Below are 115,343 nucleotides of genomic sequence, written 5' to 3'. Positions count from 1 at the left end.
GCTGGAGCTGGACGAAGCCGAGATCACTCGAAAATGGTCGCTGGAGCAAGTCCGCAAGCGCTAGCGCTTACGCCAACCCGCCCGGCAGCTTATGCAGCGGTGAGCGGCTTCCAGAAAGCACATCCCCCAACCCTATGCCGCGGAGCGGAAACAAGCCGTTCGGAACTGCGAACGGCTTTTCCATTTTACACCTATCCAAGCAACGCCAAAAACACCCGCAAGTCCATTGGACCCGCAGGCATTTGGAGCCGTCACAGTCAAGCTGTCGATGGCACATGGAAAGAAGCAATCACGCCGGTGAGCAACCGGCAACGGTCAACGCCGCAACGCCTCAAGACTGCAAAGCTGCAACCCTGCAACGCTTGCAATGCTGCAAACCACACTCTCACTTCCCTTCGACCGCGGACCGCAACCGCACTACCTGGCAATCCAGTCATCGATCACAAAATCTTTTTTCGCCAGCCCCTGGTCGATCAAAAATTGCTTCGCCCCCTGCAGCAGCTTCAAGCCGTCTGCTGGAAACGCCTCCTGCGGCCACTGCTCGATTTTGAACGACGCCTTGACCACATCCAGCGGATAGCCGGACGCATCGGCATAAAATTGAAAATACGCTTCACTGTCGGCGCGAATTTCACTCACGGCCCGAGCGCGAATGTCATTCCACAGCTTGGGGAACTGCGGATTGCGCTGCACATAATCCTCGGTGACAACCGTAACGCTGGAGCCCTGCAGCGCCGGATGCAACGCCGCTTCGTCGATGGCGACGTAGCCCTTCTTTTGCAGCAGCGGACCAAAGCCCGTCGGGTAAGCAAAAGCCGCGATATCGCCCCGGGCCAGCGCCGCTTCCGCGTCGGCCGGCAGCAGATGCAGCACCTTGACCTCTTTCTCCAGCCCCTGCTCCTTGAGCAGACCGAGCAAATAACGGCTCATGTAAGAGCCCTGCGACGTAGCCACCTTCTGGCCTTTCAGGTCGGCGACAGTTTTCGGGCCGTCCGCCTTGGCGGTCAGCCATGCGTTCATATTGATTTGCGACTGGTTGATCAGTCGTGTTTTCAAGCCCGCCGAACGACCGTTGATCGCCGGCGTATCGCCGTAAATCCCCACATCGAGCGTACCTGCCGACAGCGCCTCGTTCAGATTCGGCCCGTTCGGAAAGGTAAAATACTTGAACTCCTTGACGCCGTATTTGTGCAGCTCGCCTTCCAGATAACCCTTCGTCTGCGCCCAGCCCTCCGGCCCGGTTATGACGGACTTGTTGTTGGCGGAAATGAAACCGATGCGCAACGTTTCGGGCAGTTGTTGTACGCGACCTTCGCCGCCGGCCGCCGCCGATCCGGCAGGCACGGCTGAAGCCGGACTTGTCTGCGTAGCAGCCTCCTTGGCGCCGCACGCCGCCGTCCAGACGGTAAGCAGAATTAGAATCAGCGCCAAAGCAGCGCCGCGAATGCCTTGTTTCCTTTTTGTCATATGGTTGACCCCCGGTGTCAGTGTTGTCGTGCATGCCCACCCCGGCCTTGCCGGTTAGTGGGTAGCGTACATGCGTTGAAAAATCAAATACGAGCCGTCCGCCGAAGCCGTCGACTTCCTTCCTTTGCCCCAGCCCAGATTTTTGCGGTAGCTGCCCAGCAGTCCCTGATCGATCAGCCGCTCCTCCGCCACAGCGGACGTTTCTTCGGCCAGCGGAGTGACGAACAGCGCGTCAGTCGGGCAGTACAGCTCGCACATGAAGCAGCTCTGGCAGTCGGATTGGCGGGCGATGACCGGAATGTCTCCGGACACCGCCTCAAACACATTGGTCGGGCATACCGACACGCATTGATTGCAGCTCACGCAGCGGTCCTTACTCAGCAGTTCGATCATGATACAGCAGCCTCCCTTGTTGTCGGTTTCGTTTCGTCATGCGCCCCCGCGTCCCCCAGCGGCTTCGCCCAGACCTGCTCCAGCCCGCCGCTCACAATCCGGTGACGCTGCGCCTGATCCTGGCCGGGGAAATCCTCCCGGCGGTGCATCCCGCGCGTCTCCCGGCGCTCCAGGCCGCTTGCGAACATCCAGCGCGCCGTCGCCGTCATCGCCGCCGCTTCGCGCACGCGGACCGCGTTGCTGTCGGCGGCATAAACGCCGCTGCGCGTCAGCTCGCGCCATACGTCGTCCAGCCGGCCCAGCGAGCCCTTCATCCCGTCACCCGTCCGGAACCAGTTCCGGTCGTACGGGAATACCTCGGCCTGCACCGCCTTGACGATGTCACTCGCCTCGACCGCGCCTGGGCGCTCGCTGGCCAGCTTGGGCACGCCGCTCGCTTCCGCCAGCCCGCGTGCCCCGCGGTCAGCCGCATGGCGGCCCAGCTTCAGCGCATATCGCGCGGCCCCCTCGCCCGACCAGTAGCCGGACGACATCGCCCAAGCCGCATTATGGCTGCCGCCGCCGGTGAAGCCGCCGCAGATCAGCTCGCGGGTCGCGGCATCGCCCGCCGCGTACAAGCCCGGCACCTTCGTCGCGCACGTTTCGTCGACGATGTGGATGCCGCCGGTGCCGCGTACCGTACCCTCGAAGCGCAGCGTTACCGGAAACTTCTGCGTAAACGGATCAATGCCCAGCCGGTCGAATGACAGGAAGAAGTTCGGCTGCGCCTGGCGCATCGCCGTTTTAACCGCCTCGTCGGCCTTGTCGAGCCGGGCATAGACCGGCTGGCTCAGCAGCGTGCGGGCGATCACCGAGCGTCCGCGCTGCGAGCCAGCGCCTTCAATCACCCGGCCGTCTTCATAATAGAACGTCGCCCACACGTAGAACGCCGACTTCGTCACTGGCGAGAACGCGGGCGCGAGCGAATACGCCGTCGAGAACTCCATGCCCGACAATTCCGCGCCCGCTTCGGCCGCCAGCAGGTAGCCGTCGCCGGTCAGCACGTTCGTGCCGAGCGCCTTGCTCAGAAACGCACAGCCGCCGGTCGCGATGACGACAGCCGCCGCCTCGACGCGCCACGTCAGCTTCGTCTGATTGTTGATCCCGGTCGCGCCGGCTACGCCGTGCTCGTCGGCCAGCAGCTCCAGCGCCGGGCTGTGGTCAAGTATGCGCACGCCGGCCTGCTGCACCTTGCGGCGCATCAGCTTCATATAATCCGGTCCCTGCAGGCTGCGGCGATGCGATTCGCCCTGCTCGTCTACAGGGAACGGATAACCCCATTCGGCCAGCTGATTCGTATTGCTGTACGTGCGATCCAGCACCCGCTTCATCCAGCCGCGCTCGGCCAAATAACCGCCCAGCGCCTCGCGGCTTTTCATCGCCGCCTCCCGCTCCTCCTCGGTCGGATGCACGTACCACAGGCCCGTGCCCGACGGCGCCGTCGCGCCGCTCGTCCCGCAATAGCCCTTGTCGACGAGCACGACGCGCGCGCCTTCCCGCGCTGCCGTCAGCGCCGCCCAGGCCCCGGAAGGCCCTCCCCCGATCACCAGCACATCGGCTTGCACATTCAAATCAAATTGGCTCATGTCCACGCTTCCTCTCCTTATGTCGAATCTATCGCAAATTAAATGGAAAAGCTGTCTTCACGCCGGCTTGCGGCAAATTCATACGGCTGCTTCACTAACAGACGGTCGAGAATCAGCTTCTCGAAATGAGCAAACCCGCTGTCGTGCTCGCGCGGACGCGGCAATGAAATCCGCACGTCGAGGCCAACCTTGCCGTCCTCGATCACGATCACCCGGTCGGCCAGCGCCACAGCCTCGCTGACATCGTGCGTCACCAGCAGCACAGTGAACTGCTGCTCCAGCCACAGCCGCTCGATCAGCTGCTGCATTTCAATGCGTGTCAGCGCGTCCAGCGCGCCGAGCGGCTCATCGAGCAGCAGCAATCGCGGATGACCGGCCAGAGCCCGGGCGAGGGCCACCCGCTGGCGCTGGCCCCCGGAGAGCACGGCCGGCCACTCGCCCGCCTTCTGCTCCAGCCCCACAAGCTGCAGCGCCGCATGCGCCAGCGCCTTGTCGCCGGACCTGACGCCGATCCGGACATTATCGACAACCTTCTTCCACGGCAGCAGCCGCGAATCCTGAAATAACACGCGTGTGTCGGCGTGAATGCCGTTGATCGTCTGCGCATCGGCGAGAATCGTCCCGCCGCTGGCCCGATCGAGCCCGCCAATCAGCCGCAGCAAGGTGCTCTTGCCGCAACCGCTGCGTCCGACGACCGCGACGAACTCGCCCGGTCTGATTGTCAGATCGATGCCCGACAGCACCTGCGTCGGACCAAAAATTTTACTCACATGGCGAATATGCAGTTGGGTGCCCCCGTTTTTCGCGCTCATCGTTGTGCGCCTCCTTGTTCCCTGTATTCGCGAGAATTCGTTCCCGGCCTTCCCGTTTCCGCTTCATTGCTTATGATTGTGCAAAATGGTGATGCCACTGCAGCCAGCGCCGTTCGCACCATTTGGCTGCCAGATCGGACAACTTGCCGAGCAGCGCGTACAAAATAACGCACAGCACAACGACGTCCATTTGCATAAACTCTCTAGCGTGCGTCGCCATGTAGCCGATCCCCGAATCGGCGGCAATCGTCTCGGCCACGATCAGGCTCAGCCACATAATGCCAAGCGAAAAACGAATGCCGAGCAAAATGTGCGACAGCGCTCCCGGCAAAATCACCTTGACGAACAGCGACAAGCGCCGCAAGCCGTACACGCGCCCCATCTCGATCAGCCCCGGATCGACCGAGCGGATACCGTGAAAGGTGTTCAGATAAATCGGAAAAGCCACGCCCAGCGAAACCAGAAACAGCTTGGACGGCTCGCCGATGCCAAACCACATGATCACGAGCGGAATCATCGCCAAATGCGGAATCGTTCGCACCATCTGCACCGAAGAATCGAGATAGCGTTCCGCCACCGGGAACAGCCCGTTCAGCAGCCCGAGGATAAAAGCGACCCCTCCGCCGATCGCAAAGCCCAGAAACGCCCGCTTCGTGCTGATAGCCACATACGCCAGCAGCGTCCCGTCGCCAATCACGTCGACAAGCGCCTTTACAACCTCCCACGGCGTCGGCAAAATGCGCTGCGACAGCCATCCAGCCCAGCCCGACACCTGCCAGAACGCGATCACCAGCAGGGGAATCACCCAAGGCTGCCAGCGGTAACGCCAGTTTTTGCTCCAGTTGCTTGGATTGCGATTACGATCTCGGCTCATACCCGTCATTCCTCTCTTCGTTGAAGCCGGCAACCGGAATAACAAAAAGACCCCCTGATTCGCTCCGGCTGCATGGGCAGCAGGTGTGAAAGGAAGTCTCCAGTGGTCCGGCGGACTTATTTTATACAATTCATATCCGTTTACTCGGATTAAGATATAACCTATACTAGCACCGGGCGGAGCGGGCGTCAATGATTATTTTTACAACCTCTTATTGTCACAAAAAAACAGCTCCAAGCGGGACGATTCCCCCTTGAAGCCGTTTCCGGCGATCCTCTCTGCTTTCGGACCGGCTGTTCAGGCTCCTGTTCCTGCGCTAGCCAAGCCCTCGCCGAGCCGATTGCTGCACCTCAGGCAAACTGCTTGCCGAACCACGCCGCCGCAGCATCCGCTTCGCTCGCCGTCAAGTGATGCCCGGCGTATTCCCAGTGCACCTCGACCTCCGCGCCGCCCTGCCGCAGCATGCCCGTCAGCTCCTCCGTCTCCTGCGGCTTGCAGATCGGATCATTGCGCCCCGCGCCAATAAACACAGGCAGGCCGCTGATGTCCGCGGGCCCGACGCCGCGAATCGGCACCATCGGATGGTGCAGCATCGCCCCCTGGAACGCATCGCTGTAATGCAGCAGCAAACTTGCGGCGATGTTCGCTCCGTTCGAATAACCAAGCGCAACGAACCGTCTGCGGTTCAGTCCGTAGCGGTCAGCCGCCTCATCGAGAAATGCATACAGCTCGCGCGTCCGGAAGACAAGGTCCTCCTCGTCGAACACGCCTTCCGCAATGCGCCGGAAAAACCGCAGCATGCCGTTCTCCGACACATTGCCGCGCAGCGCCAGCAGCCCCGCTCCCGGGGCGATATGCGCCGCCAGCGGCAGCAAATCGCGCTCGTTCGCTCCAGTGCCGTGCAGCAGCACCAGCGTTGGCAAATCGGCTTGTGTAGCCGGCTCGTACAGATGAATCATGGCTGACTCCCCTCCATCTCCACTGGCGGTTTGACCTCAATCGGCTGCAGCTGAGCTTCAATCGCAGAGCGGCGGCCTTCCAGCCACCGCGGCAGCATCAGCCGCGAGCCCAGCTCGCCCGGCGCCTCGTCGACGGCGAATCCCGGCGGGTCGGTCGCAATCTCGAACAAAATGCCGCCGCTTTCGCGGAAATACAACGCGTGAAAATATTGCCGGTCGATCAACGCCGTCGGCTGAAAGCCGCTGGCCGCCACCCGGCGCTGCCATTCGCGGTGCTCGTCCGCATCCTGCGCCCGCCAGGCGATGTGATGCACCGTGCCCGCTCCGCCGCGCCCGCGGCTTACGCTTGTCTGCGGCACATCGATGATATTGCCGAGCGCAGCTTGCGCGCGGAAGCGGACAAAGCCGACGTCTTCGCCGACGCGCTCCAGCCCGAGCACCTGCTCCAGCGTCTGCATCGTGCCCGGAGCATCGGTGCTGTACAGCACCGCCCCGCCGAAGCCCTTGATTGCATACGCCAGCGGCACGCCGCCGTCCGCCCACTCACTGCCCGGCCCGGCCGCGCGTTCCACCAGCTCCAGATGCAGGCCCTCGTGATCGGTGAACTGCAGATACGCCTCGCCGAACCGCGCCGCTTTCATCGGCGTGATCCCCAAGCGCTGCAGCCGCTCCTCCCAATAGCCAAGCGCCCCTTCGGGAACGACGAACGTCGTCAACCCGACCTGGCCGCCGCCAGCCGCTCCCCGCCGCGCTTCCGGCCACGGGAAAAAGGTAATGATCGTTCCCGGACTGCCGGCCTGATCGCCGAAATACAGATGATACACCTCGGGCGCGTCGTAATTAATCGTTTTTTTCACCAGCCTGAGCCCTAGCACCCCGGCATAAAAATCAACATTCCGCTGCGGATCGGCGGCAAAAGCCGTAATGTGGTGAATGCCTGCGGTTTGCATCGTCATCTCGCTCCACTCCTTTAGGATCCTGATCGGATCTGCTCTCTATGGACGTGCTTATGCTGCTATTGTGCTCAAAATCCGTCATACGTAACGAATTCGCCGACAGGCTTGCGGTAGCCGCGCGGTCTGGGCCGCGAAGCATCCTCTTTGCCGATTGTAATCAGCAGCACCGGCACGTAGCGGTCGGGAATGCTCAGCGCCTTGCGCATCGCTTCGGGATCGAAGCCGATCATCGGGCAGGTATCCCAGCCCTTGTCCTTGGCAATCAGCATGAACTGCATCGCCGACAGGCTGGCGTTGCGCACCGCCTCCTCGTGCTGGAACGCCTGACCGCGTCCCTCGTAAATGCCGATGACCGAAGCCACCGTCGCGTCATACTCCTGCTTGCTCATCATGCCCAGATTCAGCAAACCTTCGTTAATCGCTCCCACGTTCTTGTAGGCTTCCAGATCGCCCAGCACGACGATGGCCGCCGATGCCGACTGCACCTTGTACTGCTTGAACGCCGCTTCATACACCGCCTGCTTGCGCGCCCCGTCCTTGACGACCACATAATGGGCATGCTGCAAATTAAACGCCGACGGCGCATACTTCGCCAAGCCGAACATCTCGTCCAGCTCCTCTTGAGCAATTTCCACCCCCGGAATAAACTTCATCGCCGACCGGCGCGCTGTCACCACTTGATTCAATTCGCTCATCCGTGCCACCTGCTCTCATTTGTTTTTCGTTTGACATTCATTATCTTAAATCCAAAGTATTAGTCCGGCAAAAATGCCCGCCAGCCCGTCGCTAGCGCTCCGCTCCTTTGCCCAACCGTTTGAGCAGCTCCGTCGCCTGCAGCTTCTCGTCTAAGGACAAGCCCTGAAGCACTTCAGTCATTACCTCTGCATGCAGCGGAAATACCCGATCAAACAGCCTCCGCCCCTCATCGGTCAGCTCGGCATAAATAATCCGCCGGTCGGCTTCACAAGGAACTCTGCGAATCAGCTGCTTGTTCGCCAGCTTGTCGATGTTGTAGGTCACGCTGCCGCTCGTAATCAAAATCTTCTCGCCGATTTGCTGCAGCGGATAACGCCCCTTGTTATACAACACCTCCAGAATCATAAACTCCGACGGTGACAACCCGTGCTGCTTCATATTCTTGATCGACAAATCAAAAATCGTCTTGTATGCCTTGGACAATACGACCAGCAGCTTGAGAGAAGCCGCTTGTTCCTCTGTCGACATGACCTTCACCCCGATTCGTTATCTCGATGTCAAATATCTTAAATTAAAGATAAATCATTTGCAGCGTGATGTCAAGAGCGCGCTCTTTCAGTTCACGACGCTGCGCTTGAGGCTGCGTGACTTGCCTTGAACGTCAAAAAGACCGGCAGCGTATAACGGCTGCCGGTCCCGGATAACAAAGGCTCAGGCTAAATCAAATCGGATTGCCGCAGTAGTTGGCTGATCAGTACGGCAACCTCTGCGCGGCTGATTTCCGCTGCCGGAGCCAGCGACGTTTGACTGCGTCCGCTGACCAGTCCGATGTTCAGCGCCACCGCCATCGCAGCTTGCGCGTAGCCGCTGACGCGTTCCCCGTCCGCATAGCCCGCCAGTAGCGCATGAATATCGCCTTCGCCCAGCGTCTGCAACATGCCGGTCAGCTTCATCGCTCTGCCCAGCATGGTCACAGCTTGCTCGCGCGTAATCGCTGCCTCGGGCGCGAAGCGTCCGGTCTCCAGACCATCGACCAGACCGCCAGCATAAGCGGCTTCCACATAGCCGGCGTACCAGGAAGAGGCGGGCACGTCCGTGAACGAGCCGCTTGGACTCGCTGACGGGGCAAGACCAAGACCGCGAGCAAGCATCGCTGCAAATTCCGCACGCGTGACAGAACGGTCCGGCTCGAAGCGATTACCGCCAACGCCGTTCACAATCATTCTGGAGCCCATGTCCTCAACGTCAGCCTTCGCCCAGTGCGCAGTCATATCGTGGTAGGAGACCGGATTCCAGACCAATGCATACGTGCTGTTAGTCAAGGAATTCATCTGCGCCGTATACGTCCCGTTCACGACCGTCACTTTTGTTGGAACATGGCGTACCGAGCCGTCTGGCTCCACGACGATCCCGGTCGTAATCCGGTTGGGGTCGCCCCCCTCCGGCAAAGCAACCGTGCGTTCCACATAGGAACGAAAAGCCGCAAGCTCGCCGCTCTGACCGCCATAGGCCCAGGTTATCTTGAATTCAACCGGAGCGGATGCAAGCGTAAAACCGTTCTCCCGCGCCGCTTTTTCAGCCTTGTGCATCTGCTGCTCGTCGGCCTTGGCAATGGCGATCTGCAGCTTGATGTCCTGCAGCGGCACATCCTTGCCCAGCTTGGCGGCCAAAGCTCCGATATCGAGCTGACCGGCAGCGATGCGGTACGTAGCCGTTTCCGTTTTAAACTCGACAGTCGCCTGCTTGCCCTCCATCGTTTTGACCATCTGGCCGTTCAGTTCGCCGATGGCTGTATCGCCCGTTCCCGGTACGGGAATCGTGATGACCGGGCGTTCACCTTCGCTGTCCAGCTTGCGGTACAGCTTCGCTTCGTCCACGATCACGGTTGTCGTCCTGCGGCCGGCTTCGACGCTCGTCGTTGCCGATCCGGCCTGCTCGGATTTGCCGTTCACGAAAATTTCGACGTCCGTGGAGCCGTTCGACGGAGTCGTCGGGGGCACCACACTCGGCGGCGAGAGCTGCGGAGCGTGTGGCACCGCAGCAGGAGACGGCTCGGACGGCTCGCTCAAGCCAACCGCATTAACCGCCTGTACGGTAAATGTATAGGTCGCACCATTTTGCAGCCCGGTAACCACCAACGGCGTTCCGCTGCCCTGTACCGTCTTGCCTCCCGGATTCGCCGTAACCACATACCGCGTAATTTCAGCGCCGCCATTGTCGGACGGAGACGTGAACGATACCGTTACCCGTTTGTCCTCGGCGAATACCTTAACGGCGGTCGGAGCCCCCGGCACGGTTCTCGGCAGAGCGCTGACCTCGTTGGACAAGGCGCTGTCGCCGCCCGGGTTATTCGCCAGAACGGCAAAATAATAAACGGTGCCGTTCGTCAATCCGGTGGCATGGTAGCTGTACACCGCCTCATAAACCGAATCGGTCACTGTGGCAATCGGCAGCCCGTAAGCGCCCGAATCCGTCGTCATGAATACCTTGTAGGCGAAAGCGTCCGGCACGGCTGGCCAACTGATCCACACCTCGGCGTTGCCGGCTTGGTCCGCGGCAAGCTGCGGAGTCCCCGGTGGCGGCATCTGCGGCAGCGCCTCAAGCTCGGCCGAGTTCGGGCTGTCACCCGCCGTATTCGTCGCCTGAATCACAAAATAATACGTCGTGCCGTTCTCAAGCCCTTCCACCACGTAGCGGCTGGTGTTGGCGCCGGTCGTATGTACGAGCGAATAATCGCTGCCGGACGTTGATCTTTTGAAAATTTTGTAGCCTGCCGCTCCTTGCACCCCCAGCCAGCTAAGCTCCACGCGGGTATCGCCCGGCGTGGCGGTTTGCAGGGCTGGCGCGTCCGGAATCGTCGGCGGAATCGTAAATTCGCTGCTGTCCGCCGATAGCGAGCCGCTTGTGAACGTGATAAAGCCCGTCCCATAAGCCGCCAGCGTGCTCGTCAAATCGCCGAACGACGCCGTGCCCAAGGAGGCTGCGACCGTTGCGGCGCCGCCGAGCGTCCACTGGCCGGTGCCTGCCTTGGCGCTGGCCGTTACGGCATCCGCCGCTGAAGGACCGTCCTTGGCGATATTGCCGTATTGGTCCTTCAGCGCAACCACGGGCTGGATGGCGAATGCATCGCCGCTCGCCGCACCCGGCACAGGCTGGACCGTGACGGCGAGACGGGTTGCAACGCCGGCAGTGATCGTTTGCGATACCGCAGAGTCGCCGTATTCGCTCGCCTTGACGACGACATTAGCCGTCGCCGCCGACGTCAGCGCCGCATGGCCGCCGGACGGCTTGAGCGTAATGACACCGCTGCCGACCGTATAGTCCGCACCGGGAGCCAGTGCCGCACCGTTAAAGCTGACGCCGGTTATCGCCGCTTCAAAATCCGGATCAGCCGCGAACATTATCTCGATGTCGTGATCTACGCTGTTGTCGGTGGTATCGGCCGTCAGCGTCTTGATCGGCGGCGACGGAATCGTAAATACCGCGCTGTCCATCGTCACCGCGCCAACGCTAAAGCCGATTTTGCCGTTGCCGGCCGTCACCATCGTACTGGTCAGATTCGTAAAAGTGGCTACGCCGGCCACAGCCGTCGCCGTCGTCGTACCGCCGATCGTCCACTGTCCGGTGCCGGAACGGGCAGTAGCCGTCACGACCGCCGTCGCCGACGGACCACTGGCCGCTACGTTCCCGTAGGCATCCTTGAGCGTCACGGCCGGCTGCGTGCTGAACGCGTCCTTACTTAGTGCGCCGGGCACTGGCTGCGTCGTCACAGCCAGCGCGGTTGCCGCTCCGGCTGTCGGCGTAATCGACAAACTGTTCGCAGCCGGGGTCGTCACGCCCGCAATGCTGAAGCCGATCGTTTGCGCGGCAGCTTTGTTCAGTTTAAGCGCGGGAGAAGCCGTGCCGCTTGTGAACGAGACCGCAACCGTCTGACTGGCCGCGGTCAAGGTCACACCGCCAAAGCTGCCGTAGCTGCTGTCCGGCGCTGCAGCGACGCCGGATATCGTCACCTGCTTCGAGCCGGTAAAGCTCGTATCCGTGCCACCCAAGCTATCGAGCACCGTCAGCGTGATCGCGTTGCTGCTGCCGGCTGTCGGAGTCAAGCTTGCCGCTGCTGCCACAGCCGTTGCCGCAGGTGTGCCGATAAACGGAAGCGGACGCGTGATAACGCCGTTGCCGCCGCTGGCTACACCCAACAAGCTGTTGGAGCTGTTGCCCCACGCCCATACCTTGCCGTCGGCATCGACTGCAATCGAGTGGTTGCCACCGGCTGCCATCGTCGATGCATTGTTAAATAAAACGGCCATCGACGTTTTTTGCACGGCAACGGGGCGGGCTGTAAAGCTGCTGCCGTGGCTGACGCCAATGCCGAGCTGGCCGGCCTGGCAGTCGCCCCAAGCGTAAAGCTGCCCGTCCGACGTTTTGGCCAAAGTGAACAGAAAGCCCGTCGCCACTTCGGTAACATTGCTTAAAAACCCCGTCCCCGCAGGGTCCTTCACCCTAACCGGCACCTTGCTTTTCCGGTTCCAATCCGTATTTGTCGCTGTGCCGTCGCCCAATTGCCCGGCGTAATTGCTTCCCCAGGCCCACAGCTCGCCGTCGGTTGTCAGCGCCACAATGTGGTAGCCGACGCCGAGAGCCAGCTTGTCGACGCCCGTCAAGCCCGGCACCTGGCCCGGCGAAGTGCGGTTGTAGGTGGTGGTGCCATCGCCGAACTGGCCGTAATAATTGAAGCCCCAAACCCAGACCGTGCCGTCGGTTTTTACCGCCGCGGAGAACTCGGAGCCGGCCGTAATCGACTTTACACTCGTCAGGCCACTGACCTGGATCGCCGTCGTCCGGTCGGTCGTATTGCCCGTGCCGAGCTGGCCGCGATTGTTGGAGCCCCAAGCCCAGACCGTGCCGTCGGTTTTCAAGGCCAGCATGTGCGTGTCGCCGGCAGCGATCGCTTTGACGCCGCTCAGGCCGCTAACCTGAACCGGAACACTAGAAGCCGTCGTGCTGCCGTTCCCGAGCTGACCGTCGGAATTGTCGCCCCAAGTCCACACGGTCCCGTCCGATTTCAGCACTGCGCTGTAGCTGCCTCCTGACGCTACAGCGGTCACGCTGCTCAGCCCGCTGATTGGCGCGGCAATCGTCAGGTCGGTCGTGGTGCCGTTGCCGAGCTGGCCTTGCGCATTGTAACCTACGGACCAGACCGTGCCGGTCGTGGTCAGCGCCAGTGAATAGCTGCTGCCTGCCGCCACGCTTTTAAACACCGGCGCCGCAGCGCCGGCAGAGGCCGGCATCAAGCCAACGGCCAGCGCATACAAAACGAGCACCCCGCATAAAATGCCATTAATTCCTTTTTTTAGCACGAAGTTTCGTCCCTTCTTGTTGTGATGTGCAGGCGTCGGGATCTGCAGACGTCAGGCCAACCGCACCAGCCTGTCCGGGCCGCAACTGTCCGATCTCGCGCCTATCGACAGCGTAGCAGCAGGGTCTCACAAAAAACTCATAAGGTGCCGATCGGGGCTGAGTGCCTCTGCACCCCCGGCGCCACGCTGCGGCAATCGCGCGCGCAGCGGAAGAAAAAGGCCGCAGTGTGGGGGCTGATTCTCCCCGTACTGCGGCCTTTTCCCTACAACGCGTCCAAATACGCCTCAATCTTGCGCTGCATGCGCTCAGGCGGCTCCAGCGCCAGCTCCTCGCGATAAGCCGCCGCGAAGCGCGCGTACGACGACGCCAGCTTCTCCTTGCTGCCGCGGCGCGCGTACGCTTCGAACAACAGCTCGTTTATCTCCTCGTTCAGCGGCTCCAGCGCGATACAAGCGTTGAGCCACAGCTCCGCCCGTTCCGACCGGCCGGCGTCCAGCTCGCGCTGCGCCAGCCGCTGAACGATCGCGGAATACTTGCTGCTGTAAATTTGCTCCTCTGCCGCCTTCCATACGTAAGGTTTTCCCTCAAGCAGCGGCCCCCTGTAAAGAGCGCATATTCGCTCGGCGCGTGCTTCATCGAACGGCGCGTCAGCCCCACGCTGAAAATCGAGCACATCGTACAGCAGCTTGCCCGTATCCAGCACATAGCCCTCGCCCGTTTTGCCAATATCCATCTCTATGGCGTGTTCCTTGAGCAGCTTTTTCAGCAAATAAACCGTGTTATGCAAATTGTGCGATACCCGCTCCTCGCTCATTTCCGGCCACAGCATATCGGCGAGCAGCCACTTGCCGATATCGCGGTTGGGATGACACAGCAAATATGCAAACAGCTCCTCGGCCTTGCGGGTCGGAAACCGGACCAGGCTGCCCGAAGCGCCGCGCACCTCCAGACCGCCGAAGCAGCGGATTAACGGTTCGTTGGCGGCAGGCGGCTCGCTGGACGCCGGGCGCCGCTTGGCCGTGAGCCGGGAGGTGACGCGCTGGACGCCGGCTGGCGTCACCGGCTTGAGCAAATAATCGAGCGCCGCCACCTCAAATGCGCTGACCGCGTATTCCTTGTAGGCCGTCGTAAACACAACCTCTGTCTGCGGACAATGCTCGCGAATGCGACGGGCCAGCTCCAGCCCGTTCATCCGCGGCATCTCCACGTCGATAAAGGCGACATCCGGCATCTGCCCGCCGTCAGACGCCTTCAACGCTTCCAGAGCGTCCAGCGGACTCGCAAAGGCGCCGACAATCTCATAGTGGCCGCTCCGTCCGATAATCACCTTCATCAGCTCCAGATTCGGCTTTTCATCCTCTACGATGATGGCTGTGAACATCCGCATCCCCTCCTCATTCAACCGACTCTATAGGCAGCAGCAGCGTAACCTCCGTGCCGATACCGGGTTCGGACTGCATCGACAACGACGCTCCGGAAATCGTTTCCAACCGCCTGCGAATGTTCGGAATCGCGATGCCGCCGTCTACCAGCTCGCCGGACAGCGCTGCGCGCAGCCGCTCCTCCCCCATACCCGCGCCGTTATCCGTCACAATCACCTGAATATGCTTCATCCGTCTGTAAATGCCCAGCGTGACCGTACCTTGCTCCTCCTTTTCGAACAGCCCGTGGCGCAGCGCGTTTTCGACAAACGGCTGGATGCACAGCGACGGGATCGGCATATCCTCCAGCCCTTCGTCAACCTCGCAGCGAAAGGCAAACGCATCGCCGAAGCGCGCATGCTCGATTTCGATATAGGCATGAACCAGCTCCAGCTCCCGGTGCAGCGGTACGAACAGCGTCAGCCTGTCGGTTTCAAGAATGTAGCGCAAATATTGGCTGAGCATCGTCAGCAGACGAGCAGCTTGCTCGCCATCCGTATAGCAAAAAGAGATGACGCTGCTTAGAGCGTTATACAAAAAATGCGGCTTGATCTGCGCCTGGTGAAATGCCAGCTCGTTGCTGACCGCCTGCCGGAACGCCGTCTTCATCGCCAGCAGCGTCTGGATGCGGGCCAGCAGCGTTTCGCCGCTGAACGGCTTCGTCACGTAATCGTTCGCCCCCGCCTGATAACCGAGCGCAACATCCTCCGGAGCATCCTTGACTGTCGCGAGCAAAATCGGCAAATCGACGATCGAATATTGCCCGCGCAGCTTACGGCACAGCTCGAAACCCGAGCTCTCGGGCATCATCACGTCCGTGATGACCAGGTCGATCTTAGGCTGCAGCTTCAGCTTGAACAACGCCTCTTTCGTCGAAAATGCCGTAATCACATTGTAAGGCTGGCGGCTTAACAGATTCAGCAGCACATGGATATTCGAGGCTTCGTCATCGACAACGAGAATCGTCTGAGCATGGCCGCGCTGGATGTCCAGCGGCACGCTGTCGACATACGGCCGCTGCGGCAGCGCCTGCCGGCCGCCGCTTTCCCCAGCCGTTGCAACGCCAGCAGTCAGCGGCAGCGTAAAGGTGATTCGCGTTCCGGCCCCCGGCTCCGACCAGGCAACGGCGATCGTGCCGCCCATGCGCTCGACAAGCACGCGGCTCATGTACAAGCCTACGCCAAGTCCCGTATCGTCGCGCCCGGCCGGCCGCTCGTGTCCGCGCTCCAAATAATTGAAGATCGTCTCGTGCCGCTCCTGAACAATGCCGCTTCCCGTGTCCTCCACGGAGATAACAGCCAGCCCAGCGGCTTGGCCGGCTGTCACCCGAATGAAGCCGCTCCCGGTATGCTTGATCGCGTTATGAATCACGTTGTATAGCACCTGACGCAGCCGATTCTCGTCAGCCAGCGCCCACAGCCCGGCCTCAACGTGGTTCTCCAGCCGCACCGGCTTGCCGCCCAGCTCAAAGCGCAGCAGCTCCAGCGCCAGCTCGGCAGCCGTGCGCAAGTCGACAGGCACCGGTTCGAGCTGCAAATCGTCATGCTTGAGACGCGCCAGATCGATCAAATCGCGCACGAGCAGGGACAGCTTTTGCGCCGTATCCTGAATCATCCACAGGTGGCGCTTGTTCTCCGGCTTGAACGCATCCGGCTCCTCCTGCAGCAGATGGGCCGCCATGTTCATGATGCCGTGAAGCGGCGTTTTCAGCTCGTGCGACGTATTAAGCAGCAGCTCGTCCTTCAGACGGTTGGCCCGCAGCAGCTCCGCAGCAAGCTGCTCGGAGCGCTGAAAAGAATTGGAGTAGCGTTTGGCCAGCACCACAGCCATCATGATAACAAATCCGATGACGCCCAGCTTGGTTCCAAAATTGCTAAACACGATATTTTCCGAATATAGCGCCGAATTGACCAGATGCACCGCCATAAAAATCAGGCCGCAGATCAGCAGCACCAGCTCCGTCCGCTCCGCCTTCTCCCTCCGGCTCGTCACGAATAGATACGTCATCCTTGCCAGCAGCAGCAGCACGAACGCAAATTGATATAGCGTAACCGCATACTTGACGTCGCTGTGCCAGGCGTAAGGCAGCGTCAGCACAGCGGCCAAATAGCCGTAAAACGGAGCAAGCCCTCCGTGCAGCAGACGGCGGGACATCAGCCTCGGCTCGATCGCATGCAGAAACAGCACGAAGACGATCTCGCTGCCGAATTGACCGAAATCGAGCAGCTTGTACAGTAGCTCGAACGGGGCGTGCGGGAGCAGTCGTTGCGCCACTTTTTCATGGTACAACGAGTAATTCACATCCAGGAGCAGCATGAACAGTCCGCTGTAAGCGTATGCCCTGTCTCTCCTGCCAAGCGCATACAAACCCAGTTGGTACGCCCCGAACACGCTCAGCAGCATGATGACGCCAATGTCGCTGCCCAGCCGCAGATAGGTCAGCTTGGACACGTCCTGCGCCAAACCGAATTCCATCGAATTCACAAGACCGCCGGTGACAAAATTGTAATTAGCGACCTGTACGATCAGCTCTACTTGCGGCACGTGTGTATGAAAATAGGTCGTATACGGCGTATTGCCCGGCTTAAAAGCTCCCGGATCGACCGCGGGAACACCGCTCTGCCCCTTCAACACGCCATCGACGAACAAACTGTGCGCCATGCGCACACTGACCATACGCAAGCCAAGATCGGCTTCCTTTCCGGAAAGCCGGACAACAAGCCGATAAGTCCCCGCACCCTTACGCTTCACGCCGTAAGCGTCCAGACTGCCGGATTTCCACGTCCCCGGCACCGCGACATAACGCCGATCGCCCGGCCCGGTGCCACCGCGGCGAAAATCGTCAGGCCCCAGCAGCTTGTCCGGATAAAACTCCCATTCGCCGTCCAGCAGGACCATCCCCTGACGTTCCAGACTCCAGCCGGACAAATCGAGTACGCCGCGAACGGCTTTTGGCGCATCATCGCGAAGCGGCGATTGCATATAGACCGTCCCCAACAGCACGATTGACATCACAAACAGGACAAAAATTCCGGCCACCCGCCGGAGCTGCTCGGCTCGCAAAGCTCGTTCACTTCCCCCATCGTTCAATACCGTCATTATAGCACGGTCGTCTCACAAAAAACTCTCAACGCCCGGACCTCTGCTGAAGCCGGAGTTCGCGCTGGTGCCGCGCTGTTCGAGCGCTTGATGCAAGGGGCTTAGGCGAGAGGCGAAGACTGGTGCGAGCTTCTGGCGCGAAAGCCGGTGCGAAAGCCCCTTGTGTTCAGGTTGCCGCCGGTTACCCTGAACGAACCTGCGAGGCCCCTTCGCCTGCATGGAACGTATACATGCAAAAAGACCCGCAGCGCGCCTTCGCGCCTGTCAGGTCCTCTGCTTAATCCGGCTGCGGCTTTAAGGCCGCGAGCTTCCGATTCTTACTCTGCTCCGTTCACATACGCGGATACACGCAATAACCACACAACCGCTTCCGCTCTTGTCGTTAACGCATCCGGCTCGAAGCGGCCGCCGGCTTGCCCCTCGACAAGCTTGGCTTCGCGCGCCGCTTCGATGTACGGCTTCGCCCAGTCGGCAATCGCCGCGTCGTCGGCAAACGGCGCCGCCGCCGCCGGCGTTTCCGCCCCGCCCGCCCGGGCGATCAGCACCGCCGCTTCCGTCCGGCTGATGAACGCGGCGGGCCGGAACGTGCCGTCCGGATAGCCGTCGATCCAGCCGCTTCGCACCGCGCGGGCTACTGCCGCCCGGGCCCAGCCCGGAATGAGCGGACCGTCGCGGAAATCCGCCGCTTCTGCGGCATCGCCGTCTGCCGACAGCGCACGCTCCAGCATCAGCGCGAATTCCGCGCGCGTTACCGGCTCATCCGGCCGGAAAGCTCCGTCCGGATAGCCGTCGATCCAGCCGCGGCCCGCACCGTCGCGGATGGCGGCTTCCGCCCAATGCCCGCGAATATCGCTGAAGCTGACGTCCGGCGTCGGCACTGGCTCGGCTTCCGCTGCGGTAAGGAAAACGGCAAATTTCGTAAAATGATCCGTTTTCCCGGTCAGCACGCTGCCGGTCGTCGTCCCGCCCATCTCGATCCACGCCTTCGACTGCTCGTTATAGTAGGCGAGCACCGGACGCCCGCCGGCGCCCGCTGCGCTGTCCGACAACGCCAGCTCCAGCTGCACCGGAATCGCAAACAAGCCCGGCACATCCTTCGTCACCTCATACACGCCGCTGACCCGCACGCGGTCGTCCGGCAGCAGCTTTTCCGCGGCAGCGGTCATATCGGCCAGCGTAACCGTGGCCGTCTGCGCCAGCGCTCCGGCCGGAATCCGCACGGTCAAGCCGTCCAGCTCCAGCGCGTAGTCGATGCCGGGCAGCACCGTGAACGATTTCGCAGCCCCGGCTCCCGCTGCGGGAACGGACGGCGCGCCGCCCGCTCCAGCCGAGCCGCCGGCGGTCTCGCCGATGTTGGCGATGTCAATGACCGCCGTCTGCTCGTTGCCAGCCGTATCGGCTGCATACACCGTATAAGAGCCGTTCGCCGTAACATGGAACATCCCCGACGGCGGCACATCGGCTCCAACAACCGGTGAAGCAAAATCGGCCTCCGTCAGCGAGCCCGCCGCCCAGCGCAGCGTTTGCAGGCTGTTGCCCGCGCCGCTGGCCACTGCAGCGACCGTCACGTCGACGCCCCAGCGCGTTTTGCCCTTAGGCGTGAAATCCAGCGCAATCGTCGGCTTATCTGTCGCGATGTTGGCAATGCTGATCGTCTCCACCGTTTCATTGCCGGCTTCGTCCGCCGCATAGACGGTATAACTGCCGTTGTCGTTAGCCGTCACGCTCATCCCTGTCACATCGCTACCCCCTGCGGCAAAATACGCGGCATCGCGCACGCCCTTGGCCCATTTGAGCCGATCTATGCCCGTCCCGGTGCCGTCGGCGGCAACGTCAATTGCCACCGGGCCGGCAGTCGGCGCGGTCGTGGACGGCGTCAGCGCGAGCAGCGGCGCGACACCGTCGACCACCACGCCGCTCGTATCCGGCAGCGGCGCGGGCAGCGTCAGCGGCACGGGATCGCCAAGCGCCGTAACCGCCGTCGATGCCGCTGCGACGAGGCTCGCCGCCGGCTGCGCGCCGCTCAGGGCCGTATCGCCTTCGCGAACCGTGTAGCCGAACAGCAGCTTGTTTGCTTCGCCCGCGAATTTGCCCTGATACACGGCCTCCACCGTCGCGCCCCCGTCCAACTGAATCGTCCAGGACGGCGGATGAGCAGCGTCGACCTCGACGGCAAAATCATACGCGACGACCCAGCTCAGCTCCGCGCCGATGCCGTACTTGCCGTTCGGCGGAGCCTGAACGCCGGCAGGGACGGGCGCAGGCACGGCGACGTTCAGCCGGTAGGCGGTGGCTGCGCCATTGGCGCCGGTCACCTCGACGCCGACCGCATTGTCGCCCAGATGCAGCCCGATCAGCGCTGTGGCGCCGGGCGTGCCGTTAATGGCGACAGCTTGCCCCGCCGTCGGCGTAACCGTCACCTCGGCCTGCGCAACCGGCGCTGCGAGCGCTGCCGTATAGACGCCCTGCGCCGGATCGAACACCGTCGGCGTCAGCGTCGCCGTCGTGCCCGGCGCCGTCACGGTCAGCCCGGCCGGGCTTGCGCCGACGAAGCTGGCCCACGGCATCGGGTACGCCGCGCCTTCGGTCAGGCCCCAGCGGTGACCGCTGCCGAACGCCCAGACCGAGCCGCCGTAGCCGGTGTAGGTCGCTTCGCGCATCATGTCCGCGGTGCTCTGCGGCGATCCGCCGCCCGCCGAAGTCGACTGGCCGCTGCGCTCGGCGTCCCAGAACGCGTGCGTCACCGCGCCGGGCGCTGCCCCCGAGCCGATCAGACCGCCCGCGCCGCCGCCCGCTGCGGCTACCTGCGCTGCGGCCAGCGATTCGCTGACCGTCGTCAGCGCATCGGCCGCGCCGATCAGACCGCCGGCGTCGCTGTCCGCGGCCACGCTGCCCAGCGCCGATACCGCGCTGACCGCCGTTTGCTCGGCCCGGCCGATCAGGCTGCCGGCGTATTGCCGGCCGCGCACATCGGCATCGGGCAGCGCCAGTCCGCTCACGGCGGCTCCCGACGTGTAGCCGAACAAGCCGGCCCCGTCCTGGCTCGGGCGATCGATTTTCAGATGGGCAATCGTATGATCGTTGCCGTTAAACACGCCCGTGAACGGCTCCGCTTCGCTGCCGATCGGCGACCAGCCGGCGCCGGACGTATAGCCGGACAAATCGAGATCCGCGTCCAGCTCATACGTCTGATCAAGGCTGTAGCCCCACGCCGCATCACCGATATGCGCCAGCTGAACCGCCGTTGTCAGCCGGTGCGGATACATCGCCGTCCCGGCATCTCTGTAAATGGTCAGCTTGTATACCGCCTTCAACCTCGCCGGATCGTCGGGATCGCTGACCTGGATGTCAAAATCGTTGGCCCCCGGCAGCAGCGCCAGCGTATTCGTCGCCGCGCCTCCGTCAACTGCTACGTCGGACGAAGGGCTCAGCGGCACCCCCGTTACGACGACATGATCCGTCCGGCTCACCACGCGCGCCGAATAGACGCCGTAATCGCTGCTAAAGGCGCGGTCGAGCGGCTGGACCGCATCGTCGGCATCCTTGACCGTCAGCGCGGAAAGGGCCACCTTTCGATACTCGTTGTAGTGCAGCGGATACGTCGCCAGCTCGATCAGCCCCCACACGGGGTCGACCGTTTCGCTGCCCGTAAAATCCCAGCCGGCATACGTCGCCTTTTGCTTCATTTCCTGCAAAAAATGGCCCGTTCCGGCCGCCGAACCGGCTTGTCCGCTGGCGCTGATGTCCCAATACGATGAGGTCACGGGGGCAAAGCCGTCCTTGCGCCCGATCAAGCCGCCGGTATCCGTCCCTGCGCCGACCGCCGCTGTGGCATACGACCGTTCGACCCCTCCCAGCAAAGCCGTATTGCCGGCGCTATAGCCGATCAGGCCGCCGAAGCTGTGCGTCGGCGATGCGCCTACGATCACGCTGCCTTGCGCATAGCTGTCAGCAATCCGTGAAAGGCTGTTATAGCCGACCAGTCCTCCTGTCATTCCCGAGCCGGTTACACGGCCCTCGAACGAAGACAGCGTCAGCGAGGACTGCTCCACCATTCCCGCGATACCGCCCACGATGCTGTTTCCTTTGACCACCGCACCGGACAGATGCACATTGGCAAGCTCCGCTCCCGAGATGGTGCCGAACAAGCCGACATAATTGTCGTTGATCCGGTCAATCGTCATATGACGGATGACAAACCCGTTCCCGTCCAGCTTGCCGGTAAACGGACTGACGCTGTTGCCGACCGGCCGCCAGCCGTCGCCGTCGCCGTCATCATATCCGGCCAAATCGATATCGTGCGTCAGCCGATAATGGCCCGCCAGATCATTGCGCATCGCGCTTAATTCCGCAGGCGTGTCCACCTCCGTCCAGACCTCGTCCGCCGCTGCCGGCAGACCTGGCACGACCAGTTGTACCGTCAGCAGCGCCGCCGATAGCCAGCAGAACGTGCGCGACTTATTGAATCCCATCCCCTTCATCTCCCCCATAATGCGGCTTGTCATCGCAGCAGCTTGACCAGTCCGCCGATCAGCGCCTGCGGGTCCGTCCCGCCGAACAAAGCCGAAAAAATCGTATACCCTTCGTTAAAAGCAATCACTTGCATCGCCAGCTGCCGGACATCGGCATCAGCGGCAATCCAGCCTCCGGTTTGCAGGTTGCGCACCAGATTCTCGATCCCGGCAATCCACTGCCCGTACTTCTCCCGAAAAATCGCCCGCATCGCCGGATCATGCTTCGTCTGCTGGTAAAAATCGACCAGCGCCACGATCCAGTTATCGACGCCCATCAACAGCTCGCCAAGCCGCTGCACCGTAGCCGTAATGACTGCTTCCAGCGTTGTATCAGCCGGACTGTAGTCCCTGGGCACGTCGGACCAACCTTTGGTAATGTCCAATTGGTAGTCCAGCACCTCCAGAAACAGCTCCTCTTTCGTCTTGAAATGCGCATAAAACGCCCCGTTCGTATGCCCCGTCCGCGCCACAATATCGCCGATCGTCGTCGAGGCAAAGCCCTTATCGGCAAAACAACGCTGCCCGGCCTCCAGCAGCTGGCGATGGGTGGCTTCTCTTTTGAGCTGAAATTTATTTTTTTCCACGCAAATCCTCCACCCGCAATATGTTCGGTTCATCTAAGACATTGCTCGCATATTTTAAATACATTTATAAATGTATATAAATAAATTATAAAAATACGCTTTATCATTCGTCAAGGTACATTGGCCACATTTTCATTGAGAAAATGTCATTCCCATCGCCATGCGCACTATGACGTGCCCCAAGGCAGGCACGTCATCATTTTACATGTGACTTCTATCCATTGTCCCCAAAACGGAAAATCGAGCCTACACTATACGATCCAGCATATCGCGAATTTGGACTTCTTCATCTGAGCCCGTTGTCTTCAGTCTAAGCAGTGGAAAGCTGTATTTTAGGCAAATTTCATTCTTTAACTTATCCCGTCTTTGCTGATCAGGATTATTTCGATGCGACGCAAATCCGTCAACTTCAATAGCAAGAACTGGTTGTTTGTTAAGCGAATCATATACGACAAAATCAAAAGAAGCCCTGTTGCGAATATATTTTGTCTCGTCCATATTCAATCGCTCCGTTTTACGGAATATATCCTTCAAATGCACCTGCATGTTAAAGCTTAGACCTTTATATTTGTCATCATGCAAAATATCATCGAGAAGCGTCCACATGATGCTTTCTGATTTGAATCTCGATGTATGCTTCAATCGGACATGCATCTCATTAAGCCTGCTTGAAAATTCCGAATATAACAAATCAAACACAGAAATCAGCTTACTCTGCGTGACATGCTCATGCATCGTATTGTATTCGATATAGCGGATCAATTGTCCGATGCTTTGACGTGAATTCCGAAACAAAGCATGATCGGTAACCAGAATAAATTGTTTTTGCGCCCGGGACACCGCGACATTAACGAGGCAAGGATCTTCCACAAATCTTTTGCCAATCTTCCCTTGTCTCGTCTGATCAAGAACCGTAGAAAGCACCATCACCTGCTTCTCCCGCCCTTGGTATTTATGAACCGTATCTATTTCAATTTCTTCATTCAGCAAATCATTCGCTTCCTGAACCTGTAGCCGATAAGGCGTAGTAAAGCCGACATCCGTTTTCGAAATTCCCTGCGCTTCAAGCTCAGCCAAAATTTCTTCTTTCACAACTTCAATCTCTCTTTGATTAAAGTTTCCTAGTTCCTTTCCTCTCGTTACCTTTCTCATATGATTACCGGCAGCGGTATAGTGAAGCCTGATGGATGCCTCATGTTCTTCATCCTCTGCCAATGGAATTAATTCGTGATTGTAGAACTGCTGGTTGCAGAAACCGATAATCTGCGAGCGGCATCGGTAATGCTCTCTCAACATCACTTTCGGAACATCTTCGCCATATAAAGCCAGTATGGAGCTCAGCAGATTGTGCGCAAAGTAACTGTAAGCGCCATCAACTTGATCGGTCTTCAATTTCTGCTGAATGCTCATGTCCACAATTTGCGGCAGCTGCTTGGTATCCCCGACAATAATGACGTGTTTGCAGCATGACATCGCAAGCACACCACTAAGCAAATCGACCTGAGAAGCTTCATCAATAATGACATAATCAAAAAGAAAATCTTGGGGTATACAAGAGCGCAATGCATGGGTGGTACTTAGTAAAATAGGGAAATGCTCAAGGAATTTTTCAAACATCTGAATGTAATTACTTGCATTCCCCTGGAAAGAGGACCTGCCCTTATATTTGTGAAAAAGTTTCTGCTTGAACAGTTGGCTTGAGAGTTCTTCGTGACGCTTCAACAATGTTTCGAAACCGGCTCCGTCCAGCTCCCGCGCCAGATCATCACGTAGCTGTTCCAACTCGGCGAGCTTGAGATCGTAATATTTGATTTGCATACGGGAAATAAGCTCCAAGCGATTTCGCTTCAGCTTTTTAAAATCAATAAAACCATACTTGAATATAAGCTTGGCTTTATGAAGAAATCGGAAGGCGCGCACATCAGCGAAGTATTCATCTGCCAAAAAAGAAATAATCGTTTCCGCGCTCTGTCGCCGGTAAAACAAGCGTGCCATTTCATCCAGATGCAGATGACCATGATGCAATTGAAAATAGTCTCGTTCCCGATGATACGCGGCAATCTCTTGATCGACTTGAGCCTTCCGGTTCGACACAGCCAATAGATGCTCTAGCCTGCAGGACAATTGATGAATAGCGGCCAGCACTTCTTCTTCCAAAGTTTCACTGTCCCATTCAGACACGTCATATTGGGGTAAGTTTTTAAAAAAAGCTTCGCGCTTTGCCGCTCTTCCAAGCGATGCGGCCATAAAACCGTATCCATCCCGTTCCAATTTATCCTTCACATTCTGAACGGCTGCATTATTGCTGGAAACTACAGCTACTGATTTATTTTGCATCATCGTCAGGTTCGCAAGGATATTAAGAATCGTTTGTGTTTTCCCTGTTCCTGGCGGCCCTTCGATGACGGAAATGGGGCTTTGCAGCGCTTGCTCCAACGCTCGCTTTTGGCTCAAGTTAAACCGAAACGGGTAAATGACGGATTTGTGGTTCAATTCCGTTTGCCGAATCGGTTTACGTTCGACATACGCCATCAAAGCGCTTTCTTGATGGATCGTTGTCAGCTTGGCAAATTGTTTCTGCAAGTATGCTTCAGATTCATCATCGGATTTGCAATATTGGGAAATATCTTTCCAGTAGTTCAATAAGCAGGTTAAATGATTTGCTTTTTCACCCGGCTGTTCCAAGCGTATGGTAGCTGAATCATAAACTTGCGTTTGCTGATTTTGGAAAAACACTTTAATTTTCTCGCCAAAATCGAGCATTTCTCTAACATTTAAAAGCGGAGAACCATTGTAGCTGACGGTTTGATTGGTAACGGCTACCGACTTGGGTGATTGTTTGATAGTGACCGTTTTTGCAGAGTATGCATAAATTTTTGCCCGTCCTTCGAAACGAATGTTGACCTTATCGCCGTTAATATGATATTCGGCCACTTCTTTGGTCTTATCGCCCTGTTTGGTAATAATTAGTAGGCTGCGTTCATCCATTATTCCAAGTCCTTATACGTATTTTGGAAAAATATCCATTCGTCTCAATACGAATATTCGACTTGATTTTTACTTTTCCCTTTTCCCAAGGAAAATTTAGCCACCCGCAAAAAACTCCTCCAAAAACCGATAAAACAACAGCTCCGTCGGCAGCAGCTTGCGCTGCGTCGGGCAAATCACACCAATCGTCCGCGTCACGCCAGGGTCGACGACCGGAATTTTCACCGTCGCGTGCGGCACGTTGTCGATCAAGGTCACCTCGGGCATGAGCGCAATGCCCAGCCCTGCCGACACCAGCCCCTTCAAAGCGTCGATATCGTCGCCCTCAAAGGCGATATGCGGCGTAAAACCGATTTCGCTGCAAGCCTGCAGCACAATTTGCCGGAAAATCGTGCCGTCCGGCAGCGTGACGAACGGCTCGTCCCGCAGCTCCCGCAACTGGATGCCGTCCCGTCCGGCCAGCCGATGGTGCGCAGGTAGCAGCGCAACAATCTGCTCGGTAAACAGCAGCTTGGACTTGATGTGCTTCTCTTCGCCGGGCAGCGGTGCAATCAGCGCCAGATTGAACTCGCCATCGATCACCCCGTCGATCAAATCGTGATAAAGTGCCTGCTTCATCTGGAATTTGGCCTCCGGGTAACGCTTGCGAAAGGCGTAAATCGCCGTAGGCAGCACATGCGCTGCCAGGCTGATCGGGAACGCAACGCGAACCGTGCCTTTTTCCGGCTCCAGATATTCCTTCACTTCCTGCTCGGCTTCGCCGATCATCTTCATCACCTGCTCGACGCGCTCCAGAAACATTTTGCCGATCGGCGTCAGCTTGACCCGGCGGCCGTTGCGCACGAACAGATCGACGCCCAGCTCGCTCTCCAGATGCACCAATTGCCGGCTGACCGAGGACTGGGCCACGTGCAGGACATTGGCGGCTTCGGTGACGTGCTCGCGCCTTGCCACCTCGATAAAATAGCGCATTTGCCGGATTTCCATCCGCTGCCCTCCTTCCTTTATGCGTAAAACGCATGAATATCATCGAATTTGAATATTGAAGCGATCAATTATTAAATACTAATATTAAATTAACGTAAAGAAAAAAGAAACACCTCTCCGCCATCCGAAAATCGAAGGAGCTTATTTATGACCTTACTTCAGGAGCTTGAATCCGCGCAAACCCGCAACGCACAGACGTACATCGGCCAATTGCTGGAAACTGTCAAAAAACGCAACCCGAACGAGCCCGAATTTCATCAGGCCGTCGAAGAGGTGCTGCATTCGCTCATTCCGGTGCTGGCCCGCCATCCGCATTATATCGAGCAAGCAGTGATCGACCGGCTGGTCGAGCCGGACCGGCTGATTTCCTTTCGCGTCCCGTGGATCGACGACCGCGGCCAGGTGCAGGTCAACCGCGGCTTCCGCGTCCAGTTCAGCAATGCGATCGGCCCGTACAAGGGCGGCTTGCGCTTCCATCCGTCCGTCAATGCCAGCATCATCAAGTTTTTGGGCTTTGAGCAAATTTTCAAAAACTCGCTGACCGGCCAACCGATCGGCGGCGGCAAGGGCGGCTCCGATTTTGATCCCAAGGGCAAATCCGACCGCGAAATCATGCGCTTTTGCCAAAGCTTCATGACCGAGCTGAGCCAGCATATCGGTGCGGATATCGACGTGCCGGCCGGAGACATCGGCGTGGGAGCCCGAGAAATCGGCTATCTGTTCGGGCAATATAAAAAAATGGTCGGCGCCTACGAAGCCGGCGTGCTGACCGGCAAAGGCATCGGCTACGGCGGCAGCCTCGGCCGCAAGGAAGCGACCGGCTACGGCGCGGTTTATTTCGTCGAGCATATGCTGCGCGATGCGGGACTGGGCTTTGCCGGCAGCACCGTCGTCGTGTCCGGCTCGGGCAACGTCTCGATCTACGCGATGGAGAAAGCGATGCAGCTCGGCGCCAAGGTCGTCGCGTGCAGCGATTCCAACGGCTATATTTATCACAAGGAAGGCATTTGTCTCGATACGATCAAAAAACTCAAGGAAGTCGACAACAAGCGCTGCCAGGACTACGTCCTTGAGCATCCCGACGCCCTCTATATCGAGGGTTGCTCGGGGATCTGGACGCTGCCCTGCGATATTGCGCTGCCTTGCGCGACGCAAAACGAAATTGACCGGGCAGCGGCCGAGCGGCTGGTCCAAAACGGCGTCAAAGCCGTCGGCGAAGGCGCGAACATGCCTTCTACGCTGGAGGCTGTCGAAGTCTTTTTGGCCCATAACGTGCTGTTTGCTCCGGCCAAAGCCGCCAATGCGGGCGGCGTTTCCGTCTCCGCGCTGGAAATGTCCCAAAACAGCGCCAGACTGTCGTGGACGCTGGAAGAGGTTGACGCCAAGCTGCAGCAAATCATGCTTCATATTTATCGCGCCAGCACCGACGCGGCCGAGCAATACGGCGCACCGGGCAATCTGGTCGTCGGCGCGAACATCGCCGGATTCGTGAAAGTCGCGGAAGCGATGCTGGCACAAGGCGTGTAAGTGAGTTGAATAGCAGCAAAAAGGCTCGTCTTCGCAGACGGGCCTCTCTTTTTTACCGGATCGCTTGTTCAAGGCTACCAAGGCAACGCTTCGTTGTGATGGAAAAATCCCCCCGAAGGGCCGTCCGCAGGCAGCGTCGCCAAATACACCGCCGTTTGCGCGCCTTCTTCAATCTCCATGACGGCATGCTCGCCGCCCATGTCTGTTTTCACCCAGCCCGGATGACAAGCGTTCACCTTCACCGGCGTGCCGCGCAGTTCAATCGATAATTGCGCCGTCCATGCGTTCATGGCCGCCTTCGACGACGTGTAGCCCGGTACTGCACCTTGCCCGTACATCTCGTTACTGAGAATCGTGCCCAGCGAGCCGAGAATGCTCGACTGATTAACAATCCGGCCCGCGGGACTGGCTTGCAGCACATCCAGCAGCGACAACGTCAACGCATAAGCGCCGAAAAAATTCACCTCGAACGAACGCCGCAGCATATCGACATCCTTGCCTTCATGGTCGAAATAAGCCCCCGCATTGTTGACGAGAATATCAAGCTTGCCGTAATCCTTGCGGATGCGCTCGCTGACCGCTGCAATGTGCGCCGGATTCGTCACGTCCAGCTCGACGGGAACGCCCTGAATCCCCTCTGCCTGTAGCCTTACCGCCGCCTGCTCAGCCTTGGCCAAGCTGCGAGCGCCCAGCAGCACGGTGATCCCTTTTCGGCCTAATTGCCGGGCAATTTCCAGCCCGATCCCCCGGTTTGTTCCTGTAATCAATGCAATCGTTGATGTCATCTGAAACGCCTCCTCTTTTTATACTGATCAGTACAGAATGATGAAAAAAAATTAGTCTAACAGCCTCATCATATCGGCCGGAATCTGCTGCACCTGAGTGCGGGCCGGCTTCGTCTTCATCGTCACGGACAGCCCAATGGCCGCCATCGTCAGCAGCCGCGCCATAGCGGCCGGATGCACATGCTGCGGCAGCTCGCCGTCAGCCAGCCCTTTATGCAGCGCTTGCTCGAACAGCTCCGTCAGCTTGATTCGAAAATCCTCCGTCACACGAGCAAACTCAGGCTCATGCGGCCCCAGCTCCACCATCGTATTGACGCACAAGCAGCCGTAGTCCGGATTGCTGCCCGCCGAATCGTCGATCACCTCGTCAAAATACGCGCGAATCGCCGCTTTCGCCGAAGGCCCGCGCAGCAGCTTGTTCTCCAAATACGCCAGCACCGACTGGGCATACGCCTTGAGCGCCGCCGCAAACAGCTCCTTCTTCCCGCCAAACGTCGCGTACAGGCTGGGCCGTTGTATGGCCATCCGCGCCGTCAGATCGCTGATCGACGTCGCCTCGTAGCCTTTTTCCCAAAACACCTGCATCGCCGCCGCCAACGCCTCGCGTTCGTCGAACTCCTTAGGTCGGACCATACGGTTTCACCTTTCTGTACTGATCAGTATGGAATGATTATAGCGTAAAGAGCCGAAGTTGGCAAGGAGTTCCGCCAATGCTCGGACAGACCGCACTGCTCGACCATTTGGCTGTCAACTAGCGATCTGTCCCGAAACGTGGATTCAGCGGTGTGTCATCTTCCGAACAGGCAAGTTATTTTTGCAAATAGTGGAGAATCACATTCCCCGATTCAAACGCTTCTGATCTAACCAGCTGAAGATCCAGCTGTTTCTCAGCGCAAAATAAGGCTTTGCCTTGACCGCTGACGACGGGAGTCACAATAAAAATATACTCGTCGATCAGCTTGGCGCTGGCCAACTGCTGAACGATGGAGCCGCTGCCCAGCAGGAGGATGTCGGAGGCGTTTGCAGCTTCTTTGAGCTGTCGGGCCACTTCAATCACATCGCCCTCATAGAGAAGCGTATTTGCCCAGCTTGGGTTTTTAATTGAAGTGGAAAATACAATTTTGGTCATCGCAGTCAGCTCTTCCGCGATCTCTTTCAGATGAGCAGGCGCATCGGGATTCGTCAGGTAAGGAACCCACGATCTTTCAAACAAACGATACGTCGTCGCCCCCAGAATCAGCGTGTTCATCTTGCCCCCGATCTCATGAGCGACTTGATCCACCTGCGGATCATGGATAAACCACTCCATGCCGGAGCTTGCCTCATTCAAGCTGGCAAAATAACCGTCGATGGAAATTCGATTCAGCATTTTAATTTTGTTCATAGCCTACTCTCCCCTTGATCGATTCGTGCCTTCCAATGGAATAACCTCATCATATCAGGAGCAACGATTCTCTAATTGGACAAAACCGTCATTTCTACAAATAGGAAGAACCGGCTAGATCGTTATGAAACTCGCTGACCTTCATCGCGATATGTTTCGGACTGACCCACGAGAATAATTTCATATCGCGAATAAAATGCGATTGATCATAATAATTCAGGGCATAGGCGATGTCGGACAGCCGTTCGTATTGTCCCTCATGCATGAGCCGCAAGGCTTCATTCACACGCCGCACTCTGATAAATAACTGCGGCTGCATCCCTACCGCACGCGCAAAACGTTTCTGAAATTGCCGCTCGGATAAATGAAAGACGTCTATCAACTCCTGCACGGTGACACTGGCAATATGTGCGTGAATATGATCAAGCGCCGACTCGATCAGCTCATCACGACGCTGGGTTGCATGTAAATGGTTGATCAAAAATTGATTCAATAAGCTGACACGCTCGTCCAGCGAAGGTGTATGCACAAGCTGCCTTTCCAGCTCAACGGCATCGAATTGCTGCGGGGGCAGCAGGTTTTGCCTACAGGCAGACGCATCCCAACCAAATACACTGTAAAGCGCATGAGGCTTCAAAACGAGCTGAATCGTCATGTAGGGCACGCCGCGAAAATGCATGACGCTCGGCTCTGCGCCTTGACCGTGCAAAAATAAAACCGGGATTTCGCTTGCTTCCGCGGCGCGAATCGCGATCCGATCAATCGCTGCCCGACAGCCTTCGGCCAATTGGAAGACAATCCCCGGATAACCGCTGGGACATACCTTGACCTCAAGCGGTTGATTCCCTGCATACACGGCTATGCGGATGCATTCCACGTCACGCGCTAATCGTTCCGGAGGAGGCAATACGCGAAAGTCAATCGTTGGCATCTCTTGTCACCCCAAACCGCAACACCGTCCGCAGCTTCTCCACCTTCGTCTTGCGCGGGTCGGACAAATAAATCTCCCGGTGGATTTTGCTCGGCCGCGTGTAGCCCGTCTCCGTGCAAAAGGCTTCCATCCGCGCGAAGCTTTGCGGCTCGTCGTCGAAGCTGCCAAGGTGCAGCATTTGGCAGCAGCGGCCTTCCTCTACGTACTCGAAGCGTGCGTGCGCAAGGAACGAATTTTGCTTTTTCTTTGTCGTCTGCTCCAGGAATCGCGCGAACAAAGCGTCGTTGAGAAAATCCGGCTGCCGGATCATCAGCGTATATTTCAGGTTATCCTTGTCCGTGGCCGGTCGCGTCCGGTCGATCAAGTCCCACACGCCCTCCAGCGGAAACACGGTATAGGCGTAATAGCCCGCCGGTACGTCGTTGCTTTTGTAAGACATTTTGACCGCATAGGTCAAGCTGTACAGAGCCTCCACGGCTGCGGCAAATGCCTCTCCGTTCGGGTTGCCCGAACCGCTGACGGTAATAAACGGCATCCGCGGCACCTCGACGATTTCCGGCGATGTTTTCGGCAGGTACAGGGATTTGAAATGCTTTTTATAATCGATCTGGGTCACAACGGGTCTCCCCTTTGATCATTTTAGCCCTATTTTACCATGTTAGACCTGACAACTGGATGTCAAGTTTACATTCCATTCCAACCCTTGACACACCACTCCCTTGATGATATATTGTGCATATACAATATACACAATTTAGAACGGAGGACACCGCGATGCTGGCATTGGAAGTGCGGAACCTGAACAAGCAATTTGAACATTTTCAGCTCAAGGACGTGTCTTTTCAGCTGGAAAAGGGCTATATTATGGGCTTTATCGGCGCGAACGGCGCAGGCAAAACGACAACGATCAAAGCCATTTTGAATCTGCTTCATCTGGATGGCGGCGATGTCCATATTTTGGGCAAACCGATGGCGAAACATGAGGTTGAATTAAAGCAATTGATCGGCTCGGCTTTTGGCGACATCAATTTCTACACGCGCAACAAAATCAAGACGTTAACCAACGTGATCAAAACGTTTTATCACAATTGGGACGACGCCACCTACTACAAGTATTTGCAAAAATTCAGTCTGATCGAGGACAAGAAAATTTCCGAGTTGTCGACCGGGATGAAGGTCAAATACAGTCTGGCTCTGGCCTTATCGCACGGCGCCAAGCTGCTGGTGCTCGATGAACCGACAAGCGGACTCGATCCGGTTGCCCGGGACAATCTGCTCGATATTTTCCGCGAGCTGGTGAACGACGGCGAAATCAGCATCCTTTTCTCCACCCACATTACGTCCGATCTGGAAAAATGCGCCGATTACATCACCTACATTCATAACGGCCGTATTGTCCTAAGCGCGGGGAAGGATGATTTTGTCGACACGTATCGCTTGCTGCAAGGCACGCTGGAGCAATTGGACACGATCAAGGACCGGCTGATTGCCTACAAAATCAACTCGTTTGGCTTCACCGGCCTGATTCACAGCGCCGACCTCGACCCGGCGTTACCGTTGAAATCCACCGTGCCGAATCTGGAGGAAATTATGGTGTACTGCTCGAAAAAGGAGGAGCCACATGCTTAATTTATTGCGAAAAGAGTTCAAGCTGGCCGTCAATCCGTTTTTTTACACGCTGCCTTTTTTGACGGGCGCTTTGATGCTGGTTCCGGCGTGGTTGTATTTTCTGGTGACGTTGTACTTTTGCTTCATCACCATCCCGAACATGTTCGGCGGCTTTAAAAGTCAAAACGATTTGATCTTCACCAGCATGCTGCCGGTTCGCAAAAGCGACATCGTTAAAGCGAAAATCGTCTTTATCGTCATCCTGGAGCTGCTGCATATTGGCGTTGCCAGTCTGTACGGCCTGCTCAGCAGGCATCTGTATCCGCATCTGATCTACTTTTTCTATTCGCCGACGGCGGGTTTTTGGGGCTTGAGCTTCGTCATGCTGGCGATTTTCAATCTGATTATGTTCCCGATGTATTACAAAACAGCCTATAAATTCGGCCCCGCAACGCTGGCCTCGGTTACAGGCGCTGTGGCGTTTGCCGGAATCGCCGAGTGGCTTGGTGTACAAAACGCCGTGATCCATGATCTATTCAAAGGAGCAGGCGCAGCGAACGGGCTGCTGCAATTCGCTTTATTGCTGGCCGGGATGGCGGTTTTTGCCCTCTGTACGCTGGCGGCTTACAAGATATCCGTCAAACGGTTCGAGAAAGTGGAAATGTAATGAACATCGCGATTTCGAACACATCCGAGAAACCGATCTATCAGCAGCTATTCGAGCAAATCAGCGCGCAGATTCTAAAGGGGGAGCTAGCCAGCGGCTACAGCCTGCCCCCGATCCGCCAAGCCGCCGCGGAGCTGCGCATCAGCATCATTACGGTTAAAAAAGCGTGGGAGGAGCTCGAACGTTGCGGCTTGATCTACAGCGTAACCGGCAAGGGCTGCTTCGTCACCGACCTGACTCCCGCCGAGAAGCTGTCCAAGCGCAATGAAATGATTCTGCAGCAAATGGCCGTCGATATCGCCTATTACCAATCATTTGGGCTGACGTTAGATGAAGTGATTGAGCTGCTGCGGAAGGTGTATGAACAGGAGTAATTTTATCGAAAAACACAAAGAGCCGTCACGACATGTGGCGGCATTTTGCTGTTACGGCTCCTTGGCCGGACTAAAGCAGCATCACGAACATCAGGATCACCAATAAAACCCCGATGAAGCCGAGCGCAGCGAATACGAGCCAGATCAGGAGCGTCGGCGAGCGAAAGCTATCAGCGTTAATACCCTTTTGCTTCTGAAAATAATCGCGGGTCGCCAGCGTCAGGATGCCCACGCCCAGCACGACGGCGCCCAAGCCGACGACCATCGCCAGCCCGTGCGCCATTTGACTGTACGGTCCTGAACGGAACACCAGCCCGGCCGCCAGAAAGCCGATGCCGATAATCGTCAGGCTCGTTCGCACCCAAGCCAGAAAGGTACGCTCATTAGCCAGATGCTGTTGAATAAATGTCGAGTCGTTGGAGGAATTGCGCACCGGATTCATTCCTTTGTATCATTTTTGCTTGCAGGATGCGAGGCTCAGAACAAACCCAATCTTATTTTGATAAAATATTGCACCGCCGGATGCTTGAGCTGGATCGTTTCGGACATGTGGACAATCCGCTTTTTCCCCACCCGCCTATCCACCAAAGCCAAAATATTCAAGAGCATCTCCTTGCTTTCCAGACTCTGCTCAATCGGCGAGGATAGAAACCGGGTAGCTACTGTTATAAAATCCGATTTACTGAGAGCAGCTTGCGCGGCCATCAGCTCCTTGGCTAGCTCCGACAATGCTTGGCTGCGCGCAATCACGATGAGACGCTCTTTCGGGATTTTATCGCCCATCGATGTCCGAACTGCGGCTAGCTGCTCTTGGCTGATCGGGATCTCGATGCCCGCATCGTTTTTGATCTCCTGCTCCGACGTGTACCAACGGATAAGCGTCGTCGCATCGTTCATGTTGAGAATATTTTTTTTATCTACTGCCATATAACAAATCCCGGCCTTATCGGGCAAATACCGATAGCCGGTCGCGCGGTATTCCACTTTGCCTTGCAGCGCGGGACTGAGAAAGCTTTCCAGCTGCTGCTTTATTTTACTCCAGGTCATGGTGATCTCCTATTGCGATTCTTCTTCCAGGCTCCATCTAGGTATTCATTATTAATGACCTTCACGCTCAGCCAATCGCAAAGCACCTCGCTGTAAGTCGGCTCCATCGGTACAATGACAATGCCCTCTCTCGGGTTTCCGGAAAGATATTCGCCTTTCGCCCGTTCAATCGCTTCTTCCATCGTAAAATCGAACCGAACATTCAGCGTCATCGGCACATGCTGCAGGCCATGCGACTGGCAAAACTCGATGATTTCAACCGGCGTAAATCTACGCTGTGTAACCGTGTCGGTGATGCGAAATACAAAAAGCTCCGTTTCCTTCAACTCCAGTGGATTTCCAAAAATGCCGGGGCCAGCGATCTCGGCCTGAATCCCGATATTTTTATGGATAGAAAAAATCGTGCTGAAGTTGTATTTGTGATACATCTGCCAATGAATCGAATCCGGGGATTCAAGCAGAGAATGCGTGTGCGAGCATACATCCAGCTTATCCTCATGTTGAATATATGAAGCGGATTCGCCTTCAATTTTCGTCGTTTCAGCAACCAAAAGACCTTGAAATTTAGCAAGCAATTCAGGGCTCGACTGTAACCGGACCTCTCCCGCTTTGCGAATAATCTTGGGATGAAATCCTTTCGATTTGCCAACCATTTCAATCGGAATTTCTTCCTCATGCTTGCGAACGCCAAGAATCCCCGTTACGTCCATCCCTTCGGCCAGCTTCAGACCATCCGGCAATATATCCGGTTTCCAAACAAGACCTTGCGATAATTGCCCGCGAAGACGAGCAGATTTTAAAATATAGTTCGATTTGGCCAGAAAATTAAATTCGGGAAGATCCGGCAAAATGGAATCCAACTCAAAATAAATAACCAAATCACCAACATGGTAATTGTCAGCACGGCGAACAACGACCTTCCACCCCAGTACCGTAACCACGGCTAGTGCATCTGAATTCTCAATGTCGTTGATCGCCGTAATTTTTTGCATGGAAGCAAGCTTTCTCATAGAGTACTCCTTTGTCTGCTGACTGAAAATAGTCGCGTTCGGGGTCGATATAACCTCCTGCGAACCGGGCCCCTACCCCCGCTCCACCGCAACCCCCGTCTCCGCCACCACGACCCCGTTCACGCAAAGCGAAATTTTATGAATGCCGGGATAATGCTTGCGCGTTGTCAGGTCGGCCCAGCGATGGGTGCGCGTGCCTTGGATCTGGCCGCCGCCGGGCAGCGTTTTGTCCGACAGCAGGAACAGCTTGCGCGAGGTGCGGCCGCTCGCTTTGACGAAATCAATCGCGTATTCCAACCGGATGCGGGCCGGCTCGCCGTGACGCAAGCGAAAATCGTAATGCAGCTCGCAGCTCCCGCCGATTTTCACTTCGCGCGGCTCGGCCTTGAGCACGGCCACAGCCGCCAGCGACTGTGCGGTATCGCCGTCCGCTGCCGCATATCCGAACAACGCCAGCACCTCGGGATCGGCTTTGCGGATCAGCGTCCGGCAGCCGTGCCGCACGATCCAATCGGTGTGCGGATTGCTGCCCTTCCAGCGGCGCGCCAGCTCCAGCACAACAGCCGGATGATCCTTGGCGATGTCGTTGAGGTTGTTGGCGACGCTTTTGCGCACATACAGCGACGGGTCGGCCTTGAGCAGCTCCAGCACTGGCAGCACCGGGGCCGGGTCGCGCTTGAACATCGGCAGGCTTTGCCCCCACGGCAGGCGCGGGCGGCAGCCTTCGCTGGACAGCCGGCGTACATGCTCGTTCTCGTGCTGCGCCCACGCCGTCATCTGGCGCATCATCCGCTCGGGATCGCGCAGCAAGAACACGCGCACGGCAAATTCAGCCGACGATCGGGCCGTGAATCGCTCCAGGGCCTGCATGGAGAGCGGCCAATCGGCTTCTTTTTGCCCATATACCTCCACGAAATCGGGGAAAAACAGATACGGAAAGCCGACGCAGCTTTCGTCAATCGCAAATAACACCGCCAACGCCTCTTCATACCGCTCCGGCAAAAAACGTCCAAGCGTCGTCGAGATCCGCCGCATCCGCTCCTTGAGCGCCAGCTCGTCCCAGCCGTCGGCCAAGACAGCGCGCGTGAATGCTTCAACGTCAAACGCCGCATAAGCCCCCTGCACCTTGCCGCCAAACTCACGGACAAACGTTTCCTGATAAACATCCTTCAAAGCATCCGCCATCTTCTGATCATCCTTTTCTATCGGGCTGTCGGCCGTAGCCGCGCGTTTCCTGTGGACCTGCCAGTCCTTCTACGGATTATTGTAACAGGCTAAACTGGACATCTGACTGTCAAGTTACCGCCAGCCGTCAGGAATAGTTGCCGCGCATCGCATCCAATCGGTCGGCCAGCGTCTCGCGCAAGCCTGCCGGCTCCAGCACCTCGGCCATGACGCCAAATGACAGCAGGTAGCCGATCAGCCATTCCCCGTCGGGCAGCTGCGTCGTTACCCGGAACGAGCCGTCCGCAAGCCGCTCGACGTCGCCGGGCGGGAATTCGTCATAGACGCGGTACGCGCCTTGCGCGGCCACAGCCAGCTTGAGCGTGATCAACGGCTCAAACGCCGCCGGAGATACATCGTAAGCAAATAGCTCCGCCGGACGGCTGGCAAAATGCGCGCCGGTGGCTGTCAGCTCGGCCATCCTGCTGATTTTAAACAATCGTGGCCCTTGAGCGCTCAAGCAAAACCCCTGCAAATACCAGCCCCGGCTTTTAAAAAGCAGCTTCATCGGCTCAACCCGGCGGCGGCCACGCTCTCCTGCGGAGTTGTAATAATCGAATTCAAGCAGCCTCTGGTCCAAAATCGCCTCCTGCAGCAGCTTAAATCGGCTGTTGTAGTCCAGATCGCTTCCCCACGGGGCGAAATCGACCTCGATCCACGACAGCTCGCTTTTGCGGAACAAGCTGCTCAGCTTGTCCAGCACAGACGCAGCGCCCGGATAATGGGCAGCGCCTAGCGTCTGCAGCGCCAGCAAAATTTCATTTTGCTCCTTGTCGGACAACAGCGAGCGGCTGAGCACATAATCGTCGAGCAGCGCGATCCCGCCGCCCTTGCCGGGACTGGCATACACGGGAATGCCCGCGCCGCTAAGCGTCTCGATATCGCGGTAAATCGTCCGCGTCGATACCTCGAAATGCGCAGCCAGCTCCTTGGCCGTCGTCATCCGGCGCGCCAGCAGTAAATGGACCGTCTCCAGCAATCTGCTAATCGCCATATCATCACCTGATTGCCATTATACAACAAAAAAATCCGCAAACCCGAACCGGGCCGCGAATTTTTTTGAATCAACTGTCTCCGGCTTGCGCATAGCGGCAAGCAGCTTACCCTTCGTGCGCCTGAATCAGCGTCGCGAGCTCGATTTTGCCCATCTGCATCATCGCCTCCATCACGCGCTTTGCTTTGGCCGGATCGGGATCGTAAAGCAGCTCGTGCATCTGCTTGGGAATGATCTGCCACGACAAGCCGAACTTGTCGGTCAACCAGCCGCAGCGGGACGGCGCGCCGCCTTCGCACAGCTTCTCCCACAGCTCGTCGACCTCTTCCTGCGAATCGCAGTTGACAAAAATCGAAAAGGCCGGCGTCAAGCTGTAATGCGGCCCGCCATTCAGCAGCATAAACGTCTGCCCGTGAATCTCCATCACGCCCGAGAAAGCTTCGCCCGCTCCGGCCCGATTCAAGCTGACAATCCGCGAATCCTTGAAAATCGTCGTGTAATGCTCCATCGCTTCTTCCAATCGACCGTTAAACCATAGAAACGGCGTCACCTTTTGCATATCCAACGCTCCTCGCCTGTTCATTGTCCAGGGTAAGCTTCCCCTTGTCCTCTCTATCGTAGCACAGAAACGGTAAGGACGTTTCTTTTGCCTTGCTGGTTTTGCTGTCAAAAAGCACGCCCGCGCTTGCGGAGCTATCCGCTGCGGGGCTGTGCCGCCACGACAAATGTCCCGTCCGCTTGCCGGAGCAAACGAGGCGGGACACAGTTCTTTTGCCGATGAAACGGACGCTTACGCGCCGTAAGCGCCGGCCATTTTTTGCAATTCCTCCGAAGTAACCAGCAGACCTTGCACCGCTTCCTGCAAGTTATCGGACAACGAAGCCTGCACGCCGGCAAATTCCGCTACGTTGTGAATGTTCTCGTTAATTTCCAGCGACGAGTCAACCAGTTGAGTGACCGACAGCACGATTTCGTTCAAGCCGATGGCGATTTCCTGCGCCGATGCGTTTACCTCGCCGATTTGCCGGGCAAGCGTGTCGCTTTGCTGCGAAATCGAGCCGAACGAGCCGGTGACGGCTGCCGCTTTGGCGCTCGTGTGCTCGATATGGCGGCGGAACAAGGTGAAGCCGTCGAGCATCGACGCCGTATCCTGCTGAATGCCCTCCATCAGCTGCCGCACCTGCTTGGCGAAATCGTCGGTCTGCTTGGACAAGCTGCGAATTTCATTGGCCACAACAGCAAAGCCTTTGCCGTGCTCGCCCGAGCGGGCCGCTTCAATCGAAGCGTTGATCGACAGCAGGTTCGTCTGGCGGGTAATTTCGCTGATACCGCGCATAAACGCATGCACGTCGTCAACGCGTTTCTTCGTCAAGCTGACGCTGGCGACCAGCCGTTCCATCTCCGCTTTCGTCTCGCGGAATGAGGCATCCATGTCGAGCACATGATCGCGACCGACGTGCGACAGGTTGTTCATCTGATTGATCGTTTCTCGCATCAAGTCGGTCGAAGCCAGCATCTCCTCGGAGCCGGCCGACGCCTCCTCCAGCACCGCGGAAATCGCCGTCGTCGCATGGTGCTGCATTTGAATCTTGTCGTGGCTGAGCGTCGTCAGTCGATTCACCGACACCGACGCCTCCTGATTTTGCGCGCTGCGCTCGCGGATGTCCTCGGTCAGCTTGAGCACGTGGCGGCTCGCTTCGCGGTTGGCGTCCAGCGTCTGACGCAGGCTGTCGCCCATTTCGCGCAAATACTGGTTAATCAGGCCAAATTCGTCGCTGCGCGTCTTGTCGCTCTGGAACTGCCAATTGCCAATCTTGTACGCTTGAATCCGCTTGAGCAGCAGCGCCACGCCCTGATTGATGCTGCGGCCGAACAGAATCACGAGCAGCACGGTCACAATGACCGTCAGCACGAGCAGTGTAATGACCGTCAGCGAGCTTTGCGACAGCGTGCGGCTCAGCAGCGACGAATTGGCTTCGCGTTTTTGCTGGAACTCGGTGCGAATTTCGCCATCGACCCGCTGGGCGTTGCCGATCATTTTATTCAGCTCGCTGCGGATCACAATCGCATTGAGGTCCTGGGGCAAAAACGCCTTGGCGAAATACGCATTATACATCGTTTCGTAATCCTGGTTCAGCTTCGTAAACCAGCCGATGAACGAGGCCAGATCCGCATCCGCTTCGTAGACCGGCTTCATGTCGGCGACGAGCTGCTTGGACTGCCCGATTTTTTCCAGGAACAATTTGGCCTGCTTTTCTTCATACCCCTCATTCAAAAAACGGTACGTAATCGTATTCATATCGTTATCCAGGCTCATGAACCGATAATAGTTCTGCTCCATCTCGAACCAGCGGTCCATCACCTCGATTTGCGATTGCACCTGATGATTGGAGCGCACGATGAGCAGCCCCGTCAATATACTGACGATCACAAAGCCGATGACGAGCAGCGACAGCTTGTACGTAATTTTTGCGGACAACCCGCGGCCGAAGCTTACAGAGCGCAGCCAATTCGGAACAAAAGGAATTTGTCGTATACGCGCCAGCATTGAATTTCCCCCTTTGTTTATGCGGATAAGCGGCAATTGCGGGACTTCTCCCTTGATCTCATTGTAGAAAAAATCCCGTGCTGCCAACCACCATTTTTATGACCAAAACCGATAACATAGTGACATGGAAAAAGCACACGGCGCCGGGGCGCATCAGGGGCAGGATCGGCCGGGCGACCGCTTGGTACAGGCACAGGCGAATACTCGGAAATTCCTGGAATCTCCCCCTTACAGCTATTCGTCCGCCGCTGTAAATGAAAAAAAGCCGAAGCTTCGGCGGGATTCGCCGTTCTTCAGCTTAGATGGATTCAATGGCTACTTGCCGGCCTTGTCCGCGGCCCAAGCGTCGAGCTGCCGCTGCTTCTCGGCGATGACGCGTTCGGCGCCGGCTGCCTTCAGACGGGCCAGATAGGTCGGCAGCACGCTTTGCGGATCGACGACGCCAGAGTGCAGCGTCGGACCAAACTCCTTGTCGACGAGATTGCAGGCGGCGATTTCGCTTTTGACCTTCTCCGGGTTGAACACAAAGCCCAGCGCGGGCGAATGGTCCGCTTCGGCGTTAAACGCCTTGAACTGCTCCCACAAATCGGGGCTTTCGTTCGCCCACAGAAACGAGTGCATCTGATTGCCGAACATCCACGCCTGATTGAGCCCGTAGCCGATCGTTTTGCCGGTTTCGCCGGGCGGGTAATCGATGCTCTGGTCCGAGACCTTGACATAATGCTTGCCTTCGATGCCCCAGTCCAGCAGATTGAGCAAGTAGCTGTCCTCGTACAGCAGATTGAGCAGCATCATCGACCGCTCGGGATTGGATGTCGTCCGGGAAATCGCGAACATGGCGCTGGTCGTATCCCCGGTCGTCATGTACGGCTCGGTCAGCTCGACCGTCTCCATCTCCATGCCGGTATCGCGCGACACTTGTTGTGCGAAGCCCGGCTTGAGCGAGTCGGCATAAGCAAACGCTCTTCCCTGCCTGAACACGTCGGATTCCAGCGTTTTTTCGGTCAGCACGTCTTTGTTGATATAGCCGGCCGTATACCATTTATGCATCAGCGTCGCCAGCTCGCGATAGCGGTCCGTTTCATACATGTTCACGACCTTGAGATCGCCGTTGCTGCGGTCGAGCACGCCGGGGCCGTCGCCCAGCATATCGAAATAACCGTATTGAATCAGCGTGGTGACCGGCGAATGGTCAGCGCGGGCCAGCAGCGGCACCATGTCCGGCTCCTGCTGCTTGATCGCGGCGAGCAGCGGCTCCAGATCGGCAAGCGCATGCACCCGGCTCAGATCAAAGCCGTATTTGTCGACCAGGTCCTTGCGCATGACGATGCCCTTGCTGGCAGCGAATTCCTTGTTGGTCGGCACCGCGTACAGCTTGCCGTTCAGCTTGCCGGCGTTCAGAATATCCGGGTCCAAGGTGCGGGTAATCGAACCTCCGTACTTGGCCAGCAGGTCGTCGACCGGAAGGATTTGCCCTTTGGCCACCTCGCTGCTATAGCCGAACCAGCCTGCGGTAAACAGCAGGTCAAACGGCTCGCGGGACGCGAACATGTACGAGGTCTTGTCCCACCACACCTCCCAATCGATCAGCTTGAGCTCTATGGTCGCGTTGATTTTCGTTTGCAAATACTTGTTCATTTCATCCTGTACAAGACCAAGGTCGCGCGGGACTGCCCCCGCCGGAAACACCATGACCAAATGAGCAGGCGGCAGCGTCGAAGCTGCTGGCGAACCGGACAAGGAGGAGCTGCTTTGACAACCGCTTGCAGCGAGCAGCATGACCGTCAGGGCAAACTGCCATACAACTGGGCGTCCAGCAGGAAAGCGGATAGCAGATTTCATGATCGCATCCTCCAAAAGTCACAAGTGTTACCAACATAATTCGACATTATTTTCGCATTTCCTCCTGAAACGCTTACTTTTTCGCTTTGCGGTAATCGTGCGGCGCGATGCCGTGAACCTTGCGGAACAGCCTGGCAAAATAGGAAAAATTGCCGTATCCGAGGCTGTCCGCCACCTCGCTGATCGTCTTGTTCGTGCTGACCAGCAGGTCGGCGGCTTTCTTCATCCGCTCCTGTAATATATAGTCAGAAAGTACTATGCCCGTTTCCTTGCGGAATAGCCGCGACAGGTAGGCCGGATTCAAATGAACGTGAGCCGCCAAATCCTCGCGCGTCAGCTCCTGATCGAGATGCGCGGCAATAAACGTTTTGAGATTGGCGACGATCGAATTGGACGGATGATTCAGCGCCAGCGTCTCGCTGACCGTGGCCACCATGCGTTTGATCCACATTTCGAAATGGCCGAGCGATCGGGTGGCCGCCGACACGTCGGCGGCTCCTTGGTCCTCGTACAACAGCTGTACGGACAAGCCCCGGCGATGCAGCACATAATAGACGACCTGCAAAAAGGCGTGATAAAACGACGTCAACGTCTCCACCGTCGGCGCTTTGCCGCGCAAGCGATGCAGCTCAGCGAGAATCAGCGCTTCCATCTCGGCACGCTCGCCCCGCTCCAGCGTATCGGCCCAGTCCATGAAGGCGCTGACCTCCGGACCGTCGCTGCGCTCCCGTTGGCGCAGCTCGTTCAAGCGAATCGCTTCGTTCGTGCGGGCCACATTGCGGTACTCGGCGTTCAACAGCTCATGATACGCTTTCATGATGTCCGTCACGGCGACAGGCTCGCCGATATAACAGGAAAGCCGGCAATAGAAATAGCGGTTGCAGGCACGTATGAACGATTCGCAGCGGCGCTGCAGCTCTTCCGACGACAACGCCCGCTCGCCCATGTACACCACGACGATCAGGTTGCCGGCATCGTCGGTCAGCACGCAGCCCTCGTCGGCCGCCAGCACCATTTCAGCGGCGGCGTTGCGCAGCGCAAACACCATGATTTCCTCGTCGCGGTCGTTCAGCTCTTTTTCCCACTGCTCAATGCTGACATGAATCAGACCGATCCGCTGCAATAACGCAGGCTTCAGCTCATACGTCACCAACGCCGTTTCAATCGCCTGACGGTTCGGCAAAATCCGCTGGCTGAGCAAATCCTGCCAGAACCGCTCGATCAGCAGCGGCTTATGATTGTTCCACAGCTTGGCGTATTTCTGGTAATTGCGGTCGGCTTCCACCGCGTGTCGCTTTTGCTCAATCGTCGTCTTCATCCGTTCCAGCACTTGGGCCAGCTCGGGAAAAATCACCGGCTTGAGCAAGTAATCGCTGCCGCCAAGCTGCAGCGCCTTTTGGGCATAGGAGAACTCGGCGTGACAGGTCAGCACCACGGTCTCGACGTGCGGCGCGTTCTCATTGACCCACTGCATCAGCTCCAGTCCGTTGCCTTCGGGCATTTCGATGTCGCAAATCATCATGTCGATGTTATGCTGCTGCAGCACCTCCTGCGCCATGCGCGAATGGTAGGCCTCATGCACCTCGTCGACGCCCAGCGATTGCCAGTCCATGCCGGACACCAAGCCCTTGACCGCATAAATCTCATCATCTACCACGAGCACCTTATACATCCGCATTCCCTCCCTCTGGTTCCGCTGCTCCTTGCGGCAAACGGAGAACGACGCTCGCTCCCCGCGGCAGCGCATTGGCAAACGTCATTTGAATCTCGCTTTTGAAATACAACCGGCCGCGGCGCACGATGTTCCACAGTCCGATGCTGCCTTCCCCCGGCTCGGTGGCATAGACCCGCGCTTCCAGCTCGGCCAGCTTGTCCGGCGTAAAGCCCTTGCCGTTATCGGCGACCTCGACGAGCAGGTACTGGTCCGGCGCTTCCGGATCGCGCGTGACGCGGATGCGAATCGCAAACGGCTCGCCGCTTTGCACGGAAAAGCCGTGTATCACGCAGTTTTCAGCCAGCGGCTGGACGATGAGCGGCGGTACGCCGACCGACTCCAGACCGGGCTCGACATCGATGTCGAAGATCAGCGATTCGGGAAAGCGCAGCTTTTGAATCGACAGGTAGTTGTAGACGTGCTCCAGCTCGTCCTTGATCGTAATGGTCGTGATCTGCGTACGCGTCGAGTAGCGGAAGTAGCGGACGAGATGCAGCGACATATTTTGAATCAAATCGTATTCCTTGATCTGGGCCAGGTGGTACACGATATTCAGCGAATTCATGAAAAAATGCGGATGAATCTGCGCCTGCAAATGCTTGAGCTCGGCCTTTTGCGTGCGAATCTGCTCCTCGTAGATGTCGATCTTCAAATGCTCGATCTGCTTGGCCATGCCGTTGAACGTTTCGTTGATCACGATAAATTCCGTCAGCTTGTTTTCGTCCAGACGAGCCGACAAATCGCCGGCGCGAATCCGGCGCATCCCTTGAATCAAGCTGTGGATCGGCTTGACGAGCGATTTTTGCACAAATATCAGGTAAAACACGAGGATGCCCGCGGCCAGCAGCGGCACGGCGTAGGTCAGCTTGCGGAACACCGGCAGCCCTTCCAGCAGGCTGCTTTCGGGCAGCAGCATAAGCAGCGACATCGCCGCCAGCTTGGAGCGCTGAACGACGAGCAGATACGGCTTTTCCAGATTGACGATATGATAGCTCTGGGAATCCTGCTTTACGTAATTGCGGAAATCCGTCGCTTCCAGCCGGTCGACAAATTCGGAATTGACGCCTGCCATAATATCGCCGGCATCGGAGAACAGCAGCGCTTCGCCGCGCTGGTCGTTGTTCAGCAAATGCAGCGGCATCATCAGCCGGTCGAGATCGACCCAAGCGCCGATAAACGACTGGTAGCCGGTATCAACGATCATGACCAGCGCATAGCGGTCATTAAGCTTGACGATATTCCAGCTTGAATAAAAGGCCGAGCCCGCGTGCTGCTCGCGCACCAGCTGGTACAGCTTGTCCTGGATCAGCTGCTTGTCCTCGTAAGAGACGGACTGCTGCTGCGCAAGGAACAAATCGTCGTATTTCGTGCTGTAGGCAAATAACACGTCCGCTGCGCTGTAGTAATTGGTGTTTAGATATAAGGCGTTGACGGTTTGCGTCTTGGCCAGGTAATATTCCCAGCTCTCTTGTCCGTACTGGCTGAGCGAAATCAGGCTTTGATCCTGCTCGGCGGTTTTGTACAAATAGTTTTCCAGCTCTTCCAGCACCTTATCCATATCGTTCATGTACATCGTGAGCAGATTTTGGTTCGTAAGCGCAACCTGCGTATGGACGACCTTGGTCGCATACAGGTTATTGCACAGCAGCAGGACCACCAGGGGTACGGTAACGAAGCCAAAGCCCATAATCAGTCGTGAACGCAACGTGGCTTGTCTCATGCGGTCTCCTTTGCCATGCCACAAGTGAGCGGCAGAAATAGGTTAACGGGATGCTTGTTTGCTGCTGAGCCATAGATCGAGCTGCCGCTGCTTCTCTTCAATGATCCGCTCCGCGCCGGCCGCTTTAAGCTTCTCGATGTAGAGCGGCAGCACCTGCGCCGGATCGAGCGCCCCGGTGTAAATCGCCGGAGCGAATTGCTTTTCCACGTTCATGCAAGCGGCGATTTCATTTTTGACCCGATCGGGGTTGAACACAAAGCCCAAAGCCTTGGACTTCTCGGCCTTCTGATTAAACTGCCGGTACTGCTCCCACAGCTCGGGATCCTCATTCGTCCATAAATAGCTCAGAAGCTGATTGCCGAACATCCACGGCTGGTTGAGGTTGTAACCGACCGTCTTCGCCTCGATACCCGGCGGATAGTTGATCTGGTTGGCGTTGATCTTGACGTAATGCTTGCCTTCAATGCCCCAATCGAGCAAGTTGAGCAAATACTTGTCCGTGTAGAGCAGATTAAGCAGCATCATCGCTTTTTCGGGATAACGGGCGTTTTTCGTAATCGCAAACATCGCGCTCGTCGTATCGGCCGTCGTCGTGAACGGCTCGGTCAGCTCCACGCTGACCATGTCCATGCCAGTGTCGCGCGAGGCCTGATTGGCGAAGCCCGGCTTGAGCGATTCCGCGTAAGCGAACGCTTTGCCCGCCTTGACCGCTTCAAATTCATTGTCCTTGGTCGTCGCGGCGTCCGGATTGAGCAGGCCGGCTTCATTCCAGCGGTGCATCAGCGCGGCATAATGCGCGAACTCCTTCGTCTCCAGCATATTGACCACCGTCTTGCCGTCTCCGCCGCGCGGCAGCACGCCGGGACCGTCGCCCAGCATATCGAACAGCCCGTATTGCATCAGGAACGTAAACGGACTGCGGTCGGAACGCACCTGCAGCGGCACCATCCCGTCTTCACCCGCCTTGACCGTGGCCAGCAGCGGCTCCAAATCCTCCAGCTTGCGGACCGAAGCCAGATCAAACTGATATTTATCCACCAAATCCTTGCGCATGACCAGCCCTTTGCTGGAAGCGAATTCCTTATTGGCCACAATCCCGTAAATGCGCCCATCGAGCTTGCCGGCATCGACAATCGACGGGTTGAGCAAGCTTTTGATCCCCTGACCGTAGCGATCCAGCAAATCGTCCAGCGGCACCAGCTGTCCCTTGGTTACCTCGTTGCCGAAGCCGAACCAGCCGGCCGTAAACATCAGATCGATCTGCTGCTTCGACGAGAACATGAAGCCCGTCTTGTCCCACCAGCTGCCGCGTTCAATTGGCTTGAGCTCGACGCTGGCTTGGATGCGGGTAGCCAGATAGCGGTTCATCTCCGCTTCCACCTCATCCAGATCGGGCGGCATCGCACCGGCCGGAAAAATCACCACCAGCTTGTCGCTGCCCCCCGTCTGCGCGGCTTGTATATTCGGTTCATTGTAAGCGGTGGAGCGCTCGGCTTCCGCATGGCGGAACCAGCCCCAGCCTGTCATCGTCAATCCGGCTGCCGCAATGCCGCAACACAGCAGCAGCAGACTTCGCTTTCTTTTCATCAGCTTCATCGTGAGGAGGTCTCCATTCATGCGTTTTGACGAAAATGTGCAGCTTTAACTTTACATTGTACGCGGGAAGGACGCGCCCGGCTACCACGATTGTGACCGAATCTGCCAAGAATGTGACGTGTCTTGCTTGTAGTGTATTGCTGGAAGCGCGCCTCCATACAGAGGTCACGCCTGGAGTTTGACGGCGCTGCTCCTCGCCGCTGGAATTCATGGCGTTACGTCGGTCGCTTTAGGTGGTGCCGACAGGTGCTCATAGGGACCGACAGGTGCCATCAGGTACTGATAGGTCGGATAGACCGACAGGTGCCAACAGTACGGCGGCTGTCAGATCAGGTACTGATAAGTCCGATAGAGACCGACAGGTGCCATCAGGTGCCGACAGACGGCGGCTGTCAGATCAGGTACGTTATCGGCCATTCGTTAAAACTCGCGCGCGGCAAGGAGCCTCGTTAGATTAGATTTTGCCGGTATATCTCCTAATTCGCATCCGTACCGCGGCTTCCCTGTCAAAAAGATGGCAAACGGAAAAAAGAGCCAAGCCTCTGAGGGCTCGACTCTTTAGTCCGGTCGTCATGCGCAAATCGGCTTGCTGCCGTATCGTTGTCAGACTGCTGTCCGCACGTCATCGGCTAATCCCGGATCGTGATCTGATGCCGGCCAGCGCATGCCAAACGCTTACGTTAATCCATAAAGTTCGCGAATTGCAGGAAGCGTTTGAGCATTGTCACCGCTTCCGCGCGCGTTGACGCGCTTTGCGGCGCGAAGCTGCCGTCGCTCATGCCGTTCACCAGCTGCACTGCGGCCAGCGACGCCACCGCTTCGCGGGCCCAGCCGCCGATGCTGGCTTCATCGGCGAACACCCCGTCGCTGCCCGCTGGCAGCGACGTGCCGGCATAGCTGATCGCCCGCGCGATCAGCACAGCCATTTGCTCGCGCGTAATCGTCGCCGACGGACGGAAGCTTCCGTCCGCAAAGCCGTCCGCGAGCCCGGCTTCCACCGCCGTAGCGACAGCGCCGGCGTACCAGTCCCCGGCTTTCACGTCGGTGAAGCCGGAAGCCGCATCGCTCGCTGCCGACAGGCCGAGCGATCGCACGAGCAGCGCCACGAACTCGGCGCGCGTTACGCTGCGGTCGGGAGCGAACGCCCCGTCCGCAATGCCGTTCACGATGAGCTTCGATGCCATCGTGTCGATATCGCGCTGCGCCCAATGTCCGGCCGTATCGGCAAAGGAAGCGCTGTGCGACACGACCGTATACAAGCTGTTGCTATTGCGCTTGATCACAACCGCGGTCGTGCCGTCTTCCTGCTTCTCGAACAACGCCGGTACGAAGCTGGCAGCGCCGGTTTGCGGATCAACCGCTACCGCGGTCGCCTGATCCGCGTCCACGACGCCGGAAAGCACGAGCGTCCGGGTGACGTACGTCGAGCCGAAGCTGTGAATAGTCACCGGCTCTGCGCCTTGCGCCCCTACCGTGACGCTGAAATCAACGGCGTCGCCAAGCGGCGTCACGCCTTGCGCTTCGAGCGAGCCGTTCAGCTCGTCGGCAACGCTGCCGGTCAGCTTCTCCATGCGGATCGACACGGTCAGGTCCGCTGTGGATTTGCCCATACCGGCCGCCAGCTCGTCGAGCTTCAGGCTGGACAGCGGCAGCTCATACGAGCGATCCGCTGCGCGGAACGCCAGCTTGCCGCCGCCCAGCAATCCGGCCGCTTCGCCAAGCGCCTGTGCCGGCACTTCGACCACCAGCGTCGCATCCGTGCTGGCCGTATCGATGGCGATCGTCTTGCCAGCGCCTGCGCCCGTTCCCGCTCCTGTGCCGTTGCCGGCTGCCAACAGCTCGCGGAATGCCGCGACCAGCTTGCTGCCGTCGACCGCAACGCTCGTCTGCACCTTGCCGTTGACCGTCGTCGATTTGACGGTCAGCGCATCGGCGCCGAGCTTCACGGCCGGCTGCTGCGGCTTCGTTGTTGGCTGCGGCGAAGTCGTCGGCTGCGAACCCGTACCGGAATCGCCGCCAGACACGCCACCACCGCCAGTGCCGCCAGTACCCGCACCGCCGCTTTCGGGGCGAAAGAGCTGGGCATCCAGTGTCACCGCCAGCGAAGAAGGCACATACGCGTCGTTCATCGCCGCCGGAGCGGTCACGGTGAACGTTCCTCCGGCCAACTGCGAGCTGTCACCGACTACCGCATCGCGGATGATGTTGTGAATCGCTGCCGAGCCGCGGGCGTCGCCTTGAATTTGCATGCCCCACGTGCCGGTTTTCTCGAAAATATTGCCGGCAATCGTCGCATTCGTCAACGAGCCCGGTCCTTGTACAGACAAGCCTTGATACGAGGAATCGTACACATCGTTATAGCGGATCAGGACTTTGCCGTCAATTTTTTCCGGCACATTCACCCAGATGGCGCCAAAATCCTTATTGAAATTGTATTCGTGACCGCCAGTGCGCAGCAGCGTATTGCGCTCAACCGTCGTCGTGCCGCTAAAGGCCACCGGCGTGTGGTTGGAGCTGACGTTGATGCCGCCGCCGAAGGCAATCGTGTCGGCTACAATATTATCTTGCACCACATTGTCGCGTCCGCCGTATACGGCGATGTTGCTGGCCAACCAAGGCAGCTGCACCGTGTTGAAACGAATGACATGGTTATGGTTCGGCGTCGTGCTGAACGCGCGGTCCGACCAGAGCGCAATGCCGTCGTCGCCGCTGTTGCGGATCGCGTTTTGCTCAACGTGAATGTTGCTGTTCGCGCCGTGCAGGTTGATGCCGTCCGCATACGTGTTGCGGATCCGGTTGCCGACAATCAGCATATCGTCCACCGGCCCGTTAACCCAGATGCCGGTTTTGCGGTGCTCGATCCAGACGTTCTGGATCACCGAGCCCGGTCCGTAGTTGCCGTCAAAGCCGCTTTCCTTCGAAGCGTCATTCCGTCCGGTCGACGCGCCGAAAATCGCAAAATCGTACATTTGCACGCGACCTCCCTGGCCGTTGAAGCCGGCTCCGATGCCCTGGAGCACCGAATACCACGGGCCTGCGCCGCGAATCGTTACATTGCTCACATTCAGCGGCTCGCCGTTAAAATCAAACGTCCCCGCCGGAATCCACACGGTCCGTCCGGCTTGCTTCGCCGCAGCAATCGCGGCTTGCAGCGCCGCCGTATCGTCTTGACCGTCCCCGGCCACAGCGCCGTATTGGGTAATCGACAGCGAAAGCGGTGTTTGCGCGTAAGCTTGCGGCGCCATTTCCGTATCGATCAGATCGATGATGCGGTAAGCGGCCGCTCCGGTCTGATCGACCTGCAAACGCAGCTTCGCGCCTGCCGGTACGTCGCCGATCAGCACGCGGCTTTCGTCAAAGAAACGGTGCGGCAGCTGCAGACTCGGATCGTTCGACCACGGATAGCTGCCATACACCCAGCTGTGCTTCGATGTCAGCTGAATATCCTGTTTTTTCACACCGTTTACATACAGGGCAATCGGCGCTTCCAGCCCGCCGCCCGCTGGCGCATCAGGAATCGTATAACGCACGACGAGCGAGTTTGTCGGCTTCGTCAGCGTAAATTCAACATATTGTCCCGTCTGATCCAGCTTGACCGCTTGGCGGCCGGACGCCTCCGAAGCGATTTCACGGTACTTGCGTGTCGGCCCGACGAGCGTCCCGGTTGTTGCCGCAGCTTCCGCTTCGTATTCCGTATACATCGTCGTTGCTCCGCGAGCCGCTTTATTGACGGCCTGATGAAGAACGAGCGCGTCGATTTGCAGGCTGCCGCTGTCGGTCGCCGTCCGCTCGTACGTCACCGTATTCAGACCGGCGCGCAGCTTGAGCGTTTCGCTTTTGTATTTCCAGCCCGCGCTGCCGCTGGCTGCAAACGTCACCTGCTTATCGGCGATGCCGTTGACGCTGCGGCTGAGCGTTTTGGCTCCGGTATTTGTATTCGTATATTTCGTCAGCACGTTATACACACCATCCTGCTGTGCATAAACCGTAAACGTCAGCAGCGAGCCAACGGATGTGAAGTCGCCGATATATCCCCGGCCGCTAAAGCCCAAGCCTGCCGAGCCGACAGTCTGACCGGCCGAATAAAAGCTCTCTTCGGCTTCATACTGCACATCGGCCGTTACCGGCTCCAGCTGCCAGCTTGCACTTACGCTGCTGCTGGCATCGGTCAGCTCGACCGCCGTTCCGCCTGCGTTGGCTGCAAGCGTCCCCGCCTGCCCGGCTGCACCGCTAAAACGCGCACTGCCGTCCGTGTCCGTCAGATACCATTCGGCTCCGGCCGCTGCCGATGCCAATGCCGCTACGGTCCCGCCGTCGGCAGCCACGAAATGGCCGGTCGCGACATTTTTCAGCCGCTTATGGCCGTTCACCTGCTGCGACAGCCATTGGCTGTGCAGATCATCGACTGCAACGCTGCCCAGCGTCAGCGCGCCGTTATCTCCCTCCAGCAAATACGTGCCGGTGGCGTTATTTTTCACGCGGACTGTATTCGTATCGTCAAACACGACGTCCGAACGCTCCGTATTCACCTGCGGCTCGTACACCTGGGCCATACCCGGCGCGTCTTCGAGGCTCCAACTGACCGTTTCCGCTTCCGTCGAAACGAAATCGTATTGCGCGTAGCCGAACGAATCACTCAGATGCACAAACATATCGGAATCTCCGACGTTGCGGATATCGACATAGCCAAGGTCCGGCGAAGCGACGAGATCCCACAGGCTGCTGCTCCAGCTTTGCGGAGCGGGGTCAGGCACCGATTCCACGAAAGGCAACAAGCCTTGAATCGAAAGTACGTGTTGGGTCGCACGGTTGCGGATCACCTGATGCCCGTCGCGCGACTCGACGATCCAGTGCGAGCTGGCGTCATCTTCAGGCGGCGTGCCGTACAGCACTGCTTGGTGGCTGTTTTCATACAAATACGTGCCAAGCTTTTTGTTTTTCAACCGCACATACGAATCCGGGATAACCGGCGGCACAACCGGCGCATCCTCCAGCGCCCACTGGCCGCTGCCCCAATCCGGCGGCAGATTGCTTGCTTGCGCGTAATCCGTCTGATCCTGAATATGCAGAATAAAATCGGTTTTGTAGACGTTCTCAATATTGTAAAAACCGTCATTCGTTGCTGCCTTAATATCCCACTGGGCACTCGTCCAGCTCGGCTCGATCACAATCGCTTCCACCGGATCGAGATGGCTGTCATGATGCTCGATGGCGATATAATGCCCGGTTGCCGCGTTGCGGATTTGCCGATGCTCGCCCGCGACCGCGATCAGCCAGTGCGAACGCAAATCGTCCGCTGGCACGTTGCCGTATTTCACCTTGCCGTCTTCTTCATACAGGTAGCTGCCCTGCCATTGGTTTTTCATCCGCACGGTATGGCCCGTGAAGACGTCGTCCGGCACCCCGATCAGCTTCCACTGCGGGCTGAACCAGTTGGCGTCAATATCGCTGTATTGCGCGTATTTGCGCAGATTTTCCAAATGAATGATGGCATTTTGCGCTGCCGATTTGATGATGCTGTAGCCGTCGCCGTTCAGAGTCAGGTCCCATTGCGCGGTCAGCGCATCGTCCTGCACCTCTGTGCTCTCTACATAGTCCAGACCGTTCTGGATCGTCATGTAGTGGCCGGTTGCGCGGTTTTTGATCCGCTTGTGATCGCCGAAATCCTCGATTTCCCAATGCGAGGCCGTGTCGCCAAACGAAGGGTTGCCGTATTTGACCTGATTATTGTCTTCATATAAATACATGCTTTTCCAGCGGCTCTGGATGCGCACATACTTGTCGCCTGCGCCCGGTGTCGGCGTTGGCGTCGGTGTCGGCGTCACGACTACGGTCGAAGCCGGCTCCAGAATCCAATGCGCGCTGCCCCAGCTCGCCTGCACGCCGTTCGTACACTCGGCAAAATCAAGCCCGGCCGCTTCCACGTGCAAATACGAGCCCGGATTTTTGACGCTTTCAATCGTCATTTTGCCAGGTTCCGCTTCCGCAATGCTCCAGTCAAAATCCAGCGTCGTGTCGTCGAGCGCGATGCTCGTCACCGGATCATCCCACTCCGTCACATTGACGATCGACATGTAGTGGCCGGTCGCGCGGTTTTTGATCCGCTTGACGCCGCCGGTTTCTTCGATCAGCCATTGATAGGCCGGATCGTTCGTGTCGGTTGGCATACCGCGTTTGACCTTGTTCTGGTCGGCTTCATCCTCGTACAAATACGAGCCGCGGTAGTCGTTTTTGATCCGCACGTACGGATTGTCCTGAACCTCCTCAAAAATCCACTGCGCGCTGCCCCAGCTCGCCTGCACGCCGTTCGTGCATTCGGCAAAATCGAGACCTGCCGCTTCCATATGCAAGTACGAGCCCGGATTTTTGACGCTTTCCAGCGTCATTTTGCCTGCGCCGGCGTCCTGGATATTCCAGTCAAAATCCATCGTCGTGTCATCCAGCGCGATGCTCGTGACCGGATCGTCCCACTCCGTCACATTGACCACGGACATGTAGTGGCCCGTCGAGCGGTTTTTAAGCCGCTTAACGCCGCCGGTTTCTTCAATTTGCCATTGATACGTTGGATCGCTCATATCGCTTGGCGTACCGCGTTTGACCTTGTTCTGGTCGGCTGCGTCTTCGTACAGATACGTGCCGCGGTAATCGTTTTTGATCATGACATACGTGCCGCTGTCTGCGGCTTGTGCGCGACCGCCGCCGGTTGTCAGTATGCCGGACAGCGAGATCAGTACGACCAGCGCCCAGATTGCTGCTTTGTTCAGCCTGAACATGCCCAAGTTGCCCCCTTCAAAATAACGTCATCATATGAAAAACCCGCAAAGATCAACCTTCGCTTTGCAGCTTGCTCGAATCGTTTGCGGGGACGTGCCATGTTGCGTGTTGCCGTGCTGCGCAGTGCTTTACGGCGCTCCACATTGCTTTGGCGCCTTTCCGACCGCAGTGCTCTGTTGCTCTGTTCCCGCACCTTCCCGGTGCATGGTGCCTTACTTTGCACCGGCCACGCCGCACTTCGCTTTACGCCACGGTGCCAAGCCCGCTTCCCCGGCCCGTTTGACAGCCGCCATACGGCCGGCACCGCGCTCCGGGAATCGCGCGCGGTGCGGCTGCCTTGCCGCCAAGCCGGCCGGTCAGGCCAGTGCGAACGCCCACAGCGCCGGAGCGCCGCCTTCATTCAGCCGCTCCAGCGCGGCCGGCTTGCCGTCGACCGTCACCTCCGGCTGCTCGCCGGCGTGATGCAGCACGACGCGCACGCTTGTCCACGACGGCAGGCAGCCGAGCTGCACGATGTGCGTCGCAAGCTCGACGCGTGCGCCGTCGCACACGATGTCAAGCCGCTGCTCGTACACGCTGCCCGACTCGTACGCAAACGTCGCGCCGTCGTCGTCGTACAGCGTGTACGTCATCGCCCCGTCGACGCCGGCGTACACGTGCACGGTCAGCGGGCCAGCCGGCTCCGCCGTGTTCAGCCGCTCGCTGCCTTGCACGATGACCGAGCCCTGCCGGATGAACAGCGGCAGCGTATCGAGCGGCGCGTCGACCAGCACATGGCGGCCACCCTCCAGCACCTCGTCCGTCCAGTAGTTGACCCAGCGCCCGGCCGGCAAATACACGGCGCGGACGAATGTGTCCGGACGGACAACCGGCGCAACGAGCACGTTGGGCCCGAGCAGGAACTGGTCCTGGACGAGTCCCGCCTGGGGATCGTCCGGGAACTCCAGCAGCAGCGGACGGATGACCGGCATCCCGGTGCGGTTCGCTTCGGCGAACAGCCCGTACATCAACGGCAGCCACACATATCGCATGCGAATGTATCGCTTGACGAGCGCTTCGGCCTCCGCGCCGAACACCCACGGCTCCTGCCGGATCGACTTCATCTCGCTATGGTTGCGGAAGTACGGCATCATCGCGCCAAGCTGCGTCCAGCGCACGAGCAGCTGCCCGTTCGAATCGTGGGCAAAGCCGCCGACATCGGCGCCGCACAGCGGCACGCCAGATAAGCCAAGATTGAGGCACATCGGCACCGACATCTCCAGATGCTCCCAGAAGCTGCGGTTATCGCCTGTCCAGACGGCAGCGTAACGCTGAATGCCGGCAAAGCCCGAGCGCGTCAGCACAAACGGGCGGCGTCCGTCCAAGTGCAGCTTCATCCCTTCATATGTCGAACGCGACATTTGCAGGCCATAAGTATTGTGCAGCTCGCGATGCGTCGTCCTTCGCCCGTCGTTGTTGTGCATCACCTCAACATCCATCGTCTTCGACTCGTTGAAGATGGCCGGCTCGTTCATATCGTTCCAGATGCCCTCAATGCCCAGCTCCGCATAAAACGCATGCAAGTCCCGCCACCACTGGCGCACCGCTTCATCGGTAAAATCGGGGAATGCGCTTTTGCCCGGCCACACCTCGCCGTAAAACATCGTGCCGTCGGCATAGCGGCAAAACGCCTGGCGCGCAAGTCCTTCCTGGAACACGCGATATTCCGGGTCGGCCTTCACGCCGGGATCGACGATCGGCACGATCCGCACGCCCGCTTCCTTGAGGTCGCGGACGAGCTGCGCCGGCTTGCGGAAGCGCTCGCCGTCGAACGTGAACACCCGATATCCTTGCATATAGTGGATATCCAGATATATCGCGTCGAGCGGGATGCCCTTCTCGCGGAACGACGCCACCAGCTCGCGCACCTCTTGCTCCGTTTCGTAGCTGTAGCGCGACTGATGGTAGCCAAGCGCCCACTTGGGCGGCAGCGGCGCTTTGCCGGTCAAGCCGGCGTACTGCAACACGACATCCTTGGGCGTCGGCCCCGCGAGCACGAAATAGTCCAGCAGCCCGCCCTCGGCATACAACGCATATTCCGTGTCGCCGTTCATCCGAAACTCCATGCGGAACGTGTTCAGCACGTATATGCCGTGCGCGCGCCCGCCGCGCTTCGTCATGAAATACGGAATCGACACGTACAAGGGGTCCGTTTCCTGATTGTGCGGCGCATAGACATCGGTGTTCCACATCGTCAGCTTCTCGCCGCGCTTGTTGAGGTGGCCGGCCTTTTCACCAAAGCCGTGGTAACGGTCCTCCGGCTCCATCGCCTTGAAGCCGATAACCTCGCCTGCGGCGTTGAACATCATGCCGTGCGCACCCTCGCGCACGATCGTTTCGCCGGTCGCCGCTTCCTCCACGGCGATCCGCAGCGGCGAGCAGGTGGCGCGCAGCCGCAGCTGACCGCCTTCGACCAGCAGCTCGTCGCCCGACCGCCGGGCCGCAAGCGCCAGCGGCTGCTTCGCCTGCTGGACAAACAAGCTCTCGCCGGCCGCAACCGGCGGCCCGGAAGGGTCCATCGTGATGCGCACGATCCGCTCGGTGTACAGCGCCAGCCGCACCCAACCGTTCTCGCACTCCAGCAGCACGTCGCCCGCTTCCTCCACGATCGCCACAACGCTGCCGATATCGGTAAATTCACTAACGACCTGCTGCTTGTAAAGCTCTGGATGTATCGACAAGCTGGTTTCCAAGAAAAAAGCCCCTTTCCAAGCTGAATGCCTAGCCCTTCGTTGCGCCGTCGGCCAGACCTGTGATCAAATACCGCTGCAGAAACAGAAACACGATGGCAATCGGCAGCGCGATCAGCATAGTTCCGGCGGAAAAACGCGTGAAGTTGTTGGCGAATTTATCGTTGATCAGGTTGAACAAGCCGAGCGCCAGCGTATACTTCTCCGGGCTGCGGATGATGATTTTCGGCGTAAGAAAGTCCATGAACGGCGCCATGAAGGTGAACAGCGCGACCACCGCGAGAATTGGCTTGGTCAGCGGCAGCAGGATTTTGCTGAAAATCGTCATATGTCCCGCGCCGTCCATCTTCGCGGACTCGTCAAGATCGCGCGGCAGCGTATCCATGTACCCTTTTACAAGAAACACGTTCATCGTCAAGCCGCCGCCGAGGTAAATCAGAATCAGTCCGGCAAACGTATCGAGCAGATTGACCATGTTCAGCAGCAAATAAATCGCCACCATGCCCATCGTCACGGGAAACATCTGCAGGATCAGAAACGAATAAATGCTGTACCTGCGCCCGACAAAACGGAAACGCGAGAACACGTACGCCAGCAGCGAGACGACCGCGACATTGAGAACGGCGTTCAACACAGCGACCAGCAGCGTATTTTTGTACCACAGCCCGTAATTGCTATTCGGCGCAGTAAACAGCCACTTGTAATGCACAAGCGACCAATTGTCGGGAATCAGCTTGGCGCTGAACAAGCTCGTCCCCGGATTGAGCGAAATGCTGATCGCCCACAGCAGCGGGTACACGATCAAAGCGAACATAACCAGCACAACGACATAAATCGCGGCGACCTCAAGGGTCGATTTCGTTTTGCGTCCCATGTCAGTAGATGCCCTCCTCTTTGAACGCGCGCGTTCTTCTAAATTGATAAAGCGCAAACACCGCAACGACCAGACCCATAATAATCGAGATCGCCGCAGCCATTTTGTAATTGTTTTGCTGGAAGGTCAGCGTGTACACCCACGAAATCAGAATGTCGGTTGCGCCCGAGTTCTGCCCTGGCACCGGCGGACCGCCCTTGTTGAACAAATAAATGATATTGAAATTGCTGAAATTGTACGAATACTGCATGATCAAAAGCGGAGCGGTTGCATACATCGCATGCGGCAGCGTAATGTAGCGGAACTTCTGCCAGCGCGTGCCTCCGTCGACGTCGGCTGCTTCGTACCAGTCCTTGGAGATGCTTTGCAGCACGCCCGTAAATAAGGTGAAAATATAGGGGAAGCCGAGCCAGATTTGGACAAAAATAATCGCTACCCGCGCCCAGAACGGATCGGTGAGCCACGGGATCAGCACGCCGAAATGCGAGAAAATGTCGCGGTTGACCGCGCCGAAGTTATCGTTGAACATCGCGGAAAAAATCAAAGCCGTCATAAAAGAAGGAACCGCCCAAGGCAAAATGAACACCGTGCGGATGATTTTCTTAAATCGGACCCTGGTATCGTTGATGACAACGGCCAGGAAAAAGCCAAGCGCAATTTGCAGCGTCGTGGCGACCAGCGTCCACACGACGGTCCAGGATAGTACGGAGGTCAAGCTTTTGCTCCAAAGCGGATCCGTGAACAGCGCCTTGAAATTGTCGAAGCCGATCCAGTGCAGCAGATGCGCCGGCGGCGAATTGTACAGATTGAAATCGGTAAAAGCCAGGCTGACCATGAACAACAGCGGGAAGATTACAGTCAATGTCAGCAAAATAAAGCTCGGCACGACGATAAAATACGGAAAGCCTTGGTCCCACGTCGACTGGAACGCATCGCGCATCGAGGGGATGCGGCTGCCTTCGCTGATTTGCTTGGCGTCGCGGTGGGCGTCCAGCAGGTTATAGGCATACATGCAGGCGAGAATCACCACAGCAATGAGAGACAACAGGCCCTGCACCAGATACGCGCGGGAATCGTCCACCTCGGGCGTAGCGCCAAGCGTGATCAACCCCCAGAAGCCGGTAACGATAAACGAGGAAAAAGCGGAAACGAAACTGAGGGCCAGCAGCAGGAAAAGCGTGCCTTTGACGTATCGCTTGTTGTACAACTGTCCAAGCCCGGGAATGACCGACAGCAGCGCGGCCAGCTTGGGCGAATGCGCCCGGACCGGAACGGACTTGGTTGCTTTTACCAACATGATGACTTCACCTTCTTTACGTTAAATAGGGAAAGGGGGCTGCTCACAGCTCCCTTTCACCTTGGTTTGAATCCGATGCGGATTACTTGGCGTCCGTAGCTCCGGACATTTTGATTTTGTCTTGAACTTGCTGAACGGCATCGTTAAGCGTGCTTTGCACGTCTTTGCCTTCCGAGATGAATTTCAGTGCGTTGGCCATCGGGTCCCACACAGCGTCCAGCTCAGGAACGGTTGGGAACGGAATGCCGTATTGAATTTGCTGCGAGAAGCCGGATACGAGCGGGTTGGACGTCAGCTCAGGATCGTTGAGCACCTTCACAACCGGCGGCACCTCGCCTGTTTTTTGGTAGTAATATTTGGCGTTTTCTTCGTTGGTCAGGAACGCGGCCAGATCGGACGCCCACTCTGGGCTTTTGCTGAATTTGGAAAGCATCCAGCCTTTAACGCCGATGAAGGAGGTCGGGTGTTTGCCGTCGTCCATTGTCGGGATTGGCGCAACAGCCAGGTCGTCGCCGAGCTGCTTTTTGTAATCCGTAATGGCCCAAGGACCGTTAATGACTGCTGCTACCTTGCCTTGTGTGAACAGGCCGCCGAGAATGTCGCCGTTGATGCCTTTTGGCAGATAGCCTTGTTTGAACCAATCCTGAATCAGCGTCGCGCCCTTCACGGTGCCTTCTTTGTTCAGGCCGATGTCCCCGATGTTGAAGCCGCCTTTTCCGTCGTTTTGGAAAATGTAGCCACCGCTGCCGCCGAGGAAGCCCCAAGCGAAGTAGAAGTTCGTTGCGTCGAACAGGAAGCCGTATTCCTGCTTCGCAGCGTTCGTTTTCTCTTGCTGGATTTTGGCCAGATCAGCCATCGTTTTTGGCGGCTCAGGCAGCAATTTTTTGTTGTAGAACAACGCGTACGTCTCGATAACGGCCGGCAGACCGTAAAGCTTGCCGCCTTGGCTCAGCGCCGCCAGCGATTCTGGCGTGTACGCGCCGAGCGTTTGCGAATCGGCTACGATCGGTTGGACCAGTCCTTTCAGGACGAGGTCGCCGATGCCCGGTTGATAGTACAGGTCCGGACCTTTGCCGGATGGACCGTCGAGCGTGAGCGCTTCTTTTTGGTTGTTCATGCTTGTTGGCGTGATTTTGACCTGAATGCCGGTTTTTTCGGTATATTTTTTAGCCAGCTCGGTGATGACGGCCAGTTTGTCGGCATTGTCGTCCGGCCAGATCGTCAGCTCTTTCGGCTTCTCCGGCATGTTCGCTTTCGCGCCGGCATCGGCGTCTGCCGTTGCGGCAGGCTTTTGCGTATCGGCAGCCGTTGCGGCCGGGCTTGCTTCCTCCTGCTTGGCTCCGCAAGCAGTCAGCGCGGAAATGGCAATTGTCGAGCACATCGCTACAGTTAACAGTTTTTTGTAAGACATTGTGTGATCCCCATCCTTCATGTCGTTATTTTGGGTGCTGCGGTGCAGCGGATGACCTTGCTTCTGCTTGGTTCGTTGCCGATGCCTGCGTGGCAGATGCCGCGGCGGCGCCGGCTGGGCGACAGTTCCTTGTTCTCTCTCTCCTGTTCGATCGGCGACCCCTTTCTGTGTGTGATGGAAGCTGTCAGCTTGTGAGTGTTGCTTGCAACTCATGGGTTCATTGTAAGGAATCGCAGGGCCTGCCAACTACTAAGATAGTGACCTAAATCAGCAACATTGTGACATCGCCAAACCTGCATAAAATAAGGAAAAAATCGGCAATCTCCGCATTCGGAAATCGATTTTCGGCGCTATTATAGAAGCGAAAAACGAACCTGCCGCTCGCAGGCCGCACTTGGCTGCCGCAACGCCCCTGCCGCTGGCTGGCAGCTGTCGAACCGTCGGCAGGCGGCGACGCGAGGCGGACGCTTGATCCGCGTGTTAAGGCGCGTGCAAAAGTCACTAAAGTGACAGCTCCAGTCGCAAATCTGGCAGATGACACCGCCCGCTACGCGGTACACTATCAACATGGAGGTTTTTCCGCACAAAAAAACACGCCTGCCAACGTTCTCACAAGAACGATGACAAGCGTGCTGGTTGCAACGAGGTATTGCGCCTGCGGGCCTGAACGTGCGCGGCGCGGGCTTCGCCGACGTTAATTGCGAGCTGGCTGGCGGCCTTCGGCAGCCTACGATGCTGCGGAGGGCTGGCAACAGCAGTTCTGCCGCATGATGAGCTTGATGAATTAGCGCTTCAGCAGCGCATTCAGCCGCTCCGACGACGCCAGCAGCCCGACAGCAGATACCAGAATGAACGCCGGGAAAACGCCGATGGTCGCACGCGACGCCAGCAAGCCGAGCAGCGGCGGGATGCAGGTGCTGCCCACATAAGCGAGCGCCATCTGGTAGCCGATGATCGACGAAGACGCTTCGCGCCCGAAGCGCGCCGGCGTTTCGTGCAGCATGCACGGAAAAATCGGAGCCAGCCCCAGCCCGATCAGCAGCAGCGCGGCTAGCGAGAAGCCGGCCGGCAGCGGCAAGAGCAGCAGCGCAACGCCGACAAGCACCGTCAGCTGGCCGCTGCGAATTAACGCGCGATTGCCTACGCGCAGCGTAATGAAGCCGGCGATGAAGCGCCCTAATGTAATGCCGGCGTAGTAGAGCGAAACCCAACGCGCCGCATCGGCAGCCGCCAGCTCCTTGATGTTGACAAGAAAGCTTGCGCCCCACAAGCCGACAGTGGCCTCTACGCCGCAATAAAACAGAAATGCAGCCAGCGCCAGCTTGACGCCGCGAATGCGCAGCGGCGAACGAACGGCTTCTACGGCCGCTTTCGCCTGCGGCTCCCCGCTACCCGCAGAAACGTCGGCTTCCTCGGCCGGTCCCGGCGCTTTCGCTTCACTGGCGGCTGCCTTGCTCCACAAGGGCAATGTCATCAGCAACACGATGACGAGCACGCCCTGCAGCGCTGCGATGGTCACATAGCCCGTGCGCCAGGCGCTCCCGCCACCGGCGATAAACGGAGCCATCACGACCGGCCCGAGCGTTGCGCCGACGCCCCAGAAGCAGTGGAGCCAGCTCATATGATGCGCTTTGTAATGCGTGGCCACATAATTGTTCAAGCCCGCATCAATCGAGCCTGCGCCAAGGCCCAGCGGCAGCGCGAAGACGAACAGCCACAACAGCGACGGTGCAAGGCTGAAGCCGAGCAGCGCAATTGCCGTCATCAGCGTGCTGACGAACGCAACCTTGCCCGTGCCGAACCGGCGCAGCACCGCTCCGCTCATCAGGCTCGATACAATCGTCGCGCCAGCGATCGTCATGAACAACCCGCCCGCTGTCGCCAATTGGGCGTGCAGATCCGTTTGCATCACCGGCCACGCCGTACCCAGCAAGGAGTCCGGCAAACCGAGACTGATAAAAGCCAAATAAATAACGACCAACAACCATGTTGCCACCTGAAGCCCGCCTTTTCTCTTGATGTTGCATCGCTGCGGCAGCGCTATACGTGCAAATGGTAAGGCACCGTAGCCACGACGATGTTTTTCTCCTTCTGCAGCTTGGAGCGGATGCGCGAGGCCGACTGATTATGCAGCAGCCGATGCCACCATTTCCGCGGCATAAACTGCGGCAGGATCACCATTATATTTTGCTTCTCCGACACATGGGTGTCAATCCGTTCGATAAATTCAGCCAACGGCTTGAGAATGGTCCGGTACCGCGATTTGAATACGATCAACCGCACGCCGGGGTCCCATTTGGCCCATTTCTCCTCCATACGCGCCTCGTCTTCATCGGAAAACGAGACGTAGAACGCAATCACGTTGGGCGACAGCGATCGCGCATAATTCAGCGAATCGGCCACAACGCGGTGAATCCCGGCGACCGGCACGATGATGATCGGCTCTTTGGGCACGACCTTCTCCTGCTCGATGTCGATGCGCAGCTCGCTGGCTACATCGTCGTAATGACGGCTGATTTTCGTAATGCCCCACAAAATAATCGGCGACAAGACGATCACGATCCAAGCGCCCTCGCTGAATTTCGTGATGCAAAAAATGCCCAACACCGCCAGCGATACCAGCGCACCAGCGCCGTTGATCAGCGATTTGCGGCCCCAGCCGCGCGGCCGCTCGCGCAGCCATTTGCGCACCAGCCCGCTTTGCGCCAGCGTAAACGACAGGAACACGCCAATGGCATACAGCGGAATCAAAGCGTCGGTGCGGCCCTTGAAAATGATCAGCAGCACGCTGGCCAGCACGCCCAAGGTGACGATGCCGTAATTGAACGACAGGCGATCCCCCCGGTAAGAGAACATCCGCGGAAAATTTTTATCCTGGGCCATAATCGACGCCAGTATCGGAAACCCGTTAAAGCTGGTATTGGCGGCCAGCGTCAATATCATCATCGTCGCGATTTGCGTCGCATAGTAGAACCAGCCACGGCCAAATGCAGCCTCCGTGACCATCGACAGCACCGAGGTATGTCCTTTCGGGTCCGGTGCAACGCCGTAAGCCAGGCTGAGCACCGTCACGCCGCCGAACACAATCGCGAGCAGCGTGCCCAGCGAGAGCAGCGTGCGCTTGGCGTTGCGCTCCGAAGGCGTGCGGAAATGCGGCACCGCGTCGGAAATAGCTTCAATCCCCGTGACCGCCGAGCAGCCCGAAGAGAACGCCTTGAGCAATACGAACAACGTTAGTCCCGCAGGCACCGAATGCGGCACGACGTGCGAGACGTGCATGCCTCCGTTTCCGGTCAACAGATCATACAGTCCTTTGCCGACCAGCAGCAGCACACAGCCGATAAAAAAATACGTCGGAACGGCAAACACGGTGCCCGACTCCGAAGTGCCTCGCAGGTTCAGCCACACCATCAGCCAAACCAGCAGCAAAGCGATTTCCACCATATACGGTACCGTCGAGGGAAAAGCCGACGTGATCGCCTGTACCCCGGCCGAAATGGAAACGGCCACGGTCAGCGTGTAATCAATCAGCAGCGATACGCCGGTTAGCCGTCCCCAGACCATACCGAGATTTTCCTTCGATACCATGTACGCCCCTCCGCCTTGCGGATAGGCGTCAATCACCTGCCGGTAGCTGATGACCAGCAGCCCGATCAGTACAATGATCGACAGGGCGATCGGAAACGAAAAAGCAAACGCCGCTAGGCCCACCGTCGCCAGCTCGAGCAAAATCTGCTCCGTGCCATAGGCCACCGACGAAAGCGCATCCGACGACAGAATCGGCAGCGCCTTCCAGACCGGCATCTTTTCCGATTCCATTTCACTGGATTTCAACGGCTTGCCAAACACAATTTTTTTAAGCGAATCAGCAGTCATCCCCAACACGGCTCCTCCAACAAAATGCATCCCATCTTACTTATACGTTACCCCGTTCCAACACCGAAAAAACACAAAAAAACACAAGGTCAGACCTTGTGTTGTACACACATCTTACCTTCTCATCGTCGCTTACGAGGTTAGCTGCCGGATTCGGGCGATGAGAAAGCGCCCTAAAAAGTATGCTGTCGCACACTTTTATTCACCCCTTGATATCTTGTGGTTCCCCCGTTTTTCCTAGGAAAATTCAGCGAATTGTCATATAGGAAAGCTCTGCAACAAATCATACTCCTGCCGTGCTTTACAGTAAAGCGGTGGAAAAACCGGAATCGGCGAAGATTTGCTGCGCCTTTCAGCATGAATCCGTTTACATCAGGAGCGACCCTTCATTTGCTTCGATTATTAAAGCCGTTCGCTCGTTTACTTGCTTTTCAGCTTGTCGGGTCCGCAGACCAGCCGCTCGCCCGCTTTGCGGTAATAGCGCTTCATCTCCAGCATTACGCCCGGCATTTGGTGCAGCGGCACGTCCAGCGTCTTCAACGGCTCGGGAATGCCCAGCGTGCTGAGCGCAGTTACCTTCAAAACCTCCAGCGTCCCGTCAAAATCAAATACAATGTGATTCAAGCTCCCTTCCTCCTTGTCCGGTCGTGCATGAAAGGTCCGGTGAACCATCAGCCGCCTCTTCACCTGACTTTTTAAGTAAAAGACATACAAAAAACGCGAGTGGAAGAGGCTTTGCAGCTCTCCAACTCGCGTTTTGCAGGTGTGTGATCAGGAATCCGCAGCAAGCGGCAATTTGCCGGCTTGAGGTGCAGCGCTTCGTTCGGCAGTCAAGGTCAATACGCAGCCGAAAATGAGGACAGCTCCCAAGCTTTGGGACAACGTAATGCTCTGCCCCAGCACAAGCCAATTGAGCAGCAGCGCGGTTACCGGGAAAGCAAGCTCGGCAACGGTGGCATAACCGGCCTTCGAGCCGCGAAGACCGCGGTAGTACAACAGGATGCCGATGAGTCCGGGCACAAGGGCGAGCAGCATGAGATAGGCAAGCGACTGCGTATCAAGAGCCTCCAGCCGCAAGGGGCGCCGGTCTTGAACGAGCTGCAGCAGCAGCAGGAACGGCACAGCCAGGCCAAAGCGGGCGGAAGTCAGCTCCAAAAACGTGAGCCGATCCAGCAAACGTCGGCCGAGTACAGTCCCGGCTCCCCATAAGCCGGCCGCGCCGAGCGCGAGCAGCGAGCCTTGCCACTGCGCCGCAGTTGCGGAGGCGAAGGGGACGCTCCAGCCGAACGAAAGCAGGTAAGCGCCGGCCAAAGCGAGCCCAAGGACCCACGCCTGCGAACGCGTAAACCGCTCCTTCAGCAGAAGTCGAGCCAGCACAATGGCCGCAAGCGGCTGCAGCTTTTGCAGCAAAATGACGACCGATGGATTGCCAAATCGGAACGCCTGCGTGAACAGCCAGGTAGCCAGGCCAGAGCTGCCCCACGCGATAAGCAATAGCAGCAGCCCTTCCCGTACCCGCAATCGCGCAAAAGAACGACGATGGAGTATGAAAAACGGCACTGCAAACAAACAGAGAATCAGGTGCTCCAGCAAGACAATTTCAGCCGAACTGAACGTGCCGAGAAGAGGGGTTCGCAAGATCGCGTCGGTTCCCCACATAGACGCACCCAGACTTACCCACAGCAGGCCGAATGAACGTTGATCTGTATGCATCGGCTGTTAGCTGCGACCAGAACGAATAAAGCCTTCCAGCAAAGCCGCCGCTTCGTCCACAAGCTTCGGAGAATTGGATTTGATGCCGCGGAAGCTGCGATTCTCTTCGATTTCATGCGTACCGAAGCCTTCCAGGTCGTAAGCGGTCATCATCATTTTCATCGTGGGCGCTTGAATGACCAGAAACCATTCCCTCACGAGCGGATGCCCGGCAGGCAGATGAATATAGGTGACGTTCGGATGCTCCGGCATCTCCTGATCGTTTTCGCCAAAGATATAGACCTGCTGCGCGCTGTCCGCCATGGTAAAAAAACGCTCCAGCACCGGCTCCACACAGCGGGACAGCTTCTGGAAGCCGGCATAAATATGGGCCTTCGGCTTTTTCGTAATGACCATGTTCTCCATAATCAGGCACATGTACTCCAGCTGTGGCACTTTGGTTTCGTATTTCATAGAGGCGCTGTCGAGCGCGGAACGACTCAGCATACCCGAGATTACCTCGGGTTCTCCCTCCACCTGTCCGAAAATATCGCGATACAATGAAACATCCATCATTGCCGATTCCTCCTTGTATAACGTTACGTTATTTGGCGATGCTGTAAGCCCTTGTCCATTGCGCTTCACTCGGATCGAATCCAGCCTCGGCGAGACCTGCAGCCAGCTGTGCCGATCGTTGCTTGAGCACGTCGATCGAAGCGATCAGCTCCATGAGAGACATCAGCTGAATTTGTGAAGCCTCCGCTGTGCTCGTGATATCCGCGCCCACTCGTTCGGTCATTTCGACCGTTTCCTGCAAACGTGCGCGCAGCTCCACATAAAGCGTTTCTAAAGAATCCGTGTTGCGCTTCACACGCTCTCCTCCCTCTACGACGATACTCATCGTTTCGGACATCCCGGTCAGCAGGCGGCTGACATTCTCGGCTTTGCGGCCGTTGTCAGCAATCACCTCCATCTCGTTGAGCAGAACCGTTGACGCCTTGCCGGATTGGCGAATTAAATCCTGGATCGTTTCGGTCATATCCCGCGAAAGCGACTTGGCGGACGCAGCCAGCTGCCTGACTGCTTGCGCAACAATGGCAAAGCCGGCTCCCGCCTCTCCGGCCCGAGCCGCTTCGATCGCGGCGTTCAACGACAGAAGCTGTGTCTGATCGGCGATGTCGTTAATGTGCGTGAGCGCATTGCCGATTTTTTTCAGGTGAATTTGCAGGTCCTCATATTGAAGCTTGGTTGACGCGGACGCGGACTCGATTTGCTTAAAACCCTCAAGCAGCTGCAAGATGTCGGCAAGGCCTTCTTCGGTATGCACAGCCCATTGCCGCAGCATGGACTGCGATTCCTCGATAGATTGCTTCGTTTCAATGAACTTGCGTTGCACGAGGTCCGACTGCTCCATCGTCGCTTTGCTTCGCGACATCTGCTCCTCGATCGATGCTGAAATGCCAAGCGCTGCCTGTGTAATATGCTCCGCCTGCGATTCGACATCGGCCGCATTGCCTATCATGGAATCCGCTGCCGTCTCCACATGGCGAGTGATCGAAGCAAATTGCTGCAGCACAACCGAACCTCCATCGAGTGGCGTTTGGGGGACGCCGGCCTCCGGACTTGACGAGACGACTTGCTTCTTTGCAAGAAGGCTCCGCTCATAGAAGACGAGCAAGCCCGCAATAAGCAACAGGAAAACTGCAGCGGACACAACGGTTTCTGCAACGCTCCATGTGACGACTACGGCGACGACCGCTATCAGGAGAGCCCGGCGATACGTCCGAATCCAGAAAAGAATCGTAATCACCGCCTTGTATTATTTTTGTATAATATTTGTATAAGATAAGTATAAGTTTATCCAGAAAAAATTACAATAGCTATTAATTAAAATAAAAAAACACCTGTCATCTCTTTACGAAATGAACAGATGTTCAGGTTTTGTCCAAACCTTATACAAAAGGAGCCCGAATTCACCCGCTACAAAATCGGTGAAACCAGCTTCGAAATCGACTCCAGAAACCGCACGCGCACCGAACGCTCGGCATAATCCCGCTGCGTCAGCTCGCTGCAATCCTTGACATCTTCGGCAAAAATCCGCTCCAGCTCCTCCGCCGTCTCCTGATCGTACACAAGCGCCGTCGTCTCAAAATTAAGCCGCAGGCTGCGAATATCGAAATTCGCTGTGCCCACCGACGCCACCTCGCCGTCAATCACAAGCGTTTTGGCATGCAAAAAGCCCTTCTCGTACATATAAATCTGCACACCAGCCGACAGCAGCTCGCCCGCATAATACAGCGACGCCCAATGGACGAACATGTGGTCCGCCTTCTGCGGAATCATCACCTTGACCGTAATACCGGACAAAGCCGCCACCTTCAAAGCATTAAGCAAGCTCTCGTCAGGAATCAAATACGGGGTTTGCAGCAAAATCGTCCGCTTGGCCGCGTGAATCATCTTCAAAAACGTATACGCAATATGCGGCCATTCCTCGTTTGGGCCGCTGGCGACAATTTGCACCGGAATCCGGCTGCGCCCCTCCGACTGCGCCAGCTCGGGAAAATATTGCAGCCCCGGCTCCAGCGGCCGCATACCCGCCAGATTCCAGTCGAGCACAAAACGCGCCTGCAGCATCCGCACCACCTCGCCGCTGACCTGCAAATGCGTATCGCGCCAAAAGCCAAGCTTGGGATGCTTGCCCAAATATTCGTCGCCGACGTTGAAACCGCCGATAAAGCCAACCGTGCCGTCAATAATCGCCAGCTTGCGATGATTGCGGTAATTCACGCGATAATTCAGATACGGAATCCGCGACGGAAAAAAAGCTGCCGTTTCTCCGCCGTAGGCTTTCAGCCGTTTGAGAAACGCTTCCTTCAGGCTGCGCGAGCCGATATCGTCGTACAGTAGCCGCACCTCGACGCCTTGCTTCGCCTTGGCGATCAGCGCTTCCATAATTTTCGCGCCAAGCTCGTCATTTTTGACCGTGTAGTATTGCAAATGAATATGCGTCCGCGCCTCGCGAATGCAAGCAAGCAGCGCGTCGAACTTGGCTTTGCCCTCGGTATGAATCCGCACATCGTTTAAGGCGCATACAAGCGCATCGTTTGTTGACACATTCAGCAGCATCAAATCCCGGTAACGAAGCACATCGGTCCCGTTCAGCGGCAGCTCCCCGCGCTCCAGCAGCTTCGTCTGGGCGGCAATGCGCGAACGCACCCGTTCCAGCATCCCACGGTGCCATTTATACAGCTTGCGGCGGCTCAAATTTTGCCCCAATATGATATACAGCACAAAGCCAAGCAGCGGGATAAACAGCAGCACCATCATCCACGACCATGTAGACGCCACGTTGCGCCGCTCCAGAAATACAACGACAACCGCCAAACCGATATTCAGTAAAAAAGAATAAAAAAACAGGCTGCTGATCCAAGTCATCTCCGTGCCTCACCCCCAAGCTCCCAATCAGCTCATCCTTCTTATTGTAGCATATTCCCGAGCGCTTCGCCGGGCTTGTACGCCGGGCTGCAGCCGCTCGACAGACGCGTCTTACCGTTGATGCTGCCGGCACGCCGACCCAGCTATCGCTGACCTGCCGCATCCATGCACGTCTGCCGGCTGCCTGGCCGCCTGAACGCAGCAGCATCCCGACCCGCATCAAGCGGATCGGGATGCTGCTGGAAGCCCGGGCAACGCCCGGCTTCAGCTCAAGGAATCGGCAATGCGCGTCAGCCGTTCGGCCAGCGCCGTCACCTCGTCGACCGAAGCGACCATCTGATGCGTCGCTTCGGCTTGCACGTTGCTGCGCAACGCGCTGTCCTCCGACGCTGCTGCAACCTCGCTCATTTTGCTGCCGATTTGTCCGGTAAGCCCGGCAATTTGCTCCGCATTCACCTTCGAGACGAGCGACAGCTTGCGAATTTCCTCGGCGATAATGCCGAAGCCCCGGCCCTGCTCGCCGCTGCGCGCCGCTTCAATGGCTGCGTTCAGCCCGAGAATTTGCGTTTGGCTGGCAACACGGCGAATAAAATCAAGCATCTTGCCAATGTCACGGGAGATGCTTTGCACCTCCTTGATTTGTCCGGCCAAACGGCGCTCGTTGCGGTCAATCTCTTCGGCGGAAGCGGCAATGTGCTTGATGCTCTGCGCAATTCCTTCGGCATGCTGCTGCAGCTGGCCGGATACCTCCTGCAGATCGTGACCGATCCGCTGCGCCAGCTCGCGATTCAAGCCGCGAATCCGCGTCGACAGCCCCTTCATCACCCGCCAGGCCAATTGGCTGTCCTCCTGCATCAAGCGACGGAACGCCTCGGCGTGCAGCATCACAAGCTCGCTGTCGACGGCCGCGACGACTGTGCCGCTGCGCGGCAGCTCCTCCAGCAGCGACATCTCGCCGAAGAAATCGCCCCGGCCCAGCTTGGCGACCGGAATGCTCCGGCCATCCTGCTCGAGATAGATGTCCACTTGCCCGTGCAGGACCACATACAGCTCCTGGCCGCGGTCGCCGGCCCGCACGATCGTTTCTCCGGCTTTTTTACGGATCGTTTGACCCGCCTCCAGCAATACAGCTTCATTCAGCTCCATACCGGCTTCACGACTCCCTTTTTCCAATGCCGAAACCGCCGCGTTGCCTGCAACCATGCAGACGTGCGTTGCGGTTCTTGCGTCCGGCTACAGCTTTTTTCTAATCGTACACAGCTTGCGCAAATAGTACACGCCGCCGATTTTGATCACATCGTCCGAATACGCCTCGATCAGCGCTCCGGCGTCCTCCAGCTCGCCTTCCAGCCAAACCTCGACCGGCGTGCGAAACAACATGCAATGAAACAAATCCGCGTCCGTAAAACATCTCTGGGTTCGGTCCATCCTGTTAACGCCCTCTCTCTTGTACCATCTTCCCGATCCGTACTGTATGTATCGACAAGGCCGGAAACATCGTGAAGAGAGTGAGGGTGGAAACATGTGGATGCCCGGATAACGCTTGTGAGCTAGACCGAAACCTCGCCCTTGGCGTCGGCCGTGACGGTCCCATCCGCATCCATATCCTTGAACGCGACAGATCCGCCAAACACCGAAAGTATACTCGCTTTAAAGGTATCGGGTTCTGCCGACGACGATTCGCTGTCTTGCGGGAAGAGGCTCATGTCGATGCCCCAGAAGGAGCCTACGCCGCAGGCGGTTACCTTGACGACCGGCGAGCCTTGCGCCGCAACGACGTCATTGATCTGAGACAAGTTCAAGGGGGCCTGCAAGGCGGCATGCGCCGCTACCTTCCTACCGTCCTCCAGCACGACCGTAAACGTCATGCAAGACGACACGCCGCCGAAATTGATCGTCTGGTCCTTGGAAACGACTTTGATCTGGCCCTCCGAACAATTGACTACGGGCGTTTGCTCAAAGCCGTCTCCCCCCTGCTCGTAAGCTTGTGCGAGTTCCTTGAGTTCTTTATAATCTTCAGCTGCAAAAACATAATTGCGCTCAGGCATCCCCCTGCGGGGCGGCTCCTCCGGTAAGCCCGAGCGCAATTGCTGCTCGCGTTTGGCAACCAGATCCGTAACCTCTGCATAACTCAGCCCTTTAAACTCGACCTCTTCCGGCGCTGCGTTCCAATCCGTATCCGTCTTGTCGGCCGTAGCCGGATAAATTTTCAACCGCTGAATCCGGCTCGCCGCAACGCCGCCTTGCCCGCTGGGCGTTACCGCATCTTTCAATGCCGGCGCTGCGCTCGTTGGAGCTTCCTGCATGGCCTCCCGCTCCGTAGAACGCTGCACCGCCGCCGGCGCGCTCAGCTTCGTCTGAATCATGCGCGCCACTTCCCGATTGCCGACGCTGCGCTGCAGCATTTGCATCTGCCGCATCGCGGGAGATTGTCCTGCGCCAAAAGCGTCTGCGCGCTCCGGGCCAGTCGCCCGCTCTTCCTTCCGCTGAATACCGTCAATCTCCCGCGTTGTCTGTACGGAGGAAGCCGATTTTGCTCCCAATCTGGCTTCCATATTTGCCTCCTTAATGAACCGCTTCGCTTTTCACTTGCTTCACCAAATCCTTGTATAGCGCGATATACTGCTGCGCCGAACGCTTCCAGCTGAAATCGGATTTTTTGATATTCGCTTGCAGCTTCAGCCAGGCGTCACGATCGTTCTGGCAGAAAAACACCGCGCGCCGGATCGTATGCAGCATATCGTGAGCGTTATAGTTGCTGAAGCTGAAGCCCGTGCCTTCGCCGGTAAATTCGTTAAACGGCAGCACCGTATCGCGCAGGCCGCCCGTTTCGCGTACAATCGGCACCGTGCGATAGCGCAGCGCCAGCAGCTGGCCGATGCCGCACGGCTCGAATTGCGACGGCATCAGGAACAAATCTGCACCGGCGTAAATGTGCCGCGCCAGTCCCTCATCGAACGTAATGTTCGCCGATACCTGGCCCGGATAAGCGGCCTGGGCGTTGCGGAACAGCTGCTCATAGGTGTGGTCGCCCGTGCCGAGCACGACGAGTTGCACGCCCGTGGAAATGATTTCCGACAGCACGTGCGCAATCAGATCGAGTCCTTTTTGCTGCACCAGACGCGTGACAATCGCAATTATCGGAATATCCGCGCCAACCGGCAAGCCAAGCCGCTCCTGCAGCGCGGTTTTGTTCTGGTGCTTTTTCGGCAGCGAATCGCGATAATTCACGGCCAGATTCGGATCGGTCATCGGATCGTACGACTCGTAATCGATGCCGTTGAGAATGCCGGTCAGCTCGCCCGAACGGAAGCGCAGCAGGCTGTCCAGGAACTCGCCGTAATACGGCGTCTGAATTTCCTCGGCATAGGCCGGGCTTACCGTCGTCAAATGATCGGCATACTGCAAGCCGCCCTTGAGAAAGCTCGCGCCCCCGTGCAGCTCCAAAGCCACGCCGGAGAAATACTCGTCGCCAAGTCCGGTCAAATCCCGCAGCAGCGACTGGCTGAACACGCCTTGATACTTGAGATTGTGAATCGTCATCATCGTGCGCATCGAGCTGAAAAAGTCCAGATGGCTGTAATGCGCCTTGAGCAGCACCGGAATCAGTCCGGTCTGCCAGTCGTGGCAATGAATCACATCCGGCTGGAAGCCGATCTGCGGCAGCGCTTCAATCACCGCCCGGCAAAAAAACGCAAAGCGCTCGGCCTCATCCCCGTAGCCGTACAGCCCGCTGCGCTTGAAATAATATTCGTTATCGACAAAATAAAACGTCACGCCCTGATATTCCAGCGACTGGATGCCGATGTATTGCTTCCGCCAGCCGATATAGCTTTCAAACTCGACGACCGTTTCCATTTCATCGCAGTACACGTCGGGAATCGCTTCATACTTCGGCATAATCACACGAACGTCCAGCTTTTGCTTGACCAATTCCTTGGGCAGCGAACCAATCACGTCGGCCAGTCCCCCGGTTTTGGCAAACGGTACAGCTTCTGAAGCAGCAAACAGTATTTTCATCCTTCCCTCTCCTTTGGCAGCCCGCGTCGATTCCGCAAGCTTTGTATGACGGCTCCCGCCGCACGCCGCAAGCAAATCGCGACGCAGCGGGGGAGCCGATAGCTTAAATCACTTTAGTTTTACCGGCGATGAACGGAGCCTTGTTATCTCCTGTCAAGACGCGGCCGCGGCTGATGAAAACATCCTTATCGAGAATGGCATTTTCGATAATGACATTTTCCTCAATCTCGCAGTTTTGCAAAATAATGCTGTTTTTCACATAGGCGCCCTTGCGGATCTTGACTCCGCGGAACAAAATGCTGTTCTCAACCTTGCCTTCGATCGTACAGCCGTTGGCGATCAGCGCATTTTTCACCGCTGCGCTTTCCAGATAACGCGCCGGCGGCTCGTCCTTGACCTTGGTGTAGATGAGATTTTTCTGGAAAAACAGCTCGCGCCAGACGGCCGGATTCAGCAGCTGCATGCTGTGCTTGTAGTAGCCCTGAATCGAGTTGACCACGCCCAGGTGCGACTGGAACGCGTAGCCGTACACGCTGAGCTTGTCGATATTTTTCATAATGCCGTCACGAACCAGATGATCGTAGCCCTGCGCCAGACAAGACTCGACCATGTCAAGCAGCAGCGCCTTGCTCATGATGTACATTTCCATCGAAATGTTGTTCGTGCGCAAACGCCCGGTGTGGTCCTCCATCACCGTAACGCGTCCGTCCTCGCGTACAGCCAAGCGACGGTATTTGCCGTGGATTTCCTCGTCGGTTTGCTTGTAAATGACCGTAATATCGGCTTGCGTCTCCTCGTGATAACGAATCGCGTCGCGGTAGTTGATGTTGCACACCATATGGCTGCGCGAAATAATCACCAGCTCTTCCTTGCCGCGATAAAAATAATCGCGATGGCTGTAGAACTGGTACAAATCGCCGCGGGAGATGCCCGTCGGCTCGTCGAGCACGGACGGGAGGACGAACAGACCGCCGCGCTTGCGGTCCAGATCCCATTCCTTGCCGGAGCCCAAATGGTCCATCAGCGAACGGTATTTGTGTTGCGTAAACACGGCGACGTTATCAAGCCCCGAGTTCACCATATTGGACAGCGTAAAATCGATCAGGCGGTAACGACCGCCAAACGGCACGGACGCCGGGCAGCGGGAATACGTCAGCTCCTCCAGATCGTCCGGTTCATTCACTAAATTGATGACACCCATCGCTTGCTTCATCTTGAACTCATCCTTTCTGATTGGAAGTCGCTGTCACCCGTTCATTGCCGCCGATCAGCACGATTTCGCCCGAACCGTCGACCACGGCCCCGTCCTCAACCACCGTGTTTTCGCCGATAATCGCTTTAACGATCGTCACGTTATTGCCGATTTTGGCATTCGGCATAATCACCGAATCCTTGATCACGCTGCCTTCGCCGACCTGCACCCCGTAGAACAGCACCGAATGGTCGACATCGCCGAAAATCGCGCAGCCCTCGTTGATCATCGAATTGCGCACCTGCGCCGTAGGCGCGACGTATTGCGCCGGCTGATACGGGCTCAGCGAGTAGATACGCCAGTTTTTATCGTTCAGGTTCAATTCGTTGTTTGGGTCCAGCAAATCCATATTCGCTTCCCAAAGGCTGTCGATCGTACCGACGTCCTTCCAATAATCCGTGAACGGATACGCATACATCTTCGCCTGATCGCGCAGCATCATCGGAATGATGTCTTTGCCGAAATCCTTGCTGGAGCCTTCGGTCGCTTCATCCTTGATCAAATACGATTTGAGCGCCTTCCAGTTGAAAATATAAATGCCCATCGACGCCAGGTTGCTGTTGGCGTTTTTCGGCTTCTCGACGAATTCGGTAATCTCCTGCTTGTCGTTTACGCTCATAATGCCAAAACGGCTTGTCTCTTCCCATTTGACCTCAATGACGGCAATCGTCGCATCGGCCTGCTTCTGCTTATGGAATTGCAGCATGAGATCGTAGTTCATTTTATAGATGTGGTCGCCGGAAATGACCAGCACGTATTCGGGATCATATTGCTCAATAAAGCCGATATTGCGGTAAATCGCATTGGCCGTGCCGGAATACCAGTCGCCGCCGCCCTGCTCCATAAACGGAGGCAGCACCGTTACCCCGCCGTATTTGCGGTCAAGGTCCCAAGAGCTTCCGATGCCGATGTACGAATTGAGCACAAGCGGCTGATATTGCGTCAAGACGCCGACCGTATCGATGCCGGAGTTCGTGCAGTTACTCAGGGTGAAATCGATAATCCGGTATTTACCGCCGAAATGTACGGCAGGCTTGGCCAGGTTTTTGGTTAAAACGCCTAGTCTTCTTCCTTCTCCTCCGGCGAGGAGCATGGCAACGCATTCTTTGCTGCGCATAGCTGATTTCCCCCTTCTACCTCTTCGTCTGTAATGAAAGCTTCAACACACTTGATGTATATAGCCGCAAGCGGCGGAACGCGAAGCGCCAAGCTTTGCGGAAACTCGTGCCATTCGCGCAGATCGCTGATCAGCTCATCCGCATTCGTCTGGCCGGAACCTCCGTAGTCGGGCAAATCGCTGTTGAACACTTCTTGATAGCGGCCGTGACGCGGCACGCCGATCCGGTAATCCGGGTGAACGACGGGCGTGAAATTGCAAACGAGAATCAGATCATCCTCCGGCTGCTCGCCGCGACGAATGAACGCCACCACGCTTTGGCTTTCGTCATGCGGATTAATCCACTGGAAGCCCTCCGGACTGTGATCGAGCGCCCACAGCGCCGGCTCCTGCAAATAGAAATGGTTAAGCGCCTTGACGTAGCGATGCATCGCCCGGTGCATATCGTAATGCTCCAGCAAAAACCAGTCAAGCTCCTCCATATCCTTCCACTCGTCAAACTGGCCGAATTCGCCGCCCATGAACAGCAGCTTTTTGCCCGGATGCCCGCTCATGTAGCCGTAGAATACACGGAGATTGGCGAACTTCTGCCAGTAATCGCCGGGCATCTTGTGCAGCAGCGAGCGCTTGCCGTGAACGACCTCGTCATGAGACAAGGGCAGGATATAATTTTCAGAAAAAGTATACATAAAAGAAAACGTGATCAGCTTATGGTGATGCCGGCGAAACAGCGGATCAAGCTGCATATAGCGCAGCATATCGTTCATCCAGCCCATGTTCCATTTAAAATTAAAGCCCAATCCGCCGTCGTGCACCGGCGCCGTTACAAGCGGCCAGTCCGTCGAATCCTCAGCCATCATCATCGCATGCGGGAATAGCGAGAAGATCGCCGTATTGAGCTTGCGGATGAACGCCACCGCCTCCGGATTGTCGCCGCCGCCCCACTGATTGGCAATCGGCTCCTCCGACCAGCGCCCGAAATTCAGATGCAGCATGCTGGCCACCGCATCGACGCGGATGCCATCCACGTGGTAAACGTCCATCCAGAACACCGCGTTCGAGATCAGGAAGCTGATCACCTCCGGTCGCCCGAAGTCGAACGTCAACGTGCCCCATTCCAGCTTTTCCGCCTTGCGTGCGTCCTGATATTCATATAGCGGCTTGCCGTCAAACTGACGCAGACCGTGATCGTCCTTGCAAAAATGACCCGGCACCCAGTCCATAATGACGCCAAGCCCGCGCTGATGACAGCGGTCGACGAAATGCATGAACTGCTTGGGCGTGCCGTGACGGCTCGTAACCGCGTAATACCCCGTCGCCTGATAGCCCCACGAACGGTCGAACGGATGCTCCGCAAGCGGCATCACCTCGATATGGGTATACCCCATCTCGACCGCATAATCGATCAGCTCGTCCGTCAGCTCCTCGTACGTATACAGCTCTTCGCTGTGGCGGTCGCGCTTTCTCCATGTGCCGAAATGCACCTCATAAATCGACAGCGGCTTGTTATAGATCGGCTTTTCCTGCTTGGCCTGCTGCCACGCCTCGTCCTGCCACTCGTAACCGCCCAGATCGTAGACGCGCGACGCCGTTCCGGGGCGCAGCTCGGCATGCACCGCATACGGATCGGCCTTTAGCAACACCCGGCCGTCCTCTGTATGAATCTCGTATTTGTAGTAGTCTCCTTCTCGCGCTTCGGGAACGATCAGCAGCCATACCCCCAGCGTGCTGTAGCGCTCCATCGCGTGATGACGCGAGTCCCAATGGTTGAAATCGCCGACGATCCGCACTTCGCGGGCATTGGGCGCCCACACGGCAAACCGGACCCCTTCCCGGCCCTGGGCCTTCAGCACGTGCGCCCCCAACAGCCGGTAGCTGTGATAAAGGGAACCTTCGTGAAGCAAATAAAGATCGTCGGAGCTTGGATATTCGCTCTGCATCCTCACTAATCCCCTCCCTGATTCGGTTTGATGCTAATAGTTAAAATACTCCATAACCTGCTGTAAATCCTCTATTTCCGAAACAACGAAAAAAAGGATTTTTCCAACCGCCGGTGAATTATACATAAGGGATCGCCAAGATCCGACAGAGGGAAAGGATGATTTCTAGTGATGAAGGACAAAGTTAAGGGCTTGATCGTCGGCCTGACGATTGGCTCGCTGCTGAGTGGAAGCGCTGTCTTCGCAGCCGGGACACAAATCGAGGTCGCTTTTCGCAATTTGAAATTTATGTTTGACGGTGTCGAAAAAACACCGCAGGAAGGCAAAGGCTTTATCTATGAAGGCTCTACCTACGTGCCGTTGCGCTTTGTAAGCGAATCGCTCGGCAAAGAGGTCCAATGGGACGAAGCCAGCAATACGATCTGGATCGGCAAAGCGCCGCATACCGTTGTCGCCACGTTCAAGGGCGGACAAGTTACGCAGCAGCAATTCGACACGTTCCTGGCCGTCAATACGTTCTTCCAGCCGTCCTACGGCTCGCAGCAGACGAATCAGCAATATTTGGAGGAAATGGTCAAGCAGCTCGTATCAGGCTTGATTCTCAACTCCCGCGTATCCGAGCAGGACCGCGCAGCCGACAAAGCCCGCGCCGTCAAGCAGGTGACCGATTGGAACAACCAATACGGCGAGCAGTTCACCAGCTCGATGAGCGCCAACAAAATTACGCAGCAGGACGTCATCGACTTCCTGGCCAGCTCCTACAGCGCTCAGCGGGCGCTTGGAGCAACGCTGACCGACGAACGCCTGAAAGAGCAGTACGACACCCATCTGAAAAGCAATCCGAATTACTACACGTCCGCTTCGGTCCGTCACATTCTGATCGGCTTGACCGATAGCAGCGGCAAAGCGCTGCGCACCAAGGAAGAAGCGCTGGCCCGGGCCGAGGATGTGGAAAGCAAGCTGATGTGGGGGGGCGACTTCGCCAAGCTTGCCGCCGAATACTCCGACGATCCCGGCTCCAAGGATAACGGCGGATTGTACGAAACGACGCCCGTTACCCAATGGGTTGAACCGTTCGGCGAAGCAGCGGCTACGCAAAAAATCGGCGAAGTCGGCAAACCCGTGGAAACGATGTACGGCTACCACATCATCAAGGTCGAATCGCGCGCCGTCCGCACGTTCGAAGAGGTTAAGCCGGAGCTGCAAAACGAGCTGATGGCTGAAGTTACGCAGAAGTTCACCAGCGAAGAGCTGCCGGGCCTGATCGAAAGCATTCACGTCCAGCCTTGAGCAAAATTTCACTCCAGCGAAGCAGGTTGCAGGTTGTCCTGCAGCCTGCTTTCTATATCAAGTCCTCAACGGACTGTACAACAAGTCCCCATCTCAGAAGCTGGGCGGAAAACATCCTGTTTGCCGTCCGGCTTTTTTAGTGAACCTGCGCGCCCCCTCTCCCTACACGACTATTTGCGCAGAATATGCTACAATGGTCAATTGAAGACATTTTCACTCGAAGGATGGATAAAACCGCATGTTTATGACCAACGATTGGACCGAATACGAACTGCTGGATACCGGCGACGGCGAAAAGCTGGAGCGCTGGGGCGACTACGTGCTGCGCAGACCCGACCCGCAAATCATCTGGCCGCTGGCCGGCGAGACCGGCGCGTGGAAGAAAGCCGATGCGCACTATCACCGCGCCAGCAGCGGCGGCGGTCAATGGGAATATAAAACCGAGCTGCCCGAGCGCTGGACGATTTCGTTTGACAAAAAGCTCTCGTTTCACATCAAGCCAACCGGCTTCAAGCATACCGGCCTGTTTCCCGAGCAAGCCGTCAACTGGCAGTGGATGATCGAACGCATTCAGAACGCCGGCCGGCCGATCAAAGTGCTTAACCTGTTTGCTTATACCGGCGGAGCATCGGTCGCCTGCGCTTATGCCGGCGCTGAGGTCTGCCACGTCGACGCTTCCAAGGGCGTCGTGCATTGGGCCAAGGAAAACCTGCACCTGTCGGGCCTAGGCAGTCGGCCAGTCCGCTTTATCACCGATGACGTGTTCAAATTCGTGCAGCGCGAGCAGCGGCGCGGCAGCAAATACGACGCCATCATCATGGACCCGCCCTCATACGGCCGCGGCCCGAACGGCGAAACCTGGAAGCTGGAAACCGACCTGTTTCCGTTCATTCAATCGTGCATGTCGATTCTGACGGACAAGCCGCTGTTTCTGCTGATCAATTCCTACACGACAGGCATCTCTTCGACCGTGCTGCACAATATTTTGACGATGGCGATGAAAAAAACCTACGGCGGCGAAATCACAAGCGGCGAAATCGGCCTGCCGATCACGCACTCCGGCCTGACGCTGCCGTGCGGAATTCTCGCGCGCTGGGAGGCTTGAGTCATGGCCGGCCCGCACGATGTCTCGGAAGCGTCGCGCATTCCCGTGCTGTATGAAGACAATCACCTGTTGGTTGTCGTCAAGCCGGTCAACATGCCGACGCAGGAAGACGACTCCCGCGATCCCGATTTGCTGAGCGTGCTCAAGGCCGATCTCAAGCACCGTCACGGCAAGCCGGGCAATGTATATCTGGGCCTTGTGCACCGGCTGGACCGGCCGGTCGGCGGCGTCATGGTGTTTGCGAAGACGTCAAAAGCCGCATCGCGATTATCGGATGCGGTGCGAACCAGAGAGCTGGACAAAACCTATATCGCCGTCGTCCACGGCAAGCCGGGCAGGCCGCAGGACACCTTGCGCCATTGGCTGCGCAAGGACACGCGCACCAATACGGTGTCCGTCGTCAAGCCCGGCGCTGCCGATGCCAAGGAAGCCGTGCTCGACTACCGGACGCTCGGCAGCGCCGACGGGCTTTGTCTATTGCAGATCAAGCTGCACACGGGGCGACCGCATCAGATTCGCGTCCAGCTCGCCGCGATCGGCTGCCCGCTTTACGGCGACCAGCGCTACGGCAGCGACGTGAACAAGGTCGGCCAGCAGCTGGCGCTATGGTCGACACGGCTGAGCTTCGAGCATCCGACGCTCAAGGAAACGCTGGCGTTCACCTCGCTTCCGCCGGAGCAGCACCCGTGGTTCCTCTGGTCGGAGCTAATTCGCGACCTTCCCCAATAAATAAATCAGCACCTTCTGATTGTGAGCGGAAACGCGGCTGAGATACGAGTGCAGAAGCTCCTCGCGAATGCGCACGCCTCGCTCGCATTCCGCTTTTCCTTTGTCCGTGACGTTTACCCAGACGATCCGGCGATCCTTTTCGTCGCGTTCACGGGCGATCAGATCATTTTTCTCCATCCGATCCAGCAGCGTCGTCACCGCGGCAGGCGTCGTCGCCAAGTATTCGATCAAATCGGACGGCTTCATCCGGTCGTTCGCTTCCAGCAGCTCCAGCACGTGAAGCTGGCCCTCCGTCAACGTCGGCGACAACTGGTTGTCCATTTGCGACTTCAGCTCTTTGGACAATCGCGACCAAAGCTTGCCGAATTCCTCAGAATACATCGACCATCATCCCTTTTCCCCGAAAATTGCTGTGATTACCCGAAGTATAGCACGCCCGGGCCTGTTAATAAAGGTTAATGCCGTTAATATTTTCAGACACCAATCGCCTTTTCGAGCCCTTTGCCGTCGAAAGCGCGGACAAGCTGGCGCACGGTGGTGAACGCTGCCGGACAAATGTGACTTTTGGCACCACTACCCGGCTTTTCCATACCCACAGCTCCGGGAGCGCAGCGCCCGCCCGTACAGCGGCTGCCCGACCTCTCGGCAGCGCGGCCCCTTACGTCTTTCTGCTGACGATTAACGTTTCCGCAGCCAGGCTCATATACTGCTTACAGGCAGCATCCCCGACAAAGGAGTGATTCGGATGGAAGCTTGGAAGCAGGAGCTCGGCCGCAAGGCGCTGGAAGCCGGATTATTGAAAGACCCACGCTGGCTTGATCGTCTGGACGATCCGATGCCGTTGTGGGTCATCTTGGAGGTGGCGCTGCAGCTGCAGGATAAACTGGATCCGCCGACCTTCAGTTATGATTAAAGAAAACGCAGCACGTCGACGATGGCGTCCGTCTTGCCAACCGGCACCAGCTGCTTGCCCGGCGACCTTCGGTCATCGAGCGGCGCTGTCTCCGTGGAGAAACGCACCCTCTCCCCGCTGCTCATCATCGCCGTAATCGTATAATCCATCTTGACGATAAACGAGCGCAGCAGCGCCGAGCCGTTCGGCCGCACCCGCTTGCCTTCCTTGAATTCGAACGTCGCGATTCCTTTGCCGCCGCGTCCCTGGATCGGATAATCGACCACCAGCGAGCGCTTGGCATAGCCGAGGTCAGAGATGACCAGCACTTCGCCTTCGTCGCCGTACACCCATTCGGCCGATACGACCTCATCGTCCTCGCGCAGCGAAATGCCGCGTACCCCGGCTGCCGCGCGTCCCATCGGATTGACCTCTTCCTCGCGGAAGCGGATGCTCATGCCCAGCTTGGTGACAAGCAAGATTTCCTTCGTATTGTCGCTTAGCTGCACGTGCAGCACCTCATCGGTTTCGCCAACCTTGCAGGCGACAATGCCAATCGAACGGCTCGTCATATATTCCTTGAGCTCGGTGCGCTTGACCTGGCCGCGGCGCGTAACGAAGACGAGCGATTTGCCCGGCTCGTCAAAGCTTTTTACCGGAATGACGCTGACAATGCGGTCCTCCTTGGGAATCGGCAGCACGTTGACGATCGGCGTGCCGTTCTCCTTCCACTTGTACTCCGGCACCTGATGGACAGGCAGCAGGTAGTACTGGCCTTTTTTCGTGAAAATCAGCAGACTTTCAATCGTGTTCACATCGAGCAGGAAGCGTAAATAATCGCCTTCCTTCAAGCCCGTGCTCTCCAGCTCACCGCCCGAGCGGGTGAATGACAGCTTGCTCGTCCGCTTCACATACCCCTCGTGCGACAACGTTACCAGCACGTCCTCAGGCGTCACCAGCACCTCCAGATTAACCTTCAGCTCCTCGACCTCGCCTTGAATCTCCGAACGGCGGTCAATGCCGTATTTGCCGCGAATTTCGCCGATCTCATCCTTGATAACGCCCAGCAGCTTTTTGACGCTGCCGAGAATGCCGCGCAAATAAGATATCGTCTTTTGCACGTCCTTCAGCTCTTTTTCGAGCGACGTAATCTCCAGATTGGTCAAGCGATACAGCTGCAAGACGAGAATCGCGTCGGCTTGACGCTCGGTGAAGGCGAATTTGGCCACCAGATTGTTTTGCGCGTCCTGACGGTTTTTCGACGCCCGGATTGTGGCAACCACCTCGTCGAGAATATTCAGCGCCTTGACCAGTCCCTCCAGCACGTGTGCGCGATCCTCGGCCTTCTCCAGCTCATATTGCGAGCGATAGGTGACGACTTCCTTCTGATGCTCGATGTACGCCGTCAGCATCTCCTTGATGCCCAGCTGGCGCGGCGTTTTGTTGACAATCGCGACCATGTTGAAATTGTATGTAATCTGCAGATCGGTTTTTTTCAGCAAATAGGCCAAAATCCCCTGGGCATCCGCGTCCTTTTTCAGTTCGATGACGATCCGCAGCCCGTTGCGTCCGCTTTCGTCGCGCACCTCGGCAATGCCCTCGACCTTTTTCTCCAACCGGATGTTCTCCATCGCCGTTACGAGACGCGATTTGACGACCTGGTACGGAATTTCCGTAATGACAATCATTTGCTTGCCGCCGCGCAAATCCTCGATCGCCGTTTTGGCCCGCAGGTAAATGCGCCCACGGCCGGTCCGGTACGCCTCGCGAATGCCTTCTTCGCCCATGATAATGCCGCCGGTCGGGAAATCCGGGCCTTTGACAAAGCCCATCAGCTCTTCCAGCGTCATCTCCGGGTTATCGATCAAAGCGACGCAAGCGTCGATCACCTCACGCAAATTATGCGGCGGAATCTCCGTCGCAAAGCCGGCCGAAATTCCGCTCACTCCATTGACGAGCAGATTCGGAAAACGCGCCGGCAGCACCACCGGCTCCTTCGTCGTATTGTCGAAGTTGTCCTTGAACAACACCGTGCGCTTCTCAATGTCGCGCAGCAGCTCCATCGCGATTTCGGACAAGCGCGCTTCGGTATACCGCATCGCGGCGGCCGGATCGTCGTCGAGCGAGCCCCAGTTGCCGTGGCCGTCAACCAGCGGATGTCCCATCTTCCACGGCTGGGCCATGCGCACCATGCCCTCGTAAATCGAGGAGTCGCCATGCGGGTGGTAATTGCCCATCACGTCGCCGACGGTTTTGGCCGACTTGCGGTACGGCTTGTCGTGCGTATTGCCCGCATCGTACATCGCGTACAAAATCCGCCGCTGCACCGGCTTCAAGCCGTCGCGCACATCCGGAATCGCCCGGTCCTGAATGATATATTTTGAATAACGTCCAAAGCGGTCGCCTACGACCTCTTCCAAAAAAGCGGGTAAAAATTGCTCTTGCATACTCAAGCTTCCGTCACCACTCTTCATCGTCTCTTGTTGATCCGTCCGCCTGCCGGACGGCGCTCCTGCTCGCAGAAGCCGCCCCCGGCCCAAGAGGCGGATTACTCCTCAAATTCGGCGAAATCGACATTCTCGATGATCCAGCGCTTGCGCGGATCGACCTTGTCGCCCATCAGCGTCGACACCCGGCGCTCGGCCTTGGCCGCATCTTCAATCTGCACCTGCAGCAGCGTGCGCGTTTCCGGGTCCATCGTCGTTTCCCACAGTTGATCGGGATTCATCTCGCCCAAGCCCTTGTAGCGCTGCAACTCGCTCGATTTGCCGTACTGCTTGAGCAGCGCCTGCAACTGCTCGTCGGTCCAGGCATAGCTTTGCGCGCTGGCTTTGCCGGATTTTTTCGTGACCTTATACAGCGGCGGCTGGGCGATATACACCTTGCCTTCATCGATCAACGGCTTCATATGGCGGTAAAAAAACGTCAGCAGCAGCACTTGAATATGTGCGCCGTCCGTATCGGCATCGGTCATGATGATGATTTTGCCGTAGTTGCATTCGCTCACGTCGAACTCCGAGCCGATCCCGGCGCCAATCGCCGAGATGATCGCTTTGTACTCGTCGTTTTTCATAATATCGAGCAGCTTCGACTTTTCCGGGTTCATCGGCTTGCCCTTGAGCGGCAAAATCGCCTGATGCTTGGAATCGCGTCCCTGCTTGGCCGAGCCGCCGGCCGAATCGCCTTCCACAATGAACAGCTCGTTGCGCTGCAAATCCTTCGATTGTGCCGGCGTCAGCTTGCCGTTCAGGTTCGAGCTTTCGCTCTTTCCCTTCTTGCCCGTGCGGATTTCCTCGCGCGCCTTGCGCGCCGCTTCGCGGGCTTTGGCCGCTTGAACGGCCTTTTTCAGCATCATCTGGGCGATTTGCGGATTTTCCTCCAGGAATACGGCCATTTTGTCGGCGACCACGGCGTCGACTGCGCTGCGAGCGATGGCGCTGCCCAGCTGGTCCTTCGTCTGCCCGACGAACTCCACGTCGCTCATCTTGATGTTGATGACGGCCATCATGCCTTCCCGCAGGTCGGTGCCGTCCAGATTTTTCTCTTTCTCCTTGAGAATGCCCGATTTGCGGGCATATTCATTCATCACCCGCGTATATGCGGTTTTGAAGCCTGTCTCGTGCGTGCCGCCGCCGCGCGTCGGAATCGAGTTGACGAACGAAGCGAGCGTTTCGGTGTAGCCGTCATTATACTGCAACGCCACCTCTACCTCGATATCGTCCTTCTCCGCGGCAAAATGCACAACCGGATGCAGCACCGTCTTATCCTCATTCAAAAATTCCACGAACTGACTCGCGCCGCCCTCGTATTGAAACGACTCCGCCTTGTCCTGACGCTCGTCCTTGAGGTTGACCTGCAAGCCCGAATTGAGAAAAGCAATCTCCTGCAGCCGCTCGGACAACGTATCATAGTTGATCGTCGTGCCGCCCTGGAATACGCGCTTGTCGGGCTTGAACGTAACTTTAGTCCCGGTACGGTTGGTGTTGCCTGTAACCTCCAGCCCTTTCACCGGCTCGCCGACGTGCTCGACGCCCTTGTCGTCCACCCAATATTCAAAGCGCTGCTTGTGGATTTTGCCCTCGCGGTAAATCTCCACCTCCAGCCATTCGGACAAGGCGTTCGTCACCGAAGCGCCAACGCCGTGCAAACCGCCGGATTTTTTGTATCCGCCGCCGCCGAACTTGCCCCCTGCGTGGAGCATCGTAAAGACGACCTGCGGCGTCGGGATGCCTGTTTTGTGCATGCCGGTCGGGATGCCGCGGCCGTTATCCGTCACGGTAATCGAATTGTCCTTGTGAATCGTTACGTTGATCTTGGAGCAAAACTTGGCCAGATGCTCGTCAACCGCGTTATCCACGATCTCCCAGATCAGATGATGCAGCCCGGAAGCGCTGGTGCTGCCGATATACATGCCCGGCCTTTTGCGTACAGCCACCAGTCCCTCCAGCACTTGAATATCATCTGCGCCGTAATCCGACGGCTGGGCGCCTTGGTTCGTAAATAATTCCAGCTGCTCGGTCATCGAAGCCCTCCTTCTTGTCTCAAAAACGTCTGTATGTTTAAGTAATAAATTAACACGTTTGCCGAAAATTAATTCAGAACGTCGCGACGGGTAAAAACCGCGAACGAAACAATCAGCGAAGCTGCGGCCCAAATGCCGAGCACCGTTAGCGAAAAGCTCAGATCCATGCCGGGGATCGGCGGCAGCGAGCCGGTTAAATATTTGGTCAGATCGAGATTGACCATAAACAAATATTTCGCCGATTCCCACGACGATACCATGTTGACGAGAATCGTGCCGGAAATCAGCACGGCCAGCATCACGCCCATTCCGGCAGCTGTCGAACGGATCAGCACCGACGTCATCAAGGACATCAGCGCCACGACGAGCGACGAAAACCAGACCAGACCGAGCTCCATCCAGACAAAATAGCTCTGATCGATCGCGCGCACATGGCCGAAATCGACGTCCGAGCCGCTGATCTGCATGCCGACGAACGTCGGCGCGGTCCAGCCGCCAAAGCCGAACACCAGCCCGGAAATGACGTAACAGAGCGCCGCCGTCGCGAGCACGGTCAGCGAAGTGAAGAACACAACCGTCAATAGTTTGCTCATTAGGATTTTCCATCGCCGGACGGGTCTTGTCAACAATAATTTAATCGTCCCTGTCGAATGCTCCGACGATACGATGTCGGCGGAAATAACCATAATGATCAGCGGGATGAACAAACCGACTGCGTTGCGCATGAATTCACGCGTAAATGTCACGGCGTTCGGCGAGCTGGGATCGACGTTATGGTCGAGATAATAATTGGCGATCTGGATTTGCGCTTGCAGCCGCTGCTTCCACTCCTCGGGCGTGCGCGCGCTGCCGAGCCGGCGCTCCCAGTCGTTGATATTTTGCCGCTGCTGCACGCGCCAGTCGGTCGTGCCAAACTGTTTTTGCGCGTTCTGCGCCACCCGCATTTGCGCATAGGTAAACATCGGAATCAGAGCAAGCAAGATAAGCAAAATCACGTAAAAACGCTTTTTCTTGATCATTTTCAAACATTCGTTTTGCACGAGGGCCAGCAGGTTAGCCAATGGTCTCACCTTCCGTCAGGCTGAGGAACAGGTCCTCCAGCGTCGGATTTTTCACTTCTACGCCGTACAGATCAATCCCGCGGTCCAGCAGCTCGCGGCTGAGCGCCGGAATACCGGCCCGATCCATCCGCGTGACGATCCGCAGCAGCGCGGTCTGACCGGCTACCGCCGCTTCCTCTGCGACCTCGTCCACGGCCTCTACAAGCGGCGAATCAGCGAGCAGCCGTGCGGCTTCCTCGTGAACGCCGACGCTCCAGACGACGCTTCCGCCATAAGCGACCAGCTCGTCCACCTTGCCGACGCGAATCACCTCGCCGTGACTGATAATCGCCACGCGGTCGCACATCATCTGGATTTCACTGAGCAAGTGGCTGGAGACGAACAGACTCAAGCCACTCTTGGCCAGCCGGCGGATAAATTCACGCATTTCCTTGATGCCTTGCGGATCAAGACCGTTTGTCGGCTCGTCGAGAATAAGCAGCTTCGGCCGTCCGAGCAGCGCCTGGGCAATGCCAAGTCGCTGGCGCATCCCTAGCGAATAAGTGCGCACCTTATCGTGAATCCGGTTATCCATCGCCACGATATCGACGACCTCGGCAATGCGAGCTTCGTCGACATCCGGCAGCATACGCGCGAAATGGGCGAGATTCTCCCAGCCGGTCAAGTAGGGATACAGCTCGGGATTTTCCACAATGCAGCCGACGCAGCGCAGCGCTTCGTCATGCTGCTTGCGTACATCGAAGCCGCAAATTTCGATCGAACCGGCCGTCGGACGGATCAAATCGACGAGCATGCGGATCGTGGTCGTTTTGCCGGAGCCGTTGGGTCCGAGAAAACCGAAAATTTCCCCGGCATACACCTCAAAGGAAATGCCCTTGATAATTTCTTTTTGCTTGATGCGCTTCTTGACGTTCTTGACGGAAAGCACCGTCTGGGGGACCGTTTGCTGCGGGCTTGTCACCTTGCCTCTCCTCCTAACGCAAAATTTGCGTCATCCGCTCGGCAATGCGCTCATAGCCGTCGCCGTTCGGGTGAAAATGATCGCTGTACAAATATTTCAGCAAATTGCTCTCGAACAAATCGTAGGTCGGCACAAGCACCGCGCCCGGATAGCGGTTCAGCAGCGCAAAAGCGCCGTCGTTCCACCGCTCCACAATCAGCGAACCCGAGCGCTCGGCATCGATGTCGAGAAACGGATGATACAACCCGACATACATCAGCTTGGCCTGCGGATTGGCTTTGTGGATGATGTCGAGAATTTGCGCAAGCCGCGCCAGCGCCGGAGCGATTCGCGGCTCGGCCGCCTGCGGATTGAATTCCTGCTCGTCGCCTTCGCCCGTAAACACGTCCGCGCCGCCTTCAAAAATGTCGTTGCCGCCGATCGTCAGCACGACGATGTCCGCTTCGGCAATCGCATCAAGCGTCTTTTTCTGCGCCAGATCGTCGAGCAGCTGCGGCGTGCGGCGTCCCGATATGGCCAGATTGTTCAATACATAGACGGGCTTGCCCGTTTGCGCCTCCAGCTTCTCGCGAAAGCGGCCCACATAGCCCTTGCCGGTGCTGTCGCCCACGCCCGCCGTCAACGAATCGCCCAGCGCCACAATGCGCAGCTGCGACTTGTCCGCTTGCGGATTCGGTGTTGCCGCTGCAGGCGTGCTGATGGCAAGCTGCCCGGAGCCCGCCTGCGGATACCAGATTTGCCGGGCGGCAAAGCCAAAGCCAACGAGCAGCAGCAACGCCGTGAGCGCGCCGACCGCACCCGCCAAGCCGCCGATCCATCCCGATGATTTCACGTCCGCTTCCCCCTTGTGACGAAAATGCTTAATTCCCTTTAGAGTAAAGGTTCTCAGAACAATTTGCAAACTTCGGGGCAAAAAAAGGGTACAAACGTTCCTATCTGGTATCGTTGTCCACAAATAACAAATGTGAACCTCTGTGGATAAATCAGCAGCGACCGGGCGGCCCTGTCTCGGCTTCCTCATCTTGGCAGAAAAAAAGAAGGCCCCGTCTCTTGAGCCTTCTTCAAAACGCTATCCCACATCCGTATCGCGCGAAGCCTTCCCGGCCTTGCGCAACGTATCCAGCAGCGCGTCCAATTCGTCCATGCTAACCTCGCCGTCGCCGTTCGCATCGAGCCAATTCGCCAAAACAGCCGTAAAGCCGCCATCCATCGACGAAGCCGCCAGGTTCTGACGAAAGCTGTCGACCGTCAGCTCTCCGTCCTGGGCATCAGAAGACGCATAGCGGTTCAACAAGGCGTACAAACCGTCCGCATCCTCCGCCGTACCGCCCCCGGCTACAACCGATTGCTGCAGCTCAGCCCGAGAAACGCTCCCGTTCCCGTCGGAATCCGATAATTGAAAAATCACGCTGCGCCATTCCTGCGCAAGCTCGACACCGTGTGCTTTCGACGAAGCTCCGAGCCGCACAAGCGCGTTCAGCGCCGATTCGGAGGACGCCGAGCCGGCTTGACCGGGAGATGGCCGCATACGGTCGAGCATCCGGTTAAATGAATCCGGTTCGCTGCCATCCGGCACAAGCTTGCCGACTTCCTTGCGCGATGCCTTTGCGGTAAGTAAGACGAATAAGATAAACCCGAAATTGGCATAGACAACAGATAACACCTCATCTTCCAAAATCGTTCTCGGCGTTGCATCGCCGTTCCCGCTCCGCTGCCTAAACTGCAAAGCTGCGCTGTCCCCCGTTTACGCTTCGCTACGCAACGCGGCAAGCCGTTCCTGCTTGGCAAGCAGCGAAGCGACGTCAACTTTCATCTCCAGCGCCTCCAGCATACCCCCGATATGATCGCGGAACTGCTCGGCGACGCGCTGCTTCAGCTGCTCCAGCCAAGCTTCCAACTGGTCGGAATAGGCAAGCTCCAGCTTCGCGGCATATCGCTCCATCAGCTCGGCTGTCGGAGTGACCAGACGGTTTTCCAGATCGGCGCGCAGCCTGGTTTTACCGTCGCCTTCGAAAAATTGCCGCGCATTCTTGAAATAACCGAGCAGCAGCTTGTCTGTCACGCCCGGCACCAGCAGCTTCTCGTCGGCAGCCGGCGTCTCGTAAGCGCCCGGCTCGAACGCCTCGCCCGCAAAGCCTTCGACGAGCGCAGCGAGCGCGTCTTCCCAGCGTCGCACGCAGCCCGCGCCCAGTGCATTCAGCTTGTTCTCTACGCGCAGCGTCGTCGCCAGCACCTCTTGCGACAGATCGAACGCAATCATCCGCTGCAGCTCGTTCCAGCCAAAGCCCAGCGCGCGCTTCACTTCGGTCGATTCCTCGCGGAAGGCCGACGGATGGAAGGCGTAATTGAACAGCTCGCCGAAACGGTACATCGAACGCTGCTTGACATAGTACAGCAGCTCCTGAATTTCCTTGCGCAGCTCCTTGTGCTCTTCACCAGCGCCGGATTCCTCCAGCAGCTGCAAGCCGAGCCTTTCGGCCGTTCGCAGCTGTTCGATGCGGGCCAGCCGCTCGGACTCGCCCGTCTGCGCGCCTTCGATCCGCTGGCGCAGCGTCTGTGCCGCCCGCGTCAGCTCCAAATCCGCGGCATGCATCGCCACCTCGCCCAGCTCCTCCAGCGTAAAGCGCACGAAATCGTCTTCGAAGCTGCGGATGCCCGACTCGCGGACCAACTGCTCGCTGCCGGTGATTTTGCCTTCCGCCGCCCAATAGCTCGACAGCGGATAAATGCGCGGATGACGAATGCCGTTATGCAGCAAATTCGTCTCGACGTGCTTGACGACTCCTTGCAGCTCCTCTGCGCTTGCTGCAAGATCGGCGGCATTGACGATAAAAAACATTTTATCCAGCTCGAAGCTGTCCTTCACCCGACCCAGCTGCAGCAAAAACTCGCGATCGGCCTGCGAAAAGGCATGATTGTAATAAGTAACAAATAAAATGGCATCGGCATTTTTGATATAGTTAAACGCCACTCCGGTATGCCGCGCATTGATAGAATCCGCGCCTGGCGTGTCGACGAATACGATACCTTGCGCCGTCAGCGCGTTGCGGTCAAACCGTTCGATAAAGTCCACAAAGCACGACTTGGCTTCATCGGCGACATAAGCCGGGAACTGCTCCTCCGTCACTGCCAGCTCGCGGCCCAGGTTCGGCGACGCTTCGGCCCAGCCGCGCTCGACCGCCTTGAGGAACGAATAATGCGGCTTGCCCTTGGGCGTCACTTGCCCGGGCGTCAAGCCGGCGATGCGGCCAAGCGCGTCGTCCATGCCCGTTGCCGGTACGCCCAGCATGTTCAGCGAGTCGAGCACGTCCATCTCGATGGCCCGCGCCGACTTCATCTTCACCCTGGCGCTGCCGTGCGGCCAGCCCTCTTGCGGCGGCACGATCTTGTTGATGGCCGCTGTCGTCGGATTCGGCGACACCGGCAGGATGCGCTGGCCAATCAGGGCGTTCGCAAACGACGACTTGCCCGCGCTGAACGCGCCGAACAAAGCGACTGTGAACGTCCGGCCGCGCAGGCGCGCCGCCTTGTCGCGCATCGACCGCGCAAGCGACCGCATCGAGGCAATGTCCTCGATGAGCGCTGCGGCCGCCTCCAAAGCCGCCGCCTTGCGCTCCACGCGCTCGGCCCGCGCACGCGCCGCCACCGCGCCGGTCGCCCCGGCGTCAGCGGCATCCGCGTCCGCAGCCTGGGCGTCCGCGTCGGGGCCTGCGGCGGCCGAGGCCGCTGCACCCGCTGCAGGGCCGATCGCAGCGGCCTGCAGCACTGCCCCCACGGAGGTCACATGCAGCGCCTCGCCAAGCGCGGCGGCATCCTCCTCCGTGACAGCCAGCTGCTGCAAGTTCGGCAGCGCCGGCGCCGCGGGCACCGGCCAGCTTGCCAAGCGCAGCAGCTCATCTTCGGCGGCGGCTTCGCTCGCCGCCAACTGCTGCAGCTCGCGCCATACGCCGAGCTGCTGCTCCAGCGCCGCCAGCTCCGCGGCCAGCGCGGCGTCCGCTTGCGCGCTACGCTCGCGCACCGCCGCGGCGAGCCGGTCGGCGGCAGCAAACGCCAGCTTGCGATACTGCAGCTTCAGCTCGCTGGCGACCGCCTTCGTATAGTTCAGCGTGTATTCGCCGCCGAATACAGCGCCCGGGTGCACCTGTCCGGCTAGCCATTCCGCCGTCACCGGCACGCCCAGCGCGTCGATCCCGGCGGCCAGCTCGCCGCTGTACAGCCCTTCCGCCGATGCCGCCTTCTTGAGCGCATCGCGCAAATGCCAGTCGAGCTGCGCTTCCGTCTGCTCAGCCAAATCTGCCTGAAACGCGGACAGCCGTTTCTCCGTCTCCGCTGCGTTTTGCGCCGCCCGCGCGAAGAACCCGACCTTGAAGCCCGGCTTGCGGCTCTCCAAATAGGCGTGAGCCCGGTCGCGCGTCAAGGCCGGCGTAATATTGGCGTTCTCGATGATCACGCCCAGCTCCTTGCGTAGCGTTGCTTGCAGCTCGTCGCCCCGCGCACCGAGCGCGGCGCGTTCGGCCAGCTTGACGCCATACGCCGCTTGCGCCGCTTCCAGCTCGCCGTCTGCTTCGACGGCAGCAAGCAGCTCGGCCCGCCGCGGCTCGTTGCGGCCGGCCAGCCACTTGCCGTGCTCGGCGGCCAAATGGCGCGCCGACGCGTCGATGCTGGCAGCGCGCAGCGCTTCGCCGCGGCCGATCAGTGCCGTCAGCAGCGCGCGCAGCTTGCCCCATTCGTTGTGCGGATGCGCCGGCTCCTTCATCGTCACGAACAAAAGACCGTCCGGCTCGATCCCCCAGCTCCGGAACGCTTCCTGAGTCCCTTCGCGATATGCCGCGAACGGCAGCTCGCGCTCCTTGTGCTTATCGATCATATTGACGACCAAATACAGCGGCTTGCCCCATTCCTTCATTTTCTTGGTGAAAGCCAGGTTATTCTCCGACTGCACATGGTTGTAATCCATCACATAAAACACGACGTCGGCCAAATGCAAAGCCGATTCCGTCGACTGCTGGTGCGCTCCGTCCGTCGAATCGATGCCCGGCGTGTCGAGCAACGCGGCTTGGCTGCCCAGCCAAGGGATCGGATACGTAATTTCGACCGCTTCAATATCGTTGCCGTTGATGCAATAAGCCTCCAACTCGTCGAGCGGCACATTGCGCCGCTGTCCGGCTGCGCCTTCCGGCGTTCCCGGCTCCGGCTTGTGCGTCACCTTGGCACCCGGCTCTCCATCGCGGATCGTCACAATGTTGGCGCTCGTCGGAATCGGGCTTGACGGCAGCAGCGGATGGCCGCACAGTTTGTTGATCAGCGTGGATTTCCCCGCGCTGAAATGGCCGCAAAAGGCCAGATTGACGCGGCCTGCCGCCCATTTTTCCGCCAACTGCTCCAGCTTCGCGGCATTCATCGTATCCCCTGCGGCTTGCACCGCCTGCTTCATCTGTTTCAAAGCAACGGGCATCGCTTCGACGCCCTCTGCAACTGCATGTCTCATAAGTCCATTTCTCCTCCGGTGGTCTATCGTACCTAAGTGTACGTCCCCGGCCGCGGTTCGTCAATTTAGCCCAAAAAAAAAATCTCCGCGCGGGAGATTAGGACATGGCTACTTTTTCAGTTTCCGGCAAAAAGATTTCGAACACGTCGCGGTGCTGCAAAATCGTAATGTCGGCATCCTTTACTTTCATCACGACGACTTCGGGTTTCGTTTTCATCTTGTCGATATAGTTTTGCGGCACTTCGCCGGATTCGCTCACGGTTACGCCTTCGATCACTTTTTCTTCGTTTTCCTTCAACGGCGTGCTGATGACCTGCTCGTAAATGTCCGAGAACAGTTCAAAATTGTTGGTGTATACAGCGATGCATTTCATTTCCATCCCATCCTTTGGCTCATTTCTTTTGGATACTAGCTTTCCTGTTTTCGGCAGGTTTCATACGTTTTTTACCTTCGCGGCACACATCCAGCAGCGGACACAGGTCGCACTTGGGGTTTTGCGCCTTGCAGTGGTAACGGCCGAAGAAAATGAGACGATGATGCGTCAGCGTCCATTCGTCCCGCGGCACTTGTTTCATCAGCTTGGATTCGACCTCCAGCACGGTATCTTCCCGGCCGGCCATTCCCAAACGTTTGGACACGCGTTCTACGTGGGTATCGACGGCAATGGCCGGTACGCCAAACGCGTTGGAGATAACGACATTTGCGGTTTTACGTCCCACCCCGGGAAGTTCAACAAGCTGCTCGTGCGTTTCGGGGATTTGACCGTTATGCTTGTCCAGCAGAAGCTGGCACAGCTTCTGAATGTTTTTGGCCTTGTTGCGAAACAAGCCGATACGGCGAATATCCTGCTCCAGTTCTTCGAGCGGCACGGCCAGATAATCCTCTGGACGCCTGTATTTCTGAAACAGGTCTTTCGTCACCTTGTTGACGGTTTCGTCCGTGCACTGGGCCGACAGAAGCACGGCGATCGTCAGCTCGAACGGGTTGCTGTGAGTCAGCTCGCAGTGCGCATCGGGAAACATCCCGCCGATTGTATCGAGAATATGCCTTACCTGCTTTTGGTTCATCGCTTTTCTTCCTTGGGTGACGTAATAGTTTCAAGTTTAGCGAATTGTAGCGCCATAATCAATGCTTGAAAACGTCAAAATGCGAACAATTTTTAAAAAATAATTATTTTTTTTCGAAAAATAAGCAAAAAAATCCGCCTGACGGAATTTAACACCTTTTCCAACAGGCGGTAAAATTAGAAAATGCTTCGGAACGCTATTTTTTCTCGATTTCAACGATCTTGTCGTCAAGCACGTAAATCATGACCGAATCATTGGCCGCAAACGAAGCGATCGTCAACGGCTGTGTCCCTTGATGGTAATAAGCTCGCGGGAACAAGTTGTAGCTCACTCTGTCGCCGGATACCCCCGGCTGCAGGATCAGCTGGTTCAGGGAATTGTTATAGGAAGCGACAACGCGCTGGCTGGCAGAAGCCACCTGCACGGCCAGACGGCCGTTCTCATCCTTCATCACCTGCACCCGGTCGCCGACTTTGATCGAAGCCAGCGTTAAAGCCGCGCCGCCATTTTGCTTGATCGAATAGCTCGCGCCAAGACCTACCACCTGAACGCTTCCATTAAAGCCCTGCACCGTCAGACTCGACGACGCCGTATCGATCGCCGTCACTTTGCCGCGCAGCGGCGTCACGATTTGCGCATTCAGAATCGTATAGCCCTTAAAGCTGAGCTTGATATAATCGTCCGGCAAAATATCGCTGATGCCGGCTGTAGCCAAGCTGTCATTAAGCAGCGTTACGCCGTCGAGGCTGAACGAATAATTGACGTTTGCGCTGTCGCTGACCGTAATCGACTTCGTATTCGGCGACACGAGCAGCGTTTTGTAAACGACTGTGCTGCTGGTTACGATTTTGATAATGCTTGACTGATCGTAATTCAGCAAAGCGGTCACCTTGTCGCCGATCTTCAAATCGGTGATCGTGCTTTTCGGCTTGTTGGCCACTTCAACCACCGGCGTAAACGACAGCTTGAACGTCAAGCTTTGTCCGCTGTCCGTCTTGACTGTCAAATCGGAGGTTTGCAAGTTCAGCTGCGTAATTACGCCCTGCAGCTCGCTGGACAGCTCAATCGACAGCACCTTGTCCTTCGTCACCTTCATATCGACGCGTTTGCCCACCGTAAACAAGCTGGCAAAATTGTTAAATGGCACCTTGCTGCCCATATACATGATCGTCGTGCCCGTATCGGACAGCTCGTAAGCCTGCGGCTTGCCATACGTATCCTGAACGGTCAAATATTTCGTTACCGGGTCGTAGCTGATAATTTTGGACAGGTAGGAGTTCACAATCGAACGGCTCGTCACCGTAATTTTGTTCACTTTGTTATTCAAAATTTCCAGTGTTACCTCGTCGCCGTTCTCCAGGTCGTAGATGCTGGCATTGGCCAAGCCTTCGATGGCAACCTGCGCGTTGTCGTTCAGGAAATAAGAAGCCAGCGCGGTGCCGCCCGCTTTGGAAATCGTCATATACGATTTGTCGGCGCTGACGCCCGTCAGCGTGCCGTTTACCGTCAAGCCGACATCGGCCTGCTTCTTGACGACGATCTTATTGACCTCGCTGTTCACGATATCGTAGGCAACTGTATCGCCAACATGCAGGGAGCTGAACTCCACGAGACTATTGTCGGCGAGCGTCGTCACGATTTGGCCGGAAATCGGGAACGTCTCCGACTGGCTGGTCGCCGTTTCAAGCAACGTCATTTGATTCGTATCCTTGTTAATCGATTGAATGATCCCTTCGGACGATTTGTTGACCGGCATCTGCTTGACGACAATGGAAGTAATCGCTTCGCTTTGCGCCAGCTTGCTCCGCCGCAGCTCCACAATGCTGTTCGGTACGATCGAAGACAGGCTCAAGCCGCGGCCGTCCTTGTCAGTAATCGTCACGTCCGGCGTAATGACATGCTTTTCGTAATCGTCGTTGCGGTACAAGGTCACAGTCATGTCGCTCAAATTGACCTTCACTACACTGCCTTCATAGACATCCATCTGCAGCGTATCGTCGAGCACCTCGACGTAATAAGCCGTATTGTCGACCTGCACGATCTGCACCTCATACGTTTCCTGAATGGCTGCAGGCGTGATCGGGTTGTCGTTTTTATTGCCGTAAAATACCGCTTTCGGCGACAGCGAATACGTGCTCGCATTGCCGTCTTTGTCCATGATCGAAATGCTGCTTGACGTCATGCCGGTCAAATAGCCTCTTACCGCGTGCTGTGGCAGCGCCGCCAGATTGTTCTGCGAACGGCTGAGGAAGGCAGCCATTTGTGCGCGCGTCACAAAGCCCATCGGCTGGAAGGTGCCGTCCTCGAAGCCGTTGACGACATTCAGCGAAACAGCGGCATTGACATAGCCCAGCGCCGAATAGCTGATCGTGTTGTTATCTGTAAAGGAGGTCGGCTGCGAGCCCAGCGTGTTAGCGAGCGATTGCTGGCCAATCGCGCGGATGACGATTTCCGCCACCCACTCGCGAGTCGCCTTGCGTTGTCCCCATTTCGTCTTGGACGTATCGTTCTGCGCACGCGCCTTTTCTTCCTCGTAGCTGATCAGCCCTTTCTCACGGGCAAGCGCCACGTAATTGCGCGCATAATCGTCAACCATCAGAAAATCGGGAAACACGGTCGTCGCCGTCATCGACTGGGCGGCGTCTTCAAGCCCCATCATGCGGATGGCCATGACGAGCACTTCCTGCTGAGAAACCGAATTCTCCGCACGGTAGCTGCCGTCCTCGTAGCCCTGAATAATGCCTTCGAGCGCCAGCTTGGAAATATGCTTCAATCCCCAGTAATTAGATTGAATATCGGGAAACGTCAGCTTCGGCTGTCCTGCTGTCTCCGCGGCCAGCACAGGCGCTCCCGCCAGGCTTGCCGCCAACAGCGAACTCAACAACACGTTTGCTATCGTTAGCTTCTTCATCGTTTATTTGGACTCCTCACTCATTGAATTCGGGCGCTTGATCGGATTGGGCAGGTCCATATGACCCATCAGGCTTTCCACAGCCCCTCCGTCCTTGAGCACCACCAGCGTTTGAATCTCCTGAAATTGAAATACCGTCTTTTTCAGCGCTTGCAGGAACAAATCCTCGCCCGGCGCCCCCAACTGCGCATTGGCGCCCAACGACAAGTCGACCGTCAGCTCTGACTTGGCCGCATCAAAGGTCACCTTGTTGAACGTCACGTCGGCAAACAGCGAGGTAGCACCGGCCCCCGCAGGCTGCTTCAAGGCAGCAAGCGCCGCCGCGTAAGGACCTTCGGCTTCAGGGTAAGATATCGTTGTCTCCTGCTCGATCAGCTGTGATAAATTGTCATCGCTAAAATAGGCCTTCACCTGCAATTGCTGCTTGGTCGGCTCCGTCTGCTGCGGCGTTGCGGTAGGCACAGGCATCGCGCTCATCTGAACGGCGGCGTTTCCCGCGGTTGGCGCAGGAGCACCCAGCTGCTTCTGTCCGCAGCCCGCCAAGGTAAGTGCAACGGCGCTGGCCAGCAGCGTACCTTGGATCCAACGACTTTTCATTTCACACACTCCTTATTTGAGGTTCAAGTATTCTTTGATGGCAGACACTAAGGAGGCAGCTACTTGATTTTGAAAGGACTCGGTATACATCAGCTTCTCTTCTTCGACATTGGACAAATAGCCGACTTCAACCAGCACAGCCGGCATCGTCGTATACTTGATAACCCGGTAATCGGCTGTCCGCACCTTGCGGTCGGGGAAGCCCGTCGCCTGAACCGTATTGCGGTGAATCAGGTTGGCGAAATCCAGACTTTCCGGCCGGTCGTAATACGTCTCGACGCCGGCGGTTTCCGGCTTGTATTTGTTGCCGTGGATCGACAGGAACAGATCGGCCTGATTCTCGTTGGCAAACGCTACGCGGTCATCGAGCTCAATGAAGGTGTCGTCCGAACGCGTCATCAGCACCTCCACGCGCGGGTCTTGCGCCAGCAGCGCGCTTACCTTCTTCGCCATAGCCAGCGTAAACTCCTTCTCATGTTTGCCTGTGACGGACAACGCGCCCGGATCCTTGGCGCCGTGACCGGCATCAATGACAACCCGCAAACGGTGCTGGACGAGCGAAACAACCAGCTGGTGCGGCTCTTTCGCCTGCTCGATCCGATAATCAGCCGGCTGCTTCATATCGAGAATGATCCGCACGGTTGCCGGATTATCCGAAAAATTGGAAAACCGCACCTTCTCGACATACGGGTGCTGGGACGGCAGCTCGCCGTTGTTGTTTTTCATCAGCATTTTCAAGGAATCGTCCAAATTCGTATAAGGCAGATCAAATACGATACGCGACGGGTTCGTCAGCTTGAGCGGCTGCGGCAGCAGCTCTCCATCCTTCACCTTTACAATCAGCTGCTTGTCGGTGAGCTGGATCGACGTAACGACGTGAATAAGCCCGTCCGGCGTCGGTTTAGGCGTTGGCGTTACGCCCGGCAGAATCGAACCGACCGGCGCAAGCGTTCCTTTTGGTGTTGGGGTAGGCGTCGGTGTGGGCGTAAACACCGTCTGATCACCCTGTTTGATAATAACCGGCGTTGGTGTCGGTCGCAGTGTGGGCGTTGGCGTTAAAGTGGGCGTTGCGGTTGGCTTCAGCGACGGTTTCGGCGTCGCCGTCACTCGCGGAGTCGGCTGGGGATCAACCTCATCTTCCTCCAGCTCCTGGCCCGGATTGCCCGAAGGAGTGGGCGTCGCCTCCGGCCTGGTCGTGGAAGCGGTTTCTTCAAGCCTGAACATGTGCACGGAATGCGTGAGCGCGTCCCAATTGAATTTGACGCCGAACTGCTCGCCGATAAAACGCAGCGGCAGCATCGTATTGCCGTCAACGATCACCGGAGCGACCTCCAGCGTCCGGCGCGCGCCCCGGATCGTCGCTTCTTTTTTGTCAATGGTCAGCTGGATGTTCGTATCGCCCTTGACCACGGTTACGGCGCGTTTGACACCGTCCCAGCTTACCTTCGCTCCCAGCGACTCGGCAATAATGCGAACAGGCACCAGCGTATTGCCGTCGACAATGCGCGGCGCGACTTCAGGCGCCAGCAGCTTTTCGTTCAGATACAGCTTGATCGGCGTTTCTCCCTCTGCCGCGAAGGCCGTTACGGGGAGCATCGTCAAACAGACGAGCAGCGTCAGCAATATGGCAGGAAATTTCATCATTCACCTCTATAATAATGTCGGAATTAAGCTAAAGCAGGAGTAACAAGCGTCATGACTGGCAAACTCTGGCGGCAGATTTGTTGATCTCGCAAAATACACTTTTTCCCGACAGCAAAACCTCCGATCTTCTGACAAACTCGTAAACTATTAGACGCGCAAATCTACCAAAAGTTGCATGGATCGGGCGATTTTTTGCCATCGCCGGCGACAGGCGGCAAGGCCGTACCGGCTGAGGCTGTCGGCAGCCTGCCGCAAAAGCTGCGCACACGCAAAAAAAGCCTCTTGCCCAAGACGGCAGCGCCGTCCGGAGAAAGAGGCTTTCGTAGCAAACGAATCGTTAATTACGCTTTGTAAGCGAGGCGCTGCTTGTGAGCTTCCTCGTACGCGGTGATTTTGTCCGCATGCTGCAGCGTCAGACCGATATCGTCAAGCCCTTGCAGCAGGAACTGGCGGCGGTGCTCGTCGATCGTGAAGCCGATCGAAAGACCGAAATCGTCGCTCAGCGTGTTTGTTTCCAGATCGACATGCAGCTTGTAGCCTTCATGCTGCGCCGTGCGCTGGAATAAATCCTCTACTTGCTCCTCCGACAGCTTGATCGGCAGGATGCTGTTTTTAAAGCAGTTGTTGTAGAAAATATCGGCAAACGACGGCGCGATGATGACGCGGAAGCCGAAATCCTGAATCGCCCACGGCGCATGCTCGCGGGACGAGCCGCAGCCGAAGTTGGCGCGGGAGATCAGTACGGACGCGCCTTGAAAGCGGTCCTGATTGAGCGGAAAGCTTTCGATGACGTTGCCCTGCTCATCCCATCTCCACTCGTAGAACAGGAATTGGCCAAAGCCCGTGCGCTCGATGCGCTTCAGAAATTGTTTAGGAATAATAGCGTCTGTATCTACATTCACGCGGTCCACGGGACCAACGAGACCGGTATGCTGTTTAAAAGCTTCCATAATAGGCGTTCTCCTTTACTCTCGCGTATTAAGCCTCTTGATAGGCTTTGAATTCCCAGCCGCGCACGTCGACGAAACGGCCTTCAATCGCCGCTGCCGCCGCCATTGCCGGAGACACCAGATGCGTACGTCCGCCGCGGCCTTGACGACCTTCGAAGTTACGGTTGGAGGTCGATGCGCAGCGTTGGCCCGGCTTCAACACGTCCGGATTCATCGCCAGACACATGCTGCAGCCCGCGTCGCGCCATTCGAAGCCCGCTTCGGTAAAGATTTTGTCCAGACCTTCTTTTTCGGCCTGAATTTTCACGCGTCCCGAGCCCGGTACAACGATTGCCGTTACATTTGAGTTGACCTTGTAACCGCTGGCTACCTTCGCAGCCGCGCGCAAGTCTTCAATCCGGCCGTTCGTGCAGGAGCCGATAAACACGTAGTCAACAGCCAGCTCGGTCATTGGCGTACCCGGCGTCAAATCCATATATTCAAGCGCTTTTTCAGCGGCTTTGCGTTCATTTTCCGTGGAGAAGCTTTGCGGATCAGGTACGAGCGCGTTGACGTTCGTGCCCATGCCCGGGCTGGTGCCCCAGGTCACTTGCGGAATGAGCGAATCGGCGTCGAATTCGACGACCCAATCATACGTTGCGCCTTCGTCGGTAACGAGCTGCTTCCACTCGGCTACCGCTGCGTCAAACGCTTCGCCTTGCGGTACGTATTCGCGGCCGCGCAAGTAGTTGAACGTCGTTTCGTCCGGTGCGATCAGACCGGCGCGCGCGCCGCCTTCGATCGACATGTTGCATACCGTCATGCGCTCTTCCATCGACAGGTTGCGAATCGCTTCGCCCGTATATTCGATCACATAGCCGGTTGCAAAGTCCGTGCCGTATTTGGCAATGACGCCAAGGATCAGGTCCTTCGCCGTTACGCCCGGATTCAGCTTGCCGTTGATGCGCACTTCCAGCGTTTTGGCTTTGGACTGCTGCAGCGTTTGCGTAGCCAGCACGTGCTCCACCTCGCTGGTGCCGATACCGAAGGCCAGCGCGCCGAATGCGCCGTGCGTCGATGTATGGCTGTCGCCGCAAACGATCGTTTTGCCCGGATGCGTCAAGCCCAGCTCAGGTCCCATAACGTGAACAACGCCTTGATCGATGCTGTCCAGATCAAACAGCGTCACGCCGAAATCACGGCAGTTTTGGGAAAGTGTGTCGATTTGCTGCTTAGAGATCGGGTCCGTAATATTGAAACGGTCCTTTGTCGGCACGTTGTGATCCATTGTCGCATACGTCAGATCAGGTCTGCGCACCTTGCGGTTGTTCAGGCGCAGGCCTTCGAACGCTTGCGGCGAAGTTACTTCGTGCACCAGATGCAGGTCGATATACAAGACGCTAGGCTTGCCTTCTTCCTGATGGATTACGTGATTGTCCCAAATTTTCTCAAACATCGTTTTTTTACTCACGTTTCGTCACCTCTTGTCATAAAATCCCCCGTGCTAAAGGAGCGTCCTCAAATCTCATATCCTCATCTTCGATACTAGCATGGATTCCTTGATTGTTCCAAGATATAATATCTATAACCTTCATAGGAAAATATAATAATGCGCCACAGGCGCTTTTGTCAAAGGAGATGCTTGCCACATGGAGCTGCGCCAGCTCGCTTACGCTATCCAAATCGCCGCCGAACGCAATTTTTCCCGGGCCGCGGAAAAGCTGCACATCGCTCAGCCTTCGCTTTCCCAACAATTATCCAAGCTGGAAAAGGAAATCGGCGTCCTCCTGTTTCAGCGCAGCACCAATTCGGTGGAGCTGACTCATGCCGGATCGCTTTTTGTCGAAAAAGCCCAGAGCATTCTCGACATGGTCGAGCAATTGAAAAAGGAAATGGAAGATATTTCGCAAATGAAAAAAGGCCGGCTCGTCGTCGGCAGCATGCCGATTACCGGCTCGACGATTTTGCCGTTTGTCGTACCGGCGTTTCAGGCCGCGTATCCTGAGATCGAAATCTCGCTCGTCGAAGAAACGTCGGCCAATCTGGAGCGTTTGACCAGCAGCGGCCAGACTGACGTTAGTCTGCTATCGCTTCCTTTATTTGAAGATTCGCTCGTTTACGAAACGCTGCTGGAGGAAGAAATCGTGCTCGCCGTCCCGCCCGCGCACCCGCTGGCAACGCGCACGTCGCCGGTCGACCTCGCCGAGCTGGGACATGAACGGTTCATTGCGCTGAAAAAAGGCCAAGGCTTCCGCAAGCTGACGCTGGAGCTGTGCCAGCAAGCGGGCATTACGCCGGAAATCGTCTTCGAGTCGAGCAACATGGAAACCGTGCAGTCGCTCGTTGCCGCCGGGATGGGTATCGCCTTCGTGCCGTATCTGATTTCGAGGCGCAGCTTCAGCGAGCTGGCCCCCGTCCACGTGCCGCTGCAGGGCCGACCCGTGCGCAAGCTCGTCATTGCCAGCCGGCGCGGCCGCTACATTTCCAAGGCGGCGGAAGCGTTCATTTCGACGATGAAGCGCGTCGTCAGCGAAATTCATTGAGGCGCTTGGCATGCGGCGGGGTTGACGGGTTGACGAGTTGACGGTTCGCGGCCATTCACTTCCGCCCACCCATTTTTAATCCTCAGCTGCGTATTCAGCCAACATTGACGGTTTTTGTCATGGTTATAAGATACATTGAAGTTAAACGCTTGGCGTCTGTAGCAGGCGGTTGACCCGGAAAGGAGCATGTAGCAATGAAAAAAGCGCAGCGGCTGATCGAATTGATGCTCGCGATCAATGAGCGCCGCCGGTTTACGATCAAGGAAATGGCCGACGCCTTTGGCGTGTCGGAGCGCACGATGCATCGCGATTTGCAGGAGCTGTGCGATTTGGGCATGCCGCTGTACACCGAGTTCGGCCCGCACGGCGGCTATCGGCTGCTGCACAAGCGGATGCTGCCGCCGATCTTGTTCGCCGAGCAGGAGGCGGTGGCGATGTTTTTCGCCTTTCAGTCCTTGCAATATTACGCTTCGCTGCCGTTCGAGGCAGAAACGGCGTCGGCGCTGAACAAGTTTTATCATTACTTGCCGGACGACGCCAAGCTGACCATCAACGCGCTCAAGGAGCGCGTCGCGTTCTGGTCGCCGCAGCGCACAGCCGGCTCGCCGTTTTTGCAGCAGCTGCTGGAGGCAGCTTTGGCGCAGCGCCCGGTGCGCATCGTCTACGCCTCGTCCGGTGGCGACAGCGAGCGCACGGTGCAGCCGATCGGCATCTACAGCAGCGGCGGACGCTGGTACGTCCCGGCGTATTGCTTCAGCCGGGACAAGGCGCTGCTGTTTCGCGCCGATCGCGTGCTGGCGCTGGCCGAGGCCGGCACGGAGGAAGCCGCGCGCGATTTGCGCGGCTGGACCATCGCCGGCTGGCTCGCCGGGCAGCTGCCCGCCGAAGGCGCGGGCGGCGCGGAGCGCCAGAGCGGCGAAGCCACAGCGGCGGCGGGCACGGCCAGCGGCGGCGGTGCAGGCGCGGCGGCGGACGCAGCCGGGGCGGCGCGGGCGCACGGCGCGACTGTCGCCGCGCTCTCCATCGCAGACGCCGCTAGGCCGCCGTCCGCACCGCACGCAACGCCGCACAGCGGCGACGCGCTCGCGGACGCGCCACCGCTGGCAGCACGCGACGCAGCTCCGCCTGCCGTGCTGCCGCTGCGCGTGCGGCTGAGCCGCGAGGGCATGCGCCGCTGCGCCGACATGCCCGGCTTCGCCGCAGGGCTTGCCGCCTCCGACGACGGCAGCGGCGGCGTGCTTTCAGCCGAGATGGCTCCCGGCAACGTTCCGTATTTCGGCCGCATCTTTCTCGGCATGCACACCGACGCCATCGTCGAACAGCCGGCCGAGCTCGTCGCCTGGATCCGCGAGCGGCTGCAAGCGCTGCAGGCGGCCTACGGCAGCTGATAATCGAAACGTGAGCCGCGTCATCCGCGAAGCCGGTAACGCAGGGCTCAGCAGCCGCCTAACGAATGGCCCAACTATGACATGAATTGGCAAGGATAGTCGCTATAATCAAGACGAATCTTGATTCTATGGAGGCTGATCAAATGAACCATGACCCATATGTATCCCCCGATCTGCAAGGAACCGTTGCGCTCGTCACCGGCTCAAGCCGCGGCGGCGGACGCGGCATTGCCCGCGTGCTCGGTCAGGCCGGCGCGACCGTGTACATCACCGGCCGCTCGTCGCGCGCACATGGCGCCACAGACGATTGGGGCACCATCGAACAGACGGCCGAGGAGGTTGCCGCCCGCGGCGGCATCGGCATCCCGGTGCGCTGCGACCACACCGACGACGCGGCTGTAGCCGCGTTGTATGAGCGCATCGGCCGCGAGCAGAACGGACGGCTCGACCTTGTCGTCAACAACGCCTGGGGTGGCTACGAAAACTATTTCGACGCCCCGTTCCAGGCCGTCTTCTGGGAACAGCCGATGACGCGCTGGGACGGCATGTTCACTGCCGGACTGCGCGCGCAGATGCTGTCCAGCCGCGCAGCCATGAAGCTGCTGCTGCCGCAAAAAAGCGGGCTGATCATCAACACCGGCGTGTTCATAGACCTCGGGGGCGGTTACCACGGCAATGTGTTCTACGACACGGTGAAGCGCGCCGTCGTCCATATGACCTATGGAATGGCGCAAAACTTGTCCGCTGCCGACGCCGGAGTAACGGCGCTGGCGCTCGCCCCCGGCTGGATGCGCACGGAGGCTGTATGCAGCGCCTTCAACGTCAGTCAGGAGGGCGACGACTGGACGAAGGTTGCGGATCTGGCGACAACGGAGTCCGTCGAATACATCGGCCGGGCCATTGCCGCGCTTGCCGCTGATCCCGCCGTCGGCCGCTGGGCCGGACAGCTGCTCGAAGCCGGAGATGCCGCCCGCGAATACGGATTCACCGACACGGATGGGCGGCTTGTGCCACCGTTCAGAATTACATAAGCATGCGTACCCCAGCCCCGCAGCGCATGCGACCATTGTCTGACAGCCGTCGTATGACCCGCATCGCGCTCCGGGAATCGCACGCGGTGCGCAAAGTGAAAGGCGATGATGCGCCATTGTCCGTTTACGAGCAGCCAATCGATTTGCAGCTTGGCCGCCACAGCGACGGGCGGTAAGGCGCGAATGCCGCTGCGGCGACCAACGCAAATATCCCCCGCGCGCTCTCCATACGGAAAAGCGCCGGGGGATGCTTTTTTTCATCAAAACCTAGAAATGAAGCTTGCTTTCAATAAACGCCTTGAGCTCGCTGATCGGCATGCGCGTTTGCTCCATCGTGTCGCGGTCGCGCACGGTCACTTGGCCGTCGGCTTCCGACTCGAAATCGTACGTGATGCAAAACGGCGTACCGATCTCGTCGTGGCGGCGGTATCTTTTGCCAATCGAACCGGCATCGTCGTAATCGACCATGAAATGCTTGGCCAAATCGGCGAAAATTTGCTGCGCGCCTTCGGCCAGCTTTTTGGACAGCGGGAACACAGCAGCCTTGATCGGCGCCAGCGCCGGATGGAAATGCAGCACCGTGCGGCTGTCGTCGCCTTCGAGCTGCTGCTCCTCGAACGCGTCAATGAGCAGCGCCAGCGTCACGCGGTCTGCGCCCAGCGAAGGCTCGATGCAATACGGAATATAGCGCTCATTCGTTTCCTGATCGATGTAGTTGAAATCCTCACCGGAATGCTCCATATGCTGCTTGAGGTCGAAATCCGTACGGTCGGCAATGCCCCAGAGCTCGCCCCAGCCGAACGGGAATTTGTATTCGATGTCCGTCGTCGCATTGGAATAATGCGACAGCTCGTCGTCGGAATGGTCGCGCAGGCGCAAATTGTCGGCCTTGGCCCCCAGCGACAGCAGCCAGTTGTGGCAGAACGAGCGCCAATATTCGAACCATTTCATATCCTCGCCCGGCTTGCAGAAAAATTCCAGCTCCATTTGCTCGAATTCGCGCGTACGGAAGGTAAAGTTGCCCGGCGTAATTTCGTTCCGGAAGCTTTTGCCGATTTGGCCGATGCCGAACGGCAGCTTTTTGCGCATCGTGCGCTGTACGTTTTTAAAGTTGACGAAAATCCCCTGTGCCGTCTCTGGACGCAAGTACACCGTGTTCGCGCTCGACTCGGTAACGCCCTGGAACGTTTTGAACATCAGGTTGAACTGGCGAATGTCGGTGAAATCCTTGCTGCCGCAGTCCGGGCAAGCGATGTCGTGCTCCTTGATCAGCTTCTCCATATCGGCGAAGGAAAGGCCGTCGACGATCATCTCGATATCCTTCTCGGCGAGCTTGCCTTCAATCAGCTTGTCCGCGCGATGACGGGCTTTACATTGCTTGCAGTCGATCATCGGATCGTTGAAGTTGCCAACGTGGCCGGAAGCGACCCATGCCTGCGGATTCATCAGAATCGCGGCGTCGAGACCGACGTTAAACGGCGATTCCTGAATAAATTTGCGCCACCAGGCGCGTTTGATGTTATTTTTCAGCTCAACGCCCAAGGGACCGTAATCCCACGTATTGGCCAGACCTCCGTACACCTCCGAGCCCGGAAATACGAACCCTCTGTGCTTGGCCAGCGCAACCACTTGCTCCATTGTTACTGCCATACCTTCCATCTCTCCTTCGAAAAAATGTGCCGGTCCTCCAGACCGTCTTCGCCTGATTCCGGCAAGCAAAAAAGCTCCCGTCCAAAGGCGTCAAATACGCCTAGGGACGAGAGCTTGCAGCACCCGCGGTTCCACCCTAATTGACGCGCCGCCGTCGGGCGCATCCGCTTTGTTTCGCAAAAAAAGCTCCGGACCGCCTTTTCCCTGATCCCTGCCGCCGGGCTTGCACTGTCCCCGACTCGCTGCGCGCAAAGGTTGTTCAAGTACTATTTGTCCATCAACGCTTGTATCATGCAATTGGTTCCAGTTTACAAAACAAATCGCAAAAAATCAAATGGTTTCATACAGCTTCGGCCGGCGGTCCTCGAAGATCGGAATTTTCCGCCGCACGGCAGCGACCTCGCTTAAATCAATCGTCGCTTGCAAAATCGCTTCGGTCTCGTCGCCTTCGACCAATACCTCGCCCCACGGGTTTACGACCATCGAATGTCCGAAAAAGTCCGTTGCACCGCTCGTGCCGACCCGGTTGCACGCCACGACATACATCTGGTTCTCGATCGCGCGCGCCTGCAGCAGCGTCCGCCAATGATGCAGACGCGGATGCGGCCATTCCGCAGGCACAAATACGATATGTGCGCCGTCCAGCGCCAGCTTGCGCGACAGCTCGGGAAAGCGGATATCGTAGCAAATCATCGCGCCCGCTCCTGTGCCCTCCAGCTCGAAGCGGCCGACGCGGTCGCCTTCGGTCAAATATTTCTCTTCGTCCATCAAGCGGAACAGGTGGATTTTCGAATAGTCGGCAATCTCCCGGCCCTCGCGGTCAAAGACGTAAATCGTGTTGCGCACCGCCTCGCCGCGCTTGTCGGCAATCGAGCCTGCGACGATGTTCACCGCATGGCGGCGGGCAAACTCGCCGATAAACGCCTTCGTCCGCGCTCCTTCACGGTCGGCCAGCTCGTGGATGCGATCCAGCGCATAGCCCGTATTCCACATTTCCGGCAGCACGATCACATCCGGCTTGCGCTCGGTCTGCACTGCCTGCTCCAGCAGCCCGGCCAGCCTGGCATAGTTGCTATCCGGCTCGCCGATGGCAATGTCCATCTGCACCAGCGATATCGTCAAAAGTTGCTCTGTCATCTTCCTGTATTCCCTTCTCCCGTGCGGGTTTCGCTTGCTTACCAGTGTAGACGATTCCCGGCGGTTATTCAATGACTTCCGCGTTACGGACGATACAGCTTCGACTGGCCGCGCGCGATGCTGAGCGTCTGCCAATCTTCGCCCGCCAGATGCTTGCCCAAGTAAACGATCTGCCCGACATGGTAGGCATAATGCGAGACCTGACGCTGAATCGCTTTGATCACCGTATGCGCTTCGCCGCGAATCGTCACCGTGCGCAGCAGGTCGCCGGGACCAAGCGGTTCTAGCGCGCCGAACAGCACGCTCCAGCCTTCCTCCCACAGCTTCAGCAGCTCTTCGCGCGTCAAGTCGCGCGGTTCGAACTCCCCGTCGCGATTGCGGTCCGGCTTCTCGCCGTCCGTGGTCAGAAAATCGCGCCAGCGCGACAGCATGTTGCCGTGCACGTGCTGAATGATAATCGCCAGCGAATTCGATTCGGCATCGGGCGCGAGAAAAAACTGCGCATCGCCCAATTGCTGCATCGCCCCGTCGGCCAGCTTTTTCATACTTCTAAATGTTTGAATCGTATCCTCCAGAAATACCGCGCCAATTTGCTCCATGTCGCTCATGCGGCTCCACACCTTTCGTTGTCTGATAATTCCAACTTTACGGCATCTTTCAGCTTTTGCCTAATCGAAGTTCTGTATGAGCGCGATAACGAAATTTTGTAAGCGGCTTCCAGCTGTGGCGGTGCGTTGTGCAGCGATGGGTAGCTAGCAAAGCTCTGCGGACGACCGGACGACCGGACGGCCGCTGTCGAACCCGTGCCGGCATGCCAGGCGGGGGAACTGTTTTTTTCGCATAAAAAAAGACCTGCAGACGGGTCCACAGGCCTTCCGTTTGACACTTATGTATGTGTCGTGCTGACACGCGGTTACGCGCGCGATTTTGCTGCGCTTACATACAAGAAGATAGCGCTAAGGATGTGCATGATCATGCCGACGAAAGGAATCCAGGCGACAAGCGAGGTCACGATACCGAGAATCGATCCGTAACGCGATTGGCCTTCGTTAGCCGAAATAATGAGCGTGACGATGTGCAGCACCAGCATAATGGCCAGCGGTACGTACCAAAAGCCCATAACGATCAGACCGCCAAGTACGGGAATTCCCAGCAGCAGCTCCAGCGATCCGGTTACCCATTTCAATGTGCGCGATGTAGACATTTCCTCTTTCCCCCATTTCGTAAAATGTATTTCGACTATAGCATACGCCACCAAGAATAGCTACACAATTCGTGTAATTTTGTCAAGTTTTGCGAAAATTCGCTGCCCGCCGCTCCTTGCGCGCCTATACATCGCTTCGCGATCATGGTACATTATTCACATTGCAGAGTTGCAAAAATTATGTTCGATTCGGAGTGTGAATCTGCTTGATGGAAGCTCAAACGAATACATCCGTGCCTTTTACCATACAGCCCGCCGCCCGCATGGAGGGCCTGCCGACGCAGTTTTTTGCCAATCTTGTGCGCAAGGCCAATGCGCAAATTCAGGCCGGTCACGATGTTATCAATCTCGGCCAGGGCAACCCCGACCGTCCGACTCCGCCGCATATCGTCGCGTCGCTGCAGGAAGCGGCTGCCAACCCGCTGTATCACAAGTATCCGCCGTTCAGCGGCTTTCCGTTCCTGAAGCAAGCGGTCGCCCAGCGCTACAAGGAAGATTACGGCGTCGAGCTTGACCCGGAAACCGAAGTGGCGATTTTGTTCGGGGGCAAAACCGGACTGATCGAGATCAGCCAATGCCTGCTCAATCCCGGCGACTTATGTCTCGTTCCCGATCCCGGCTACCCGGATTACTGGTCCGGCGTCGCGCTGGCCGGCGCGCAAATGGCGTTCATGCCGCTGTCGGAGCATAACGGCTTCCTGCCGGATTACTCGGCGCTGCGTCCCGTTGACGTCGAGCGGGCCAAGCTGATGTTCATCAACTATCCGAACAATCCGACGGCAGCGACGGCGCCTGCTGCTTTTTATGAAGACACGGTCGCATTTGCCGCCAAGCGCGGCATTGTGGTTGCCAGCGATTTTGCCTATGGAGCGATTGGCTTCGACGGCCAGCAGCCGGTCAGCTTTCTGCAAACGCCGGGAGCCAAGGAAGTCGGCGTCGAGTTTTATACATTGTCCAAAACGTACAACATGGCCGGCTGGCGCGTCGGCTTTGCGCTGGGCAACAAAGAGATCGTCCGCTTGATCAATCTGATTCAGGATCATTATTATTGCTCGCTGTTCGGCGGCATTCAAGCAGCGGCTGCAGCGGCGCTCACCGGGCCTCAAGATAACGTTGCCGAGCTGCGCGACGTCTATGAGAGCCGACGCAACGTGCTGTTCAGCGAGCTGGCTGGCATCGGCTGGTTGGCCCGGCCTTCGCAGGGCTCGTTTTTCGCTTGGCTGCCGGTGCCCAAGGGCCACACGTCGGAGAGCTTGTCCGACCTGCTGCTGCGCGAAGCCCATGTCGTCGTCGCGCCGGGCATCGGCTTCGGCACGCATGGCGAAGGGTACGTCCGCCTCGGTCTGCTCTCGTCCGAAGAACGCCTGACCGAAGCGGTGCAGCGTATCGGGCGGCTCGGCCTGTTCGGCTGAAGACGCTTGACGGACGGTCGCTCGCGGCTGACGCGATCCGGCGATTGGGGCTGACGCAAAAAAGCGTCCCCGGCAGGACAACCGGCTGCTTTACAAGCGCTTGTCCGCCGTGCTATTCTATATAGAAATATCAACGTATTGATGGGAATAGTAGGAATCGCTATCGCGCCATCCAGAGATCAGGCTCCCCGGGTGCAAGAGCTTGAAGCGCAGCGTTTTCGAACCCGCCCCTGAACGGTCAACGACGAGTTGAACAGCGCCCGCTGTTATCGGGTCATCCAAGTTGGATGCGTCATGCATCAATGTAAGGTGGTACCGCGGAAGCGTCAGACTTTCGTCCTTATTTTCAGGGCGAGAGTCTTTTTTATTTAAACGGATAAGGATGGGATTGTACCTATGTCAGCGCAGCACAAAATCGTCGTCAAAATCGGCAGCAGCTCGTTAACCTCGGAAAACGGCGGCCTCAATCCGCAGCAAATTCGCTTCTTCGCCTCTGAAATCGCCAGGCTGAAGGCCGACGGCAGCCAAGTGCTGCTCGTCACCTCCGGCGCCGTCGCAGCCGGCTTCGGCCCGCTCGGCTACAGCTCGCGCCCCAAGCTGCTGCATGAAAAGCAGGCTTCGGCCGCGCTTGGCCAAGCGCTTTTGATGCAGGCCTATCAGGAGGCGTTCGGCGCGCACGGCATCGGCGCAGCGCAGCTGCTGCTCACGCGCTCCGATTTCTCGAACCGCAAGCGCGTCGGCAATGCGCTCATGACCGTCGACGAGCTGCTGCGGCGCGGCGCGGTGCCGATCATCAACGAAAACGATACCGTCTCGGTCGATGAGCTGAAATTCGGCGACAACGACACCTTATCCGCGCTTGTCGCCAATCTGGTGAAAGCCGGACGCTTGATCATCATCACCGATATGGACGGCCTCTACACCGACGATCCGCGCAAAAACGCCGATGCCCGGCGCATCGAACGCGTCGAAGCGATCAACGACGAACTGTACTCCTTCGCCGGCGGCTCGGGCAGCGCGGTCGGCACCGGCGGCATGCGCTCCAAGGTGGAAGCCGCGCGGATTGCGATGCGCGGAGGCGTGCCGGTGTTCGTCGGGCGCGTGACCGAGCCCGGCGATTTGCAGCTGGCCGTTGCCGGAAGCGGCAAAGGCACGTATTTCGAGACGACGCTGGCCAACCTGTCGATGAAGAAGCAATGGGTCGGCTTCCACTCGCTGCCCCAGGGGCGGATCGTGGTCGACCGCGGCGCGGAAGAAGCGCTGCTCGCCGGCGGCAAAAGCCTGCTGCCGGCCGGCATCGTCGAGGTCGAAGGCGAGTTTCATCCCGGCGACGTCGTCGAGGTCGTCGAGCTGGACCGGCGGGCGATCGGGCGCGGCGTCGTCAATTACGCCTCATGGCAGCTCAAAGCCGCCGCCGGGCTCAGCACCGAAGAGGTGCAAAAGCGCGTCGAAGTGACGCGCATCGAAGTCATTCACCGCGACGAGTGGGTGCCGCTCAAGTAGCGGCGTTGACGTACCCTGCTCGCCGCTTGCTAAAGCCCGTCATCGCAGCCGGCGTCGCCTTGATCTGATTTTTCCAATATGGAGGTATGAACCGATGAGTGAAGTAATCGATAAAACGAAGCTGGCCAAGGAAGCTGCGCGCACGATGGCCAGCCGCACCACCGCGCAGAAGAACGATGCGCTGCTCTTGATGGCCGACGCGCTGCTGGCGCGCCAGGACGAGATCATGGCCGCCAATGAACGCGACATCGCCCGCGGCCGGGAAACCGGATTAAGCGAATCGCTGCTGGACCGGCTCGCGCTTAATCCCAAACGGATTGAAGCGATGGCCGAAGGCTTGCGGCAAATCGTCAGCCTGCCCGATCCGGTCGGCGATACGCTCGACACCGCCGAACGCCCGAACGGCCTGCGCATCGAGAAAATCCGCGTGCCGCTCGGCGTGATCGGCATCATCTACGAGGCCCGGCCGAACGTCACCGTCGACGCCGCCGGGCTGTGCCTCAAGACCGGCAACGCCGTTGTGCTGCGCGGCGGCTCCTCCGCCCTGCACTCCAACGAAACGATCGTGCAGGTGCTGCGCGCGGCGCTTGCACAATCGGCGCTGCCGGCCGAAGCGCTGCAGCTCATTCTCAGCTCCGACCGCTCCTCGGTCGACGAAATGCTCAAGCTGACCGGGCTGATCGATGTGCTCATTCCGCGCGGCGGCCATTCGCTGATTCAGAACGTGGTCAGCAATGCCAAGGTGCCGGTCATTGAAACGGGAGCCGGCATCTGCCATACTTTTATCGATGAAACCGCCCTGTACGACATGGCCCGCAGCATCGCGATCAACGCCAAAGCGCAGCGGCCATCCGTCTGCAACTCGATGGAGACGCTGCTTGTGCATGAAGCTTTCGCTGCGGCGCATCTGCCGGCGCTCGCCGATGCCTTCTACGGCGTCAATGTCGAGCTGCGCGGCGACGAACGCGCCCGCGCGCTCGTTCCGGCGATGAAAGCGGCCGCGGCCGAGGATTGGGCGACGGAGTACAACGATTATATTTTGAACGTGAAGGTCGTTAGCAATCTGGACGAAGCCCTTGATCATATCCGCGCCTACAGCACGATGCATTCGGAATGCATCGTGACCGAAAACGCCGACCATGCCGCCCGTTTTCTCCAGGATGTCGACGCCGCCGCGGTATATCACAACGCCTCAACCCGCTTTACCGACGGCTTCGAGTTCGGCTACGGCGCAGAAATCGGCATCAGCACGCAAAAGCTGCACGCTCGCGGGCCGATGGGCCTGCCGGCGCTCACCTCCACTAAATTCCGCGTGTACGGCAGCGGACAAATTCGCGAATAACCGCGTCGCCAGACGCACTATCCATATGTGGCCTGTAGGCCGGGAGGTATTTTGAAGCCATGACCCTATCTGCATTATCTCAAGCGCGGATCGTGTTTGTCGGCGCAGGCTCGATGGCGGAAGCGATTTTCCGCGGTCTGGTCGAGCGGCGCATCGCCAACCCGCAGAACCTGTACGTCACCAACCGCTCCGATTCCGACAAGCTCGCCCGCATCCAAAACGAATATGGCGTGAACGTCACGAACGATCCGCTGGACCGCGAAGCGTTCATCCGCGAAGCCGACGTCGTTGTGCTCTGCATGAAGCCCAAGGATGTCGAAAGTGCCTTTGCCGAGCTGGCCCCGCTGCTCCGCCAAGGGCAGCTGCTCGTCTCGGTGATTGCCGGCCTGTCGACAGCCAAAGCGGCGGCGCTGCTGAACACCGACCTGCCGATCGTCCGCACGATGCCCAACACATCGAGCACCATCGGCCTGGGCGCTACCGGCATCAGCTTTTCGCCGAACGTCACGGAAGCGGGACGCAAGCTGGCCGTCGACATGTTTGAAGCCGTCGGCATCGTCAGCGTCGTAGACGAATCCAAGCTCGACCTTGTGACCGGCGTATCCGGCAGCGGTCCGGCTTACGTCTACTACTTCATGGAAGCCATGACCAAAGCGGCCGTTGAAGGCGGATTGAGCGAGGAAGACGCGCGCAAGCTGACGCTGCAAACCGTTCTCGGCGCAGCGCACATGGTCGAAACGACGCAGGAGGACCCGGCCGAGCTGCGGCGCAAGGTGACTTCGCCGAACGGCTCGACGCAAGCGGCGATTGAAACGC

The 115,343-nt window shown here is 57.7% G+C and carries 85 protein-coding genes, 1 pseudogene and 1 riboswitch (2 of these 87 running past the window's edge); of the genes and pseudogenes, 16 read left to right on the top strand and 70 right to left on the bottom strand.

What is annotated here, in order from left to right:
• Positions 1-64, top strand: the final stretch of a protein-coding gene (locus B5M42_RS16230; protein WP_134750430.1) for a CobW family GTP-binding protein. It extends 968 nt beyond the left edge of the window; only the last 64 of its 1,032 coding nucleotides appear in the window; the start codon falls outside the window, past its left edge; the stop codon is at positions 62-64.
• Between the two features lie 353 nt (positions 65-417).
• Here B5M42_RS16230 and B5M42_RS16225 read toward each other — a convergent pair whose 3' ends face one another.
• From B5M42_RS16225 to B5M42_RS16150, 16 genes and pseudogenes are all read right to left on the bottom strand, one after another.
• The gene (locus tag B5M42_RS16225; RefSeq protein WP_134750428.1) at positions 418-1,467 is read right to left on the bottom strand and encodes an ABC transporter substrate-binding protein; all 1,050 of its coding nucleotides are present in this window, start codon (positions 1,465-1,467) and stop codon (positions 418-420) included.
• A 54-nt stretch (positions 1,468-1,521) separates the two neighbouring features.
• Positions 1,522-1,860 carry a 4Fe-4S binding protein gene (locus B5M42_RS16220; protein ID WP_134750425.1) on the bottom strand — a complete coding sequence of 113 codons (339 nt, stop codon included), beginning with the start codon at positions 1,858-1,860 and terminating at the stop codon, positions 1,522-1,524.
• On the bottom strand, positions 1,857-3,485 hold the full coding sequence (locus tag B5M42_RS16215; protein ID WP_134750423.1) for an FAD-dependent oxidoreductase: 1,629 nt from the start codon (positions 3,483-3,485) through the stop codon (positions 1,857-1,859). Before B5M42_RS16215 ends, B5M42_RS16220 begins: the two co-directional genes overlap by 4 nt.
• Positions 3,486-3,523: 38 nt before the next feature.
• The gene (locus B5M42_RS16210) at positions 3,524-4,297 is read right to left on the bottom strand and encodes an ATP-binding cassette domain-containing protein (RefSeq protein ID WP_134750421.1); all 774 of its coding nucleotides are present in this window, start codon (positions 4,295-4,297) and stop codon (positions 3,524-3,526) included.
• 70 nt (positions 4,298-4,367) lie between these two features.
• The gene (locus tag B5M42_RS16205; protein ID WP_134750419.1) at positions 4,368-5,171 is read right to left on the bottom strand and encodes an ABC transporter permease subunit; all 804 of its coding nucleotides are present in this window, start codon (positions 5,169-5,171) and stop codon (positions 4,368-4,370) included.
• A gap of 350 nt (positions 5,172-5,521) precedes the next feature.
• Positions 5,522-6,130 (bottom strand): alpha/beta hydrolase, encoded by a 609-nt coding sequence (locus B5M42_RS16200; protein ID WP_134750417.1) that lies wholly within the window; start codon positions 6,128-6,130, stop codon positions 5,522-5,524.
• Entirely contained in the window at positions 6,127-7,086 is a 960-nt protein-coding gene (locus B5M42_RS16195; protein ID WP_134750415.1) for a ring-cleaving dioxygenase, read from the bottom strand. Before B5M42_RS16195 ends, B5M42_RS16200 begins: the two co-directional genes overlap by 4 nt.
• Before the next feature lie 68 nt (positions 7,087-7,154).
• A complete protein-coding gene (locus B5M42_RS16190) occupies positions 7,155-7,781 on the bottom strand; it encodes a nitroreductase family protein (protein WP_134750413.1) in 627 nt (208 codons plus the stop codon).
• Positions 7,782-7,872: 91 nt separating this feature from the next.
• Complete coding sequence (locus tag B5M42_RS16185) at positions 7,873-8,310, bottom strand: MarR family winged helix-turn-helix transcriptional regulator (protein WP_134750411.1); 438 nt, start codon at positions 8,308-8,310, stop codon at positions 7,873-7,875.
• A 458-nt stretch (positions 8,311-8,768) separates the two neighbouring features.
• A pseudogene (locus B5M42_RS16180) lies at positions 8,769-13,070 on the bottom strand (RCC1 domain-containing protein); the annotation flags it as partial.
• Positions 13,071-13,402: 332 nt separating this feature from the next.
• A complete protein-coding gene (locus tag B5M42_RS16175; RefSeq protein ID WP_134750407.1) occupies positions 13,403-14,521 on the bottom strand; it encodes a response regulator in 1,119 nt (372 codons plus the stop codon).
• A gap of 13 nt (positions 14,522-14,534) precedes the next feature.
• Complete coding sequence (locus B5M42_RS16170; RefSeq protein WP_230632946.1) at positions 14,535-17,600, bottom strand: hybrid sensor histidine kinase/response regulator; 3,066 nt, start codon at positions 17,598-17,600, stop codon at positions 14,535-14,537.
• A 377-nt stretch (positions 17,601-17,977) separates the two neighbouring features.
• Positions 17,978-22,132, bottom strand: coding sequence for an S-layer homology domain-containing protein (locus B5M42_RS16165; protein ID WP_167689661.1), 4,155 nt, complete (start codon positions 22,130-22,132; stop codon positions 17,978-17,980).
• A gap of 29 nt (positions 22,133-22,161) precedes the next feature.
• On the bottom strand, positions 22,162-22,758 hold the full coding sequence (locus B5M42_RS16160) for a TetR/AcrR family transcriptional regulator (RefSeq protein WP_167689659.1): 597 nt from the start codon (positions 22,756-22,758) through the stop codon (positions 22,162-22,164).
• A gap of 246 nt (positions 22,759-23,004) precedes the next feature.
• Positions 23,005-25,746, bottom strand: coding sequence for an AAA domain-containing protein (locus tag B5M42_RS16155; RefSeq protein ID WP_134750400.1), 2,742 nt, complete (start codon positions 25,744-25,746; stop codon positions 23,005-23,007).
• A gap of 96 nt (positions 25,747-25,842) precedes the next feature.
• Positions 25,843-26,733, bottom strand: a complete 891-nt coding sequence (locus B5M42_RS16150; protein WP_134750398.1) for a LysR family transcriptional regulator — start codon at positions 26,731-26,733, stop codon at positions 25,843-25,845.
• 147 nt (positions 26,734-26,880) lie between these two features.
• Between B5M42_RS16150 and gdhA the strand changes: the two genes are divergently transcribed.
• Positions 26,881-28,260 (top strand): NADP-specific glutamate dehydrogenase, encoded by a 1,380-nt coding sequence (gene gdhA, locus B5M42_RS16145; RefSeq protein ID WP_134750396.1) that lies wholly within the window; start codon positions 26,881-26,883, stop codon positions 28,258-28,260.
• 74 nt (positions 28,261-28,334) lie between these two features.
• Here the strand turns inward: gdhA and B5M42_RS16140 are convergent, their stop codons facing one another.
• From B5M42_RS16140 to B5M42_RS16120, 5 genes are all read right to left on the bottom strand, one after another.
• Entirely contained in the window at positions 28,335-29,045 is a 711-nt protein-coding gene (locus B5M42_RS16140; protein ID WP_134750394.1) for an SDR family oxidoreductase, read from the bottom strand.
• Positions 29,046-29,096: 51 nt separating this feature from the next.
• Positions 29,097-29,678: a TetR/AcrR family transcriptional regulator gene (locus B5M42_RS16135; RefSeq protein ID WP_134750392.1), complete on the bottom strand. Its 582-nt coding sequence runs from the start codon at positions 29,676-29,678 to the stop codon at positions 29,097-29,099.
• A gap of 175 nt (positions 29,679-29,853) precedes the next feature.
• Complete coding sequence (locus B5M42_RS16130; RefSeq protein ID WP_134750390.1) at positions 29,854-30,429, bottom strand: dihydrofolate reductase family protein; 576 nt, start codon at positions 30,427-30,429, stop codon at positions 29,854-29,856.
• 94 nt (positions 30,430-30,523) lie between these two features.
• Entirely contained in the window at positions 30,524-31,360 is an 837-nt protein-coding gene (locus B5M42_RS16125) for a helix-turn-helix domain-containing protein (protein WP_134750388.1), read from the bottom strand.
• A complete protein-coding gene (locus B5M42_RS16120) occupies positions 31,347-31,976 on the bottom strand; it encodes a GyrI-like domain-containing protein (RefSeq protein WP_134750386.1) in 630 nt (209 codons plus the stop codon). Before B5M42_RS16120 ends, B5M42_RS16125 begins: the two co-directional genes overlap by 14 nt.
• Before the next feature lie 158 nt (positions 31,977-32,134).
• Between B5M42_RS16120 and B5M42_RS16115 the strand changes: the two genes are divergently transcribed.
• The 3 genes from B5M42_RS16115 to B5M42_RS16105 are packed head-to-tail and all read left to right on the top strand — an operon-like array spanning position 32,135 to position 34,009.
• A complete protein-coding gene (locus tag B5M42_RS16115) occupies positions 32,135-32,989 on the top strand; it encodes an ABC transporter ATP-binding protein (RefSeq protein ID WP_134750384.1) in 855 nt (284 codons plus the stop codon).
• Entirely contained in the window at positions 32,982-33,635 is a 654-nt protein-coding gene (locus tag B5M42_RS16110) for an ABC-2 transporter permease (protein ID WP_134750382.1), read from the top strand. Before B5M42_RS16115 ends, B5M42_RS16110 begins: the two co-directional genes overlap by 8 nt.
• Entirely contained in the window at positions 33,635-34,009 is a 375-nt protein-coding gene (locus B5M42_RS16105; RefSeq protein ID WP_134750381.1) for a GntR family transcriptional regulator, read from the top strand. Before B5M42_RS16110 ends, B5M42_RS16105 begins: the two co-directional genes overlap by 1 nt.
• A gap of 70 nt (positions 34,010-34,079) precedes the next feature.
• Here B5M42_RS16105 and B5M42_RS16100 read toward each other — a convergent pair whose 3' ends face one another.
• The 30 genes from B5M42_RS16100 to glgB all read right to left on the bottom strand — a co-directional run bounded on the left by B5M42_RS16100 (position 34,080) and on the right by glgB (position 78,121).
• Positions 34,080-34,451 carry a YidH family protein gene (locus B5M42_RS16100; protein WP_134750379.1) on the bottom strand — a complete coding sequence of 124 codons (372 nt, stop codon included), beginning with the start codon at positions 34,449-34,451 and terminating at the stop codon, positions 34,080-34,082.
• Positions 34,452-34,486: 35 nt separating this feature from the next.
• Positions 34,487-35,056 (bottom strand): SF0329 family protein, encoded by a 570-nt coding sequence (locus tag B5M42_RS16095; RefSeq protein ID WP_134750376.1) that lies wholly within the window; start codon positions 35,054-35,056, stop codon positions 34,487-34,489.
• Positions 35,053-36,066 carry an RNA ligase family protein gene (locus B5M42_RS16090; RefSeq protein WP_134750374.1) on the bottom strand — a complete coding sequence of 338 codons (1,014 nt, stop codon included), beginning with the start codon at positions 36,064-36,066 and terminating at the stop codon, positions 35,053-35,055. Before B5M42_RS16090 ends, B5M42_RS16095 begins: the two co-directional genes overlap by 4 nt.
• Before the next feature lie 72 nt (positions 36,067-36,138).
• Positions 36,139-37,251 carry a hypothetical protein gene (locus B5M42_RS16085; RefSeq protein ID WP_134750372.1) on the bottom strand — a complete coding sequence of 371 codons (1,113 nt, stop codon included), beginning with the start codon at positions 37,249-37,251 and terminating at the stop codon, positions 36,139-36,141.
• A gap of 127 nt (positions 37,252-37,378) precedes the next feature.
• The gene (locus B5M42_RS16080) at positions 37,379-38,284 is read right to left on the bottom strand and encodes a helix-turn-helix transcriptional regulator (protein ID WP_134750370.1); all 906 of its coding nucleotides are present in this window, start codon (positions 38,282-38,284) and stop codon (positions 37,379-37,381) included.
• 106 nt (positions 38,285-38,390) lie between these two features.
• On the bottom strand, positions 38,391-38,843 hold the full coding sequence (locus tag B5M42_RS16075; RefSeq protein ID WP_134750368.1) for a VOC family protein: 453 nt from the start codon (positions 38,841-38,843) through the stop codon (positions 38,391-38,393).
• A 231-nt stretch (positions 38,844-39,074) separates the two neighbouring features.
• Positions 39,075-40,832 (bottom strand): methyl-accepting chemotaxis protein, encoded by a 1,758-nt coding sequence (locus B5M42_RS16070; RefSeq protein ID WP_134750366.1) that lies wholly within the window; start codon positions 40,830-40,832, stop codon positions 39,075-39,077.
• Between the two features lie 315 nt (positions 40,833-41,147).
• A complete protein-coding gene (locus tag B5M42_RS16065) occupies positions 41,148-42,674 on the bottom strand; it encodes an ABC transporter substrate-binding protein (protein ID WP_134750364.1) in 1,527 nt (508 codons plus the stop codon).
• 73 nt (positions 42,675-42,747) lie between these two features.
• Positions 42,748-44,346, bottom strand: coding sequence for a response regulator (locus B5M42_RS16060; RefSeq protein WP_167689657.1), 1,599 nt, complete (start codon positions 44,344-44,346; stop codon positions 42,748-42,750).
• A complete protein-coding gene (locus tag B5M42_RS16055; protein WP_134750360.1) occupies positions 44,339-46,108 on the bottom strand; it encodes a sensor histidine kinase in 1,770 nt (589 codons plus the stop codon). The genes B5M42_RS16060 and B5M42_RS16055 overlap by 8 nt, the downstream gene beginning before the upstream one ends.
• Before the next feature lie 42 nt (positions 46,109-46,150).
• Complete coding sequence (locus B5M42_RS16050) at positions 46,151-47,704, bottom strand: ABC transporter substrate-binding protein (protein ID WP_167689654.1); 1,554 nt, start codon at positions 47,702-47,704, stop codon at positions 46,151-46,153.
• 680 nt (positions 47,705-48,384) lie between these two features.
• Positions 48,385-54,477, bottom strand: a complete 6,093-nt coding sequence (locus B5M42_RS16045; RefSeq protein ID WP_134750356.1) for an S-layer homology domain-containing protein — start codon at positions 54,475-54,477, stop codon at positions 48,385-48,387.
• A 357-nt stretch (positions 54,478-54,834) separates the two neighbouring features.
• Complete coding sequence (locus tag B5M42_RS16040; protein ID WP_134750354.1) at positions 54,835-57,210, bottom strand: glycoside hydrolase family 31 protein; 2,376 nt, start codon at positions 57,208-57,210, stop codon at positions 54,835-54,837.
• A 28-nt stretch (positions 57,211-57,238) separates the two neighbouring features.
• Complete coding sequence (locus tag B5M42_RS16035) at positions 57,239-58,081, bottom strand: sugar ABC transporter permease (RefSeq protein ID WP_134750352.1); 843 nt, start codon at positions 58,079-58,081, stop codon at positions 57,239-57,241.
• Position 58,082: 1 nt separating this feature from the next.
• A complete protein-coding gene (locus B5M42_RS16030) occupies positions 58,083-59,378 on the bottom strand; it encodes a carbohydrate ABC transporter permease (RefSeq protein ID WP_134750350.1) in 1,296 nt (431 codons plus the stop codon).
• 82 nt (positions 59,379-59,460) lie between these two features.
• On the bottom strand, positions 59,461-60,789 hold the full coding sequence (locus B5M42_RS16025) for an extracellular solute-binding protein (protein ID WP_134750348.1): 1,329 nt from the start codon (positions 60,787-60,789) through the stop codon (positions 59,461-59,463).
• A 784-nt stretch (positions 60,790-61,573) separates the two neighbouring features.
• Complete coding sequence (locus B5M42_RS16020; RefSeq protein ID WP_134750346.1) at positions 61,574-62,785, bottom strand: MFS transporter; 1,212 nt, start codon at positions 62,783-62,785, stop codon at positions 61,574-61,576.
• 44 nt (positions 62,786-62,829) lie between these two features.
• Positions 62,830-64,665: an APC family permease gene (locus B5M42_RS16015; RefSeq protein WP_134750344.1), complete on the bottom strand. Its 1,836-nt coding sequence runs from the start codon at positions 64,663-64,665 to the stop codon at positions 62,830-62,832.
• A 114-nt stretch (positions 64,666-64,779) separates the two neighbouring features.
• Positions 64,780-64,928, bottom strand: a riboswitch (cyclic di-AMP (ydaO/yuaA leader).
• A 157-nt stretch (positions 64,929-65,085) separates the two neighbouring features.
• Positions 65,086-65,289 (bottom strand): hypothetical protein, encoded by a 204-nt coding sequence (locus B5M42_RS16010; RefSeq protein WP_134750342.1) that lies wholly within the window; start codon positions 65,287-65,289, stop codon positions 65,086-65,088.
• 147 nt (positions 65,290-65,436) lie between these two features.
• Complete coding sequence (locus tag B5M42_RS16005; protein ID WP_134750340.1) at positions 65,437-66,378, bottom strand: DMT family transporter; 942 nt, start codon at positions 66,376-66,378, stop codon at positions 65,437-65,439.
• Positions 66,379-66,384: 6 nt separating this feature from the next.
• Positions 66,385-66,933: a DICT sensory domain-containing protein gene (locus B5M42_RS16000; RefSeq protein ID WP_230632945.1), complete on the bottom strand. Its 549-nt coding sequence runs from the start codon at positions 66,931-66,933 to the stop codon at positions 66,385-66,387.
• A gap of 28 nt (positions 66,934-66,961) precedes the next feature.
• Positions 66,962-67,933, bottom strand: a complete 972-nt coding sequence (locus B5M42_RS15995; protein WP_134750338.1) for a methyl-accepting chemotaxis protein — start codon at positions 67,931-67,933, stop codon at positions 66,962-66,964.
• Positions 67,934-68,337: 404 nt separating this feature from the next.
• Complete coding sequence (cls, locus tag B5M42_RS15990; protein WP_134750336.1) at positions 68,338-69,792, bottom strand: cardiolipin synthase; 1,455 nt, start codon at positions 69,790-69,792, stop codon at positions 68,338-68,340.
• A 264-nt stretch (positions 69,793-70,056) separates the two neighbouring features.
• Positions 70,057-70,938, bottom strand: coding sequence for a cyclic nucleotide-binding domain-containing protein (locus B5M42_RS15985; protein WP_167689652.1), 882 nt, complete (start codon positions 70,936-70,938; stop codon positions 70,057-70,059).
• 87 nt (positions 70,939-71,025) lie between these two features.
• A complete protein-coding gene (locus B5M42_RS15980; RefSeq protein ID WP_134750332.1) occupies positions 71,026-71,220 on the bottom strand; it encodes a hypothetical protein in 195 nt (64 codons plus the stop codon).
• Positions 71,221-71,342: 122 nt separating this feature from the next.
• A complete protein-coding gene (locus B5M42_RS15975; protein ID WP_134750330.1) occupies positions 71,343-72,347 on the bottom strand; it encodes a hypothetical protein in 1,005 nt (334 codons plus the stop codon).
• A 10-nt stretch (positions 72,348-72,357) separates the two neighbouring features.
• Positions 72,358-73,812: a glycogen synthase GlgA gene (glgA, locus tag B5M42_RS15970; RefSeq protein WP_134750328.1), complete on the bottom strand. Its 1,455-nt coding sequence runs from the start codon at positions 73,810-73,812 to the stop codon at positions 72,358-72,360.
• Positions 73,813-73,915: 103 nt separating this feature from the next.
• Entirely contained in the window at positions 73,916-75,025 is a 1,110-nt protein-coding gene (gene glgD, locus B5M42_RS15965; protein ID WP_134750326.1) for a glucose-1-phosphate adenylyltransferase subunit GlgD, read from the bottom strand.
• 7 nt (positions 75,026-75,032) lie between these two features.
• Positions 75,033-76,181, bottom strand: a complete 1,149-nt coding sequence (locus B5M42_RS15960; RefSeq protein WP_134750325.1) for a glucose-1-phosphate adenylyltransferase — start codon at positions 76,179-76,181, stop codon at positions 75,033-75,035.
• On the bottom strand, positions 76,124-78,121 hold the full coding sequence (gene glgB, locus B5M42_RS15955) for a 1,4-alpha-glucan branching protein GlgB (RefSeq protein ID WP_134750323.1): 1,998 nt from the start codon (positions 78,119-78,121) through the stop codon (positions 76,124-76,126). Before glgB ends, B5M42_RS15960 begins: the two co-directional genes overlap by 58 nt.
• A 171-nt stretch (positions 78,122-78,292) precedes the next feature.
• Between glgB and B5M42_RS15950 the strand changes: the two genes are divergently transcribed.
• The 3 genes from B5M42_RS15950 to B5M42_RS15940 all read left to right on the top strand — a co-directional run bounded on the left by B5M42_RS15950 (position 78,293) and on the right by B5M42_RS15940 (position 81,245).
• Positions 78,293-79,411 carry a peptidylprolyl isomerase gene (locus B5M42_RS15950; protein ID WP_134750321.1) on the top strand — a complete coding sequence of 373 codons (1,119 nt, stop codon included), beginning with the start codon at positions 78,293-78,295 and terminating at the stop codon, positions 79,409-79,411.
• Positions 79,412-79,649: 238 nt separating this feature from the next.
• The gene (locus B5M42_RS15945) at positions 79,650-80,516 is read left to right on the top strand and encodes a class I SAM-dependent methyltransferase (protein WP_134750319.1); all 867 of its coding nucleotides are present in this window, start codon (positions 79,650-79,652) and stop codon (positions 80,514-80,516) included.
• Between the two features lie 3 nt (positions 80,517-80,519).
• Positions 80,520-81,245, top strand: coding sequence for an RluA family pseudouridine synthase (locus B5M42_RS15940; RefSeq protein ID WP_134750317.1), 726 nt, complete (start codon positions 80,520-80,522; stop codon positions 81,243-81,245).
• Here B5M42_RS15940 and B5M42_RS15935 read toward each other — a convergent pair.
• A complete protein-coding gene (locus B5M42_RS15935; protein WP_134750315.1) occupies positions 81,222-81,626 on the bottom strand; it encodes a MarR family winged helix-turn-helix transcriptional regulator in 405 nt (134 codons plus the stop codon). The two genes, B5M42_RS15940 and B5M42_RS15935, sit on opposite strands and share 24 nt — an antisense overlap.
• A 364-nt stretch (positions 81,627-81,990) precedes the next feature.
• Here B5M42_RS15935 and B5M42_RS15930 point away from each other — a divergent pair, with 364 nt between their 5' ends.
• A complete protein-coding gene (locus B5M42_RS15930; protein WP_167689650.1) occupies positions 81,991-82,158 on the top strand; it encodes a hypothetical protein in 168 nt (55 codons plus the stop codon).
• On the opposite strand, the gene gyrA is transcribed toward B5M42_RS15930, so the two are convergent.
• From gyrA to leuC, 14 genes are all read right to left on the bottom strand, one after another.
• Positions 82,155-84,590, bottom strand: a complete 2,436-nt coding sequence (gyrA, locus tag B5M42_RS15925) for a DNA gyrase subunit A (RefSeq protein WP_134750313.1) — start codon at positions 84,588-84,590, stop codon at positions 82,155-82,157. The two genes, B5M42_RS15930 and gyrA, sit on opposite strands and share 4 nt — an antisense overlap.
• A 95-nt stretch (positions 84,591-84,685) precedes the next feature.
• A complete protein-coding gene (parE, locus tag B5M42_RS15920) occupies positions 84,686-86,659 on the bottom strand; it encodes a DNA topoisomerase IV subunit B (RefSeq protein WP_134750311.1) in 1,974 nt (657 codons plus the stop codon).
• A 68-nt stretch (positions 86,660-86,727) separates the two neighbouring features.
• Positions 86,728-87,720: an ABC transporter permease gene (locus B5M42_RS15915; protein WP_134750309.1), complete on the bottom strand. Its 993-nt coding sequence runs from the start codon at positions 87,718-87,720 to the stop codon at positions 86,728-86,730.
• Positions 87,713-88,681: an ABC transporter ATP-binding protein gene (locus B5M42_RS15910; RefSeq protein WP_134750307.1), complete on the bottom strand. Its 969-nt coding sequence runs from the start codon at positions 88,679-88,681 to the stop codon at positions 87,713-87,715. The genes B5M42_RS15915 and B5M42_RS15910 overlap by 8 nt, the downstream gene beginning before the upstream one ends.
• Positions 88,682-88,694: 13 nt before the next feature.
• A complete protein-coding gene (locus B5M42_RS15905) occupies positions 88,695-89,513 on the bottom strand; it encodes a GDSL-type esterase/lipase family protein (protein ID WP_230632944.1) in 819 nt (272 codons plus the stop codon).
• A 237-nt stretch (positions 89,514-89,750) separates the two neighbouring features.
• Positions 89,751-90,407, bottom strand: a complete 657-nt coding sequence (locus B5M42_RS15900; protein ID WP_134750303.1) for an EF-hand domain-containing protein — start codon at positions 90,405-90,407, stop codon at positions 89,751-89,753.
• 18 nt (positions 90,408-90,425) lie between these two features.
• Positions 90,426-94,169 carry a dynamin family protein gene (locus B5M42_RS15895; RefSeq protein WP_134750301.1) on the bottom strand — a complete coding sequence of 1,248 codons (3,744 nt, stop codon included), beginning with the start codon at positions 94,167-94,169 and terminating at the stop codon, positions 90,426-90,428.
• A 97-nt stretch (positions 94,170-94,266) separates the two neighbouring features.
• Positions 94,267-94,542, bottom strand: coding sequence for an NAD/NADP transhydrogenase alpha subunit (locus B5M42_RS15890; protein WP_134750299.1), 276 nt, complete (start codon positions 94,540-94,542; stop codon positions 94,267-94,269).
• A gap of 19 nt (positions 94,543-94,561) precedes the next feature.
• A complete protein-coding gene (gene nth / locus B5M42_RS15885) occupies positions 94,562-95,236 on the bottom strand; it encodes an endonuclease III (protein ID WP_134750297.1) in 675 nt (224 codons plus the stop codon).
• A 196-nt stretch (positions 95,237-95,432) separates the two neighbouring features.
• On the bottom strand, positions 95,433-98,147 hold the full coding sequence (locus tag B5M42_RS15880) for an S-layer homology domain-containing protein (protein WP_134750295.1): 2,715 nt from the start codon (positions 98,145-98,147) through the stop codon (positions 95,433-95,435).
• Positions 98,148-98,150: 3 nt separating this feature from the next.
• Complete coding sequence (locus B5M42_RS15875; protein ID WP_134750293.1) at positions 98,151-98,744, bottom strand: GerMN domain-containing protein; 594 nt, start codon at positions 98,742-98,744, stop codon at positions 98,151-98,153.
• Between the two features lie 12 nt (positions 98,745-98,756).
• Positions 98,757-100,388 carry an N-acetylmuramoyl-L-alanine amidase family protein gene (locus B5M42_RS15870; protein WP_134750291.1) on the bottom strand — a complete coding sequence of 544 codons (1,632 nt, stop codon included), beginning with the start codon at positions 100,386-100,388 and terminating at the stop codon, positions 98,757-98,759.
• Positions 100,389-100,729: 341 nt separating this feature from the next.
• Complete coding sequence (gene leuD, locus B5M42_RS15865; RefSeq protein ID WP_134750289.1) at positions 100,730-101,338, bottom strand: 3-isopropylmalate dehydratase small subunit; 609 nt, start codon at positions 101,336-101,338, stop codon at positions 100,730-100,732.
• Positions 101,339-101,366: 28 nt separating this feature from the next.
• Positions 101,367-102,773: a 3-isopropylmalate dehydratase large subunit gene (gene leuC, locus B5M42_RS15860; protein ID WP_134750473.1), complete on the bottom strand. Its 1,407-nt coding sequence runs from the start codon at positions 102,771-102,773 to the stop codon at positions 101,367-101,369.
• A gap of 193 nt (positions 102,774-102,966) precedes the next feature.
• Between leuC and B5M42_RS15855 the strand changes: the two genes are divergently transcribed.
• From B5M42_RS15855 to B5M42_RS15845, 3 genes are all read left to right on the top strand, one after another.
• Positions 102,967-103,860 carry a LysR family transcriptional regulator gene (locus B5M42_RS15855; RefSeq protein ID WP_134750287.1) on the top strand — a complete coding sequence of 298 codons (894 nt, stop codon included), beginning with the start codon at positions 102,967-102,969 and terminating at the stop codon, positions 103,858-103,860.
• 194 nt (positions 103,861-104,054) lie between these two features.
• A complete protein-coding gene (locus B5M42_RS15850; RefSeq protein WP_134750286.1) occupies positions 104,055-105,248 on the top strand; it encodes a helix-turn-helix transcriptional regulator in 1,194 nt (397 codons plus the stop codon).
• A gap of 143 nt (positions 105,249-105,391) precedes the next feature.
• Positions 105,392-106,279 (top strand): SDR family NAD(P)-dependent oxidoreductase, encoded by an 888-nt coding sequence (locus tag B5M42_RS15845; RefSeq protein ID WP_209280657.1) that lies wholly within the window; start codon positions 105,392-105,394, stop codon positions 106,277-106,279.
• Positions 106,280-106,546: 267 nt separating this feature from the next.
• Here B5M42_RS15845 and B5M42_RS15840 read toward each other — a convergent pair whose 3' ends face one another.
• From B5M42_RS15840 to B5M42_RS15825, 4 genes are all read right to left on the bottom strand, one after another.
• Positions 106,547-107,929, bottom strand: coding sequence for a glycine--tRNA ligase (locus B5M42_RS15840; protein ID WP_134750282.1), 1,383 nt, complete (start codon positions 107,927-107,929; stop codon positions 106,547-106,549).
• 330 nt (positions 107,930-108,259) lie between these two features.
• Positions 108,260-109,066, bottom strand: a complete 807-nt coding sequence (locus B5M42_RS15835; protein ID WP_134750280.1) for a carbon-nitrogen family hydrolase — start codon at positions 109,064-109,066, stop codon at positions 108,260-108,262.
• A gap of 83 nt (positions 109,067-109,149) precedes the next feature.
• Positions 109,150-109,674, bottom strand: coding sequence for a DUF1572 family protein (locus tag B5M42_RS15830; RefSeq protein WP_134750278.1), 525 nt, complete (start codon positions 109,672-109,674; stop codon positions 109,150-109,152).
• 305 nt (positions 109,675-109,979) lie between these two features.
• On the bottom strand, positions 109,980-110,270 hold the full coding sequence (locus B5M42_RS15825) for a hypothetical protein (protein WP_134750276.1): 291 nt from the start codon (positions 110,268-110,270) through the stop codon (positions 109,980-109,982).
• Between the two features lie 209 nt (positions 110,271-110,479).
• Here B5M42_RS15825 and B5M42_RS15820 point away from each other — a divergent pair, with 209 nt between their 5' ends.
• From B5M42_RS15820 to proC, 4 genes are all read left to right on the top strand, one after another.
• Positions 110,480-111,682, top strand: a complete 1,203-nt coding sequence (locus tag B5M42_RS15820) for a pyridoxal phosphate-dependent aminotransferase (protein WP_134750274.1) — start codon at positions 110,480-110,482, stop codon at positions 111,680-111,682.
• A 396-nt stretch (positions 111,683-112,078) separates the two neighbouring features.
• Positions 112,079-113,185 (top strand): glutamate 5-kinase, encoded by a 1,107-nt coding sequence (gene proB / locus B5M42_RS15815; RefSeq protein ID WP_134750272.1) that lies wholly within the window; start codon positions 112,079-112,081, stop codon positions 113,183-113,185.
• Positions 113,186-113,279: 94 nt separating this feature from the next.
• The gene (locus B5M42_RS15810) at positions 113,280-114,527 is read left to right on the top strand and encodes a glutamate-5-semialdehyde dehydrogenase (RefSeq protein WP_134750270.1); all 1,248 of its coding nucleotides are present in this window, start codon (positions 113,280-113,282) and stop codon (positions 114,525-114,527) included.
• Between the two features lie 59 nt (positions 114,528-114,586).
• A protein-coding gene (gene proC, locus B5M42_RS15805) for a pyrroline-5-carboxylate reductase (protein ID WP_134750268.1) crosses the window boundary here: on the top strand, positions 114,587-115,343 show its 5' portion. It continues 104 nt past the right edge of the window; the window shows 757 of its 861 coding nt (coding positions 1-757); the start codon lies at positions 114,587-114,589; its stop codon lies beyond the right edge, outside the window.

Source organism: Paenibacillus athensensis (assembly GCF_004514475.2).
Taxonomy (GTDB): Bacteria; Bacillota; Bacilli; order Paenibacillales; family NBRC-103111; genus Paenibacillus_AL; species Paenibacillus_AL athensensis.
Note: the sequence above shows the minus strand (reverse complement) of the source record. Positions and strands in the feature narration are given on the sequence as shown.

Coding starts and splice junctions, on each gene's coding strand:
- B5M42_RS16070 (WP_134750366.1), bottom strand. CDS start 40,832: ATGCTGGCGCGTATACGACAAATTCCTTTTGTTCCGAATTGGCTGCGC.
- B5M42_RS15945 (WP_134750319.1), top strand. CDS start 79,650: ATGTTTATGACCAACGATTGGACCGAATACGAACTGCTGGATACCGGC.
- B5M42_RS16080 (WP_134750370.1), bottom strand. CDS start 38,284: ATGGCGATTAGCAGATTGCTGGAGACGGTCCATTTACTGCTGGCGCGC.
- B5M42_RS16060 (WP_167689657.1), bottom strand. CDS start 44,346: ATGTATAAGGTGCTCGTGGTAGATGATGAGATTTATGCGGTCAAGGGC.
- glgA (WP_134750328.1), bottom strand. CDS start 73,812: ATGAAAATACTGTTTGCTGCTTCAGAAGCTGTACCGTTTGCCAAAACC.
- B5M42_RS16005 (WP_134750340.1), bottom strand. CDS start 66,378: ATGCATACAGATCAACGTTCATTCGGCCTGCTGTGGGTAAGTCTGGGT.
- B5M42_RS16155 (WP_134750400.1), bottom strand. CDS start 25,746: ATGGATGAACGCAGCCTACTAATTATTACCAAACAGGGCGATAAGACC.
- B5M42_RS16165 (WP_167689661.1), bottom strand. CDS start 22,132: ATGGGATTCAATAAGTCGCGCACGTTCTGCTGGCTATCGGCGGCGCTG.
- B5M42_RS15830 (WP_134750278.1), bottom strand. CDS start 109,674: ATGAGCGACATGGAGCAAATTGGCGCGGTATTTCTGGAGGATACGATT.
- B5M42_RS16225 (WP_134750428.1), bottom strand. CDS start 1,467: ATGACAAAAAGGAAACAAGGCATTCGCGGCGCTGCTTTGGCGCTGATT.
- B5M42_RS15985 (WP_167689652.1), bottom strand. CDS start 70,938: ATGGAGCTGAATGAAGCTGTATTGCTGGAGGCGGGTCAAACGATCCGT.
- B5M42_RS15890 (WP_134750299.1), bottom strand. CDS start 94,542: ATGAAATGCATCGCTGTATACACCAACAATTTTGAACTGTTCTCGGAC.
- B5M42_RS15975 (WP_134750330.1), bottom strand. CDS start 72,347: ATGGAAGCCAGATTGGGAGCAAAATCGGCTTCCTCCGTACAGACAACG.
- B5M42_RS16195 (WP_134750415.1), bottom strand. CDS start 7,086: ATGACGATGCAAACCGCAGGCATTCACCACATTACGGCTTTTGCCGCC.
- B5M42_RS16045 (WP_134750356.1), bottom strand. CDS start 54,477: ATGTTCAGGCTGAACAAAGCAGCAATCTGGGCGCTGGTCGTACTGATC.
- B5M42_RS15850 (WP_134750286.1), top strand. CDS start 104,055: ATGAAAAAAGCGCAGCGGCTGATCGAATTGATGCTCGCGATCAATGAG.
- B5M42_RS16110 (WP_134750382.1), top strand. CDS start 32,982: ATGCTTAATTTATTGCGAAAAGAGTTCAAGCTGGCCGTCAATCCGTTT.
- glgD (WP_134750326.1), bottom strand. CDS start 75,025: ATGAAGCAAGCGATGGGTGTCATCAATTTAGTGAATGAACCGGACGAT.
- leuD (WP_134750289.1), bottom strand. CDS start 101,338: ATGGAAGCTTTTAAACAGCATACCGGTCTCGTTGGTCCCGTGGACCGC.
- B5M42_RS16140 (WP_134750394.1), bottom strand. CDS start 29,045: ATGACATCAACGATTGCATTGATTACAGGAACAAACCGGGGGATCGGG.
- gdhA (WP_134750396.1), top strand. CDS start 26,881: ATGACCTTACTTCAGGAGCTTGAATCCGCGCAAACCCGCAACGCACAG.
- B5M42_RS16125 (WP_134750388.1), bottom strand. CDS start 31,360: ATGCCAACGATTGACTTTCGCGTATTGCCTCCTCCGGAACGATTAGCG.
- B5M42_RS16075 (WP_134750368.1), bottom strand. CDS start 38,843: ATGCAAAAGGTGACGCCGTTTCTATGGTTTAACGGTCGATTGGAAGAA.
- B5M42_RS15845 (WP_209280657.1), top strand. CDS start 105,392: ATGAACCATGACCCATATGTATCCCCCGATCTGCAAGGAACCGTTGCG.
- B5M42_RS15810 (WP_134750270.1), top strand. CDS start 113,280: ATGAGTGAAGTAATCGATAAAACGAAGCTGGCCAAGGAAGCTGCGCGC.
- cls (WP_134750336.1), bottom strand. CDS start 69,792: ATGACTTGGATCAGCAGCCTGTTTTTTTATTCTTTTTTACTGAATATC.
- B5M42_RS16115 (WP_134750384.1), top strand. CDS start 32,135: ATGCTGGCATTGGAAGTGCGGAACCTGAACAAGCAATTTGAACATTTT.
- B5M42_RS16185 (WP_134750411.1), bottom strand. CDS start 8,310: ATGTCGACAGAGGAACAAGCGGCTTCTCTCAAGCTGCTGGTCGTATTG.
- B5M42_RS16105 (WP_134750381.1), top strand. CDS start 33,635: ATGAACATCGCGATTTCGAACACATCCGAGAAACCGATCTATCAGCAG.
- B5M42_RS16200 (WP_134750417.1), bottom strand. CDS start 6,130: ATGATTCATCTGTACGAGCCGGCTACACAAGCCGATTTGCCAACGCTG.
- B5M42_RS15950 (WP_134750321.1), top strand. CDS start 78,293: ATGAAGGACAAAGTTAAGGGCTTGATCGTCGGCCTGACGATTGGCTCG.
- B5M42_RS16100 (WP_134750379.1), bottom strand. CDS start 34,451: ATGAATCCGGTGCGCAATTCCTCCAACGACTCGACATTTATTCAACAG.
- B5M42_RS15855 (WP_134750287.1), top strand. CDS start 102,967: ATGGAGCTGCGCCAGCTCGCTTACGCTATCCAAATCGCCGCCGAACGC.
- B5M42_RS15825 (WP_134750276.1), bottom strand. CDS start 110,270: ATGTCTACATCGCGCACATTGAAATGGGTAACCGGATCGCTGGAGCTG.
- B5M42_RS16050 (WP_167689654.1), bottom strand. CDS start 47,704: ATGAAGCTGATGAAAAGAAAGCGAAGTCTGCTGCTGCTGTGTTGCGGC.
- B5M42_RS16150 (WP_134750398.1), bottom strand. CDS start 26,733: ATGGAAATCCGGCAAATGCGCTATTTTATCGAGGTGGCAAGGCGCGAG.
- B5M42_RS16210 (WP_134750421.1), bottom strand. CDS start 4,297: ATGAGCGCGAAAAACGGGGGCACCCAACTGCATATTCGCCATGTGAGT.
- B5M42_RS16130 (WP_134750390.1), bottom strand. CDS start 30,429: ATGAACAAAATTAAAATGCTGAATCGAATTTCCATCGACGGTTATTTT.
- leuC (WP_134750473.1), bottom strand. CDS start 102,773: ATGTTTGAGAAAATTTGGGACAATCACGTAATCCATCAGGAAGAAGGC.
- B5M42_RS15960 (WP_134750325.1), bottom strand. CDS start 76,181: ATGCGCAGCAAAGAATGCGTTGCCATGCTCCTCGCCGGAGGAGAAGGA.
- B5M42_RS16135 (WP_134750392.1), bottom strand. CDS start 29,678: ATGGTCCGACCTAAGGAGTTCGACGAACGCGAGGCGTTGGCGGCGGCG.
- B5M42_RS16215 (WP_134750423.1), bottom strand. CDS start 3,485: ATGAGCCAATTTGATTTGAATGTGCAAGCCGATGTGCTGGTGATCGGG.
- B5M42_RS15980 (WP_134750332.1), bottom strand. CDS start 71,220: ATGGACCGAACCCAGAGATGTTTTACGGACGCGGATTTGTTTCATTGC.
- B5M42_RS15880 (WP_134750295.1), bottom strand. CDS start 98,147: ATGAAGAAGCTAACGATAGCAAACGTGTTGTTGAGTTCGCTGTTGGCG.
- nth (WP_134750297.1), bottom strand. CDS start 95,236: ATGAACCAAAAGCAGGTAAGGCATATTCTCGATACAATCGGCGGGATG.
- B5M42_RS16015 (WP_134750344.1), bottom strand. CDS start 64,665: ATGACTGCTGATTCGCTTAAAAAAATTGTGTTTGGCAAGCCGTTGAAA.
- B5M42_RS16065 (WP_134750364.1), bottom strand. CDS start 42,674: ATGAAATCTGCTATCCGCTTTCCTGCTGGACGCCCAGTTGTATGGCAG.
- proB (WP_134750272.1), top strand. CDS start 112,079: ATGTCAGCGCAGCACAAAATCGTCGTCAAAATCGGCAGCAGCTCGTTA.
- B5M42_RS16190 (WP_134750413.1), bottom strand. CDS start 7,781: ATGAGCGAATTGAATCAAGTGGTGACAGCGCGCCGGTCGGCGATGAAG.
- B5M42_RS16035 (WP_134750352.1), bottom strand. CDS start 58,081: ATGGGACGCAAAACGAAATCGACCCTTGAGGTCGCCGCGATTTATGTC.
- B5M42_RS16095 (WP_134750376.1), bottom strand. CDS start 35,056: ATGACCTGGAGTAAAATAAAGCAGCAGCTGGAAAGCTTTCTCAGTCCC.
- B5M42_RS15870 (WP_134750291.1), bottom strand. CDS start 100,388: ATGATGAAATTTCCTGCCATATTGCTGACGCTGCTCGTCTGTTTGACG.
- B5M42_RS16220 (WP_134750425.1), bottom strand. CDS start 1,860: ATGATCGAACTGCTGAGTAAGGACCGCTGCGTGAGCTGCAATCAATGC.
- B5M42_RS15895 (WP_134750301.1), bottom strand. CDS start 94,169: ATGAGACATGCAGTTGCAGAGGGCGTCGAAGCGATGCCCGTTGCTTTG.
- B5M42_RS16000 (WP_230632945.1), bottom strand. CDS start 66,933: ATGATGGATGTTTCATTGTATCGCGATATTTTCGGACAGGTGGAGGGA.
- B5M42_RS16085 (WP_134750372.1), bottom strand. CDS start 37,251: ATGGCGGATGCTTTGAAGGATGTTTATCAGGAAACGTTTGTCCGTGAG.
- B5M42_RS15935 (WP_134750315.1), bottom strand. CDS start 81,626: ATGTATTCTGAGGAATTCGGCAAGCTTTGGTCGCGATTGTCCAAAGAG.
- B5M42_RS16025 (WP_134750348.1), bottom strand. CDS start 60,789: ATGTCTTACAAAAAACTGTTAACTGTAGCGATGTGCTCGACAATTGCC.
- B5M42_RS15840 (WP_134750282.1), bottom strand. CDS start 107,929: ATGGCAGTAACAATGGAGCAAGTGGTTGCGCTGGCCAAGCACAGAGGG.
- B5M42_RS15820 (WP_134750274.1), top strand. CDS start 110,480: ATGGAAGCTCAAACGAATACATCCGTGCCTTTTACCATACAGCCCGCC.
- B5M42_RS16055 (WP_134750360.1), bottom strand. CDS start 46,108: ATGAGACAAGCCACGTTGCGTTCACGACTGATTATGGGCTTTGGCTTC.
- B5M42_RS16205 (WP_134750419.1), bottom strand. CDS start 5,171: ATGAGCCGAGATCGTAATCGCAATCCAAGCAACTGGAGCAAAAACTGG.
- B5M42_RS15930 (WP_167689650.1), top strand. CDS start 81,991: ATGGAAGCTTGGAAGCAGGAGCTCGGCCGCAAGGCGCTGGAAGCCGGA.
- B5M42_RS15940 (WP_134750317.1), top strand. CDS start 80,520: ATGGCCGGCCCGCACGATGTCTCGGAAGCGTCGCGCATTCCCGTGCTG.
- B5M42_RS15835 (WP_134750280.1), bottom strand. CDS start 109,066: ATGACAGAGCAACTTTTGACGATATCGCTGGTGCAGATGGACATTGCC.
- B5M42_RS16175 (WP_134750407.1), bottom strand. CDS start 14,521: ATGTTCACAGCCATCATCGTAGAGGATGAAAAGCCGAATCTGGAGCTG.
- glgB (WP_134750323.1), bottom strand. CDS start 78,121: ATGCAGAGCGAATATCCAAGCTCCGACGATCTTTATTTGCTTCACGAA.
- parE (WP_134750311.1), bottom strand. CDS start 86,659: ATGACCGAGCAGCTGGAATTATTTACGAACCAAGGCGCCCAGCCGTCG.
- B5M42_RS16030 (WP_134750350.1), bottom strand. CDS start 59,378: ATGTTGGTAAAAGCAACCAAGTCCGTTCCGGTCCGGGCGCATTCGCCC.
- B5M42_RS16090 (WP_134750374.1), bottom strand. CDS start 36,066: ATGAGAAAGCTTGCTTCCATGCAAAAAATTACGGCGATCAACGACATT.
- B5M42_RS15875 (WP_134750293.1), bottom strand. CDS start 98,744: ATGAAAAGTCGTTGGATCCAAGGTACGCTGCTGGCCAGCGCCGTTGCA.